At 49.5% G+C, this 115,343-nt stretch carries 111 protein-coding genes, 2 tRNA genes, 1 other RNA gene, 2 pseudogenes and 1 other annotated feature (1 of these 117 running past the window's edge); of the genes and pseudogenes, 53 read left to right on the top strand and 63 right to left on the bottom strand.

Annotation, left to right across the window (positions count from 1 at the left end; translation table 11 throughout):
• On the top strand, positions 1–163 hold the end of the coding sequence (gene cfa, locus K0335_RS01980; protein ID WP_000098871.1) for a cyclopropane fatty acyl phospholipid synthase. Its footprint begins 986 nt before the window's first position; 163 of the gene's 1,149 nt are visible here — the last part of the coding sequence; its start codon lies beyond the left edge, outside the window; it ends in the stop codon at positions 161–163.
• A gap of 40 nt (positions 164–203) precedes the next feature.
• Here cfa and K0335_RS01975 read toward each other — a convergent pair whose 3' ends face one another.
• On the bottom strand, positions 204–851 hold the full coding sequence (locus K0335_RS01975) for a riboflavin synthase (RefSeq protein WP_000493938.1): 648 nt from the start codon (positions 849–851) through the stop codon (positions 204–206).
• A gap of 217 nt (positions 852–1,068) precedes the next feature.
• Here K0335_RS01975 and mdtK point away from each other — a divergent pair, with 217 nt between their 5' ends.
• The 5 genes from mdtK (at position 1,069) to K0335_RS01950 (ending at position 4,936) form a co-directional block, all read left to right on the top strand.
• Entirely contained in the window at positions 1,069–2,442 is a 1,374-nt protein-coding gene (mdtK, locus tag K0335_RS01970) for a multidrug efflux MATE transporter MdtK (protein WP_001174929.1), read from the top strand.
• Positions 2,443–2,593: 151 nt separating this feature from the next.
• Positions 2,594–2,670, top strand: a tRNA-Val gene (locus tag K0335_RS01965).
• 4 nt (positions 2,671–2,674) lie between these two features.
• A tRNA-Val gene (locus K0335_RS01960) sits at positions 2,675–2,751 on the top strand.
• A gap of 108 nt (positions 2,752–2,859) precedes the next feature.
• A complete protein-coding gene (locus tag K0335_RS01955) occupies positions 2,860–3,165 on the top strand; it encodes a monooxygenase (protein WP_000212673.1) in 306 nt (101 codons plus the stop codon).
• A 160-nt stretch (positions 3,166–3,325) separates the two neighbouring features.
• Positions 3,326–4,936: an FAD-NAD(P)-binding protein gene (locus K0335_RS01950; protein WP_125400429.1), complete on the top strand. Its 1,611-nt coding sequence runs from the start codon at positions 3,326–3,328 to the stop codon at positions 4,934–4,936.
• 38 nt (positions 4,937–4,974) lie between these two features.
• Here the strand turns inward: K0335_RS01950 and fumD are convergent, their stop codons facing one another.
• Positions 4,975–5,184, bottom strand: a complete 210-nt coding sequence (gene fumD, locus K0335_RS01945) for a fumarate hydratase FumD (RefSeq protein WP_000528120.1) — start codon at positions 5,182–5,184, stop codon at positions 4,975–4,977.
• 513 nt (positions 5,185–5,697) lie between these two features.
• On the opposite strand from fumD, the gene pykF reads away from it, so the two are divergent.
• Together pykF and lpp are read left to right on the top strand one after the other, a co-directional pair.
• Positions 5,698–7,110, top strand: a complete 1,413-nt coding sequence (gene pykF / locus K0335_RS01940; RefSeq protein ID WP_000751455.1) for a pyruvate kinase PykF — start codon at positions 5,698–5,700, stop codon at positions 7,108–7,110.
• Between the two features lie 308 nt (positions 7,111–7,418).
• On the top strand, positions 7,419–7,655 hold the full coding sequence (gene lpp, locus K0335_RS01935; RefSeq protein ID WP_000843205.1) for a murein lipoprotein Lpp: 237 nt from the start codon (positions 7,419–7,421) through the stop codon (positions 7,653–7,655).
• Between the two features lie 53 nt (positions 7,656–7,708).
• Here the strand turns inward: lpp and K0335_RS01930 are convergent, their stop codons facing one another.
• The 10 genes from K0335_RS01930 to K0335_RS01885 form a co-directional block, all read right to left on the bottom strand.
• A complete protein-coding gene (locus K0335_RS01930; RefSeq protein ID WP_104919709.1) occupies positions 7,709–8,710 on the bottom strand; it encodes a L,D-transpeptidase family protein in 1,002 nt (333 codons plus the stop codon).
• Between the two features lie 148 nt (positions 8,711–8,858).
• Positions 8,859–9,275, bottom strand: a complete 417-nt coding sequence (gene sufE / locus K0335_RS01925) for a cysteine desulfuration protein SufE (RefSeq protein WP_104919708.1) — start codon at positions 9,273–9,275, stop codon at positions 8,859–8,861.
• 12 nt (positions 9,276–9,287) lie between these two features.
• Positions 9,288–10,508, bottom strand: coding sequence for a cysteine desulfurase SufS (gene sufS, locus K0335_RS01920; RefSeq protein ID WP_000144590.1), 1,221 nt, complete (start codon positions 10,506–10,508; stop codon positions 9,288–9,290).
• Positions 10,505–11,776 carry a Fe-S cluster assembly protein SufD gene (sufD, locus tag K0335_RS01915; protein WP_104919707.1) on the bottom strand — a complete coding sequence of 424 codons (1,272 nt, stop codon included), beginning with the start codon at positions 11,774–11,776 and terminating at the stop codon, positions 10,505–10,507. The genes sufS and sufD overlap by 4 nt, the downstream gene beginning before the upstream one ends.
• Entirely contained in the window at positions 11,751–12,497 is a 747-nt protein-coding gene (gene sufC / locus K0335_RS01910) for a Fe-S cluster assembly ATPase SufC (RefSeq protein WP_000948886.1), read from the bottom strand. Before sufC ends, sufD begins: the two co-directional genes overlap by 26 nt.
• Before the next feature lie 9 nt (positions 12,498–12,506).
• Entirely contained in the window at positions 12,507–13,994 is a 1,488-nt protein-coding gene (gene sufB, locus K0335_RS01905) for a Fe-S cluster assembly protein SufB (RefSeq protein WP_104919706.1), read from the bottom strand.
• 8 nt (positions 13,995–14,002) lie between these two features.
• The gene (gene sufA, locus K0335_RS01900) at positions 14,003–14,371 is read right to left on the bottom strand and encodes a Fe-S cluster assembly scaffold SufA (RefSeq protein WP_000418977.1); all 369 of its coding nucleotides are present in this window, start codon (positions 14,369–14,371) and stop codon (positions 14,003–14,005) included.
• Between the two features lie 351 nt (positions 14,372–14,722).
• A complete protein-coding gene (locus K0335_RS01895; protein ID WP_024256436.1) occupies positions 14,723–14,911 on the bottom strand; it encodes a YdiH family protein in 189 nt (62 codons plus the stop codon).
• A 99-nt stretch (positions 14,912–15,010) separates the two neighbouring features.
• Positions 15,011–15,421: a 1,4-dihydroxy-2-naphthoyl-CoA hydrolase gene (menI, locus tag K0335_RS01890; protein ID WP_219393706.1), complete on the bottom strand. Its 411-nt coding sequence runs from the start codon at positions 15,419–15,421 to the stop codon at positions 15,011–15,013.
• Positions 15,418–18,474, bottom strand: a complete 3,057-nt coding sequence (locus K0335_RS01885) for an FAD-binding and (Fe-S)-binding domain-containing protein (RefSeq protein WP_160194031.1) — start codon at positions 18,472–18,474, stop codon at positions 15,418–15,420. Before K0335_RS01885 ends, menI begins: the two co-directional genes overlap by 4 nt.
• Positions 18,475–18,742: 268 nt before the next feature.
• Here K0335_RS01885 and ydiK point away from each other — a divergent pair, with 268 nt between their 5' ends.
• The 3 genes from ydiK to K0335_RS01870 all read left to right on the top strand — a co-directional run bounded on the left by ydiK (position 18,743) and on the right by K0335_RS01870 (position 20,601).
• Positions 18,743–19,855 (top strand): AI-2E family transporter YdiK, encoded by a 1,113-nt coding sequence (gene ydiK / locus K0335_RS01880; RefSeq protein ID WP_000248651.1) that lies wholly within the window; start codon positions 18,743–18,745, stop codon positions 19,853–19,855.
• A 166-nt stretch (positions 19,856–20,021) separates the two neighbouring features.
• Positions 20,022–20,129: antisense sRNA RprA (gene rprA / locus K0335_RS01875), an RNA gene on the top strand.
• Positions 20,130–20,244: 115 nt separating this feature from the next.
• Positions 20,245–20,601, top strand: coding sequence for a YdiL family protein (locus tag K0335_RS01870; protein WP_001014786.1), 357 nt, complete (start codon positions 20,245–20,247; stop codon positions 20,599–20,601).
• Between the two features lie 70 nt (positions 20,602–20,671).
• On the opposite strand, the gene ppsA is transcribed toward K0335_RS01870, so the two are convergent.
• The gene (ppsA, locus tag K0335_RS01865; RefSeq protein ID WP_000069344.1) at positions 20,672–23,050 is read right to left on the bottom strand and encodes a phosphoenolpyruvate synthase; all 2,379 of its coding nucleotides are present in this window, start codon (positions 23,048–23,050) and stop codon (positions 20,672–20,674) included.
• A 335-nt stretch (positions 23,051–23,385) separates the two neighbouring features.
• Here ppsA and ppsR point away from each other — a divergent pair, with 335 nt between their 5' ends.
• From ppsR to hemP, 3 genes are all read left to right on the top strand, one after another.
• Positions 23,386–24,219, top strand: a complete 834-nt coding sequence (ppsR, locus tag K0335_RS01860) for a posphoenolpyruvate synthetase regulatory kinase/phosphorylase PpsR (protein WP_000376530.1) — start codon at positions 23,386–23,388, stop codon at positions 24,217–24,219.
• Between the two features lie 282 nt (positions 24,220–24,501).
• The gene (gene aroH, locus K0335_RS01855) at positions 24,502–25,548 is read left to right on the top strand and encodes a 3-deoxy-7-phosphoheptulonate synthase AroH (protein WP_160194029.1); all 1,047 of its coding nucleotides are present in this window, start codon (positions 24,502–24,504) and stop codon (positions 25,546–25,548) included.
• Between the two features lie 141 nt (positions 25,549–25,689).
• The gene (gene hemP, locus K0335_RS01850; RefSeq protein ID WP_002431562.1) at positions 25,690–25,872 is read left to right on the top strand and encodes a hemin uptake protein HemP; all 183 of its coding nucleotides are present in this window, start codon (positions 25,690–25,692) and stop codon (positions 25,870–25,872) included.
• A 1-nt stretch (position 25,873) separates the two neighbouring features.
• On the opposite strand, the gene selO is transcribed toward hemP, so the two are convergent.
• The 13 genes from selO to thrS all read right to left on the bottom strand — a co-directional run bounded on the left by selO (position 25,874) and on the right by thrS (position 38,031).
• Positions 25,874–27,316: a protein adenylyltransferase SelO gene (selO, locus tag K0335_RS01845; protein WP_104919702.1), complete on the bottom strand. Its 1,443-nt coding sequence runs from the start codon at positions 27,314–27,316 to the stop codon at positions 25,874–25,876.
• Positions 27,317–27,381: 65 nt separating this feature from the next.
• The gene (locus tag K0335_RS01840) at positions 27,382–28,092 is read right to left on the bottom strand and encodes an EAL domain-containing protein (protein WP_219393705.1); all 711 of its coding nucleotides are present in this window, start codon (positions 28,090–28,092) and stop codon (positions 27,382–27,384) included.
• Positions 28,093–28,337: 245 nt separating this feature from the next.
• Positions 28,338–28,802: a C40 family peptidase gene (locus K0335_RS01835; protein ID WP_001234797.1), complete on the bottom strand. Its 465-nt coding sequence runs from the start codon at positions 28,800–28,802 to the stop codon at positions 28,338–28,340.
• 77 nt (positions 28,803–28,879) lie between these two features.
• Positions 28,880–29,629, bottom strand: coding sequence for a vitamin B12 ABC transporter ATP-binding protein BtuD (btuD, locus tag K0335_RS01830; protein WP_000192691.1), 750 nt, complete (start codon positions 29,627–29,629; stop codon positions 28,880–28,882).
• 3 nt (positions 29,630–29,632) lie between these two features.
• On the bottom strand, positions 29,633–30,613 hold the full coding sequence (gene btuC / locus K0335_RS01825) for a vitamin B12 ABC transporter permease BtuC (RefSeq protein WP_000954971.1): 981 nt from the start codon (positions 30,611–30,613) through the stop codon (positions 29,633–29,635).
• Positions 30,614–30,713: 100 nt separating this feature from the next.
• A complete protein-coding gene (ihfA, locus tag K0335_RS01820) occupies positions 30,714–31,013 on the bottom strand; it encodes an integration host factor subunit alpha (protein WP_001229265.1) in 300 nt (99 codons plus the stop codon).
• A 4-nt stretch (positions 31,014–31,017) separates the two neighbouring features.
• On the bottom strand, positions 31,018–33,405 hold the full coding sequence (gene pheT / locus K0335_RS01815) for a phenylalanine--tRNA ligase subunit beta (protein WP_104919701.1): 2,388 nt from the start codon (positions 33,403–33,405) through the stop codon (positions 31,018–31,020).
• A 14-nt stretch (positions 33,406–33,419) separates the two neighbouring features.
• Positions 33,420–34,403 (bottom strand): phenylalanine--tRNA ligase subunit alpha, encoded by a 984-nt coding sequence (pheS, locus tag K0335_RS01810; protein WP_000018588.1) that lies wholly within the window; start codon positions 34,401–34,403, stop codon positions 33,420–33,422.
• 209 nt (positions 34,404–34,612) lie between these two features.
• Positions 34,613–34,737, bottom strand: a sequence feature (Phe leader region).
• Entirely contained in the window at positions 34,687–34,731 is a 45-nt protein-coding gene (gene pheM / locus K0335_RS01805) for a pheST operon leader peptide PheM (RefSeq protein WP_001386830.1), read from the bottom strand. (Overlaps the previous feature by 45 nt.)
• Before the next feature lie 116 nt (positions 34,738–34,853).
• The gene (gene rplT / locus K0335_RS01800; protein WP_000124850.1) at positions 34,854–35,210 is read right to left on the bottom strand and encodes a 50S ribosomal protein L20; all 357 of its coding nucleotides are present in this window, start codon (positions 35,208–35,210) and stop codon (positions 34,854–34,856) included.
• Between the two features lie 52 nt (positions 35,211–35,262).
• Positions 35,263–35,460, bottom strand: coding sequence for a 50S ribosomal protein L35 (gene rpmI, locus K0335_RS01795; RefSeq protein ID WP_001124225.1), 198 nt, complete (start codon positions 35,458–35,460; stop codon positions 35,263–35,265).
• 96 nt (positions 35,461–35,556) lie between these two features.
• On the bottom strand, positions 35,557–36,099 hold the full coding sequence (gene infC / locus K0335_RS01790) for a translation initiation factor IF-3 (RefSeq protein WP_001700733.1): 543 nt from the start codon (positions 36,097–36,099) through the stop codon (positions 35,557–35,559).
• A gap of 3 nt (positions 36,100–36,102) precedes the next feature.
• The gene (gene thrS, locus K0335_RS01785) at positions 36,103–38,031 is read right to left on the bottom strand and encodes a threonine--tRNA ligase (protein WP_001144186.1); all 1,929 of its coding nucleotides are present in this window, start codon (positions 38,029–38,031) and stop codon (positions 36,103–36,105) included.
• Between the two features lie 299 nt (positions 38,032–38,330).
• Between thrS and yniD the strand changes: the two genes are divergently transcribed.
• A complete protein-coding gene (gene yniD / locus K0335_RS01780) occupies positions 38,331–38,438 on the top strand; it encodes a small membrane protein YniD (protein ID WP_001142447.1) in 108 nt (35 codons plus the stop codon).
• An 83-nt stretch (positions 38,439–38,521) separates the two neighbouring features.
• Here yniD and K0335_RS01775 read toward each other — a convergent pair whose 3' ends face one another.
• Entirely contained in the window at positions 38,522–39,280 is a 759-nt protein-coding gene (locus K0335_RS01775) for a YdiY family protein (protein WP_000771386.1), read from the bottom strand.
• Positions 39,281–39,567: 287 nt separating this feature from the next.
• Here K0335_RS01775 and pfkB point away from each other — a divergent pair, with 287 nt between their 5' ends.
• The 3 genes from pfkB to K0335_RS01760 all read left to right on the top strand — a co-directional run bounded on the left by pfkB (position 39,568) and on the right by K0335_RS01760 (position 41,848).
• The gene (gene pfkB / locus K0335_RS01770; protein WP_000251713.1) at positions 39,568–40,500 is read left to right on the top strand and encodes a 6-phosphofructokinase II; all 933 of its coding nucleotides are present in this window, start codon (positions 39,568–39,570) and stop codon (positions 40,498–40,500) included.
• Positions 40,501–40,590: 90 nt separating this feature from the next.
• Positions 40,591–40,881, top strand: a complete 291-nt coding sequence (ghoS, locus tag K0335_RS01765) for a type V toxin-antitoxin system endoribonuclease antitoxin GhoS (protein ID WP_000146169.1) — start codon at positions 40,591–40,593, stop codon at positions 40,879–40,881.
• Between the two features lie 106 nt (positions 40,882–40,987).
• Positions 40,988–41,848 (top strand): fructosamine kinase family protein, encoded by an 861-nt coding sequence (locus K0335_RS01760; protein WP_104919700.1) that lies wholly within the window; start codon positions 40,988–40,990, stop codon positions 41,846–41,848.
• 48 nt (positions 41,849–41,896) lie between these two features.
• On the opposite strand, the gene K0335_RS01755 is transcribed toward K0335_RS01760, so the two are convergent.
• Positions 41,897–42,433 carry a YniB family protein gene (locus tag K0335_RS01755; protein ID WP_104919699.1) on the bottom strand — a complete coding sequence of 179 codons (537 nt, stop codon included), beginning with the start codon at positions 42,431–42,433 and terminating at the stop codon, positions 41,897–41,899.
• Between the two features lie 148 nt (positions 42,434–42,581).
• Here K0335_RS01755 and hxpB point away from each other — a divergent pair, with 148 nt between their 5' ends.
• The 3 genes from hxpB (at position 42,582) to tcyP (ending at position 45,522) form a co-directional block, all read left to right on the top strand.
• Positions 42,582–43,250, top strand: coding sequence for a hexitol phosphatase HxpB (gene hxpB, locus K0335_RS01750; protein WP_104919698.1), 669 nt, complete (start codon positions 42,582–42,584; stop codon positions 43,248–43,250).
• 158 nt (positions 43,251–43,408) lie between these two features.
• On the top strand, positions 43,409–43,999 hold the full coding sequence (locus K0335_RS01745; RefSeq protein ID WP_002431564.1) for a metal-dependent hydrolase: 591 nt from the start codon (positions 43,409–43,411) through the stop codon (positions 43,997–43,999).
• A gap of 131 nt (positions 44,000–44,130) precedes the next feature.
• Positions 44,131–45,522: a cystine/sulfocysteine:cation symporter gene (gene tcyP, locus K0335_RS01740; protein WP_046077509.1), complete on the top strand. Its 1,392-nt coding sequence runs from the start codon at positions 44,131–44,133 to the stop codon at positions 45,520–45,522.
• Between the two features lie 46 nt (positions 45,523–45,568).
• Here tcyP and cedA read toward each other — a convergent pair whose 3' ends face one another.
• On the bottom strand, positions 45,569–45,832 hold the full coding sequence (gene cedA, locus K0335_RS01735; protein WP_015953364.1) for a cell division activator CedA: 264 nt from the start codon (positions 45,830–45,832) through the stop codon (positions 45,569–45,571).
• 183 nt (positions 45,833–46,015) lie between these two features.
• Between cedA and katE the strand changes: the two genes are divergently transcribed.
• Positions 46,016–48,277, top strand: coding sequence for a catalase HPII (gene katE, locus K0335_RS01730; RefSeq protein ID WP_104919697.1), 2,262 nt, complete (start codon positions 46,016–46,018; stop codon positions 48,275–48,277).
• 46 nt (positions 48,278–48,323) lie between these two features.
• Here katE and chbG read toward each other — a convergent pair whose 3' ends face one another.
• The 7 genes and pseudogenes from chbG to osmE all read right to left on the bottom strand — a co-directional run bounded on the left by chbG (position 48,324) and on the right by osmE (position 54,218).
• On the bottom strand, positions 48,324–49,082 hold the full coding sequence (gene chbG / locus K0335_RS01725; protein WP_104919696.1) for a chitin disaccharide deacetylase: 759 nt from the start codon (positions 49,080–49,082) through the stop codon (positions 48,324–48,326).
• A gap of 12 nt (positions 49,083–49,094) precedes the next feature.
• The gene (celF, locus tag K0335_RS01720; protein ID WP_104919695.1) at positions 49,095–50,447 is read right to left on the bottom strand and encodes a 6-phospho-beta-glucosidase; all 1,353 of its coding nucleotides are present in this window, start codon (positions 50,445–50,447) and stop codon (positions 49,095–49,097) included.
• Between the two features lie 120 nt (positions 50,448–50,567).
• The gene (chbR, locus tag K0335_RS01715; RefSeq protein ID WP_000983580.1) at positions 50,568–51,410 is read right to left on the bottom strand and encodes a transcriptional regulator ChbR; all 843 of its coding nucleotides are present in this window, start codon (positions 51,408–51,410) and stop codon (positions 50,568–50,570) included.
• A 7-nt stretch (positions 51,411–51,417) separates the two neighbouring features.
• Positions 51,418–51,768, bottom strand: a complete 351-nt coding sequence (gene chbA, locus K0335_RS01710) for a PTS N,N'-diacetylchitobiose transporter subunit IIA (protein ID WP_000968906.1) — start codon at positions 51,766–51,768, stop codon at positions 51,418–51,420.
• Positions 51,769–51,820: 52 nt separating this feature from the next.
• Positions 51,821–53,178: pseudogene (gene chbC, locus K0335_RS01705) on the bottom strand (PTS N,N'-diacetylchitobiose transporter subunit IIC).
• 84 nt (positions 53,179–53,262) lie between these two features.
• A complete protein-coding gene (gene chbB / locus K0335_RS01700) occupies positions 53,263–53,583 on the bottom strand; it encodes a PTS N,N'-diacetylchitobiose transporter subunit IIB (RefSeq protein ID WP_104919694.1) in 321 nt (106 codons plus the stop codon).
• A gap of 296 nt (positions 53,584–53,879) precedes the next feature.
• Positions 53,880–54,218, bottom strand: coding sequence for an osmotically-inducible lipoprotein OsmE (osmE, locus tag K0335_RS01695; protein ID WP_001039039.1), 339 nt, complete (start codon positions 54,216–54,218; stop codon positions 53,880–53,882).
• Positions 54,219–54,419: 201 nt separating this feature from the next.
• On the opposite strand from osmE, the gene nadE reads away from it, so the two are divergent.
• Together nadE and cho are read left to right on the top strand one after the other, a co-directional pair.
• Positions 54,420–55,247, top strand: coding sequence for an ammonia-dependent NAD(+) synthetase (gene nadE, locus K0335_RS01690; protein ID WP_000175006.1), 828 nt, complete (start codon positions 54,420–54,422; stop codon positions 55,245–55,247).
• A 266-nt stretch (positions 55,248–55,513) separates the two neighbouring features.
• Positions 55,514–56,401 (top strand): excinuclease Cho, encoded by an 888-nt coding sequence (gene cho, locus K0335_RS01685; protein WP_104919822.1) that lies wholly within the window; start codon positions 55,514–55,516, stop codon positions 56,399–56,401.
• Here the strand turns inward: cho and ves are convergent.
• The 7 genes from ves to astC form a co-directional block, all read right to left on the bottom strand.
• Positions 56,361–56,936, bottom strand: a complete 576-nt coding sequence (ves, locus tag K0335_RS01680) for an environmental stress-induced protein Ves (protein WP_002431567.1) — start codon at positions 56,934–56,936, stop codon at positions 56,361–56,363. The two genes, cho and ves, sit on opposite strands and share 41 nt — an antisense overlap.
• A gap of 207 nt (positions 56,937–57,143) precedes the next feature.
• A complete protein-coding gene (gene spy / locus K0335_RS01675) occupies positions 57,144–57,629 on the bottom strand; it encodes an ATP-independent periplasmic protein-refolding chaperone Spy (protein ID WP_001228975.1) in 486 nt (161 codons plus the stop codon).
• Positions 57,630–57,958: 329 nt separating this feature from the next.
• Positions 57,959–58,927, bottom strand: a complete 969-nt coding sequence (gene astE / locus K0335_RS01670) for a succinylglutamate desuccinylase (protein ID WP_046081456.1) — start codon at positions 58,925–58,927, stop codon at positions 57,959–57,961.
• Positions 58,920–60,263, bottom strand: a complete 1,344-nt coding sequence (gene astB / locus K0335_RS01665; protein WP_104919692.1) for an N-succinylarginine dihydrolase — start codon at positions 60,261–60,263, stop codon at positions 58,920–58,922. The genes astE and astB overlap by 8 nt, the downstream gene beginning before the upstream one ends.
• Positions 60,260–61,738, bottom strand: a complete 1,479-nt coding sequence (astD, locus tag K0335_RS01660; protein WP_104919691.1) for a succinylglutamate-semialdehyde dehydrogenase — start codon at positions 61,736–61,738, stop codon at positions 60,260–60,262. The genes astB and astD overlap by 4 nt, the downstream gene beginning before the upstream one ends.
• A complete protein-coding gene (gene astA, locus K0335_RS01655) occupies positions 61,735–62,769 on the bottom strand; it encodes an arginine N-succinyltransferase (protein WP_000989454.1) in 1,035 nt (344 codons plus the stop codon). Before astA ends, astD begins: the two co-directional genes overlap by 4 nt.
• Positions 62,766–63,986, bottom strand: a complete 1,221-nt coding sequence (astC, locus tag K0335_RS01650; protein WP_219393704.1) for a succinylornithine/acetylornithine transaminase — start codon at positions 63,984–63,986, stop codon at positions 62,766–62,768. Before astC ends, astA begins: the two co-directional genes overlap by 4 nt.
• 445 nt (positions 63,987–64,431) lie before the next feature.
• Here astC and xthA point away from each other — a divergent pair, with 445 nt between their 5' ends.
• The 8 genes from xthA to ynjE all read left to right on the top strand — a co-directional run bounded on the left by xthA (position 64,432) and on the right by ynjE (position 72,066).
• Positions 64,432–65,238 (top strand): exodeoxyribonuclease III, encoded by an 807-nt coding sequence (gene xthA, locus K0335_RS01645; RefSeq protein WP_000673939.1) that lies wholly within the window; start codon positions 64,432–64,434, stop codon positions 65,236–65,238.
• Between the two features lie 156 nt (positions 65,239–65,394).
• On the top strand, positions 65,395–66,099 hold the full coding sequence (locus tag K0335_RS01640) for a TVP38/TMEM64 family protein (protein ID WP_219393703.1): 705 nt from the start codon (positions 65,395–65,397) through the stop codon (positions 66,097–66,099).
• A gap of 3 nt (positions 66,100–66,102) precedes the next feature.
• A complete protein-coding gene (locus K0335_RS01635) occupies positions 66,103–66,807 on the top strand; it encodes a TVP38/TMEM64 family protein (protein ID WP_001205123.1) in 705 nt (234 codons plus the stop codon).
• On the top strand, positions 66,807–67,355 hold the full coding sequence (locus tag K0335_RS01630; RefSeq protein WP_000524106.1) for a carboxymuconolactone decarboxylase family protein: 549 nt from the start codon (positions 66,807–66,809) through the stop codon (positions 67,353–67,355). Before K0335_RS01635 ends, K0335_RS01630 begins: the two co-directional genes overlap by 1 nt.
• A 9-nt stretch (positions 67,356–67,364) precedes the next feature.
• Positions 67,365–68,531 carry an ABC transporter substrate-binding protein gene (locus tag K0335_RS01625; protein ID WP_104919689.1) on the top strand — a complete coding sequence of 389 codons (1,167 nt, stop codon included), beginning with the start codon at positions 67,365–67,367 and terminating at the stop codon, positions 68,529–68,531.
• Positions 68,504–70,039 carry an ABC transporter permease subunit gene (locus K0335_RS01620; protein ID WP_104919688.1) on the top strand — a complete coding sequence of 512 codons (1,536 nt, stop codon included), beginning with the start codon at positions 68,504–68,506 and terminating at the stop codon, positions 70,037–70,039. The genes K0335_RS01625 and K0335_RS01620 overlap by 28 nt, the downstream gene beginning before the upstream one ends.
• A complete protein-coding gene (locus K0335_RS01615; RefSeq protein ID WP_104919687.1) occupies positions 70,039–70,692 on the top strand; it encodes an ATP-binding cassette domain-containing protein in 654 nt (217 codons plus the stop codon). The genes K0335_RS01620 and K0335_RS01615 overlap by 1 nt, the downstream gene beginning before the upstream one ends.
• Before the next feature lie 66 nt (positions 70,693–70,758).
• Entirely contained in the window at positions 70,759–72,066 is a 1,308-nt protein-coding gene (ynjE, locus tag K0335_RS01610; RefSeq protein ID WP_219393702.1) for a thiosulfate sulfurtransferase YnjE, read from the top strand.
• Between the two features lie 8 nt (positions 72,067–72,074).
• Here the strand turns inward: ynjE and K0335_RS01605 are convergent, their stop codons facing one another.
• Complete coding sequence (locus K0335_RS01605) at positions 72,075–72,695, bottom strand: CDP-alcohol phosphatidyltransferase family protein (RefSeq protein WP_046077499.1); 621 nt, start codon at positions 72,693–72,695, stop codon at positions 72,075–72,077.
• Between the two features lie 239 nt (positions 72,696–72,934).
• Here K0335_RS01605 and K0335_RS01600 point away from each other — a divergent pair, with 239 nt between their 5' ends.
• Positions 72,935–73,348 (top strand): pyrimidine (deoxy)nucleoside triphosphate diphosphatase, encoded by a 414-nt coding sequence (locus K0335_RS01600; RefSeq protein ID WP_046077498.1) that lies wholly within the window; start codon positions 72,935–72,937, stop codon positions 73,346–73,348.
• Here K0335_RS01600 and K0335_RS01595 read toward each other — a convergent pair.
• Positions 73,308–73,583 (bottom strand): YnjH family protein, encoded by a 276-nt coding sequence (locus tag K0335_RS01595; protein WP_001245247.1) that lies wholly within the window; start codon positions 73,581–73,583, stop codon positions 73,308–73,310. The genes K0335_RS01600 and K0335_RS01595 overlap by 41 nt on opposite strands.
• Before the next feature lie 350 nt (positions 73,584–73,933).
• Here K0335_RS01595 and gdhA point away from each other — a divergent pair, with 350 nt between their 5' ends.
• Complete coding sequence (gene gdhA, locus K0335_RS01590) at positions 73,934–75,277, top strand: NADP-specific glutamate dehydrogenase (RefSeq protein WP_046077497.1); 1,344 nt, start codon at positions 73,934–73,936, stop codon at positions 75,275–75,277.
• 116 nt (positions 75,278–75,393) lie between these two features.
• On the opposite strand, the gene K0335_RS01585 is transcribed toward gdhA, so the two are convergent.
• The 4 genes from K0335_RS01585 to K0335_RS01570 form a co-directional block, all read right to left on the bottom strand.
• Positions 75,394–76,434 carry a DUF1266 domain-containing protein gene (locus tag K0335_RS01585; protein WP_104919685.1) on the bottom strand — a complete coding sequence of 347 codons (1,041 nt, stop codon included), beginning with the start codon at positions 76,432–76,434 and terminating at the stop codon, positions 75,394–75,396.
• Between the two features lie 127 nt (positions 76,435–76,561).
• Positions 76,562–78,517, bottom strand: a complete 1,956-nt coding sequence (gene topB, locus K0335_RS01580; RefSeq protein WP_104919684.1) for a DNA topoisomerase III — start codon at positions 78,515–78,517, stop codon at positions 76,562–76,564.
• A 4-nt stretch (positions 78,518–78,521) separates the two neighbouring features.
• Positions 78,522–79,565: a selenide, water dikinase SelD gene (gene selD, locus K0335_RS01575; RefSeq protein ID WP_024256863.1), complete on the bottom strand. Its 1,044-nt coding sequence runs from the start codon at positions 79,563–79,565 to the stop codon at positions 78,522–78,524.
• A gap of 116 nt (positions 79,566–79,681) precedes the next feature.
• On the bottom strand, positions 79,682–80,233 hold the full coding sequence (locus tag K0335_RS01570; RefSeq protein WP_219393701.1) for an NAD(P)H nitroreductase: 552 nt from the start codon (positions 80,231–80,233) through the stop codon (positions 79,682–79,684).
• Positions 80,234–80,393: 160 nt separating this feature from the next.
• On the opposite strand from K0335_RS01570, the gene sppA reads away from it, so the two are divergent.
• From sppA to pncA, 4 genes are all read left to right on the top strand, one after another.
• Positions 80,394–82,250 carry a signal peptide peptidase SppA gene (gene sppA / locus K0335_RS01565; protein ID WP_001259888.1) on the top strand — a complete coding sequence of 619 codons (1,857 nt, stop codon included), beginning with the start codon at positions 80,394–80,396 and terminating at the stop codon, positions 82,248–82,250.
• 135 nt (positions 82,251–82,385) lie between these two features.
• Positions 82,386–83,096 (top strand): SIMPL domain-containing protein, encoded by a 711-nt coding sequence (locus tag K0335_RS01560; protein ID WP_000049044.1) that lies wholly within the window; start codon positions 82,386–82,388, stop codon positions 83,094–83,096.
• 115 nt (positions 83,097–83,211) lie between these two features.
• Positions 83,212–84,228 (top strand): asparaginase, encoded by a 1,017-nt coding sequence (ansA, locus tag K0335_RS01555; RefSeq protein ID WP_015953356.1) that lies wholly within the window; start codon positions 83,212–83,214, stop codon positions 84,226–84,228.
• Between the two features lie 10 nt (positions 84,229–84,238).
• Positions 84,239–84,880 carry a bifunctional nicotinamidase/pyrazinamidase gene (pncA, locus tag K0335_RS01550; RefSeq protein ID WP_000149683.1) on the top strand — a complete coding sequence of 214 codons (642 nt, stop codon included), beginning with the start codon at positions 84,239–84,241 and terminating at the stop codon, positions 84,878–84,880.
• 61 nt (positions 84,881–84,941) lie between these two features.
• On the opposite strand, the gene K0335_RS01545 is transcribed toward pncA, so the two are convergent.
• Positions 84,942–85,220, bottom strand: coding sequence for a YeaC family protein (locus K0335_RS01545; protein WP_002431572.1), 279 nt, complete (start codon positions 85,218–85,220; stop codon positions 84,942–84,944).
• A gap of 41 nt (positions 85,221–85,261) precedes the next feature.
• The gene (gene msrB / locus K0335_RS01540; RefSeq protein WP_001284628.1) at positions 85,262–85,675 is read right to left on the bottom strand and encodes a peptide-methionine (R)-S-oxide reductase MsrB; all 414 of its coding nucleotides are present in this window, start codon (positions 85,673–85,675) and stop codon (positions 85,262–85,264) included.
• 342 nt (positions 85,676–86,017) lie between these two features.
• Here msrB and gapA point away from each other — a divergent pair, with 342 nt between their 5' ends.
• Positions 86,018–87,013: a glyceraldehyde-3-phosphate dehydrogenase gene (gene gapA, locus K0335_RS01535; RefSeq protein ID WP_002431573.1), complete on the top strand. Its 996-nt coding sequence runs from the start codon at positions 86,018–86,020 to the stop codon at positions 87,011–87,013.
• A 74-nt stretch (positions 87,014–87,087) separates the two neighbouring features.
• Complete coding sequence (locus K0335_RS01530; protein WP_000591745.1) at positions 87,088–87,972, top strand: D-hexose-6-phosphate mutarotase; 885 nt, start codon at positions 87,088–87,090, stop codon at positions 87,970–87,972.
• A 47-nt stretch (positions 87,973–88,019) separates the two neighbouring features.
• On the opposite strand, the gene pepT is transcribed toward K0335_RS01530, so the two are convergent.
• The gene (gene pepT / locus K0335_RS01525; protein ID WP_104919682.1) at positions 88,020–89,246 is read right to left on the bottom strand and encodes a peptidase T; all 1,227 of its coding nucleotides are present in this window, start codon (positions 89,244–89,246) and stop codon (positions 88,020–88,022) included.
• A 248-nt stretch (positions 89,247–89,494) separates the two neighbouring features.
• Between pepT and potA the strand changes: the two genes are divergently transcribed.
• The 6 genes and pseudogenes from potA to K0335_RS01495 all read left to right on the top strand — a co-directional run bounded on the left by potA (position 89,495) and on the right by K0335_RS01495 (position 94,611).
• Complete coding sequence (gene potA, locus K0335_RS01520; RefSeq protein WP_000531585.1) at positions 89,495–90,631, top strand: spermidine/putrescine ABC transporter ATP-binding protein PotA; 1,137 nt, start codon at positions 89,495–89,497, stop codon at positions 90,629–90,631.
• On the top strand, positions 90,615–91,472 hold the full coding sequence (potB, locus tag K0335_RS01515) for a spermidine/putrescine ABC transporter permease PotB (protein WP_000799410.1): 858 nt from the start codon (positions 90,615–90,617) through the stop codon (positions 91,470–91,472). Before potA ends, potB begins: the two co-directional genes overlap by 17 nt.
• Positions 91,469–92,263 (top strand): spermidine/putrescine ABC transporter permease PotC, encoded by a 795-nt coding sequence (gene potC, locus K0335_RS01510; protein WP_000580316.1) that lies wholly within the window; start codon positions 91,469–91,471, stop codon positions 92,261–92,263. The genes potB and potC overlap by 4 nt, the downstream gene beginning before the upstream one ends.
• A complete protein-coding gene (gene potD, locus K0335_RS01505) occupies positions 92,260–93,306 on the top strand; it encodes a spermidine/putrescine ABC transporter substrate-binding protein PotD (protein WP_104919681.1) in 1,047 nt (348 codons plus the stop codon). The genes potC and potD overlap by 4 nt, the downstream gene beginning before the upstream one ends.
• 57 nt (positions 93,307–93,363) lie before the next feature.
• Positions 93,364–93,826 (top strand): annotated as a pseudogene (locus K0335_RS01500) (DUF3592 domain-containing protein).
• Entirely contained in the window at positions 93,823–94,611 is a 789-nt protein-coding gene (locus K0335_RS01495; RefSeq protein WP_219393700.1) for a YgcG family protein, read from the top strand. Before K0335_RS01500 ends, K0335_RS01495 begins: the two are co-directional and overlap by 4 nt.
• Before the next feature lie 136 nt (positions 94,612–94,747).
• Here K0335_RS01495 and cobB read toward each other — a convergent pair whose 3' ends face one another.
• Genes cobB through lolC form a run of 5 tightly spaced genes read right to left on the bottom strand, consistent with a single transcriptional unit; the run spans position 94,748 to position 99,662 of the window.
• Positions 94,748–95,569 (bottom strand): Sir2 family NAD+-dependent deacetylase, encoded by an 822-nt coding sequence (cobB, locus tag K0335_RS01490; RefSeq protein WP_000952705.1) that lies wholly within the window; start codon positions 95,567–95,569, stop codon positions 94,748–94,750.
• Positions 95,570–95,584: 15 nt separating this feature from the next.
• Positions 95,585–96,496, bottom strand: a complete 912-nt coding sequence (nagK, locus tag K0335_RS01485; protein WP_000291279.1) for an N-acetylglucosamine kinase — start codon at positions 96,494–96,496, stop codon at positions 95,585–95,587.
• Between the two features lie 28 nt (positions 96,497–96,524).
• A complete protein-coding gene (lolE, locus tag K0335_RS01480) occupies positions 96,525–97,769 on the bottom strand; it encodes a lipoprotein-releasing ABC transporter permease subunit LolE (RefSeq protein WP_001251354.1) in 1,245 nt (414 codons plus the stop codon).
• Positions 97,769–98,470, bottom strand: a complete 702-nt coding sequence (lolD, locus tag K0335_RS01475) for a lipoprotein-releasing ABC transporter ATP-binding protein LolD (protein WP_001033707.1) — start codon at positions 98,468–98,470, stop codon at positions 97,769–97,771. Before lolD ends, lolE begins: the two co-directional genes overlap by 1 nt.
• Complete coding sequence (lolC, locus tag K0335_RS01470; RefSeq protein ID WP_000284704.1) at positions 98,463–99,662, bottom strand: lipoprotein-releasing ABC transporter permease subunit LolC; 1,200 nt, start codon at positions 99,660–99,662, stop codon at positions 98,463–98,465. The genes lolD and lolC overlap by 8 nt, the downstream gene beginning before the upstream one ends.
• A gap of 261 nt (positions 99,663–99,923) precedes the next feature.
• Between lolC and K0335_RS01465 the strand changes: the two genes are divergently transcribed.
• The 3 genes from K0335_RS01465 to ldtC all read left to right on the top strand — a co-directional run bounded on the left by K0335_RS01465 (position 99,924) and on the right by ldtC (position 105,692).
• On the top strand, positions 99,924–100,997 hold the full coding sequence (locus K0335_RS01465; RefSeq protein WP_104919677.1) for an acyltransferase family protein: 1,074 nt from the start codon (positions 99,924–99,926) through the stop codon (positions 100,995–100,997).
• Between the two features lie 127 nt (positions 100,998–101,124).
• Positions 101,125–104,571 carry a transcription-repair coupling factor gene (gene mfd, locus K0335_RS01460; protein ID WP_219393699.1) on the top strand — a complete coding sequence of 1,149 codons (3,447 nt, stop codon included), beginning with the start codon at positions 101,125–101,127 and terminating at the stop codon, positions 104,569–104,571.
• A 143-nt stretch (positions 104,572–104,714) separates the two neighbouring features.
• On the top strand, positions 104,715–105,692 hold the full coding sequence (gene ldtC / locus K0335_RS01455) for a L,D-transpeptidase LdtC (RefSeq protein ID WP_077626856.1): 978 nt from the start codon (positions 104,715–104,717) through the stop codon (positions 105,690–105,692).
• A 38-nt stretch (positions 105,693–105,730) separates the two neighbouring features.
• On the opposite strand, the gene rnd is transcribed toward ldtC, so the two are convergent.
• The 5 genes from rnd to K0335_RS01430 all read right to left on the bottom strand — a co-directional run bounded on the left by rnd (position 105,731) and on the right by K0335_RS01430 (position 112,099).
• Positions 105,731–106,858, bottom strand: coding sequence for a ribonuclease D (rnd, locus tag K0335_RS01450; RefSeq protein ID WP_104919676.1), 1,128 nt, complete (start codon positions 106,856–106,858; stop codon positions 105,731–105,733).
• 67 nt (positions 106,859–106,925) lie between these two features.
• Positions 106,926–108,611, bottom strand: a complete 1,686-nt coding sequence (gene fadD, locus K0335_RS01445) for a long-chain-fatty-acid--CoA ligase FadD (protein WP_160194004.1) — start codon at positions 108,609–108,611, stop codon at positions 106,926–106,928.
• 204 nt (positions 108,612–108,815) lie between these two features.
• Positions 108,816–109,397 (bottom strand): Slp family lipoprotein, encoded by a 582-nt coding sequence (locus tag K0335_RS01440; protein ID WP_104919674.1) that lies wholly within the window; start codon positions 109,395–109,397, stop codon positions 108,816–108,818.
• 38 nt (positions 109,398–109,435) lie between these two features.
• The gene (gene tsaB / locus K0335_RS01435) at positions 109,436–110,131 is read right to left on the bottom strand and encodes a tRNA (adenosine(37)-N6)-threonylcarbamoyltransferase complex dimerization subunit type 1 TsaB (RefSeq protein WP_001221006.1); all 696 of its coding nucleotides are present in this window, start codon (positions 110,129–110,131) and stop codon (positions 109,436–109,438) included.
• A 57-nt stretch (positions 110,132–110,188) separates the two neighbouring features.
• Entirely contained in the window at positions 110,189–112,099 is a 1,911-nt protein-coding gene (locus tag K0335_RS01430; protein WP_000128869.1) for an ATP-dependent DNA helicase, read from the bottom strand.
• Between the two features lie 296 nt (positions 112,100–112,395).
• On the opposite strand from K0335_RS01430, the gene K0335_RS01425 reads away from it, so the two are divergent.
• From K0335_RS01425 to K0335_RS01410, 4 genes are all read left to right on the top strand, one after another.
• Positions 112,396–112,608, top strand: a complete 213-nt coding sequence (locus K0335_RS01425; RefSeq protein ID WP_000666189.1) for a DUF4177 domain-containing protein — start codon at positions 112,396–112,398, stop codon at positions 112,606–112,608.
• Positions 112,605–112,817, top strand: coding sequence for a hypothetical protein (locus tag K0335_RS01420; protein ID WP_000859107.1), 213 nt, complete (start codon positions 112,605–112,607; stop codon positions 112,815–112,817). Before K0335_RS01425 ends, K0335_RS01420 begins: the two co-directional genes overlap by 4 nt.
• Before the next feature lie 252 nt (positions 112,818–113,069).
• Positions 113,070–113,414, top strand: coding sequence for a RidA family protein (locus K0335_RS01415; RefSeq protein ID WP_000152605.1), 345 nt, complete (start codon positions 113,070–113,072; stop codon positions 113,412–113,414).
• A 261-nt stretch (positions 113,415–113,675) separates the two neighbouring features.
• Positions 113,676–113,975: a DUF1889 family protein gene (locus tag K0335_RS01410; protein ID WP_002432110.1), complete on the top strand. Its 300-nt coding sequence runs from the start codon at positions 113,676–113,678 to the stop codon at positions 113,973–113,975.
• A gap of 155 nt (positions 113,976–114,130) precedes the next feature.
• Here K0335_RS01410 and K0335_RS01405 read toward each other — a convergent pair whose 3' ends face one another.
• Positions 114,131–115,030, bottom strand: a complete 900-nt coding sequence (locus tag K0335_RS01405; protein WP_000608285.1) for a hypothetical protein — start codon at positions 115,028–115,030, stop codon at positions 114,131–114,133.
• Positions 115,031–115,343: the final 313 nt, after the last annotated feature.

Here is a 115,343-nt window from a genome sequence, read left to right as displayed (position 1 = left end):
TGCCGCCTGGCCAGAAATTGCCGATAACTATAGCGAACGCTTCAAGCGTATGTTTACTTACTACCTGAATGCCTGTGCCGGAGCGTTTCGCGCCCGCGATATTCAGCTCTGGCAGGTCGTTTTCTCACGTGGTGTTGAACACGGTTTACGCGTTCCTCGCTAACTAAACCCCCCGCGAAATGCGGGGGTAGCCATCATTGCTTTCAGACCTGCGTCTCGCTGCCTGGCTCTTTCAACGCATTTTCGCGCGCAGCCAGTACGCGCTCTACGGTATCTACCACCGCCTGCGTTTGCGGATCGATTTCAATATTAACGCGCTCTCCCAGTTTCTTTTTACCCAACGTTGTACGCTCCAGTGTTTCTGGAATGAGATGCACACAAAAACGCGTTGGTGTAACTTCACCCACTGTCAGGCTTATTCCATCAATACCGATGAATCCTTTATACAGGATGTATTTCATCAGTTGCTTATCCTGCACTTTGAACCAAATCTGGCGGTTATTTTCCGAGGTTAATATTTTGGCAATTTCTGCTGTGGTCATAATATGACCCGACATCAGATGCCCACCAATTTCATCACTGAATTTGGCTGCACGCTCAACATTCACCCAGTCACCTGGTTGCAGTTCACCAAGATTGGTAATACGCAGCGTCTCTTTCATCAGATCGAAACTAACCTGGTTACCTTTAATTTCGGTCACGGTAAGACAACATCCGTTATGGGCCACCGATGCGCCAGTTTCCAGCCCATCAAGCATATAGTCAGGCAACTCCACGATGTGAGTCCGAAAGTTAGGTTTTTCATCAATAGACACCAACTTCGCCGTGCCTTGCACAATACCGGTAAACATACCTGCAACTCCTGAAATTAATTAACTCATAATGTTCTGCACAATAGCAGGAGGAAAATCAGCTTGCCAGTAAAGCAATCTAAATGGCTATTTTTTCACTGGAGAATTAATAATTCCTCGCTACAATAGACTGAAAATTCCTCAGATTCTTCTTTTCGCTGCCTCTCGAGGCGGCTTTTTTAGTCTCTCATATAACAACAATATAAAAGGTGTTCACGTGCAGAAGTACATAAATGAAGCGCGTCAGTTATTAGCGTTAGCTATTCCGGTGATTCTCGCGCAAATCGCCCAAACCGCAATGGGGTTTGTTGATACGGTCATGGCCGGTGGCTACAGTGCCACGGACATGGCGGCAGTTGCTATTGGTACATCTATCTGGCTACCCGCCATTTTGTTTGGCCATGGCCTGTTACTGGCATTGACTCCGGTTATCGCGCAGCTTAACGGTTCTGGTCGCCGTGAGCGTATCGCTCATCAGGTGCGACAAGGTTTCTGGCTGGCAGGATTTGTTTCGCTGTTGATTATGCTGGTGCTATGGAATGCGGGCTATATCATTCGCGCTATGGATAACATTGATCCTGCTCTGGCAGACAAAGCCGTAGGATACTTACGCGCACTGCTCTGGGGTGCGCCAGGTTATCTCTTCTTCCAGGTAGCTCGTAACCAGTGTGAGGGACTCGCCAAAACCAAACCGGGAATGGTAATGGGATTTATCGGCTTGCTGGTGAACATCCCCGTGAACTATGTGTTCATTTATGGTCATTTCGGTATGCCGGAGCTGGGTGGTGTTGGTTGTGGCGTTGCGACTGCGGCCGTTTATTGGGTCATGTTTGTCGCTATGCTCTCTTACGTGAAAAACGCGCGCTCTATGCGTGATATCCGTAATCAACAGCATTCAGGTAAACCAGATACAGCGGTAATGAAGCGCCTTGTTCAGTTAGGTTTGCCTATTGCCCTGGCGTTATTCTTTGAGGTTACACTCTTCGCCGTGGTTGCGTTGTTAGTATCCCCACTCGGAATTGTCGATGTGGCCGGTCACCAGATTGCCCTGAACTTCAGCTCTCTGATGTTCGTATTACCGCTGTCTTTGTCAGCTGCTGTGACGATCCGCGTTGGTTACCGTCTGGGACAAGGCTCAACACTTGATGCCCAAACAGCTGCTCGTACCGGACTCATGGTAGGTGTATGTATGGCGACAGTGACGGCGATCTTTACTGTCTCGTTCCGTGAGCAAATTGCCCTGCTGTATAACGATAATCCGCAAGTCATCACCCTCGCGGCACATTTAATGTTACTGGCTGCGGTTTATCAAATTTCTGACTCAATTCAGGTTATCGGTAGCGGTATTCTCCGTGGTTATAAAGATACGCGTTCTATCTTCTTTATCACGTTCACCGCTTACTGGGTGTTGGGATTACCGAGCGGATATATTCTCGCCCTGACCGACCTGGTCGTGCAGCCCATGGGGCCGGCGGGCTTCTGGATTGGCTTTATTATTGGTCTGACCTCAGCGGCCATTATGATGATGCTGCGGATGCGTTACTTACAACGCCTGCCTTCGGCAATTATTCTGCAACGTGCTGCGCGATAAACCAGCAATAGCCGCCTGACGGCGGCTATTCTGTCAACATTTTGCATGTTTCCTCCGCAATCGAGTGAAAAACGGAAGAAAATTACCATTTGCCTCTTGCCTCCTCCCATCTCTGCCGCTAATATTCGTCCCCGTTGTCACCCACAACATTGCGTTCATAGCTCAGTTGGTTAGAGCACCACCTTGACATGGTGGGGGTCGTTGGTTCGAGTCCAATTGAACGCACCATCCTGCGTCCGTAGCTCAGTTGGTTAGAGCACCACCTTGACATGGTGGGGGTCGGTGGTTCGAGTCCACTCGGACGCACCAGATTTATTCAATCTGGTGCCACTTCTAAAATTCCTTTTTTCTCCTCTATATTCAAAGCATTAATCGTCTTACACTACCCTTCATGTTGTTTAACGAAGGAGATAAGCGATGGCAACTTTATTACAACTCCATTTTGCATTTAATGGCCCTTTTGGTAACGAAATGGCAGAACAGCTACGCCCACTGGCAGAAACCATTAATCAGGAACCGGGTTTTCTGTGGAAAGTCTGGACTGAAAGTGAAAAAAATCATGAAGCGGGAGGAATCTACCTGTTTGCCAGCGAAGAAACAGCTCTCGCCTATCTGGAAAAACATACTGCACGCCTGAAAAATCTGGGTGTGGAAGAAGTGATTGCCAAAGTTTTTGATGTGAATATCCCATTAAGCCAGGTCAATAAAGCAAAGCTGGATTAACTTTTCATTTTTTCAGGGGGATTATTCCCCCGGTTTTAAGCCCCTTCCGAAAATAATCCCCCCGCTGGAACAATGCCCATTTTCATCCACACTTATCAGGTACGACGTTATTGCCTGGAAGACTGACAACCTTATAAACAATAAAAATGGGTAACTGATAATGAGAAGAATAGCCATTGTGGGAGGCGGACCCACCGGGATCTACACCTTAAACTCCCTCCTTGAACAGCAAACGCCGGTTTCTGTCACTCTTTTTGAACAGGCTGATGAAGCGGGTGTCGGGATGCCCTACAGCGACGAAGATAACTCGAAAATCATGCTGGCTAACATTGCGAGTATAGAAATCCCACCAGTAAATATTACTTATCTGGAATGGTTACAACAGCAGAGTGATGAGCATCTCGCGCGCTATGGTATTCAACGCGCTACGTTACACGACCGTCAGTTTTTGCCAAGGATCTTGCTCGGCGAATATTTTCGTGCGCAATTTTTGCAATTGGTGAAGCGGGCTAAAGCACAACATTTTATAGTTAATATTCACGAGTCCTGCCGCGTCACCGATATCGAAGCTACGACAAAGGGCGTGCGTATATGGGCTGAAAACAGTAGCGATGCCGGGGAGTTCGATCTCGCTGTCATTGCTACCGGGCACGTTTGGCCAGATGAAACACAAGCAACGAGATGTTATTTCCCCAGTCCATGGTCAGGATTAATGGAAGCTAAAATCCCCCCCTGTAAAGTGGGAATTATGGGTACCTCACTTAGTGGACTGGATGCAGCAATGGCGGTTGCTATTCAGCACGGTAAGTTCACTGAGTCAGCCAATAAACAGTTGCGATTTCATCTCAATGAAAATAGTGACAATCTGGAGCTGACGCTGATGTCTCGTACAGGTGTCCTGCCGGAAGCCGATTTTTACTGCCCTATTCCCTACGAATCTTTAACTATCGTAACTGCTGCAGCGATTGAACAAGAAATTACAGCTGGCTCACAAGGTTTACTCAACAGGATATTCCGCCTGATTGTTGCGGAATTAGAAGTTGCTGATCCCGCATGGTGCCAAAGCATTGCCTTAAATACTCTGGATGCAGATAGTTTTGCCACCGCCTGGTTTGCTGAGCGGAAAAGTCATGATCCATTTCTGTGGGCAGAAGCGAATCTTCAGGAGGTAGAGCGAAATAAACGTCAGAAATATACTGTGCCCTGGCGCTATACCATTTTGCGGCTACACGAGGTGGTTCAGGAAATCGTCCCTCACCTTAATGAGGAAGACAGTCAACGGTTTAGTAAGGGGCTCGCGCGGGTATTTATAGATAATTACGCGGCAATACCTTCCGAATCTATCCGCCGACTTCTGGCCCTGCATAAAGCAGGCCTTATTACTGTACTTGCTCTGGGGAACGAGTATGAAATGACTGTTAACGAAACCGAGACTGTGATTACCACCACTGAGTGTAAATACACATTTGATCTGTTTATTGACGCGCGGGGCCAGCGGCCATTGAAGATTAATGATCTCCCCTTTCCACGTTTACGCAAACAACTTGCTGCTTCCGGGGAGGATATTCCTGATATTGGCAGTGATTATACTTTACAGTCACCAGAGATTGTCCGTGGTCGCATTGCCTTTGCGGCACTCCCGTGGCTCATGCATGATCGTCCTTTCGTTCAGGGATTGACAGCATGTGCTGATATTGCTGAGTCGATGGCAAAAGCCATTTCTCAGTCCGCACCATCTCGCCGCAAGTATCTTATATACACCGAAGAATAGAAAAACTGGAGATGGCAAGATTGTCATCTCCAGCTCTGTTATCCCGCAAGCGCTTTGATAACAGTCTCCATTGCCTGCTTTTCCAGTTCTGTACGTTTGATACGCTGATTTGCTAGTGCTGTACGCAATACACCTGCTATCACAATATGTTTTGGCTCCTGACCGAGATCACGCATTTCCAGAACAACCTTGCCAACCACCCGGCACATCTCCCGGTACAAATCGTCTTCTTTTGTTTGATTACCCATACTTTTCGCTCATCGCAAGGTGAAACAAAAAGCTTATATCACTCTGTTGATAAAAACAAAAATCATTAAAAATCAAATAAATAAAACAAGATATTATTGCAAGACTATAAATAATCAATTAAAGCATTATCGGTTGTTGCGCAACGTGACGTGTCTTACACGCGTTTCTGTATGTTGAGCAGAAATAAAAGAGTTGTTAGCAGATATCATCAATCTGCCAGGTTCTGTTTTGAAACACCGTTTTCATTTTCCTTTTTTGCTTTTTTCAGCGTATAATGCGCGCCAATTGTCACTTGAATGGTTTCAGCCACTTGTACAGTCATACTCAGCGACTAAAAACGACTCTTTCCTGTTGGGCTGAAACGCAAGCACACATTCCTCTGCACGCTACATTGAAGTCACCTATCCTTAGTGCGAGGCATCATTTTTTTCGTAAAACAGGTTTAGCTTCCCGGCCGTGCGCCCCTGAAGCCAGATTTTCCAATCCTTCTCAACTTAAAGACTAAGACTGTCATGAAAAAGACGAAAATTGTTTGCACAATCGGCCCGAAAACCGAATCAGAAGAGATGTTAACCAAGATGCTCGACGCAGGCATGAACGTCATGCGTCTGAACTTCTCTCACGGTGATTACGCAGAACATGGTCAGCGCATCCAGAACTTGCGCAACGTTATGAGCAAAACCGGCAAACAAGCAGCCATCCTGCTCGACACCAAAGGCCCGGAAATCCGTACCATCAAACTGGAAGGCGGTAATGACGTTTCCCTGAAAGCAGGCCAGACCTTTACTTTCACTACTGATAAATCTGTGGTGGGCAACAATGAGATCGTTGCAGTAACTTACGAAGGCCTGACTTCCGACCTGTCTGTTGGCAACACTGTTCTGGTCGATGATGGTCTGATTGGCATGGAAGTTACCGCTATTGAAGGTAACAAAGTTATTTGTAAAGTGCTGAACAACGGCGATCTGGGCGAAAACAAAGGTGTGAACCTGCCTGGTGTTTCCATTGCCCTGCCAGCACTGGCTGAAAAAGACAAACAGGATCTGATCTTCGGCTGCGAACAAGGCGTTGACTTTGTTGCTGCTTCCTTTATTCGTAAACGCTCCGACGTAGAAGAGATTCGCGCACACCTGAAAGCGCACGGCGGCGAAAACATCCAGATCATCTCCAAAATTGAAAACCAGGAAGGCCTGAACAACTTCGACGAAATCCTCGAAGCGTCTGACGGTATCATGGTTGCGCGTGGCGACCTGGGTGTTGAAATCCCGGTTGAAGAAGTTATCTTCGCTCAGAAGATGATGATCGAAAAATGTATCCGTGCACGTAAAGTCGTTATTACAGCGACTCAAATGCTGGATTCCATGATCAAAAACCCACGTCCAACCCGCGCAGAAGCAGGTGACGTTGCTAACGCCATTCTGGATGGTACTGACGCAGTTATGCTGTCTGGTGAATCCGCAAAAGGTAAGTATCCGCTGGAAGCTGTTTCTATTATGGCGACCATTTGTGAACGTACTGATCGTGTAATGACCAGCCGTCTGGATTTCAACAACGACAGCCGTAAACTGCGTATCACCGAAGCAGTTTGCCGTGGTGCGGTTGAAACTGCAGAAAAACTGGATGCCCCGCTGATCGTTGTAGCGACCCAGGGCGGTAAATCTGCACGTGCGGTGCGCAAATACTTCCCGGATGCAACCATCCTGGCGCTGACCACCAACGAAAAAACTGCACATCAGCTGGTGCTGAGCAAAGGCGTTGTGCCACAGTTGGTGAAAGAAATCACCTCTACTGATGACTTCTATCGTCTGGGTAAAGAACTGGCTCTGCAGAGCGGTCTGGCTCAGAAAGGTGATGTTGTGGTCATGGTTTCTGGCGCACTGGTCCCAAGCGGCACAACCAATACCGCATCTGTTCACGTACTGTAATAATTGTTTGTGAATTAATTTATCCAGGAAAGCGCCCTTGCGGCGCTTTTTTTATTTCTGTAATAACGACGATTATTAAAATTGCAAATCGGATTTCACTATCTAATGTAAAATTATCTAAGACGAATCCGATGGAAGCACCCTGTTTTCACTCATCTTTTTACCTGTTTTTGTTACATTAGGTGCTTCTTTGAGCGAACGATCAAAAATAAGTGCATTCCCATCAAAAAAATATTCTCAACATAAAAAACTTTGTGTAATACTTGTAACGCTACATGGAGATTAACTCAATCTAGAGGGTATTAATAATGAAATCTACTAAACTGGTACTGGGCGCGGTAATCCTGGCTTCTACTCTGCTGGCTGGTTGCTCCAGCAACGCTAAAATCGATCAGCTGTCTTCTGACGTTCAGACTCTGAACGCTAAAGTTGACCAGCTGAGCAACGACGTGAACGCAATGCGTTCCGACGTTCAGGCTGCTAAAGACGACGCAGCTCGCGCTAACCAGCGTCTGGACAACATGGCTACTAAGTACAAAAAGTAACAGTACCTGTGTTAGAGCAAATGGCGCACGTTGTGCGCCATTTTTTTTGCTTTTTATTGCGTGACCTGTTCTTGTACACCAGCGACTGATGGCGCATTCTGCGCTGAATTAATCACAGGCGCTCCACCTGTTACCGCTCCTCCCTCGCTCACCGCAACCGGATACCCTGCCCGACGATACAACGCTTTATCGACTAACTTCTGATCTACAACCTTATTGTCTTTAAATTGCGTGAAACCTACGGGCAGTGTGTACGGCATTGTCTGAACGTTCTGCTGTTCTTCTGCTGATAGTGGTCGATGTACTTCAACGTAACGCATCCCGTTAGGCTCCACAGAATATTTCACCGGTTCGTTGATCACTTTCACCGGAGTTCCCGTCCGCACGCTGGAGAACAAGGCTTTAATATCCGGTGCATTCATGCGAATACACCCTGAACTGACGCGCAAACCGACGCTGTCCGGCGCACTGGTGCCATGAATGAGGTATTCGCCATTACCATGCGCGAGGCGCAGTGCGTAACGTCCTAGTGGGTTATTTGGCCCGGCAGGAACGACTGGCGGTAATTTAATGCCACGCTCCAGCGAACGCTGACGAATGCCCGCCGTAGGCGTCCAGGTTGGGTTAGGGATTTTCTGCCCCACACGCGTTTCCATCACTGGCGTTTCCAGCCCCTGCAAACCAATACCTATCGGATAGACCTGCACGATATTTTCTCCCGGCGGATAATAATAAAGGCGCAGCTCTGCCAGGTTAACGATAATCCCCTGACGCGGCGCATCAGGTAATAACAGTTGCGAAGGAATCGTTATCGTCGTACCGGGTTTTGGCACCGGGGCGATAGTGTTATTGGCTTCAAGGATCAACATTGCCGCAGTATCAAAACGTCGGGCGATGGCCTGAAGGTTTTTATCCCCTTCTTGCACCGTATACGTTTGATTTTGCCCAACCAGTCGGCTTTCGGTTGGTGGTAGCGGATAATCAACCGCCCAGGCAGCCTGGATGGCGCTAAAAGCGCCGATAAGCGTGAGTGTAAGCAAAGACGCGCGTTTCATTGTAAACCTCCTGTATTTGCCGGAGACTCACGCTGAAACGTCGGATGGCGCTTATGTTCACCTGAAACCGAAACACTCCTGTGCAGGTCAGTGTAAACATTGACCATCCGGCAATGTGAGCCAACCGGATGAAAGCTGTCCCTTTAGTTTAGCTAAGTGCAGCGGCTTTGGCGCGAATTGCGCGAATCATCGCTTCCAGACCTTGTGAACGAGATGGGGTGAGATGTTGGGTGAGCGCCATTTTTTCAAACCACGGACGCACATCGAAATTGACAATATCCTGCGGCGTCATCTGATCGTAGAGTATAAAGACGACCGCAATAAGCCCTTTCACAATGGCCGCATCGCTGTCGCCCTGTAATTCAATAATTCCCTGCGCATTTTGACGCATCACAATCCATACCTGACTCTGGCAGCCCTGGATGCTATTTTGCGGGCTTCTGTCTTCGTCGTGTAATTCTGGCAGACGCTGGCCCAGCTCAATAATGTAGAGATATTTCTCTTCCCAATTGGCGCAGCGTAAAAAATTACGCAGCAATTTTTCTTTATCCGGCAATAAAGCCATAGTGCCTCCCTGTTATCCCAGCAGACGGTGAATACGTTGCAGGCCGGTCACCAGACGATCCACTTCTTCATGGGTGTTATACATAGCCAGCGACGCCCGACACATGGCAGGAACGTTGTAATAGGCCATTAATGGCATAGCGCAGTGATGTCCGGTACGTACTGCAATACCGTAGTTATCAAGAAAACTGCCGACGTCATAGGCGTGGTGTTTGCCAAGATTAAAAGCAATAACGCCAAGCCTGTTCTGGGGACCATAGAGAGTGAGATCCGGTACAGATTCCAGCTGTGATAGCGCGTAGTGCATCAGATTCTGTTCATACTCGGCTATATTATTAAGCCCCAGCGCCGACACATACTCCAGCGCCGCGCCAAGACCAATAATGCCTCCGGTATTGGGTGTGCCGGCTTCAAACCGCCACGGTGCTTTAGTCCAGGTTGTGCCTTCACTCAGGCTGACGGTGGCGATCATAGAACCGCCCCCTTCCCACGGCGGCATTTCCTGCAACAAGGCTTCTTTGACATAAAGAATGCCAATCCCGGTGGGTCCATACAGTTTATGCCCGGAGAACACGTAAAAATCGCAATCCAGCGCCTGAACGTCCACCGGATGATGCATCACCGCCTGAGCGCCATCCACCAGTACTTTTGCGCCATGTTGGTGCGCAAGCGTGATCATCTCCACCAGCGGATTTTCTGTCCCAAGCACGTTGGAGACATGGGTAATTGCCAGCAGGCGAGTTTTCTCATCAAACAGCGTAGGCAGCGTCTCCAGTTGCAGCGTACCGTCGGGGTTGAGAGGGATCACACGCAGCTCTGCGCCAACGCGTGCGCAAAGCATCTGCCAGGGAACAATGTTAGCGTGGTGCTCCATCTGACTGATGATGATGTTATCGCCCGCCCGCACATTGCTGTTGCCCCAGCTATTGGCGACCAGATTGATCCCTTCCGTCGTGCCGCGGACGAACACCAGCTCTTCCGCCGAACGGGCGTTGATAAACAACGATGCCCGCTTGCGCACGTTCTCCATTTTCTCGGTCGCCTGGGCGCTTAAGGTATGAATACCGCGATGCACCGCCGCGTAGCCATGACGATAAAACTCAGCCTCGGCATCAATCACCTGGCTCGGTTTCTGCGCACTGGCGGCGCTGTCGAGATAAGCCAGCGGCAAACCGTTCACCTCACGCGAAAGCACCGGGAAATCGGCCCGCACCTTATCAACGGAAAAAGTCATCTTGCACCTCCTGGCAGCCGTTGACCGATTCGGGCCAGCACCTGCTGTTTAAGCCCTTCATCACGCAGTGCTTCCGTCAGTTCGGCAGCAAAGGCGTAAATGATCATCTGCTGGGCATCCTGCTGATTGATCCCGCGCGAGCGCAGATAGAACATCTGTTCATCATCAATACGCCCCACCGTCGCGCCGTGGCTGCATTTCACATCATCTGCATAGATTTCCAACTGCGGTTTAGTATCCACTTCCGCCAGTTTTCCCATCAGCAGATTATTGTTGGTCATCTGACCATCCGTTTTGATGGCGTGCTGCGCGACGTTGATCAAACCGTTAAATACCGCGCGGCCTTTGTCGCTGACGATAGTTTTGTGTAACTGTCGGCTGTTACAAAAACCTTTATTGTGTTCCAGCCAGGTACGGGTATCACACACCTCGTTTTTCACCGGCATCGCCAGACTATTGATCCGCAGCGTGCTGTTTTCGCCATTGAGTTGCGTACTGGTGTTGTGTCGTAACACTGCGCCACCAAGCAGGAAACTGTGGCTAAATGCAGTGGCATCGTTAGCCAGCAACAAATCGTTATGGGCAAAGTGGTGACTGACCGGGTTTTCAAACGCCAGCTTGATATGCTGCAAGTGGGCGTTCGCTGCGACATTGATGGTAAAGCGCGCTCCGGTGAAATGACGAGCGTCATTCAGGCTAACAAAATGCTCAATCACCGTCGCTTCGGCACCTTCTGCCAGATCCAGATGATGCCGGTAATGAGCTGTGTTCACCACTTCACCTGCCACGCCCTGGGTGATATGCATTAAAAGCAATGGCTTTGCCGGCCGTTGACCGCGCTTCACGGCGATATGCGTCACGCTTTGCGCCAGGCTTTCCGTCAAATGCAGAAACACTTCCGCCTGAATAGCGTCGGGTAATCCCTGACGGTCGTCGTTAATGCTCACTTCATACCCGCTGCCTTCAGTCGCATCGCTCAGTACGGGCACGTAACGTCCATCGACAAACACCAGCCGCACGGCGTCTAACGTTAACGCTAAGGCATCACGCTGCTGTGGGGATATCTCCCCCGCAATGCTGACAAACTGGCTATTGGTCAGCCCTTCCAGCGGCGTATATTTCCAGTGCTCATGTTTGCGTGTCGGCAGTCCGGTACGCAGCAATTGTTGTAAATGCTGCTGTGCTTGCGGGGAGCGTTTTGCACCCTCAGCTTCAAACAAGTGATGCCACTGTTGCAGCGCGTTACTGCTGTTCGGTAAGCCAGCCATAACCCTGCTCCTCCAGTTGTTTGACCAATGTGAAATCGCCGGATTTCACAATTCGTCCCTGATACAGCACATGGACGTAATCAGGTTTGATGTAGTCGAGAATGCGCTGGTAGTGCGTAACAATGATGAATGAACGCTTGCCATCACGCAGCGAGTTCACGCCATCGGCAACCACTTTTAATGCGTCGATATCCAGCCCGGAGTCCGACTCATCAAGAATGCACAACTCCGGTTCCAGCACCGCCATTTGCAAAATATCGTTGCGCTTTTTCTCGCCACCAGAAAAACCAACGTTTACCGAACGGGTTAATAAATCTTCCGGCATTTTCAAAAGAGCGATTTTCTCTTCCATCAAATCCTGAAAATCAAAGCGGTCGAGCGTTTCCTGGCCGCGATAGCTGCGTACCGCATTAAGTGCCGTTTGCAGGAAAAACTGGTTACTGACGCCGGGAATTTCCACCGGATACTGGAAGGCCATAAAGATGCCTTCGCCTGCACGTTCTTCCGGCGACAACGCAAGCAAATCTTTGCCTTTGAACTCAACCGTGCCGCCCGTCACTTCATAATCTTCTCGCCCGGCAAGCGTTGCTGATAAGGTACTTTTCCCCGAACCGTTTGGTCCCATAATGGCGTGAACTTCGCCGGGACGAACGTTGAGGCTTAATCCGCGCAGGATAGCTTTATCTTCCACGCTGACGTGTAAATCTTTAATACTTAACATGTTTATTCCTTATCCGACGCTGTGTTCAAGACTGATGGCGAGGAGTTTTTGTGCTTCAACGGCAAATTCCAGCGGCAGTTCCGAGAACACGTCTTTGCAGAAACCGTTAACAATCATCGAGATGGCGTCTTCTTCGCTGATCCCGCGTTGCAGGCAGTAAAACAGTTGATCTTCACCAATACGTGATGTCGTTGCCTCGTGCTCCAGTTGCGCGCTGTTATTGCGACATTCGACATACGGGAAAGTATGCGCCCCACAATTAGCGCCTATCAGCATTGAGTCGCACTGGGTGAAGTTACGTGCATTGGTTGCCGTCGGCATGATTTTCACTAAGCCGCGATAACTGTTCTGGCTGTGTCCGGCTGAGATCCCTTTAGAGATAATGGTCGATTTGGTGTTTTTACCAATGTGGATCATCTTGGTGCCGGTATCCGCCTGCTGATGACCGCTGGTCAGTGCCACTGAGTAAAACTCACCGATGGAGTTATCGCCGCGCAAAATGCAACTGGGATATTTCCACGTAATCGCTGACCCGGTTTCTGATTGCGTCCATGACATTTTGCTGTTTTCGCCTTCGCACAAAGCACGCTTGGTGACGAAGTTGAGAATACCGCCGGTGTTGTTATCGCCAGGGAACCAGTTTTGTACCGTGGAATATTTCACCTCGGCGTTTTTATGGATGATGACTTCCACCACCGCCGCGTGTAACTGATAGCTGTCACGCACCGGAGCGGAACAGCCTTCAATGTAGCTGACGTAGCTGTCTTCGTCGGCCACCAGAATGGTGCGCTCAAACTGCCCGGTTTTTTCCGCGTTAATACGAAAATAGGTGGAAAGTTCCATCGGGCAGCACACGCCTTTAGGCACATAAATAAACGTACCGTCAGAGGCTACCGCCGCATTAAGTGCGGCAAAGAAGTTGTCATTCCCCGGCACCACGGTGCCGAGATATTTACGCACCAGTTCCGGGTGATCGTGGATCGCCTCGCCAAAGGAACAAAAAATAATTCCCTGCTCCGCCAGTTTTTCGCGATAAGTGGTGGCAACCGAAACAGAATCGAAAATGGCATCCACCGCCACCTCTTTGCCTTCCCGCACAGGAACGCCCAACTGCTCAAACGCCGCCTCCACCTCTTTACTTAAAAAGGCGTTCGCGCCAGTTTGCTGCACCGCGCCGGGTTCCGACGCGCAAGTGTCGTCACAATTACCGCACGATGGTGCTGAGTAGTAGCTGTATTCCTGATAATTCAGCTTGTCGTAGTGCGCTTTCAGCCAGTGCGGCTCTTCCATCTCCAGCCATGCGCGATAAGCTTTGAGACGAAACTCCAGCATCCACTCCGGCTCATTACGCTTCGCCGATATTGCGCGCACCACCTCTTCGTTTATCCCCTTTGCCAGCTCATCGGTGGCTAACTGGGTGAAGAACCCTTCTTTATAATTCAGCGGGCCGCCGGTCCAGGTTTTGACATCGTCAGTTGCTTCAGTATTACGAGACATAGTACCGCCTATACCCCAAAGCTTTCGCCACAGCCACATTCATTCTGGGCTTTAGGGTTGTGAAATTTGAATATCTGATTAAGTCCTTCACGAACGAAATCGACTTCCGTGCCATCAATAAACGGCATCGCTTGCAGCGGGACAAACAGCTTCGCGCCGTCGTGTTCAAACAGCAGATCGTCTTTGTCCGGCTCGCTAACACTGTCGAGCACATAGCCAAAGCCCGCGCAGCCCGTTTGCTTAACGCCTAAGCGCACGCCGACCATACCTGGTTGCTTTGCCACCAGCTCACGGATGTGGACCACGGCAGCGGGTGTCAGCGTTAAGCCCTGCCAGGCAAATTCATCGGGATTAAAAGTTCCTGTATGCAGTTCCATAGATTTACCTCATTTCATACGCCGCCACGGGATAACATCATGTTAGTGATAATCATTATCACTTCAACCCCGCGACCAAAGGGGTTTTCGCCAAAAGCCCCTTTTTAAACGGCTTTTAGTAAGCATAGACCCTGTCTCAAGGGATAGCCTGGCAGAGAAAACGTAATTAACTTATTGATTTTAATAAGGGGAATGAAATTAAAAAGTTACAGAAATAAAAGATGTATAGAAAATATCAATTTTAGAAAGAGGAACAGACATTGGATAGGGGCTTATCCCTTAAGGTTGCAACGGCAGCCTTAAGGGCTCGACGGCAGAATGAGGGGGATTACTCAAGTACAAGGGAATTTATTATTGAACGCCCAGACGCCAGGCGAAATAGATCTCTTCTTTTAATTCAGCGGAGGAAAGTGTCATGAGATCAGTAAATTCAAGCTCCAGCTGTTTCAGGCGCTTAAGATACTGGGCAGGAGAGAGTTGAGTTTTGTCACGGCGTAAAAATTCAATTGCCAGTTGGGCTGGATCAAATTGCGTAGTCATATCGTCCTCGCTTTTGTTCAAAACCTGCACAGTATATCACCTTTTACTGTGCAGATTATGACCAAAAGCAATATGCATCACATTTTTTTGGTGACAACGTCACAAAATTGCCGTTGTCAGGCGTGATGTACAACACAAACGTCCCTGCTCATCGAAAATCTCGATTTGCCAAACCTGATGCCTGGTTCCGGTATGCAATGCTTTACAAACGCCACGTACTCGCCCTTCCCTGGCTGAGCGAACATGATTAGCATTTACCTCAATGCCTACCACTTTTTGATCCCCCTGGGTGCAGAGATAACCCGCCACGGAGCCCAGCGTTTCCGCCAGTACCACTGAGGCACCGCCGTGTAACAGCCCAAAAGGTTGCTTTGTGCGCGAGTCTACCGGCATGGTCGCTTCCAGTGAATCGTTACCAATATGCTCAAAACGAATGTCCAACAGTCCAACCATATTGCCTTCCCCAAGAGCATTGAGCGCATCAATGTTGGTTTCACGTTTCCAGATCATTTCATCAACTCCAGTAGTGCCTGTAACGGGTGACGAACCCCCGTCCCTTCAATACGTTTAACCTGACTGCGACAGGAATATCCCGTTGCCAGGCAGCGTTGGCGCGGTAATTTTTCCATTGCCTGGTGCCACGATAATTCATAAATGCCTAACGAATTTTTGTGGTTTTTCGCCTCATGTCCATACGTTCCCGCCATTCCGCAACAACCGACGTTGACGTTGTCCAGTTTGGCGCCAAATCGCGCAAAGATGGTTGCCCACTGTGCTGGCGCGCCTGGTATGGCAGTAACTTCGGTACAATGGCCAAAGAAATACCAGGTCTCGCCACTCATTTCACGTGTCGGCACAGATTCCAGTACGGATGAAAGCCATTCATTCACCAGCATGACATGGAAATCCCCCCGCTTTTCGCCCAGCGCCAGTTTGTATTCATCCCGATAACAAAGCACCAGTGCTGGATCTACGCCCACCATAGGCATTCCCAATTGGGCAACACGGTTAAGTAACTCTGAGGTTTTTTTCGCCGTTTTAGTAAAACGAGTCAGGAAGCCCTTTATATGCTGGGCTTTGCCATTTGGTGAGAATGGAAGCAACACTGGCTGAAATCCTAATTTCTCGATAAGGCGAACAAAATCAGCCACCACCTGGGCTTCGTAATAGCTGGTAAACGGGTCCTGTACCACCAGCACAGTCCGCGCCTTATGTTCTGTAGTCAGATTCTCCAGTTGCTCCAGCGTCATATTTGCCGAGCGATGCCCCACCATTTGTTGTTGCAGCGAGGGAACCGACAGCAGCGGCAAATCAACCATGCCGATATGTTTTTCCGAGAGTTTGCGCACCAGCGGCTGGTTAATGAAGAAGTTAAAGGTTTTCGGCGCGCGTGCCATCAGCGGCGCGTAGCTCTCAACCGTTGCCACCAAATGGTCACGTAATGGGCGTAAATAACGTGTGTGATAGAGCTGCAGGAAACGAGAGCGAAACTCCGGCACATCAATTTTGATGGGGCACTGGGTCGAACAAGCTTTACAGGCCAGACAGCCCGACATCGCCTCTTTGACTTCGTGTGAGAAGTCATATTCGCCTTTATTCGCATGCCAGCTATTGCGCATGCGCGCAATTAACGTTCGCAAACTGACTCCGGATTCAGGCAGTTCTTGTTCCAGTTTTAGTGGGTCAACGCCGCGATCCGCCAACAAACGCAGCCATTCACGCACCAGCGTTGCGCGCCCTTTCGGTGAATGAATCCGGTTCTGGGTAATCTTCATCGACGGGCACATCGGACTGCGGGCATCAAAGTTGAAGCATAAACCGTTGCCGTTACACTCCATTGCACCACGCCACTGCTGGCGTACCGCGATGGGGATCTGCCGGTCATATGTGCCACGCTTCACCGCATCCACTTTCATCATAGGCGCGTCGATACCTTCCGGTGGGCAAATTTTCCCTGGGTTGAGCCGGTTTTGTGGATCAAATGCCGCTTTGACTTTACGTAATTCGCCGTAAAGTTCCTCTCCAAAAAACGCCGGGCTGTATTCGGCACGAAAACCTTTACCATGTTCGCCCCACAACAAACCACCGTATTTCGCAGTCAACGCCACTACATCATCAGAGATTTGCTTCATCAAAATCTCTTGTTGTGGATCGCACATATCCAGCGCCGGACGGACGTGCAAGACACCTGCATCGACGTGACCGAACATACCGTAGCTTAAGCCGTGGCTGTCGAGCAGCGCGCGAAATTCAGCAATATAATCCGCCAGATGTTCCGGCGGTACGCAGGTATCCTCAGCAAACGGAATCGGTTTGGCTGCTCCTTTGGCATTACCGAGCAGGCCGACGGCTTTTTTGCGCATGGCATAAATACGCTCAACACCTGCCAGCTCACTGCATACCTGCCAGCCGATCACACCTGCTTGCTGGCTGGCGATAAGTTCATCCAGCCGCGCACAGAGCGCATTCACCTGCTGATCGATAAGTGCTTCATCGTCTCCGGCAAATTCAACAATGTTTAGCCCGAGCATCTGTTTGTCGGGCACATCGGTAATCAGTTCACTGACGGAATGCCAGACGATATCTTCCCGCGCCAGGTTAAGCACTTTAGAGTCCACTGTCTCTACCGAAAGCGCCCGAGCTTCAACCATAAACGGTGCGTTACGCAGCGCGGAATCAAACGAATCATACTTCACGTTTACCAGACGGCGCACTTTAGGCAAGCGAGTTATATCCAGCTGAGCCTCAGTAATAAATGCCAGTGTTCCTTCTGAACCGGTGAGAATGCGAGTCAGGTCAAACTCGGTCATCTCGTCGTTAAAGACATGACGCAGATCGTAACCAGTCAGAAAACGGTTAAGTTTGGGGAATTTGTCGATAATTAACTGGCGTTGCTGGTGGCAACGTTGATAAACAGTGTTGTAGATACGCCCGATAGTGGTATTGGTTTTGCCGAGTGTTTCCGCCAGTTCAACAGGCAAAGGCTGAGTATCAAGAATATCGCCACCCAGTAAAACTGCCCGCACACCAAGCACATGATCTGATGTTTTCCCATACACTAAAGAGCCCTGACCGGAGGCATCGGTATTGATCATCCCGCCGAGCGTTGCGCGATTGCTGGTCGAAAGTTCTGGCGCAAAAAAGTAGCCAAATGGTTTCAAATACTGATTGAGTTGATCTTTAATCACCCCAGCTTCCACGCGCACCCACCCCTCTTCAGGATTGATTTCGATGATGCGGTTCATATAGCGGGACATATCAACAATAATCCCCTGATTAAGCGCCTGACCGTTAGTGCCAGTGCCTCCACCACGGGGAGTAAAGATCAGGGATGTGTAGCGTTCCTGTGCAGCCAGACGGGCAATAAGTGCCACATCTGCTGTCGAACGTGGAAACACTACTGCGTCAGGAAGCAACTGATAGATACTATTGTCCGTCGACATCGTTAAACGTTCGGCATAACTTGTTGCCGTGTCGCCAGTAAACCCTTGTTGCTCCAGTTCTTGCAAAAAATTGACCACCAGCTGAACGATGCCGGGAGCCTGAGAAATTTGTGGGATCATTATCGTGACCTTTTCCTGCGGTCTGTGTTGTCGTTGATACACACTTACTTTTTCACAACTATCATGGAGAGTGCGACGAAAGTTAGAGCGTATAATCGTTTGCGTATTACATACTTTGTTGTATCACATTTTTTTCTTATACGCCTGGCAGAATTAGAGGCAGAATCGGCCTGTTAAAAACCGCTGAAATTGCTCATCATTATGTAATGAGTTCTGCGTGTTCACGTCGCGTCAACGTTTTGACGCACAAAAAAGGTGAAAAGTGTTTATGGTAAATGTTCGTCAGCCCAGGGATGTTGCCCAAATTCTGCTCTCGGTGCTGTTTTTAGCCATCATGATTGTGGCATGTTTATGGATTGTTCAACCCTTTATTCTCGGTATCACATGGGCCGGTACAGTGGTTATCGCCACCTGGCCTGTTCTGTTACGCTTGCAAAAAATCCTCTTTGGCCGCCGTTCTCTCGCTGTTCTGGTGATGACGTTACTGTTAGTGATGGTGTTCATCATTCCTATTGCCTTATTGGTAAATAGTATTGTGGACGGCAGCGGTCCACTGATCAAAGCCATCTCCAGCGGTGACATGACATTACCAGACCTCGCCTGGTTAAATACCATTCCGGTGATTGGCGCGAAGTTGTATGCCGGTTGGCACAATTTGCTGGATATGGGCGGCACAGCGATCATGGCGAAAGTCCGTCCTTACATTGGCACAACGACCACCTGGTTTGTTGGACAAGCTGCGCATCTCGGACGTTTTATGGTGCATTGTGCGCTGATGCTACTTTTCAGCGCCTTGCTGTACTGGCGCGGTGAACAGGTTGCGCAAGGTATCCGCCATTTTGCGACACGTCTGGCGGGCGTTCGTGGTGATGCAGCTGTGCTACTCGCCGCACAAGCCATTCGCGCCGTGGCGCTTGGCGTAGTGGTAACTGCGCTGGTACAGGCAGTACTTGGTGGGATTGGTCTGGCTGTTTCAGGTGTTCCTTACGCAACGTTATTGACCGTATTAATGATCCTCTCCTGTCTGGTACAGCTTGGGCCATTACCGGTATTGATCCCGGCGATTATCTGGCTCTACTGGACCGGAGATACCACATGGGGAACTGTGTTACTGGTGTGGAGTGGAGTGGTCGGTACACTGGATAACGTCATCCGACCAATGCTAATTCGTATGGGCGCCGACCTACCGTTAATACTGATCCTATCTGGTGTCATTGGTGGTTTGATTGCCTTTGGGATGATCGGTCTGTTTATCGGCCCAGTTCTGTTAGCGGTTACCTGGCGCCTGTTTGCCGCCTGGGTTGATGAAGTTCCCCCGCCAGTTAACGATCCCGATGAAATCCTCGAAGAGTTGGACGAGATCGAAAAGCCACAACATTAAGTCAAAATCACCGGGTAAATAATCTGCCCGGTTTTTCTTTTCATCCCCGCGATATTTTTACTTTCACCACTCAATGATCATTAATGTGTCGCAAAATGTTTACAGTTTTTAAACTATTGAGACGAATCTGATCGACGCTAAAACGCCCCATGCCTACTATTAGGTCACGGTTATAAATCAACGTATTGATTTATAAGCATGGAAATCCCCTGAGTGAAACAACGAATTGCTGTGTGTAGTCTTTGCCCATCTCCCACGATGGGCTTTTTTTTAACATTTCCATTTCGTTACCGTTCAAATTGAATAAATTGAGTTGTGATTCTTCTCAAGCCGTTAGCGGGCTAATAGTGCTATTATGTAACATCGATTTTTTAACTTGCCGACAAATAATGAACGGATACGAATTAAAAGCACTACGCCTGATTTTTGCTATGACGACACAAGAATGTGCCCAGTGGATTGCTCTGGATGGCAATGAAGCTAACTGGCAACAATGGGAAAACGGCGACCATGACATTCCAGCCAACGTGATTGAAACGTTGTTGACCATGAGAAGTCAAAGGAAGGACCGTATTCATGCCATTATCAGTAAAATAAATAGTCGTATCGGAAATAACACCATGCGTTATTTCAACGATCTGAGCAGTTTTCAGGCGGTATATCCGAATGCAGATTTTCTCGAGTGGAAAATTTACCAGTCAGTGGCTAATGAATTGTACGCCCACGATTTAGAGCGTCTTTGTTAACTCCTCGCACCATAAAAAAAGCAGTGTTGCCACAATTGTGACAACACTGCTTGTCGATCACGTTGTTAAATTACTTTTTCAGCTCTGCAAGGCTCAACCATGTCTGAACGACGGTATCCGGGTTAAGCGACAAGCTGTCGATTCCCTCTTCCATCAGCCAGGCGGCGAAGTCTTCATGATCAGAAGGCCCCTGCCCACAAATCCCGACGTATTTACCCTGTTTTTTAGCTGCACGAATAGCCATCGACAGCAGTGCTTTCACCGCCTCGTTACGCTCATCAAACAGCTCAGAGACTACGCCAGAGTCACGATCCAGGCCCAGTGCCAATTGCGTCATATCGTTAGAACCGATTGAGAAACCGTCGAAGTATTGCAGGAACTGATCCGCTAACAAGGCATTAGACGGGATCTCACACATCATAATGATCTTAAGACCGTTCTCGCCGCGTTTCAGCCCCTGGCGCGCCAACTCCTCAACTACCGCTTTCGCCTGGTCTACGGTGCGCACAAATGGGATCATGATTTCAACGTTGGTCAGCCCCATGTCGTTGCGTACGCGTTTCACCGCTTCACACTCCAGCGCAAAGCAGTCGCGGAAGCTGTCGGAAACATAACGCCCTGCACCACGGAAGCCCAACATCGGGTTCTCTTCTTCCGGTTCATAACGTTCGCCACCAACGAGGTTAGCATACTCATTCGATTTAAAGTCAGAGAGACGTACGATGACACGCTTCGGATAAAACGCCGCTCCCAGCGTAGCAATACCTTCTGTCAGACGACCGACATAGAACTCACGCGGTGAATCAAAACCTTTCATCATCTCGCGGATTTCTTTTTGCAGCTGCGGTTCCTGATCGTCAAATTCCAGCAGTGCGCGCGGGTGAACACCAATCATACGGTTAATGATGAACTCTAGTCGCGCCAGGCCAACGCCTTCATTTGGCAGACAAGCGAAGTCAAACGCACGATCCGGGTTACCAACGTTCATCATCACTTTCAACGGTAAGTCAGGCATGGTATCTACGCTGGAACTTTTCACACTGAAATCAAGAAGATCGGCATAAACATAGCCAGTGTCGCCTTCTGCACAAGAAACCGTTACCTGCTCGCCATCTTTCATCCGTTCAGTAGCATCACCACACCCAACCACTGCCGGAATTCCCAGCTCACGGGCAATAATCGCTGCGTGACAGGTTCTGCCGCCTCGGTTAGTTACGATGGCTGCTGCTTTTTTCATGATCGGCTCCCAGTCGGGATCGGTCATGTCAGTGACCAGAACATCACCTGGCTCAATGCGATTCATTTCACTAATGTCCTGAATCACTTTCACTGTTCCAGCACCAATGCGGTGACCAATTGCACGCCCTTCCGCAATGATCTTGCCTTGCGCGTGAAGGGTATAACGCTCCATAACCTGACCACGGGAGCGCACTGTTTCCGGACGCGCCTGGACGATGAACAATTTGCCAGTATGACCATCTTTGGCCCATTCGATATCCATCGGACGTCCATAGTGTTTTTCAATCTGAACAGCCTGTTTCGCCAGTTCCTGCACTTCATCGTTGGTCAGCGAGAAAATGTCTCGTTGCTCTTGCGGTACATCTTCAATTCTGACTTGCTTGCCATGTTCCTGGGTTGATGCGTAGACCATCCGAATTTTTTTCGACCCCATGGTGCGGCGAACAATGGACGGACGATTTGCGGCCAGCGTCGGCTTGTGTACGTAAAATTCATCCGGGTTTACAGCGCCCTGCACCACCATCTCACCCAGCCCCCAGGCCGAAGTGATAAATACCACCTGATCGAAACCCGATTCGGTATCAATGGAGAACATCACGCCAGAGGATGCCAGATCTGAGCGCACCATCCGTTGAACACCAGCAGACAAAGCGACACCACGATGGTCATATCCCTGGTGTACGCGATAAGAAATGGCGCGATCATTAAACAGGGAGGCAAATACGTGTTTTACCGCAATCAGGACGGCATCGAAGCCCTGCACATTGAGGAAAGTTTCTTGTTGGCCCGCAAAGGACGCATCCGGCATATCTTCTGCAGTAGCAGACGAGCGCACGGCGAAAGATGCATGTTCGTCATCCGCAGAAAGCTGGGCATAAGCTTCGCGAATAGCATTTTCCAGCTCTGGCTGGAAAGGAGTGTCGATAATCCACTGGCGAATCTGCGCACCTGCTTTAGCAAGTTGCGAGACATCGTCAATATCTGTTTTATCCAGCAGTTCATAGATACGCTGGTTTACACCGCTCTGATCGAGAAACTGATTAAACGCATCGGCGGTTGTGGCAAAACCATTCGGTACGGATACGCCCATTCCAGAAAGGTTAGTAATCATTTCACCCAGGGAGGCATTTTTGCCCCCAACTCTGTCTACATCATTCATGCCGAGTTGGTTATACCAAAGCACCAGCGGTGACGAGCCATTGTTGGACATCGAACAATCCTTTTGTGATAAATGAACGGATTTAAGAACCATCTTACTGCGTAATTATCCTGCCATATTTGTCTCGCAGAAAAAAACAGTGAATCGTTCAAGCAAATATATTTTTTAATTTTTAAGACAGTTCCCGTCGTTTGCGCAAACCCAGCATTGGCGGGCGATTCCCACAAAATACGTCGGTATAATAGTAAATATGGAAAATGAAAATGCTGTTTCATTAAATATAAAATTTGTATTTCAGAGAAAGAACGGATGTGTTGCTCTACGCTTCTTCTTTATTTTAATTTATGCTTTAAGGGAATTATCGTTGCCGTAAAGGATAAACAAAAATGGATAGTGCTGTAGATCGTCACGTTTTCTATATTTCTGATGGCACCGCCATTACTGCAGAAGTTTTAGGCCATGCGGTGATGTCACAATTCCCGGTAACCATTAGCAGTATTACTTTACCGTTTGTTGAAAACGAGAGTCGTGCCAGGGCAGTTAAAGATCAAATCGATGCTATTTATCATCAAACGGGTGTACGACCACTGGTTTTCTATTCCATCGTCTTACCGGAAATTCGCGCTATCATTTTGCAAAGTGAAGGATTTTGCCAGGATATCGTCCAGGCGCTGGTGGCACCTTTGCAACAAGAAATGAAGCTCGATCCGACACCGATAGCTCATCGAACGCATGGCCTGACACCCGGTAATCTGAATAAATACGATGCCCGTATCGCGGCTATCGACTATACCCTCGCTCACGATGATGGTATTTCGTTGCGCAACCTTGATCAGGCGCAGGTCATCTTACTGGGCGTTTCTCGCTGTGGTAAAACCCCTACCAGCCTGTATCTGGCGATGCAATTTGGTATCCGGGCGGCTAACTACCCCTTTATTGCTGATGATATGGATAACCTGGTGCTTCCTGCATCGCTCAAACCATTGCAACACAAACTCTTTGGTTTGACGATCAACCCAGAAAGATTGGCAGCAATTCGTGAAGAGCGACGTGAGAACAGTCGCTACGCCTCATTACGTCAATGTCGAATGGAAGTTGCGGAAGTGGAAGCGCTGTACCGTAAAAACCAGATCCCGTGGATCAACAGTACCAACTATTCGGTAGAAGAGATTGCCACCAAAATTCTGGATATTATGGGGCTGAATCGAAGAATGTACTAGATTACTAGTTTATGAGTTCGCTTTTTTGTTATCATACCGTTAATTGCGTGAGGTGCTTTCTGCCTCGCACTTGAAATCAGCAGGAATTGGTGTACATACAAAATCTTTCAAGCTGTATCGAATCGGCAACTGACCGCACCCCCAGTCACAGAGTAAACCCTGTGAATGGGGTGAAGACATGAAGTCAACAAAGAGACTGTTTGAAGAATTAAATATGTTATCGTGATGCGCATCACTTCCCGGTAGTCCTGCCGTAGAAGCAAAAAATTTTTGAGACTTGCAATGAACAAAACTGACGAACTCCGCACGGCGCGTATAGACAGTCTGGTAACTCCGGCTGAACTGGCCCAGCGGTATCCCGTGTCCACTGATGTCGCCCGTCATGTTACTGACTCCCGACGACGTATTGAAAAGATATTGAATGGTGAAGATCATCGACTGCTGGTCATAATTGGCCCCTGTTCCATTCATGATCTTGATGCAGCGATGGATTATGCAAAGCGATTGCAAAGTATGCGTAATCAGTATCAGCATCGACTTGAAATCGTGATGCGCACCTATTTTGAAAAACCACGTACCGTCGTGGGCTGGAAAGGACTCATTTCCGACCCTGATTTAAACGGCAGTTATCGGGTGAATCATGGTCTGGAGCTGGCCCGGAAATTATTGCTCCAGGTCAATGAACTTGGCGTTCCCACGGCTACTGAATTCCTCGATATGGTGACCGGGCAATTTATTGCCGATCTGATTAGCTGGGGGGCTATTGGTGCACGGACTACTGAAAGCCAGATCCATCGTGAAATGGCTTCCGCCCTGTCCTGCCCGGTTGGCTTTAAAAATGGCACCGATGGCAATACCCGTATCGCGGTCGATGCTATTCGCGCCTCTCGCGCCAGCCATATGTTCCTGTCACCAGATAAAAATGGGCAGATGACTATTTACCAGACCAGCGGCAATCCTTACGGTCATATCATTATGCGTGGTGGCAAGAAACCAAACTACCATGCAGAAGATATTGCTGCTGCCTGTAATACGCTGCACGAGTTCGATCTGCCAGAGCATTTAGTTGTAGATTTCAGCCACGGCAATTGCCAAAAGCAGCACCGGCGACAGTTGGATGTTTGTGATGATATTTGCCAACAGATACGTAATGGCTCTACCGCCATTGCCGGTATCATGGCGGAAAGTTTTCTGCGTGAAGGCACTCAAAAAATCATCAGCGGTCAGCCACTGGTCTACGGTCAATCTATTACCGACCCTTGCCTTAGCTGGGAAGACTCAGAAATCCTGCTGAGTAAGCTTGCTTCAGCTGTCGACAGCCGCTTCTGACTGACTGCCCGCTCTTACCTGAGCGGGCCGTTTCTTCTCTCTCCCGACAATCTCCTGAGAATTTGTGCTTGCTGTTACTTGTTGATTTATTGATAATAAAAATCATTGTGATACATATTATTATTAATGATTATGCCTGATATGGATTTTGTCGCCAGAACAGTAGTAAAGGAAAAAGAAAAAAAACTTACCGCCACACCGCCCGTACGGCGGATAGCCAGTAAAACGTTGTTGGGCCCGGAAGGTAAAGTCATTATCGATCATGACGGTCAGGAATACCTGCTGCGTAAAACGCAGGCAGGTAAGTTATTGCTAACAAAGTAGTTTAGCTCGAACAACTGACTTCCAGCCGTTTACCCCATTCAGGAGGACGGCGGGAGTAATCATCATCACGATCGTTGAAGGGATTACGCAATACGTCATGCAATCGATGCAGTTCCTCCATATCTCCTTTCTGTGCATCGTTGATTGCTCTTTGGGCCAGCCAGTTACGTAACACAACCGCTGGATTGACGCTTTTCATCTGTAGCTGACGCTCATCATCCGTAACCTGCTCTGTTTGTATCCGTGCACGATAACGGCTAAACCAGCTATCAAATGCTGCACGATCAATAAATTCATCACGTAACGGCGATGACGCACTGTTCTGCTCAGTCTGGCTTAGCATCCGGAATGTGCGGGTATAATCGCTACCTTCACGTGCCATTAAGGCAAACAGTTCATTTAATAAATCGTTGTCATTGTTTTGTTCTGTATAGAACCCCAGTTTCTGGCGCATCCGTTTACCATACACGGCTAATAACACCTGCTTGTAGCTGTCCAGGGCATCATTTAACGCATTAACAGCAATAAAAGGTGACAAGGTTTGGGCCAGCCTTTGTAAATTCCACAACGCTACCGCTGGTTGATTATCAAAACTATAGCGCCCCTGATGGTCAGAATGGTTACAAATAAATTGCGGGTTATAATCATCAAGAAAACCAAATGGCCCGTAATCAAGCGTCAGACCCATTATCGACATGTTGTCAGTATTCATAACACCATGCGCAAATCCCACCGTTTGCCAGCCAGCAATAAGTGAAGCCGTCCGCGCGACGACATCACGAAACCAGATCGCATATTTATCCTGTTCTTCTTGCAAGTGAGGCCAGTAGTGACGAATAGCGAAATCCGCCAAAAGTTGTACTTTCTCAATATCACGCCGATAGTAGAAATGCTCAAAATGACCGAAGCGCATATGGCTTTGCGCCAAACGCATCAGCATCGCTCCCGTCTCAGTGGTCTCACGGTAAACCGGGGTATCGCTGGTGACAATAGCCAGGGAGCGGGTGCCCGGAATACCCAAATAATGCATCGCTTCACTCGCCAGACTTTCGCGGATGGTCGAACGCAGCACTGCACGCCCATCGCCCATACGTGAATAAGGCGTTAGCCCCGCACCTTTCAGATGCCAGTCCATGGTTGTGCCATCTGCTAATAATTGTTCGCCTAACAAAATCCCTCGGCCATCGCCTAACTGCCCGGCCCAGACACCAAACTGATGCCCACTGTAGACTTGCGCCAATGGTAACATTCCGGGAAGTAATGCCTCACCGCCCCAGACACCAGCGCCTTTGTTATCAGCAAAAAGGGATTGTGGGATCGCCAGTTCGTGCGCCAGTTCCGCGTTATGCCAGATAAGCCGCGCATTATGCAATGGCGTCGGGTTAAGAGCGGTCCAGGTTGCTGGTAATTCGTCACGCCAGCGCGTGGTAAAAGACAGGGTCATAGCCCCTCCTGTCTGATAGTGTAGAGGGGAAATGCTCTCTTAAATACCCACAAACAGGAGGATTACTACTGTACCAACGTGGTAACGTGCTTCGTCGCGACCGCGGGCCACAAACCGCCTTGCATTGCAAAGAAATGAAAAGGCATTACTTGCTGAAATAATTTATCTGAGTCAATGCCACAGACCATTAATGATTCAGTGTGTACAGATATCTGCGCAATAATAGCGCGTATAAAAGGCTCAAAAGATAAACGAGACGATTGTTTGTGAACAAATGACTTATCAAAAATTACGCGTTTAAACAGGTCTTCGAAGATCGCTTTTGTCGATAACTCACCAGTACCGAAGTTTGCCAGCACTAATGCAAATTGGTGAGAAAGAGCGATCAGACTCAGATTTATCACACCTCTGGCGATTTCTACATCATTTTCGTTTATCAACAATTCAATGAATGACAAGCGTAAAATACGCATCAGAGTTTCATCATCATTTAATAACGATTCAGCTATTGGCGCCGATAAATAAACCCATGCCAACAAATTATGCTGCATAAAAAAATGCTGACAACGTTCGATGACGTCCAGTTGCTCCTTAAAAAGGCGATATTGCTGTTCACCCGACATGCGCGGTATCACCAGTTCCGTAGGGATGCGCACTTGCCCATCATCAGAGACAAAATTGGTAAAAACGGTTAAACCGATCAGTTTATTTTGATAATTCCGTGCGGGGAGAAAATAAAGTTCAGAATGATAATTATTATCCAACGAAATCTTCATGTTATATCCCTTGAAGACAAAACACCTTTTCCCGCCCTGTACCAAAGAACATTCAGGTATGCAACTGCAATTATTAAGGGGGATGTATTCATGTGTTCCATTTTAACCGCAGCGGCAGATCCTTTAATTCAGCTTATTCTTATTATATAGCATTATCCAGCAATAAGCTTTTTTACATCCATTGAGCGGAGATGAAAAGGCGAAGCCGTTGTGCCAAAGTGTCACAACGGCAGTAAGTCGTTCGATTAAATTCTTCTCGCCTGCCAGAAGTTTTTTTGCCAGTAAACGTTATCCAGCGAAGAGCGCATCACACCTTTGCTGGTAGATGCATGAATAAATTGGTTGTTGGTGTCATAGATGCCGACATGCAGGCCATTCTGCCCGGAACCGGTTTTGAAAAAAACCAAATCGCCCGGTAACAATTCTTCTTTATCGATTTGCGTACCAATCTGCGCCTGCTCACGAGTTTCTCGTGGCAGCTGCAGTTCAAAACGATCACGCATAGTAACCAGTACAAAACCTGAGCAATCAACACCATGACGGCTCATACCACCGTAGCGGTAAGGTGTTCCCCGCCAGGACTGCAATTGATCATTTAATCCGGCAATAACTGTAATGGAATCGGAAAGTCTGGCATTTGGTGGTGGCGCACGGTGGTGACCGCAGCCAGCCAGCAACAAAGTGGCAATAAAAAGAAGGCATAATCGCATTCAGAACAATCCTCTGTTTTTTTATTCTTCAGATAATTTAGCGTCGTCTTTAGCCGTTTTTCAAGGTCATGGCTCAATTAACTGGTAGAGATGAGCATTCGATGCCCTTCTATATCAAGGCGACGGAAATTTAAGCCATACGCTAATGCCAGATTAGGTGGCGTCAACACATCTTCCCGTGGGCCACCAGCCAGAAGTTTGCCTTGTTTTAGCAGCCATGCCCTGTGAGCATGGTGTAGCGTGTGGTTGAGATCGTGACTACTCATCACCACAGCGATACCCTGCTGACAAAGATGACTCAATATGCGATCCAGCGCGTTTTGTTGTGCGACATCGAGACTATTCATCGGTTCGTCTAGCAATAACAACTGACCGTGTGGATTCGATTCCGGGTCAATTTGTAGCACAACTGCGGCCAGGCGCACGCGTTGCCACTCGCCGCCCGAGAGTTGATTAGCCGGACGTTCAAGTTTATCCGCTAATCCTAACGATTCAGCCATTTTGGTGAGTAAGTCAGTGCGTGTCTTATCTGGCTGATGTAGAGATAAAAAATGCCAGACAGGCATTGCAAAAGGTGGATTTTGTTGCTGGGCAAGGTAAGCCCGATGCAGTGCCAGCTTTGTAGCTGACCAGGATTCCAGTACAGAACCGGCGAAATAAACACGACCAGGACCAGTAGTCAAACCTGCCATCCGTGCCAGTAAAGTACTTTTCCCGGCACCATTTGGTCCAACAAGATGGAGGATTTCACCTGCACGAATTTCACCAGAAAGCGGCCCCAGGCGGTGAGACTCGGCAACATCTTCTAATAGCATTAATTGCGTCATATCTTACGCCCGACTTTTCAGCAATAACCAAATGAAAACTGGAGCGCCCAGCGTAGCCGTCACTACACCAATCGGTAATTCTGCGGCGACAAGCGCAACTCGTGCGACAACGTCTGCCAGCAATAATGCAATTGCTCCTGCCAGCGCACAGCCAGGTAATAACATCCGATGATCTGTTAACCCGCATAAACGTAAAATATGAGGGATCACAAGGCCGATAAAACCAATTGCCCCCGCCAGTGCTACACTCACACCTACCATCCATCCCGTAGCTACCACCAGCACGTTACGCCAGAACCACAAAGGTAATCCCAATTGACGTGCAGAAGTTTCCCCCAGTGCCAGCATATTCATTGCCTGTGACTGGCAACAGATCCACAGTAACACCGGTATAAGCGCTACCATTAACCAGGCTTGTTGCCAGTTTACGCCGCCAAACCCGCCCATCATCCAGTACATTAGCTGGCGTAAATCGAATGACGTTGAGAAATAGATTGCCCAGGTCATCATAGCGCTGCATATGATTCCCAAAGCTACGCCTGCTAATAAAAGGCGACTTGTGGAGAGATGACGGCGGGCAAAACGCAGAAGAATCAAAGTAATTATCAAAGCTCCCGCAATCGCACACAATCCTAATGCCCAACCGGGCAATTGCCCCTGCCCTAAGAATACAGCAGCAATAAGACCGACTCCTGCACCATTAGAGACGCCGAGTAAGCCAGGCTCTGCCAGTGGATTTTCGAAAAGTGCTTGCATTACGGCACCGGACAACGCCAGGGCCGCGCCGACCAGTAGTACTGCCAGCGTACGTGGCAGACGAATTTGCCAGACGAAAAGCTCACCCTGAGGAGAAAACCAGTCAGCGGGTAAAATCCATTGTTCACCTGCGCAAAGACTTAAGACAAGCGTCAGCAGCATCAATGCTGACAAACAAAAGAGCCAGCGAATGTTTTTTCGCTGTTGTTGGCGGGCAAATGTCAGCATAGTATCCATTCAGCTGAAGAGTGATGGCGTTGATTTTACGGTGACTCTTCAAGAGTGAAAAGAAAAAAGGCCGCAAAGCGGCCTTTTTAGTTAGATCAGATTACTCGTCTTTAGGCGAGGCGTTTTCGACCCGGCTTTTTAACTTCTGCCCTGGTCTGAAAGTCACCACGCGCCGTGCTGTAATGGGAATATCTTCGCCCGTTTTCGGGTTACGTCCCGGGCGTTGATTCTTATCACGCAGATCGAAGTTACCAAAACCAGAGAGTTTCACCTGCTCACCGTTTTCCAGAGCGCGACGGATCTCTTCGAAAAACAGTTCAACCAGTTCTTTGGCATCCCGCTTGCTAAGCCCAAGCTTATCAAACAGATATTCTGACATTTCAGCTTTTGTAAGCGCCATAGGTTCAATCCCTCAATGATGCCTGGAATCGCTCTTTTAATGCCTCTACACATTTGGCGACGGTAGCGGCAATCTCCTCTTCTTCGAGTGTACGGCTGGTATCTTGCAGGATCAGGCTTATGGCGAGGCTCTTATACCCCTCCGCAACACCCTTACCGCGGTACACGTCAAATAAGTTTACGCCAACTACCTGATTTACGCCAACTTTCTTACATTCGGATAAAATATCCGCTGCGGGAACGTTTTCTGCGACCACTACTGCGATATCACGACGGTTCGCCGGGAAGCGAGAAATCTCACGCGCTTGAGGCACCACGCGGTCTGCGAGCTTGTTCCACTCCAGTTCGAACACCAGAGTGCGACCGTTAAGATCCAGTTTACGTTCCAGTTCTGGATGAACAACCCCAATAAAACCAATACGTTCACCTTTCAGATAAATCGCTGCGGATTGTCCAGGATGTAGTGCAGGATTTGCTTCTGCGCGGAACTCAACATCAGCCAGTTTACCGGTCAGGTCGAGAACGGATTCAAGATCGCCTTTCAAATCATAGAAATCAACGGTCTCTTTTGCCAGGTTCCAGTGCTCTTCGTAACGGTTACCGCAAATCACACCGGCTAACATCAGATCCTGACGAATGCCCAACGATGCCTGAGTATCTGGCACGAAACGCAGACCACTTTCGAAAATGCGCACACGGTTCTGCTGACGGTTCTGGTTGTACACCACGGTTGCCAGCAGGCCGGTCCACAGGGAAAGACGCATTGCTGACATTTCAACGGAAATAGGGCTTGGCAGCAATAAGGCTTCAACGCCTGGATGGATCATCTGCTGCACTTTCGGATCAACGAAGCTGTAGGTGATCACTTCCTGATAGCCTTTGTCGTTGAGCAGCGTTTTCACGCGCTTGAGCGACAGATCGGCTTCGCGGTGAGTACCCATAATCAGGTTTGCCTGCACCGGCTCATCAGGGATGTTGTTGTAGCCGTAAACACGCGCGACTTCTTCGACCAGATCTTCTTCAATCTCCATGTCGAAACGCCAGCTCGGCGCAACTGCCTGCCACTCGTCTTTGCCTTCGGTCACTTCGCAGCCGAGACGACGCAGAATGTCAGTGACCTGCTCATCGGCAATATGATGGCCAATCAGGCGATCCAGTTTGCTGCGACGCAAAGTGATGGTTGCACGCTTCGGCAGCGTTGCTTCGTTGGTGATATCAATTACCGGACCAGCCTCACCACCGCAGATGTCGATCAGCAGACGGGTCGCACGTTCCATCGCTTTGTGCTGCAGTGCCGGATCAACGCCACGCTCATAACGGTGAGACGCATCAGTATGCAGGCCATGACGACGAGCACGACCGGTGATAGACAGCGGGCTGAAGAAAGCGCATTCCAACAGGACGTTTTGCGTTTCGTCATTCACGCCAGAGTGTTCGCCACCAAAGATGCCGCCCATCGCCAGCGCCTTGTTGTGGTCGGCGATGACCAGGGTGTCAGCGTTCAGCTTCGCTTCGGTACCGTCGAGCAGTACCAGCGTTTCGCCCTCTTTCGCCATCCGCACCACAATGCCGCCTTCAATGCGATCTTTATCGAAAGCGTGCATCGGCTGGCCCAGTTCGAGCAGCACATAGTTGGTGACGTCAACGACTGCATCGATAGAACGAATCCCGCAACGACGCAGTTTTTCTTTCATCCACAGTGGAGTTGGCGCTTTAACGTTAATGCCTTTTACCACACGACCAAGATAACGCGGGCAGGCTTCCGGCGCTTCGACTGCAATCGGCAGCGTGTCGTCGATGGTCGCACCAACCGGAACGATTTCCGGTTCAACCAGCGGCAGCTGGTTCAGCACGGCAACATCACGCGCCACGCCGATAATGCCTAAGCAATCGGCACGGTTTGGCGTTACGCTAATTTCGATGGTGTTGTCATCGAGTTTCAGGTATTCGCGGATATCGGTGCCAATCGGCGCATCCGCTGGCAGTTCGATAATGCCGCTGTGATCGTCAGAAATTCCCAGCTCAGAAAAGGAGCACAGCATCCCTTCAGATGGTTCGCCACGCAGTTTCGCCGCTTTAATTTTGAAATCACCCGGCAGAACAGCACCAATAGTCGCTACCGCCACACGCAGGCCCTGACGGCAGTTTGGCGCACCGCAGACGATGTCCAGCAGGCGATCGCCGCCGACATTGACTTTTGTCACACGCAGTTTGTCAGCGTTCGGATGCTGAGCACACTCAACCACTTCACCAACGACCACGCCGTGGAAGCTACCGGCAACCGGTTCTACACCGTCTACTTCCAGGCCCGCCATGGTGATTTGATTTGCCAACGCATCACTATCAATCGCCGGGTTCACCCATTCGCGTAACCACAGTTCACTGAATTTCATAATCTATTCCTGCCTTATTTAAACTGTTTGAGGAAACGCAGATCGTTTTCGAAGAATGAACGCAGGTCGGTGACGCCGTAACGCAACATAGTCAGACGCTCCATCCCCATCCCGAAGGCGAAACCAGAGTAAACTTCCGGATCGATGCCAACATTACGCAGCACGTTCGGATGCACCATCCCGCAGCCCAGTACTTCCAGCCATTTACCGTTTTTACCCATGACGTCCACTTCTGCAGAAGGTTCGGTAAACGGGAAGTAGGAAGGACGGAAGCGGATCTGCAAATCTTCCTCAAAGAAGTTACGCAGGAAGTCGTGCAGCGTGCCTTTCAGGTTGGTAAAGCTGATGTTGGTATCAACAATCAGACCTTCCATCTGATGGAACATCGGCGTGTGAGTCTGGTCGTAGTCGTTACGATAAACGCGGCCAGGCGCGATGATACGAATCGGTGGCTGCTGAGCTTTCATGGTGCGGATCTGTACGCCAGAGGTCTGGGTACGCAGCAGGCGGGTAGCGTCAAACCAGAAAGTGTCGTGGTCAGCGCGCGCCGGGTGGTGACCAGGAATGTTCAGAGCATCGAAGTTATGATAATCGTCTTCGATTTCCGGCCCGGTTGCCACGGTAAAGCCAAGCTCACCGAAGAAACTTTCGATACGGTCGATGGTACGGGTCACCGGATGCAAACCGCCGTTTTCAATACGACGACCCGGCAGGGAGACATCAATCGTTTCCGCAGCCAGACGCGCATTCAGCGCTGCGCTTTCCAGTTCAGCTTTACGCGCATTCAGCGCCTGCTGCACTTGCTCCTTTGCTTCGTTGATAACCGCACCAGCTGCCGGGCGCTCTTCTGGCGGCAGTTCACGCAGGGTCGTCATCTGAAGGGTTAAGTGCCCTTTTTTACCCAAATATTCGACGCGCACATTGTCTAACGCGGCAACATCTGACGCCTGGCTAATGGCCGCCTTCGCACTGGCAACCAGTTCTGCGAGATGTGACATGGTTTTCCTCATTGTGTCAGTGGTGACACTGGTTCGTTGGACTTAGAGCCTATCCCATCAGGCTATTTTACTTGCCATTTTGGTCCCGGGCAGTGCTCGAAATCCTCACGTACTTAAGTACGCTCCGGTTTCTCCGCGCTGGCCGTGTCCAGACTGGCTGCGACAATTACGCATGATGAGACAGACTTTTTATTTTTCAAAACGCGCATACAAAAAAAGCCTCCACTGGGAGGCTTTCAGGCGCTGTTTTCCGTTTCTCTTCTCACGCGCTAGCCTCCTGGAGTCAGGTGCTAAAGTAAAAAAAGAAGCGGAAAATAGCAGCATTCATTGCTTGCGTTACCTTTTGGTACTCTTTAAAAGACCTTTATTGAAAAGGCTATAGCGATAAAAGTCAATGTTTTGATGGCGTTGAAACGAAAAGAGGGAGACTAGCTCCCTCTTTCAACTGGCTTATGCCAGAGCTGCTTTCGCTTTTTCAACCAGAGCGGTGAACGCTACTTTGTCGAATACTGCGATATCAGCCAGGATCTTACGGTCGATTTCAACAGAGGCTTTTTTCAGGCCATTGATGAATTTGCTGTAAGAAATACCGTTCTGACGTGCTGCTGCGTTGATACGCGCAATCCACAGTTGACGGAACTGACGCTTACGTTGACGACGGTCACGGTAAGCATACTGACCAGCTTTGATAACAGCCTGGAAGGCAACGCGGTATACGCGAGAACGCGCACCGTAGTAGCCTTTAGCTTGTTTCAAAATTTTCTTGTGACGTGCGCGTGCAATAACACCACGTTTTACGCGAGCCATATGTGCTCTCCTGTATCTATATTCTAATTAAAAAGTTAAAAACGTTAACGGCTTATGCGTACGGCAGGCACGCGATTACCAGGCCCAGATCGCCTTTGGAAACCATGGCTTTCGGACGCAGGTGACGTTTACGTTTGGTCGCTTTTTTGGTCAGAATGTGACGCAGGTTAGCGTGCTTGTGCTTAAAACCACCTTTACCGGTTTTTTTGAAGCGCTTAGCAGCACCGCGTACGGTCTTAATTTTTGGCATTTTAATAACTTCCACTTCGCATTGTTAATAAACGAAACAAAGGCGAACAATGCCTGTGAAGCCCAAAGGCTCCACAGACAGTGCTACTTGAAGGCCTTACTGTTTCTTCTTAGGAGCGAGCACCATGATCATCTGGCGGCCTTCGATCTTCGTTGGGAAGGATTCGACCACTGCCAGTTCTTGCAAATCGTCTTTCACGCGATTAAGCACTTCCATACCGATTTGCTGGTGCGCCATCTCACGACCGCGGAAACGCAGCGTGATTTTGGCTTTATCACCCTCTTCGAGAAAGCGAATCAGGCTGCGGAGTTTTACCTGATAGTCGCCTTCATCTGTACCAGGACGGAATTTAATTTCCTTAACCTGGATAACTTTTTGCTTTTTCTTCTGTTCCTTAGAAGACTTGCTCTTTTCATAGAGGAATTTGCCGTAATCCATTATACGACAAACCGGCGGCTCGGCGTTAGGGCTGATCTCGACTAAGTCTACTCCGGCTTCTTCTGCTTTCTCCAGAGCTTCTCTCAGACTCACAATACCAAGCTGCTCGCCTTCCAGACCTGTTAAGCGAACTTCCTGGGCGCGAATTTCGCCATTGATACGGTTAGGGCGCGCCGTTTGAACTCGTTTTCCGCCTTTAATACCTTATTCCTCCAATTGTTTAAGACTGCGGCTGCGAATCTCTTGTTGCAGCTTCTCGATCACTTCATTTACGTCCATGCTTCCCAGGTCTTTACCACGGCGGGTGCGAACGGCTACTTTGCCTGATTCCACCTCTTTATCACCACAGACCAGCATATATGGGACGCGACGCAAAGTGTGCTCGCGGATTTTAAAGCCAATCTTCTCATTTCTCAAGTCTGCTTTAACACGAATGCCCGCATTTGATAGTTTTTGCGTCAATTCGTTAACGTATTCAGACTGAGAATCGGTAATATTCATGATAACTACCTGAACTGGCGCAAGCCAGGTCGGGAAGAAACCAGCAAATTCTTCGGTCAGGATACCGATAAAACGTTCCATCGACCCCAGAATTGCGCGGTGAATCATTACCGGTACTTTACGTTCATTGTCTTCGCCTACATAAGAAGCGCTCAGACGAGAAGGCAAAGAGAAGTCCAGCTGTACTGTACCGCACTGCCATGCACGATCGAGGCAGTCATACAGGGTAAATTCAATTTTCGGACCGTAGAAAGCGCCTTCACCCAGTTGATATTCAAACGGGATGTTGTTTTCTTCCAGCGCAACCGCCAGGTCCGCCTCAGCACGATCCCACATTTCGTCGCTGCCAATACGTTTTTCAGGACGAGTGGAGAGTTTGACGACGATCTTCTCGAAGCCAAAAGTGCTGTACATATCATAGACTAAACGGATACATCCGTTAACTTCATCGCGAATTTGTTCTTCAGTACAGAAGATATGCGCGTCGTCCTGGGTAAAACCACGCACACGCATCAGGCCATGCAGCGAACCTGAAGGCTCATTACGATGGCAGCTACCAAACTCAGCCATACGCAGCGGCAGGTCGCGATAAGACTTCAGCCCCTGGTTGAAAATCTGCACGTGACCCGGGCAGTTCATTGGCTTAATGCAATACTCACGGTTCTCAGAAGAGGTGGTGAACATCGCATCTTTGTAGTTTTCCCAGTGACCGGTTTTTTCCCACAGGACACGGTCCATCATAAACGGACCTTTAACTTCCTGATACTGGTACTCTTTCAGTTTGGTACGAACGAACACTTCCAGTTCACGGAAGATTGTCCAGCCGTCGTTATGCCAGAACACCATACCTGGCGCTTCTTCCTGCATATGGTACAGGTCGAGCTGTTTACCGATTTTACGGTGGTCGCGTTTAGCGGCTTCTTCCAGACGCTGCAAGTAAGCGTTGAGGGCTTTTTTATCTGCCCACGCAGTACCATAAATACGTTGCAACATTTTGTTGTTGCTGTCGCCGCGCCAGTAGGCCCCTGCCGTTTTCATCAATTTGAAATGGTGGCAGAAACGCATGTTCGGTACGTGCGGACCACGGCACATATCGACATATTCTTCATGGAAGTACAGACCTGGCTGGTCATCATGGGCGATGTTTTCGTCCAGGATGGAGACTTTATAGCTCTCACCGCGTTTAACGAAGGTCTCACGCGCTTCGTGCCAGCTAACTTTCTTCTTAATGACGTCGTAGTTTTTCTCAGCAAGCTCATGCATCCGCTTCTCGAGTGCTTCGACATCTTCCTGGGTTAACGTGCGGTCAAGATCAACGTCGTAATAGAAACCGTTATCAATCACCGGGCCGATCGCCATTTTGGTGTGCGGCCAAAGTTGTTTAATCGCGTGCCCTAACAGGTGTGCACAGGAGTGACGAATGATCTCAAGACCTTCTTCGTCTTTTGCGGTAATGATCGCCAGTTGCGCGTCGTTTTCAATCAGATCACAAGCATCAACCAGTTCGCCATTAACGCGCCCTGCGATACAGGCTTTCGCCAGACCTGGACCAATGTCCAGTGCAACATCCATGGGGCTTACAGCGTGGTCGTAATGGCGTTGGCTGCCATCAGGAAGAGTAATAACAGGCATGTTATGTCCTTTTTTGCAGTGGTGACCCATACGCAAGATCACATACAAAGATTTATCTAGAAATTTACCAAAAAGGTATGGGCTGATTCCCGCTTCACTCTGCGAAATATGTCACAGCGCGCCGGTTGGCGACACCAGACCTACACCCGCTTTTTGATAATACCGCCGGATAGTGTACACGGCATTGCCCGTCGATCAAAGCCGAAATCATTGCCTTACTTTGTTTAAAATCAATTCACTGCCCCTGACGTTAATTTTTATCTATTCTGATACAAAGCCAACTTTGATGGAAACCAACGATGCCAACGAAACGATTTAATAAAAAACACTGGAAGATGATTGTCGTTCTGTTATCTATTTGCGGGGCGTTAATGTTACTTCGTTGGGCAGCAATGATTTGGGGCTAATAGTGGAATTTATTTCCGATAATCGATTTTTTCAGAGAAATAATATGGGCCAGACTCTTTTATTGCATCTGACCCCAATATCATTACATTTTATATCCTAACGACACCACTGTGCGGCGGTCGGTATGCTCCGGTGCTGATTCTGGCGGTTCAGAGTTCCAGGTCACGTTGTAGGCGACTTTCAGTCCAAAGTGTTCATTAATAGCAACATTCAACGCGCTCTCAGAATTGAGCGTAGTATCTTCCGCGCCAAAAACAGAAACACCTTGCGTGAATTTCGCGTTATCTGTTAATTGCCATGCATAAGCACCTGATGCGTAACCCAGCGGCTGTGTTTCGCTGGAATCATCTGTATATTTGTCGTAACGCACACCAGGACCGAATTCAAAACGAAAACTATGAACCGGGCCGTTCAGGAACTGCCGTCCATAACCCGCCGTTAGTACATCGCGTTCACGATAACCGTTATAACGGTCTGTCAGCCAACTTGCCTGGCCGAAAATATAATCGTAATCCGTTAAGTTATAACGAGAACGTCCACCTACTGCATATTTTTCTGAAGAACGCTCATCATTTGACGAAGTGTTGCTGGCGTTACCCCATAAAGACCACGCTGTTGTCTTACCATACCAGGTCATGGTGGAGTCGGCTGTCAGAGAGGAACTTTTGGTATTTCCTGACTGCGCCAGGTATCCCCCGTTGAGATTACCTTCAAACGTTTTCTGCGCAGTCGCAGGATCATCCATGACAGTAAAAACGGAATCATCGGCAGCCGCATACATTGACGCAAGCACGCCCCCCGCCAGCACAACTGCGGCAGGAACTGTCTTCAAGAGCTTCATTTATTAAGAGTCCGCACAACAAAAAAAGAGACCATAACGGTCCCGGAAACTTTCATAGGGATCAATGACAAACGCCCCCTGGAAAGGAGACGAATTATAAAAAGGCATGAATAACATAGCAATCAAATCTTATTTCATTTTTTGATATAAGCATCATGTAAAACCAATAATTTTTTTATATCTGGTTTTCTGAATGAAATAATAAATATCACAGAAATCATATTGTTAATTTCTTCCCTTTCTCGATATTCAGTGCCAGACTGAAATCAACCTGACAGGAGGAAAAGATGGTACGTATCTACACGTTAACACTTGCGCCCTCACTCGACAGCGCGACAATTACCCCGCAGATTTATCCCGAAGGCAAACTACGCTGTTCTTCTCCCGTTTTTGAACCTGGTGGTGGCGGAATCAACGTCGCCCGAGCTATTGCTCATCTTGGCGGCAGCGCGACAGCGATATTCCCGGCAGGCGGTGCTACGGGGGAGCATCTGGTCGCCCTGCTTGCCGATGAAAACGTCCCGGTCGCTACCATCGAAGCGAAAGACTGGACCCGACAAAATCTGCATGTCCATGTAGAATCCAGTGGCGAACAGTATCGTTTCGTGATGCCTGGGGCCACACTCAGTGAAGATGAGTTTCGTCAGCTCGAAGAGCAAGTCTTTGAAATAGAATCTGGTGCCATTCTGGTCATAAGCGGCAGCCTGCCACCAGGAGTAGAACTGAAAAAGTTAACGCAACTTATTTCTGCCGCACAAAAGCAAGGGATTCGTTGCATTATTGATAGCTCTGGCGAAGCACTCGCAGCTGCGCTGGCAATTGGTCATATAGAGTTAGTAAAACCGAATCTCAAAGAATTGAGTGCCCTGGTTAATCGTGAGCTTTTACAACCCGATGACGTCCGCAAAGCAGCTCAGGAGATTGTCGACTGTGGTAAAGCCCATCGTGTAGTGGTGTCGCTTGGACCACAAGGTGCCCTGGCAGTAGACAAGGAATCATGCATTCAGGTCGTTCCTCCTCCGGTAAAAAGTCAGAGTACAGTGGGTGCAGGTGACAGCATGGTGGGCGCAATGACACTGAAGCTGGCAGAAGGAGCCTCTCTGGAAGATATGGTTCGATTTGGTGTAGCTGCCGGGAGTGCCGCAACACTCAATCAGGGAACACGTCTATGTTCTGCTGACGACACTCACAAAATCTATGCCTGGCTTACCAGGCAATAATTTCCGCTACGCGTTAAATCGTACAAACCTGTCGGTGAAGGGAATCACCGTCTATGCTCAAAACTCATGCGATTACAAAGAGGTGAAAAAATGGCCAGCGGCGATGTCACTCGTTACGTCATAACAGTGGTGTTTCACGAGGATACCTTAACTGAAATAAATGAATTAAATAACCATCTCACGCGCAGCGGCTTTTTACTCACCATGACTGATGACGAAGGCAATATTCATGAACTAGGCACCAACAGCTTCGGGTTGATAACCACCCAGACGCCAGAGGAAGTGAAAGCGCTCGCAGCCGGACTGGCAGAAACAGCGTTAGGAATGGAGCCTGAAATTGCTGTTATTACCTGGGACGAATGGAGTAACCACAAACAATAAGTGCCTTTTCTTGAGATATGGAGGCCGTGGTGTGCGTTAGTTCGTGTTTTTTTACCGCATTATTACGCTAACCTTATGATCTGGCAGACAACATGGGAGAGACATCATGTGGCAGGCAATCAGTCGTCTTTTAAGCGAGCAGTTAGGTGAAGGCGAAATCGAGTTGCGTAATGAACTGCCTGGCGGAGAAGTTCATGCCGCATGGCATATACGCTATGCAGGACGCGACTTTTTCGTCAAGTGTGACGAAAGGGAACTTCTACCGGGATTCACCGCTGAAGCCGATCAACTGGAATTGCTATCCCGCAGTAAAACGGTCACGGTGCCGAAAGTGTGGGCAGTCGGCGCAGACAGAGACTACAGTTTCCTTGTGATGGATTATCTCCCTCCCCGTCCGTTGGACGCGCACAATGCTTTTATTCTTGGTCAACAAATCGCCCATCTGCATGAATGGAGTGACCAGCCGCAATTTGGTCTCGATTTTGACAATGCGCTTTCCACCACGCCGCAACCAAATACCTGGCAGCGTCGCTGGTCGACTTTCTTTGCGGAACAACGCATTGGTTGGCAACTGGAGTTAGCGGCCGAAAAAGGCATCGCGTTTGGCAATATTGACGCCATTGTCGAACATATACAGCAACGACTGGCATCACATCAGCCGCAACCTTCGCTGCTACACGGTGATTTATGGTCAGGTAACTGTGCGTTAGGTCCGGATGGACCATATATCTTTGATCCTGCATGTTACTGGGGTGACAGAGAATGTGATCTGGCGATGCTTCCGCTTCATACTGAGCAACCGCCACAAATCTATGATGGTTATCAGTCTGTTTCGCCCTTACCGGCAGATTTCCTCGAGCGCCAACCTGTTTATCAACTCTATACCTTGCTTAACCGGGCAAGATTGTTTGGTGGTCAACACCTGGTGACTGCCCAACAGTCACTGGATCGATTACTGGCTGCATAACGGCCTGGCCGGAGGCGTATTTGTTACGCACTCCGGCCTGTTTAAGCGTTAAATAAAACCAAGTAAAGAAAAGAAGAAATATCCCAACACGATCACAATGACCGGCAGAATATAGAGCGGGAAAAATTGCAGAAAAATGGTGTGATGTGGCACCACAATGCGAGACTCAATTTGTTCACGAGTCAGACCGTCACTCCCTTTCGCCTTTTCAAGAATTAACTGGTCTTCCACCCCTTCCCGCAAAAAACGTGCCTGACGGCTCATTCGAGCGCCGGAATCCTGCATCGCCAGACCGACAAAAATCAGGATAAATATCACCCAGAACATAATATTCATACTGTTATGAAAGTCTGGGGTTGGCGAATTGTACCAGAAGATATTCAGGAAAGGTGTGTTAACACGCATCATGTCGATCATGACATGGGTAAAGTCGAGCATTACGGCATTAATGCCTTCCTGCTCGACGGTTTTTGCATTCATAAATTTTAATGCAGAGATCAATGTGGAAACGAGCGCCGGTATAAAAATGACCCAACCAAGAATCCTTTTTAAGACAGCGATGCGTCCAGCCTGTTGATACGTCATGTGTTCCCCTTGATTAAGACGTGTCGTTTTGCTCTTAGTCTACCTGTTGATAACTGTTTTCGCCCGATCTTTAAAGACGGTATGATAAGCAACGATTCATCAGCAATACTGAATACCTTACATTTTAAGTTCAAAAGGAGAGGTTGTAATGTCAACCCCACGCCAGATTCTGGCCGCAATTTTTGATATGGACGGATTACTTATCGACTCTGAACCGCTGTGGGATCGCGCCGAACTGGACGTCATGGCCAGCCTTGGTGTTGATATCAGCCGTCGGCATGAGCTGCCTGATACACTTGGCCTGCGCATCGATATGGTGGTTGATCTTTGGTATTCCCACCAGCCGTGGATCGGGCCAAACCGGCAAGAAGTTGTTGATCGCGTCATTTCACGTGCGATTTCGTTGATTGAAGAAACCCAACCACTGATGCCTGGCGTGCATGAGGCTATCGCATTATGTAAAGAACAAGGAATGAAGGTGGGACTCGCTTCTGCGTCTCCGTTACATATGCTGGAAAAGGTGCTGACGATGTTTAATCTGCGTGACAGCTTCGATGTACTGGCATCCGCAGAAAAACTGCCCTACAGCAAGCCACATCCACAGGTTTATCTCGACTGCGCAGCTAAACTGGGCGTTGATCCACTCAATTGTGTCGCTCTGGAAGATTCGGTGAATGGGATGATCGCGTCAAAAGCGGCTCGTATGCGCTCCATCGTCGTTCCGGCGCAACACGATTTCGATGATCCCCGTTTTGTACTGGCAAACGTCAAACTCGCCTCATTAGAAGAGCTAAATATTCATCATCTTCGCGGCTGAATTATTATGGGCAATGCTTCATTGCCCATAATTTTTACGCTTCCGGTTTAACTGCTGAATTGCTCACCATTTTTTGACAAACAGTTACACCGTCACTACTTCCTTGCACTGTATAAAAATCCTATACTGTATGAATTGACAGTTTAGTGAGTTTTATCATGACGGCGGAAGGTCACCTCCTTTTTTCTATAGCTTGCGCGGTATTTGCCAAAAATGCCGAACTTACGCCCGTGCTTGCACAGGGTGACTGGTGGCACATTATTCCTTCCGCAATTCTGACCTGTTTACTGCCCGACATCGATCATCCGAAGTCGTTTTTAGGTCAGCGCCTTAAATGGATATCTAAGCCCATCGCACGCGCTTTCGGACACCGGGGATTTACCCACAGTCTGTTGGCTGTTTTTGCGTTACTGACCACCTTTTATTTGAAAGTACCTGAAACCTGGGTGGTTCCTGCAGATGCCCTGCAAGGAATGGTATTAGGTTATCTGAGTCATATTCTGGCTGATATGCTGACACCTGCCGGAGTTCCCCTGCTCTGGCCCTGCCGTTGGCGTTTTCGTTTTCCGATTCTGGTGCCGCAAAAAGGTAACCAACTGGAGCGTTTTCTCTGCATGGCATTGTTTGTCTGGTCAGTGTGGATGCCTCACACACTGCCAGAAAATAGTGCCGTTCGCTGGTCATCACAGATGATCAATACGCTGCAATTGCAATTTAATCGTCTGATTAACCATCAAATTGACTACTAAGCAGTCGATACCATCAGTTTTGGAATAAACAATTCCATTTGAATATAAGAGCCGGGTCACAGTTCTGATAATCTGACGCCAACAGAATCGTCTTGTCGGGCGATTCACATAAAAATATCAGGAGAACGGGGATGAATTTTCCATTAATTGCGAACATTGTTGTGTTCGTCGCTCTGCTGTTTGTGCTGGCGCAAGCCCGTCACAAACAGTGGAGTCTGGCAAAAAAAGTGCTGGTGGGTCTGGTCATGGGCGTGGTGTTTGGTCTTGCCCTGCATACCATTTATGGTTCAGACAGCCAGGTGTTAAAAGACTCAGTACAGTGGTTCAACATTGTGGGCAACGGTTACGTTCAGTTACTGCAAATGATCGTTATGCCACTGGTATTTGCTTCAATTCTCAGTGCTGTTGCTCGTCTGCATAATGCCTCACAACTGGGCAAAATCAGTTTCCTGACCATTGGTACGCTGCTGTTTACCACGCTGATTGCTGCACTGGTCGGTGTGCTGGTCACCAACCTGTTTGGTCTGACCGCAGAAGGTCTGGTGCAGGGTGGCGCAGAAACCGCGCGCCTTAACGCGATTGAAAGTAATTATGTAGGTAAAGTTGCCGACCTCAGCGTGCCACAGCTGGTGCTTTCTTTTATTCCTAAAAACCCGTTTGCTGATCTGACAGGCGCGAATCCAACCTCGATCATCAGCGTGGTTATCTTCGCCGCATTCCTTGGTGTTGCAGCACTTAAATTGCTAAAAGATGACGCACCAAAAGGTGAGCGTGTGTTAACGGCGATCGATACCCTACAAAGCTGGGTGATGAAACTGGTGCGTTTGGTTATGCAACTCACCCCTTACGGTGTTCTTGCCTTGATGACCAAAGTCGTCGCAGGTTCAAACTTGCAGGACATCATTAAGCTTGGCAGCTTTGTTGTTGCCTCTTACCTTGGCCTGCTGATTATGTTTGCTGTACATGGTCTTCTGCTGGGTATCAATGGGGTAAGCCCACTGAAGTACTTTCGTAAAGTGTGGCCGGTGCTGACTTTTGCCTTCACCAGCCGCTCCAGTGCAGCATCCATTCCCCTGAATGTGGAAGCTCAAACGCGTCGTCTCGGCGTACCTGAATCAATTGCCAGCTTTGCGGCCTCATTCGGTGCCACCATCGGTCAAAACGGTTGTGCCGGGCTTTATCCGGCAATGCTGGCAGTGATGGTTGCTCCGACTGTTGGTATTAATCCGCTGGATCCGATGTGGATTGCGACTCTGGTAGGTATCGTGACCGTGAGTTCTGCGGGTGTTGCTGGTGTTGGTGGTGGTGCAACCTTTGCCGCACTGATTGTGTTACCTGCAATGGGCTTACCTGTAACACTGGTGGCGCTACTCATCTCTGTTGAACCATTGATTGATATGGGGCGTACCGCGTTGAACGTGAGCGGCTCCATGACGGCGGGTACGCTGACCAGTCAGTGGCTGAAACAAACAGATAAATCCATTCTGGATAGTGAAGAAGACGCCGAACTGGCGCACCGTTAATCCTGATTTGTTACGTTAAACGCCTGTCATCCCGACAGGCGTTTTTTTATTCTTCGACCTCATTTTCCTGACGAATCTGATTTGCCCAGCGTTGGGCCGATTCTGGCACACTAAACCCTGGTGAACGTCGAAATGACTCTCCGATCAGAACAAATGCAACATATTTGCCACGCAGTATCCAGACATCACGAAACGCATCCATCTTTATTGCATGCTCCGGTGGCGCAGGTTCTACGCGCGGAACATAACTAATAATCGGGCGGTTTTGCTGGCGAAGAGGTTTCATCATTAATGGCTTCACTAAACACATATCGAAAATCAGAAAAACTGTATTTTAGCCGATCTAATCCCCGTCCGTCCTGCTCTGCGTAAATTCGAACTCTGTACCACTTTGCCACATCTCCAGAGTGAACACCTGTTCATGGTCTATAGTTAGAGAGTTTTTTGACCAAAACAGCGGCCCTTTCAGTAATAAATTAAGGAGACGAGTTCAATGTCGCAATATAACGAAAAGAACCCACATCAGCACCAGTCACCACTACACGATTCCAGCGAAGCGAAACCGGGAATGGACTCACTGGCACCTGAGGATGGTTCCCATCGTCCAGCGGCTGAACCGACGCCACCGGGAGCGCAGCCAACCGCGCCAGGGAGTCTGAAAGCCCCTGATACACGTAATGAAAAGCTGAACTCCCTGGAGGACGTGCGTAAAGGCAGTGAAAATTATGCACTTACCACCAACCAGGGCGTACGCATCGCCGATGATCAAAACTCCCTGCGCGCCGGTAGCCGTGGTCCAACGCTGCTGGAAGATTTTATTCTGCGCGAGAAGATCACTCACTTTGACCATGAGCGTATCCCTGAGCGTATTGTTCATGCGCGAGGATCGGCGGCTCATGGTTATTTCCAGCCGTATAAAAGCTTAAGCGATATCACCAAAGCAGATTTCCTGTCTGAACCGAATAAAATCACTCCAGTGTTTGTCCGTTTCTCCACCGTTCAGGGCGGTGCAGGCTCGGCTGATACGGTGCGAGATATCCGTGGCTTCGCGACCAAGTTCTACACTGAAGAGGGTATTTTTGACCTTGTTGGTAACAACACACCGATCTTCTTTATTCAGGATGCGCATAAATTCCCTGATTTTGTCCATGCGGTAAAACCAGAACCACACTGGGCAATCCCGCAGGGGCAAAGCGCTCACGACACCTTCTGGGATTATGTTTCCCTGCAACCGGAAACACTGCACAACGTAATGTGGGCGATGTCGGATCGTGGTATCCCGCGCAGCTACCGCACTATGGAAGGCTTTGGTATTCATACCTTCCGTCTGATTAACGCCGAAGGTAAAGCGACGTTCGTACGTTTCCACTGGAAACCACTGGCAGGTAAAGCCTCGCTCGTTTGGGATGAAGCACAAAAACTAACCGGACGTGACCCGGACTTCCACCGCCGCGAGTTGTGGGAAGCGATTGAAGCAGGTGATTTCCCGGAATACGAACTGGGCTTCCAGTTGATTCCTGAAGAAGATGAATTTAAGTTCGACTTCGACCTTCTTGATCCAACTAAACTTATCCCGGAAGAACTGGTGCCCGTTCAGCGTGTCGGCAAAATGGTGCTTAATCGTAATCCGGATAACTTCTTTGCCGAAAACGAACAGGCGGCTTTCCATCCTGGGCATATTGTCCCCGGTCTGGATTTCACCAACGATCCCCTGTTACAGGGACGTTTGTTCTCCTATACCGATACACAAATCAGTCGTCTTGGCGGACCCAATTTCCATGAAATTCCGATTAACCGCCCGACCTGCCCATACCACAACTTCCAGCGTGATGGCATGCACCGCATGGGTATCGACACTAACCCGGCGAATTACGAACCCAACTCGATCAACGATAACTGGCCGCGCGAAACACCACCAGGGCCAAAACGTGGCGGATTTGAGTCATATCAGGAGCGCGTGGAAGGCAATAAAGTGCGCGAACGTAGCCCGTCATTTGGCGAATATTATTCTCATCCGCGCCTGTTCTGGTTAAGTCAGACGCCGTTCGAGCAGCGACATATTGTCGACGGCTTCAGCTTTGAACTCAGTAAAGTCGTTCGTCCATATATTCGTGAACGTGTCGTTGACCAGTTGGCGCATATCGATCTTAACCTTGCGCAGGCGGTAGCAAAAAATCTCGGTATCGAACTGACTGACGACCAACTGAATATTACGCCGCCACCGGACGTAAACGGGCTGAAAAAAGATCCTGCTTTAAGTCTGTATGCCATTCCTGATGGTGATGTGAAGGGCCGCGTAGTAGCAATTTTACTCAATGCCAAAGTACGTTCAGCAGACTTGCTGGCGATCCTCAAGGCACTCAAGGCCAAAGGCGTTCATGCCAAACTGCTTTATTCACGGATGGGTGAAGTGACTGCGGATGACGGTACGGTGCTACCCATTGCCGCCACCTTTGCCGGTGCGCCTTCGCTGACAGTAGACGCAGTGATTGTACCTTGCGGTAACATCGACGATATCGCCGACAACGGCGATGCCAATTACTATCTGATGGAAGCCTATAAACACCTTAAACCGATTGCGCTGGCGGGAGACGCGCGCAAGTTTAAAGCAACAATCAAGGTCGATGACCAGGGTGAAGAAGGGATTGTGGAAGCCGACAGCGCTGACGGTAGTTTTATGGATGAACTGTTAACGCTAATGGCAGCACACCGCGTCTGGTCACGTATTCCTAAGATTGACAAAATTCCTGCGTAAATATGGATAAGGTCACGCCCCCAAGGGAGTGACCTTACCACCTTACTTACACATCAAGATAACTACCCAACCGATAACCACGCTCAGCAATCGCATATTTCAACGACGCTGAGGTCAGCACATCCAGTTCTGTTAACCGAGGGAAGCAATAAGCACTCTGGCGAATCGTATTATCGATAAACGCAGGATGACACATCACTTCCAGAGAGCGCTCACCGCGATGACTGGAGTCATCCAGCACTTTCAGGAACAACGCATTACTGATCTCTTCACCATAAAATGCGCTACTGAATCCCTGCGAACTACGCAACTCTCCAGGCAGGTCGCTGTCATTAAACACCGCCTGACGATCAATGCGCAGTGCAATCCCCTGCTCTGCCGCAAACCTGGCCACAATAGGAAAAATTTGCGGGAACATATGCACATGATGATGGCTATCAATATGGGTCGGTTTACGCCCAAAAAGCTCAATGAAACGCTGATACTGACTCGCCAGCTCCAGGGAAATCTCCTCCAGCGGTAAAGCACCTTCTTCCGCCATCTGCCAGATCCATTTCCCCAGCATCCCTTCTCTGGTCAGCCCCGGCATCTCAGTCAGCGGCTTACCCATGGTGAGGACAAAGTGCATTCCCACCGCCAGGCCTGGCGCCCCACGGCTCAGCTGTGCGGCGTGATCAATAGCTTCACCATTCACCAACGCCGTCGTAGAGGTAACAACGCCGTTACGACAGGCTTCGATAATGCCGTAGTTCTGACCTTTACTTAAACCAAAGTCATCGGCATTAACAATCAGTAAGCGTTCCATAATCAGCCTCGTTTAGTGTGCTTTTTTGAGATCTGCTATGCAGTCAGCAAAGTTTGGCAACCACTTCTCATGTGCCAGAATCATCTCGCGTGCCAGCACCTCGGCGTCACGATCGGAATGCACCAGCGGGCTAAGATTCAGCGCCAGTAACACATCATTAAATTCACCGCTTAGTGCTGCATGGCTGGCAGCAATCTCAAAGCCTTTAATAGTGTGAATTAGCCCCATCACTTTGTCATCGAAATGGGTAATGCGCGGATGAGGCGTCGCACCATTGCGCCCCAGCGTGCAGGTCATTTCTACTGCCCAGTCTGCCGGAATATTATCAACATGCCCATGATGTGGAATATTAATGTAGTGTTCCGTTTGCTTATCGTTATAAATAGCGTTAATCACTTCACACGCTGCGTCGGAGTAATAAGCCCCACCACGCTGTTCCAGCTCTTTCGGTTTAACTTTCAGCTCAGGATTTTTATACAGGTCAAAAAGGTTTTTCTCGACTTTCTGTACTACCTGCGCACGCGCACCGCCTTTGTAGTATTCGCCCATTTCAATCGCCAGCATCTCTTTCTGCTTGAAGTAATACAGTAGATAAGAACATGGCAGCAGATTCAACGAACGAATCAAGCCTTCACTAAACGGCAGGTCGAAAATATTTTTGACAGAGGACGCTTTTAACCGCCCTGACGCCACGCCATCAAGCAATTCGGCAAAGCGAGACTCACCATTTACCAGTACATCTTTAATAAACACCATGTGGTTCAGGCCGAACAGATCGATAGACAAGTCATCGCTCTCATTCAGCGTCAGCACATCACGAATAAACATCTTCATGCCTGTGGGAATATTACACACACCGATAAAGCGTTTAAATCCGGTATGACGATAGACTGCTTCGGTGACCATTCCCGCCGGGTTAGTGAAGTTAATTACCCAGGCATTTGGGCACAGTTCTTCAACATCTTTCACTATGTCAAAAATCACCGGAATGGTACGTAAACCTTTAAACAGTCCACCCGCACCATTGGTTTCCTGACCAAGATAACCATGACTCAATGGGATGCGTTCATCCAGCTCACGGGCTGGCAGTTGGCCCACGCGTAGTTGAGTCGTGACGAAATCGGCATCTTTTAACGCTTCACGGCGATTGAGCGTTTTAAATAATTTTATGGGCACGCCAGCGTTATCAATCATGCGCTGGCAGAGATCAAAAATAATATCCAGTTTCTCTTTGCCGCCTTCTACATCCACCAGCCATAATTCGCTGACAGGTAGTTCGTGGTAGCGCTTAATAAACCCATCCAGTAATTCCGGGGTATAGCTGCTCCCGCCACCGATAGTGACGACTTTTAATTTCTGGCTCATACTTTCTCCCTTCAGTGTGAAACACTGGTGTTCTATGCTTAGCCTGTCTGTCAGGAATAACCTGGCACTGCCAGTGTTATTAAAAGGCAAGCGTGTAAATTAATTTAATGGACAATTCAATTACTGATTAAATTCAGTCAGCCTTTTACGATAGCCATTTGGGGTAAATGATGTCAGTTTTTTAAAGGTTTTAATAAACAGACTTGGACTACTATAGCCCGACTCGTAGGCAATATCTGTAACGGAGTAGTTGGTCATCTCCAGTTGTTTTTTGGCAAAATTAATGCGAATTTCATTAATCATTTGCATCGGCGTTTTGCGGTAATAACGCTGTGTAGCACGGGTTAAATACTCCTGAGATTTACCAGATAGCTTAACCATGTTTTCCAGCGCATGATCTCCGAACTGTGTTTTATCGTGCATTATTTCCACAGTCACTTTTAGCCACTGGGGAATATCGTCATACACTTGTTCTTCACGATAATGACGCAGCCGGTTGATAATATAAAACGAAACCAGTTCAACAAACTCTTCCAGCCCGGTATCACGAAAATTAAGTGACGCGATAACCGTTTCGACATAGGTCATAAAAGCACTGTTGGCGCGATAGACCTGTGAAGCAACAAAACAGAATGGCAATAAAGGCAAATAATGCTGTTCAAAAAAACGCTTGCTAATACCAACATTCAAAATACGTGTAGCGCCAAACTCATAAAAGCTCTGGTGATGTGATCCCAGCGGGATAAACACAAAATCACCACGCTCCAGCAATACACGTTTACCGTTAATCTCCTGGTAGTAGCGGCCAGTTAAAACCAGGGTGAACTCGTAGTAGTCATGCTGATGCAACCCACTGATACTTTCAGTTTTATTGTAGATAAACACATGGAAATTCTTACCATTAAACAGTTGTTGCTCACGGGCCGTGGCAATTTCCGGTGCGCTAATCTGCGGTTGCATCATCGACTCCTTACGGTTTCAGCTTCTCGTGAAGCTCAATTAATTCACTGACCAGTTCACGTGCCAGCATGGAGGTCATCAGATGATCCTGCGCATGTACCAGCACCAGGCTAACTTTCATTTTGCCTTCGCCCTGATCTCCTTCAATCAGCTTTGTTTGCACCAAATGAGCTTCATTAAGCGCCATCCGCGACTGTTCCATCATCGCCTTCGCAGCGGCAAAATCGCCCTGCTTGGCTTGTTTCAGTGCCGCATACGCCAGGCTACGCGCCTGTCCGGAGTTAATAATTAACCCCATCACTACTTCTTCCAGCTCTTCTGCTTCAGTTGGCGCATCAGGAATATTGTCGAGATCCATCATATATCGTTCCTCTCTATTCTTACCGGCAGCGGTTTCCCACTGCCGGTGACAATTAAAATTTCAGTGCGTTAGCGATATCTTCTTCGCTCTCTTCTTCATCAATGACGTTCTGTGCTTTGTTAGCGACTACCACAAATGGCAGGTACACCAGCGTTGCGACACCGAGGTTAAAGAGTGCGACCAGCAGAGCGGCAACACTACCATTAGTGTTAAAGAATGCACCCAGTCCTGTTGGCATGGTCCACGGTGCGATGTTAGTGATAGGTGGAATAATGCCGGTGTAGTAAGCAACCAGGGTAATTGCTGCCAGAATCGGTTGTACCAGAACAAACGGGATAAACATTACCGGGTTCATAATAATTGGCAGGCCAAACAGAATCGGTTCGTTAATCTGGAAGATGCCTGATGGCAGCGCCAGTTTAGCCACTGAACGATAATCAGCGCGGCGGGAAGCGATAAAGATAGCAATAATCAGCCCGAGAGTTGCACCACTACCACCAAGGAAGATGTAGGAGTCAAGCATCGGTTTCGCCCAGACATGGAACGTCTTGCCAGCTTCAACTGCTGCTGCAACAGAACCATATTGCTGGTAAATCGAGATGTTTTCCAATGCCCATGGAGTCATGATACCGCTGTCCAGTGCAGTTAATGCCAGTGAACCGTGAATACCAAAGAACCACAACAGCGGAACAAAAATCACATACGCCCAGCCAACCACCGCGCCCATTGAAGCCAGTGGCGTGGAGATGGAGTCCATAATGATTTGGTGGAAGTTTGTCCCCCAGCTATTTAGCACCCAGGCAATAATTCCCATAAAAGAAAGGATAATAAAGCCGGGGATCAATGCCGAGAAAGAACGCGACACCGAAGCAGGCACACTGTCAGGCAGGCGAATAACCCAGTTGCGACGAACAACAAAGGTAAACATTTCTGCAACCACCAGACCAATAATAATGCCGGAGATAATATTGGCACCACCTAACCAGTTTGCGCCAACAGCATAAGCTTCACCTACGCTATAAGGTGTAACGGTCATAAATGCCGCAACCGATAATAAACCGGCGGCCAGCGCATCAACTTTACGCTCTTCTGCCAGCGCCATACCGATAAAAACGGCGCCATTAACGACATAATGCCTAATGTACCGTTGTAGACGTTTCCGCCAATGCCTTTCAAACCATTCAGTGTTTCGATGGTAGAAGCATCCAGGCGAATACCTAAGGAATAAAAAAATGACCCCTCCCCAAAGCTCAGGAAAACGTTGTTTATTAATACAAACATAGCCCCTGCAAGGGTTAACGGCATTAAGCGAATAAAACCGTTTTTAATTGCATTAATATGTGGCTGCTTTCCTATTTTTACAGCAAAAGGAAGGAGTACCTTTTCAAGTGAAGCAATAACATTACTCATAGAAAAATACCCTATAAAACCGCAATAAATATTGCGGTGAAAGTTTATGAAATAACTCTTTGACGGGAAAAATGTAAAATATAATTAATTAGCAGCAGCTTTTTTAATCGCTGCAACGGCGGCTTTTAACACGCCTAAACCATCAACTTTGCCGTACAGCAGCGAGTCAATGACTTCAACAGGTTTGCCCGGAAGCAAACGTTGAATTTCGGGTAACATATAAGAAATTTGCGGACCAAGCAGTACGACATCGGCTGTAGGCCCTTTTTCACCGGCCAGGGTTTCAGGAAATGCTTCAATAATCACCGGCACTTCATATTTTTCTGCTTGCGCACGCATCTTCGATACCAGTAAAGAAGTTGACATACCTGCAGAACAGAACAGATAAATATGTTTCTTTTCCATTAAGACGTTCCTTATATGCGATTATCTGTCAGCCAGCCATGTCACAAGTCTTCACCTGCATCATGCTCTGGTACCAAGGTAAGAAAATTGTTTATTTGTTTGATGAAACGAGTATACGGGATTGACCGGAGGGATAGTACTTCATTGACCACCAGAATTGTCTCTCATTGACCTTACGTTATGACCAGACTCACATTTCGGGCAAATAATTCGCGACAATAAATAAGATGTTCTGAACAGAAAAAAGCCGACACTGGTGTCGGCTCCTTGTTTGTTCAGGCAATGAACAGTAAACGTTATTTCGTAGCTTGTGGATCCGTGTCGTACTCGGCGCAAGTCTGGTAGCCAGAGTTAATCACATGCCCGGTATCGTCTAAGGCAACAAAGTAGGTTTCAACTTTACCATCACGTTGACCCAGGATGTAGGTCTGACACGTACCACGAGCATGTATCATGCTGACTTCAGACGATGGTTTACCCGCAATTTGTGCAACCTGCGCCCGGCTCATGCCCTTTTTGACATCTTTCACCACAGGCTGGACAAACTGGTCTTTAGTACGATCATAAGCCGTACAACCTGCCAGCATAGTTAATACCGCCGCTGCACCCAGAATTCCTGCCATATTCTTGTTCATATTCCGTCCTCTTGTTTATCAGCGTGTTAGATAAGCCTGGAATACAACGGACTATTTTTCAAGCCTCATAACGAAACGGTTTGGCTTTCAGAAGATTCTTGTATGGCGTTTTAACCACCACTCAGGCCGTCGTCGCTTGTCGTTTCTGCGGCAACGGGTTAGCTTTATGAAAGGCCTATTTTTCATTCGGGAGGGGGTTAAATGACATTACAGCAACAGATTATAAAAGCACTGGGGGCAAAACCACAGATTAATGCTGAGGAAGAGATTCGCCGCAGTATTGATTTTCTTAAAAGCTATCTTAAAACATATCCGTTTCTGAAATCGCTGGTTTTGGGAATCAGTGGTGGGCAGGATTCAACCCTTGCCGGGAAATTATGCCAGATGGCAATCAACGAGCTGCGTGCAGAAACAGGTAACGAAACCTTGCAATTTATCGCTGTACGCCTGCCCTACGGTATTCAGGCCGACGAACAAGATTGCCAGGACGCCATTGCCTTTATTCAGCCGGATCGCGTATTAACCGTCAATATCAAGGGCGCGGTACTTGCCAGCGAACAGGCTTTACGGGAAGCGGGTATAGAACTGAGCGATTTTGTCCGTGGCAATGAAAAAGCGCGTGAGCGCATGAAAGCGCAGTACAGTATTGCAGGCATGACCAGCGGTGTCGTTGTGGGTACCGACCATGCAGCAGAAGCGATTACTGGATTCTTTACCAAATATGGCGATGGTGGCACAGATATTAACCCGTTGTATCGTCTCAACAAACGTCAGGGCAAGCAGCTGCTGGCGGCATTAGGATGCCCGGAGCATCTTTATAAGAAAGCGCCAACCGCTGATCTCGAAGACGACCGCCCGTCACTGCCTGATGAAGCCGCGCTTGGTGTGAGCTATGACAATATCGACGACTATCTGGAAGGGAAAACCGTGCCAGAGCAGGTCGCGAAGACCATTGAGAACTGGTATCTGAAAACCGAACATAAACGTCGCCCCCCCATTACCGTTTTCGATGATTTCTGGAAAAAATAACCATTTGCGCATCATGGCAGGTGTAAATAAGAGTGCAGGCGTCCCCGTCTGATATTTTACAAGGTGCGCTTTTTTCATGCCGGATACTGCGTAATGAACGCCTTATCCGGTCTGAAAGATCTCTAAAATACAATAAATTGCAGGAGTCGAGTGGGCCTGATAAGCGTGGCACAGCAGGCAATTTTCCGGTTGCCATCGGCCCTGCCTCTTTTTTAATCGCTTCCCGCTTGTTACACTGGATAGATAACCAGCATTCGGAGATAACAGTGGTACGGCGTTTAACTTCATCGCGGCTCGAATTTGAAGCAGCGGCAATTTATGAATATCCCGAACATTTACGTTCTTTTCTCAGCGAATTACCCACCCGCCCTGGCGTGTATTTGTTTCATGGCGAAAGTGACACCATGCCGCTCTATATTGGCAAAAGCGTCAATATCCGCAGTCGCGTGCTTTCCCATTTACGCACCCCGGATGAAGCCGCCATGCTGCGGCAATCCCGGCGTATTAGCTGGATATGTACCGCAGGCGAAATCGGTGCTTTGTTGTTGGAAGCAAGGCTAATCAAAGAGCAACAACCGTTATTTAATAAACGTCTGCGTCGCAATCGCCAACTCTGTTCTCTGAAACTGGATAATCAGCGAACAGAAGTGGTGTATGCCAAAGAAGTGGATTTTTCGCGAGCACCAAACTTGTTCGGCCTGTTTGCCAATCGCCGCTCGGCATTACAGGCATTACAGACAATCGCTGATGAACAAAAACTCTGTTATGGCCTGTTAGGACTGGAGCCATTAAGCCGTGGTCGTGCCTGTTTTCGTTCGGCGCTTAAACGTTGTGCGGGAGCATGCTGCGGTAAAGAAAGTCAGGAAACGCATGAGTTACGTCTGCGACAATCTCTGGAACGATTACGTGTTGTTTGCTGGCCATGGCAAGGAGCGATAGCACTGAAAGAGCAGCATCCTGAAATGACTCAGTTCCACATTATCCATAACTGGTTATGGCTGGGGGCGGTGAATAGCCTGGATGAGGCGACAACATTAGTACGCACGCCAGCCGGGTTTGATCATGATGGCTATAAAATTCTCTGCAAACCGCTGCTTTCCGGTAACTATGACATTATTGAACTTGATCCGGTGAATAACCAGGAAGCCAGTTAATTTCACTAAACAGTAATTTCCCTGTCGATTGCAGGAGTCGCAAAGTATGTTTACCATCGTACCAGCACGCTCCCTGGTCGGTGGTTAACACCTTATCGCCCAGTTGCCAGATACCACTGATAACAAACACGACCCCACCCCGAGAGCCAAAAGTAGTAAAGGTACGATCGGCGATTCTGACTTTTGCCTTGCAGGAATTGCAACGCGTCATTATGTTGAAATCCATCGACATCTGCCCTTCGTTCAGTTGCGCTTTCACTATCTGCTCACCGGAAAAAGCAAAAGGTTGCAACTGTTTCAAGGTGTGGCTGAAACTGTCAGTACTTTCAAGGTGTATTTCCCCTCCTTCTAACAGTGTCACCACCCTTTCCATTCCAGGAAAACGCGCAAACTCACCGTTCGTGGCAATGGAAGCAATGCTTGCTCGCCAGTGAAAATCACGGGTAGCGGGTGGGAAGCAACAAATCTCACGAGTTTCCCCTGCGCCATTACGCCATAGATTGACTGGCATTTTGCGGATATCAAAGTATTCCATCATCACTCCCGACACGCTCTTTTGATTGTTATCGTTCAGGCAACCGTTATTTGTTATCGGCAGTGTGGGTGATTTGGTTTAGACCTGGTGGAGAATTTTTTGCTCATCAGGCACCAGCAGGTGTCAAAAAAAACCGCCGATCCTGTCCACCGCCTTATTACAAGGTAGTGGACAAGACCGGCGGTCTTAAGCGTTGAGGCTGAAAGATTATTCAGCAGATGCAGGCATTTTACCTTTTGCCGCAGAGCGTTCTGTCAGACGCTTCTCAAAATTAGCATTAAATTGCTTTTTCTGTTCCGGCGTCAGGATGTTGTAAATCTTGTTCTGGGTTTCCATGTGCGCCAGCATATTAGCTTTGCGCTGTTCTTCCATTTTTGCGATCTGCGCTTCAGCTTTTGCTTTATCGAAGGTATCGCTGGCAATGATGTCATGCATTGCGCGGCGCTCTTCCAGCGGCGGACGTTTCATCTGGTCACGCTGGCCTTTCATGATTTCGCGGATCTGCTGTTTCTGCGCGTCGGTCAGGTTCAGGTCTTTGAACATCATGTCATGATGCGGACCGAACTTGCCTTTATGGTGCATCATCGGCTTCGCGTCAGCCGGTGCTGCGGTAGTAGTGTCTGCGGCGTGAGCCAGGTTAGCCGCGCCAAGAGCCAGGGTAGAGGCAACAAACAGTGCAGTTAATTTACGCATATTCTATATCCTTCCTTTCAGTTATTTATTACGGCTTTCTTAAGTAGCGTGCCGTGTTGACGAGATTAACTTTACTGACTTTAGCGTCAATTAATCAGAGCAACGGTAAAACAATGAAAGTGTAAAAAACACTTTTGCACCAATTATGGAGAAAAAAAGAAAATTTGATGGAGAGTGATGAGAGAATATTACAACGCAATGATTTTGCAGAGATTATGAAGAACTATACCGGATAGCTGGTGATAAATAAAGCAAATAACCAGGATTAATCTGTATTAATTTATAAGAAAGTAACTTAATACCCGCAGAATGATTTCTGCGGGTAAGTATTAGCTTATTTTTTCGAGCATTAATCCCGCGCGTAATCCCAACGCTACCAACGGATTAGGGAATAACACATACTCTACATCATGGGTTACGGTAAAACGTTCCTCACCGTCCTGCGCCAGCAACGTTCCTTTCTTAAACGGCATAAAATTCAGCGTGTCACTTGCCATATGCATTTCGAAGGACGGCGAGTGGCGAGTGATTTGCGAAACCACCCGATAACGTATTGGCGGCGTTCTCACGACACCGACACTTTCACCAGATACCCGCGCAGCAATTGCGCTGGCAGTTACTGCAAACTGGCGAAGATCGTTTTGTCCGAAGGGCAACGCTTTGCCGAGTTCCAGCGTACAGGCCAGCGCGCCAAAATGTCTGGCGCTGAAATGGGTAAACGTACCACCAGGCGCCTGATGGAACACCAGTGCCTCCAGCCCCGCCGTCCCCAGCCACGTCAGAAATTTCTCGTCCCAGGGAATATCACGTTGTGGTAAGACACCGAACTGCGGATGCAAGGAGCCACGAATGGCGGTATGCAGATCAAGGTGCCAGCGAACAGATTCCTTGCCCTGGTCAAAAAAATCTTCCAGGCACTGTTCCAGTTCACGCGCCCGACAGGTTTCCCCGCTTTCAGCAAATAGCTGCCAACGACCGCCAAACATTCGGTTCATGTCGCTATGGCAATAACGTTTCCCTTGCTTCAGTGCAGGAGGATTTCCGAAGATCACCAGCAACCGCCAACGTAACGGGATCTCGCCGTGAGATATCGCGCCAAGCAACGCATCAAGCATCTCTACAGGTGCCGTCTCATTGCCGTGGATCCCCGCTGAAATCACCAGCGCGCCTTGCGGTGGCGTTAATGGTGTCAGTTCCAGCACGCCATCGCCCAGCCAGCGCCAGCGAACGCCGTTAATTTCTCGCTCGGTGGTAACCGGTTTTTTACCCGTTAAGGTTAGAGCAAGAAAATTATCCATTGCCCCCTCCCTCACGCTGGAATGGATAAACCGAACCAAGATCCAATAATTGAGTCAGTGTATCCAGTGCTTCCCTTCCTTCGCGCAGCAATTGTGGATCGGCAAGATCCGCAGCAGTAAGACGATCGCGGTAGTAACGATCCACCCAGTCATTGAGCGCACTAAACAAGGTATCGTTCATCATCACCGCCGGATTTACCGCCCGGCGTTCTTCTTCTGTCAATACCACCCGCAACCGCAGGCACGCCGGGCCTCCACCGTTCGCCATGCTTTCACGTAAATCAAAGACTTTTAGTTCGCTAATCGGGTTGTCAGCGGCAAGGAGTTCATTGAGATAACACCATACTCCGGCGTGTTCACGACACTCCTGCGGCAGCACCAGCAGCATGGAACCATCATCGCGGCTCAACAGTTGGCTGTTAAACAGATACGTAGACACTGCATCTGACACGGAAACCTGAGTCGCCGGAACTTCTATCGCCATAAAACCATTAACCCGCGAACGCAGATTTGCCAGTAATTGCGCCTGGCGAGCGAACGCCTGCTGATGGCAAAACAGCACCTGGCGGTTGCTCACGGCAATGACATCATTATGAAAAACGCCCTGGTCGATAACGTCCGGGTTTTGCTGGGCGAAAATCACCTGTTGTGGATTAACCTGATTCAGCCTTGCCACCGCTTCGCTGGCTTCACGGGTTTGCCGCGCCGGGTAGCGGGAAGGTCGGGAAACATTGCCCTCTTCTCGCCCGTAGACAAAAAGCTGAATACCCGGTTCACCATAATGGCCGCCGAGACGATTGTGGTTTGCCGCCCCCTCATCACCGAGCAAGGCTACCTGCGGCAACGCCGAATGGACACTAAATTTCTCTTCGTCGTTAAAAATCGCTTTTAAAAGTGATTCGGTGACGGGCGCTTCCAGCGAACGGTGAAATTTATTGTTCAGGTTGGCAATGGTGAGATGCACTTTGCCATCCAGCGTATCGGCAGATGGCGCTACCGTGGCTGCATTGGCTACCCACATTGGTGATGCTGAACTAACGCTGGAAAGCCAGTGCGGTGCCTGGCGTGCAACCTTTTCCAGTACCTGCTCATCGCTACCACTGAATCCCAACTGACGTAAAACCGGAATAAACGGGCGCTCGTGCGGTGGGATCACCGCCTGGGGAAATCCCAAATCGGCAAGGGCTTTCATTTTCAGTAAGCCCTGTTTCGCCGCCAGTCGTGGGTTAGAGACCTGAAAACGGTGACTGGTAGAAGCTTCATTACCAAACGACAGGCCCGCGTAATGATGCGTCAGCCCCACCAGTCCGTCGAAATTGACTTCCCAGGCGTTCATCGCTCCACCTCCTCGGAAAAATCCAGACCGGGGTTAAGCGTCGTGGGCAACGTTAACGAGTCTGACTCCAGGCTTGCCATCGGCCAGGCACAATAATCCGCCGCATACCAGGCGCTGGGGCGATGGTTGCCGGAAGCGCCAACGCCGCCGAAGGGTGCGGTACTGGCGGCTCCGGTAAGCGGTTTGTTCCAATTAACAATCCCCGCTCGCGCTTCCAGTAACAGTTGCTCGAACTTATCCCGCCTGGAGGAAACCAACCCGCAAGAGAGGCCGAAGCGAGTATTATTCGCCATTCGAATCGCTTCATCGAAAGTGTCATAACGCCAGACGCGCAATAGCGGCCCGAACACTTCTTCATCCGGCACGCCAGCAACACCCGTCATTTCAACGATCCCCGGCGTAAGCAATGATGTTCCTGCACGCAGTAAACGTGGCGCAAGTAGGGTTCTTCCGCCCATCGCTTCCAGTTCCTGCCAGGCAGTAACCACCTGATGTGCAGCCTGCTCTGATATCAGCCCGCCAATAAACGGCTGCGGTTCATCGTCCCAGTTGCCCGGCGTTAATCGCTGGCTGACGGCAACCAGACGAGCAAGAAACGCATCGCCCTGCGCCCCGCTTTTCAGCAATAAACGGCGGGCGCAGGTGCAGCGTTGCCCGGCTGTAACAAACGCCGACTGAATGGTCAGATGGACAGCCGCGTCGATATCCGCCACCTCATCGATAATCAGCGGGTTATTGCCGCCCATTTCGAGGGCGAGAATTTTCTCCGGCTGACCGGAGAGCTGGCGATGCAACTGGTAGCCGGTATTGGCGCTGCCGGTAAACATCAAGCCGTCGAGATCCTCCAGCGCACTCAGCGCCTGACCCGTTTCACGCCCACCCTGCACCAGGTTCAGCACGCCTGGCGGCAAGCCAGCCTGCTGCCATAAACGCATTACCGCTTCGCCACTCCACGGTGTCAGTTCGCTGGGTTTAAAGATAATGGTGTTACCTGCCAGCAATGCCGGAACGATATGTCCGTTAGGCAGATGTCCGGGGAAATTGTACGGTCCAAACACCGCCAGCACACCGTGTGGACGATGGCGCAAGCTCGCCGCGCCGTCCGGCATTTCGCTACGCTGCTCGCCGGTACGAACGTGATACGCCTTAATTGATATCGCGATTTTATTGATCATCGCCGTCACTTCGGTTGCCGCTTCCCAGCGCGGCTTACCAGTTTCTCTGGCAATAATCGCGGTTAATTCGGCTTTATTGCTTTCCAGCAATCCGGCAAAGCGTTCAACTCTTACCTGACGATCGCCAAAGGAGAGTCGCGCCCAACGCGGAAACGCCGCACGAGCAGCCCGACAAGCCTGCTCGACCTGAGCGGCATCGGCATCATTGCCTTGCCATAGCACCTCGCCCGACACCGGATTACACTTCACACGCAATGCGCCCTGGCCCGTAACCCAGTCACCATTGATCCATAAAGTCATGCTGTTTTCTCCTCTGCGCACAGGCGCACCAGACGAACGCGATCCCCGGCGTGGCATTTGAGAGCATCCAGTTGTGCAGCGGTTAAAATCAAACGCTCGGTCGCTGGATCGGTACGCACCAGCACCACGCGGAAATGGTGATAATTTTCATTGGCGACCAGGCAGGCCGGGAATTCGCCCTGCGCAGGCTGCCCTTCAGCCACTTCCACCAGCCGACTTTTGCGGATGGCACGCACTCGGTCAATATCACACTCAAGCGTCGGTCCGCCGTCAAAAATGTCGATATAGTTACGGTAGCGAAAACCTTCTTTCTCCAGCACCGCGCGGGCAGGCGCGGTCTGCGGATGTACCTGACCGATGACGTCCTGCGCTTCCTGGGATAAAAAGTGGGTATAGATCGGATGTTTCGGCATCAGTTCTGCAATAAACGCCTTTTGCCCGGTGCCGCAGAGAAAATCGGCGCGGCTAAAATCCATCGAAAAGAAGCGTTTACCGAGGCTTTGCCAGAACGGTGAATAGCCGTGTTCGTCTATCACCCCGCGCATTTCGGCGACCACTTTGTCATTAAACTTGTCGCGAAAAGCCGCCATAAACATAAAGCGTGATTTCGACAGCAAATAGCCGTTGCCCTCTTTGCGCCAGTCCGGGTCGAGAAACAAGGTACACAGCTCGCTGCTGCCGGTGTGATCGTTACTGAGAAACAGCGTCGGCAATGCGTTATAGACATTCAGCTCTTTCGAAGCGTGAACCAGCGTGCCGACGCGATAGTTGTACCAGGGATCGTTCAGACCAACCGCTACCTCTATAGCGCAAATTCCCGCCACAGTGCCTGTCTCGCTATCTTCCAGTACAAACACATAACCCTGCTCACTTTTGGGCAGTTCGCCTTGCCAGGTTTTGATTGCCCTTTCGATACGCGCCGAAAGCGTGGCTTCATTGGCGGGAAGCGACGTCAGGCCGCCGCCCGTTTTGCTGGCAAGCTGCATTAACGCTGAGACATCAGTGCGTTCAACGGGACGGATGACCATCATGATGAACCTCCGCTCACAAAGCGTTCACAGGCCACAGCAAAACGATCCAGCCCGGTCGTCACCTCTTCTTCGCTGACGTTGAGCGCAGGCGCAAAACGCACCACATTGCCACCAGCAATCAGCACCATCACGCCCGCTTTTGCCGCCTCCTGAGAAATTTGTTTCGCTTGCCCAGCGTAATCCGCATTCAGCACACAGCCAATCAGCAGACCTAATCCGCGAATTTCACTGAACAAACCGCAGCGGTGATTAATGGTATTAAGACGCTCAACAAACCAGTCGTGACGCTGTTTAACGCCATTAAGCATCTCTGGCGTGTTGATGAGATCCAGCACTTTACCCGCCACCGCCGATGCCAGCGGATTGCCACCATAGGTAGTGCCGTGGGTGCCAACAGTCATCACGCTGGCGCACCCTTCGGTTGCCAACAGAGCGCCAACGGGGAAACCGCCGCCCAGCGCTTTGGCGGTAGTTAACAGATCAGGCGTCACGCCGTAGTGCATATAGGCATACAGTTCCCCGGTACGCCCGACGCCTGTTTGTACTTCATCAAAAATCAGCAATGCATTGTGGCGGTCACACAATTCACGCAGACCCTGTAAAAACAAGTTGCTGGCTGGCACCACACCGCCTTCCCCCTGGATGGGCTCGACAATCACCGCACAGGTAGAGTCGTCAATCAGCGCACTGGCAGAATTGAGATCGTTATACGCCGCATGACGGATATCCGGCGGCAGTGGCGCAAAATCCTGCGAATAGGCAGGCTGCCCGCCCGCACTAACGGTAAACAACGTGCGCCCGTGGAACGCATTTTTAAACGCCACAATGCCGCTCTTATGGCTGCCGTAGCGGTCGTGGGCGAATTTACGCGCCAGTTTCAATGCCGCTTCGTTGGCTTCCGCGCCGGAGTTACAAAAGAAGACGCGATCGGCAAAAGTGGCGTCGATCAATTGTTTCGCCAGTCGCAGTACCGGCTCGTTGGTGTAACCATTACCGGTATGCCAGAACTTACTCGCCTGTTCGTTCAGCGCCTCACGCAGTTCCGGGTGCGCATGGCCCAGTGCGTTCACCGCAATGCCACCCGCGAAGTCGATATACTCTTTCCCCTGCTGATCCCACAAGCGCGAACCTTCGCCACGTACCGGAATAAATGGTGCCGGAGCGTAAACAGGTAACATCCATTCATCAAAGTTTTCACGCGTAATTGGCTGAGACATAGCGACCTCTACAGTAAATAATTAGTTATTTATATGTTAATAATAAGTAATGTTTGCGCTGTAAATGTAGATTGCAGGGTTCGTGCCAGCCAGTGATAAAAGTGCATAAATGGCAGAGGCCAACTGGAAATCAAGCAGTTATAACCAAACCATATGCATTTAAAGTGCATATAAAGTGAATACGTTTGCGATGTGGGTGAATAAAAAGAATAAAAAACGCAATGTTATGCAGAAGTAAAATATAATTCTGGAATTGTGATCATTGACGAAATTTACTGGAAATTACTGCGCCATTCTGACGCAGCGCGCACCAAAAGCGGGCATTTTTTGCGCCATCGTTGACATCATTAACAACCATCGATCAAATCACTTAACAACAGGCGGTAAGCAAAGCGAAATTCTGCTACCATCCACGCATTCTTTATCTGAATTAATGGCAGCGACTATGAAATTTGTCTCTTTTAATATCAACGGCCTGCGCGCCAGACCTCACCAGCTTGAAGCCATCGTCGAAAAGCACCAACCGGATGTAATTGGCTTGCAGGAGACAAAAGTTCATGACGATATGTTTCCGCTCGAAGAGGTGGCGAAGCTCGGCTACAACGTGTTTTATCACGGGCAGAAAGGCCATTACGGCGTGGCTCTGCTGACCAAAGAGACGCCGATTGCTGTGCGTCGCGGCTTCCCTGGCGACGGCGAAGAGGCACAACGGCGGATTATTATGGCGGAAATCCCCTCGCCGCTGGGTAATGTCACCGTGATCAACGGTTACTTCCCGCAGGGTGAAAGCCGCGACCATCCGATAAAATTCCCGGCAAAGGCGCAGTTTTATCAGAATCTGCAAAACTACCTGGAAACCGAACTCAAACGTGATAACCCGGTGCTGATTATGGGCGATATGAATATCAGCCCCACCGACCTGGACATCGGCATTGGCGAAGAGAACCGCAAGCGATGGCTGCGTACCGGAAAATGCTCTTTCCTTCCGGAAGAACGCGAATGGATGGAGAGACTGATGAGCTGGGGGCTGGTGGATACCTTCCGCCATGCAAATCCGCAAACAGCAGATCGTTTCTCATGGTTTGATTACCGCTCAAAAGGTTTTGACGATAACCGTGGCCTGCGTATCGATCTGCTTCTCGCCAGCCAACCGCTGGCAGAATGTTGCGTAGAAACCGGCATCGACTATGAAATCCGCAGCATGGAAAAACCGTCCGATCACGCTCCTGTCTGGGCGACTTTCCGCCGCTAATGACGCAGCCTCCTGACATCCTCCAGGTCAGGAGGCCGATTCTTGAGGATAATCAAGAAACTGGCAGTAAGGATTTGTGACCAGCTTAGGTTTGTTATACCGTCATCGCGTTTTTCACTTCTCTATTATCAAGGCTTGATATAGGAAATCTCCACGATGAAAGCTGAGTGTAAGTTCGTTGTTGGTAGCCTGACTTTTGCTCTGGCAATTTATCTTGTTTATGCTTCAGGCATATTCAATTTCATTAGCGATCTTCCTCACTTGCAGGCACTTATTCGCCAGAGTGGTATTTTCGGTTACAGCCTTTATATTCTGTTATTTGTTATTGCCACTCTTCTGCTGCTGCCCGGTAGTGTCCTGGTCATTGGCAGTGGCATTATTTTTGGTCCATTCTTGGGGACTCTGCTTTCGTTAGTTGCAGCAACGCTCGCTTCGTCGGTTTCCTTTTTGATTGCTCGCTGGATGGGGCGAGAACTGGTGCTGAAATATGTTGGGGATACCACCGTCTTTCAGTCTATTGAGAAAGGGATTGCACGTAACGGTATCGATTTTCTTATTCTTACCCGCTTAATTCCGCTATTTCCTTACAATATTCAAAATTACGCCTACGGATTAACCGCCATTGCCTTTTGGCCATATACCTTTATTTCGGCATTCACGACTCTGCCGGGGATCTTTATTTATACTTTTATGACCAGCGACCTTGTTACTGAAGGCATAACATTATCATTTATTTTCAAACTTTGTCTGGCAGGGCTAATACTGTTTATTCTTATTCAGCTTGCTAAATGCTACGCCCGTTATAAACAAGTGGCACTGACCACTTCTGATAAAACCTCTTTAACCGAACAACAAAGATGAAAGATGAGAGATAAAAACCGTAAAATGTGGCTCTGGCGTGGCGTCATTATCATCTTGTTAATTGTTGCGCTGCTCGCATGGGCGCTGATTCCCGGCGTCCGTGAGTTTATTAACAGCAGCCTTGTAGCCTTTGCCGCCGTGGATCAACAAGGCATTGAACGCTTTATTGCGTCTTACGGCACGCAGGCTGCACTGGTCTCATTCTTTTTAATGATCTTACAGGCCATTGCTGCACCGCTGCCTGCGTTTTTAATTACCTTTGCCAATGCGTCGCTGTTTGGCGCGTTCTGGGGCGGCTTGCTGTCGTGGACCAGTTCGATGGCGGGCGCGGCGCTGTGCTTTTTTATCGCCAGAGTGATGGGCCGCGAAGTGGTGGAAAAATTAACCGGTAAAACCGTGCTTGACAGTATGGACGGCTTTTTCGCTCGCTACGGCAAACACACTATCCTGGTATGCCGGTTATTGCCTTTTGTCCCTTTCGATCCAATCAGCTATGCTGCCGGTTTGACATCAATACGTTTTCGCTCGTTTTTTATCGCCACCGGGATTGGTCAGTTACCGGCGACTATTGTTTATTCCTGGGCGGGCAGCATATTAACAGGCGGTACTTTCTGGTTTGTCACCGGACTGTTTATTCTGTTTGCCCTGACCGTGGTGATTTTTATGGCGAAAAAAATATGGCTTGAACGCCAGAAGAGGAATGCCTGATGGGTTTACCACCGCTTAGCAAAATTCCTTTAAGTTTACGTCCGCAGGCGTGGCTGCATCGTCGCCATTACGGCGAGGTGCTAAGTCCAATTCGCTGGTGGGGACGGATCCCGTTTATCTTTTATCTGGTGTCGATGTTTGTCGGTTGGCTGGAGCGTAAACGCTCACCGCTCGATCCGGTAGTGCGATCGCTTGTCAGCGCGCGCATTGCGCAAATGTGCCTGTGTGAGTTTTGCGTGGATATCACCAGTATGAAAGTCGCCGAGCGTACCGGCAGCACCGATAAGTTGCTGGCAGTGGCTGACTGGCGACAAAGCCCGCTCTTTAGCGATGAAGAACGGCTGGCGCTGGAGTACGCCGAAGCCGCAAGCGTAACGCCGCCAACGGTCGATGATGCCCTGCGCACCCGACTGACTACGCATTTTGACGCCCAGGCGCTCACCGAACTGACGGCATTGATCGGCCTGCAAAATCTGTCAGCCCGTTTTAATTCTGCCATGGACATTCCCGCTCAGGGACTGTGCCGACTTCCTGAAAAACGTTCTTAAGGAGAGATGATGCGCCATTGTGGGTGGTTGCTGGGACTGTTATCGCTATTTTCTTTGGCAACTCATGCCAGTGACTGGCAGGAAATTAAAAATGAGGCCAAAGGGCAAACCGTCTGGTTTAACGCCTGGGGCGGCGATACCGCAATTAACCGCTATCTCGACTGGGTTAGCGGCGAGATGAAAACCCATTACGCTATAAACCTGAAGATTGTTCGTCTGGCGGATGCCGCAGACGCGGTGAAGCGCATTCAGACCGAAGCCGCAGCCGGGCGCGAGACAGGCGGTTCGGTGGATCTGCTCTGGGTGAACGGCGAAAACTTCCGCACCTTAAAAGAGGCCAATTTACTGCAAACCGGCTGGGCTGAGACTCTGCCAAACTGGCGTTATGTCGATACACAACTGCCGGTACGGGAAGATTTTTCTGTACCTGTCGAAGGCGCAGAATCGCCGTGGGGCGGCGCACAACTGACGTTTATCGCCCGCCGCGATGTTACGCCACTGCCACCACAAACACCGCAAGCCTTACTAGAATTCGCTAAAGCCAATCCTGGCACGGTTACCTATCCGCGCCCGCCAGACTTTACTGGCACCGCATTTCTTGAACAGTTACTGATTATGCTGACGCCAGATCCCGCAGCATTAAAAGAAGCGCCGGATGAAGCCACTTTCGCCCGTATTACTGCACCCTTGTGGCAATATCTTGATGCGCTGCATCCGTATTTATGGCGCGAAGGAAAGGATTTCCCACCTTCGCCCGCGCGGATGGATGCTCTGCTGAAAGCTGGCACATTGCGCCTGTCGCTGACCTTTAATCCTGCACATGCCCAGCAAAAAATCGCCAGTGGCGATTTGCCGGCAAGCAGTTACAGTTTTGGTTTTAACGAGGGGATGATTGGCAACGTGCATTTTGTCACCATTCCTGCTAACGCGAATGCCAGTGCTGCGGCGAAGGTTGTCGCCAATTTCCTGCTCTCACCCGATGCACAGCTGCGTAAGGCAGATCCTGCTGTCTGGGGCGATCCATCGGTTCTCGATCCGCAAAAACTGCCTGACGGGCAGCATGAAATATTGCAATCAAGAATGCCGCAGGATCTGCCGCCGGTACTGGCTGAACCGCACGCAGGTTGGGTAAATGCGCTGGAACAAGAATGGCTACACCGTTACGGTACGCATTAATCTTGTTGCTGTGGGCGATGGTGGCGGTGATTTATGCACCGCTGATCCCGGCAGCTCTCACGCTGATATCGCCTGCTTTGTCGTTGGCACACTGGCAGGCGTTATTTGCCGATCCGCAGCTACCGCAGGCATTACTGGCGACGCTGGTGTCAACAACCATCGCGGCGCTCGGCGCATTGACGATTGCCCTGCTGGTAATTGTGGCGCTGTGGCCTGGACCGAAATGGCAGCGTATGTGCGCCCGTCTGCCGTGGCTGCTCGCAATTCCCCATGTTGCTTTTGCCACCAGCGCCCTGTTGCTGTTTGCTGAAGGTGGCCTGGTTTATCAGGTTTTTCCTTTTCTCACTCCGCCGATGGATAAATTGGGTATTGGGCTGGGCCTTACCCTGGCGGTGAAAGAAAGCGCATTTCTGCTGTGGATCTTAGCGGCAGTATTGAGCGAGAAACGGCTGTTGCAGCAGGTTATTGTACTGGATTCGCTGGGCTACAGCCGCTGGCAATGTCTGAACTGGTTGTTGTTGCCCTCCGTCGCGCCTGCACTGGCAATGGCGATGCTGGCTATTGTGGCATGGTCGTTGTCGGTCGTGGATGTGGCAATTATTCTCGGGCCGGGTAATCCACCGACGCTGGCGGTAATTAGCTGGCAGTGGCTAACCCAGGGTGGCATTGACCAACAGACAAAAGGCGCGCTTGCCAGCCTGCTGCTGATGCTGTTACTCGCCGCCTACGTTTTGCTTGGTTATCTGTTATGGCGCGCCTGGCGACGCACGATCCCCCAGGACGATGGCGTTCGTAAGCCTGCCACGCCTTTATTGCCAGGGATTACGCTGGCGATTTTTTTACCCTTAACCGGTGTGCTGTGTGTGGTTCTGCTGGCGATCCTCGCGGATCAGTCGACGATCAATAGTGAAGCGCTCATCAACAGCCTGACAATGGGGCTGGTGGCGACGTTTATCGCTTTGGTCCTGTTACTGCTGTGGCTGGAATGGGGGGCAAAGCGTCGCCAGTTGTGGCTCTGGTTGCCCATTTTATTACCCGCTCTGCCGCTGGTGGCGGGCCAGTACATGCTGGCGCTATGGCTGAACATAGATGGGAGCTGGACAGCGGTGGTCTGGGGGCATCTGCTGTGGGTAATGCCGTGGATGCTGTTTATCCTGCAACCCGCCTGGCAGCGCATTGATTCACGGTTAATTTTGATTGCGCAAACACTGGGCTGGTCGCGGGCCAAAATCTTCTTTTACGTGAAATGCCCACTCATGTTGCGCCCTGCGCTGATTACCTTCGCGGTGGGATTTTCAGTCAGTATTGCGCAGTATATGCCGACGCTGTGGCTGGGCGCGGGGCGTTTTCCGACACTCACCACTGAAGCGGTGGCATTAAGCAGCGGCGGCAGCAACGGCATTCTCGCCGCCCAGGCTTTATGGCAACTACTGTTGCCGCTTATTATTTTTGCCCTGACCGCGTTAGTCGCAAAATGGGTAGGTTATGTCAGACAAGGACTCCGCTAATGCTCTGCGTGAAAAATGTTTCGCTACGTTTACCAGAAAGCCGCTTGCTGACAAACGTTAACTTTACGGTGGATAAAGGTGACATTGTCACGTTAATGGGGCCGTCTGGCTGTGGAAAATCTACACTGTTTTCATGGATGATTGGTGCGCTGGCCGGACAGTTTTCTTGTGCAGGTGAGCTATGGCTCAATGAGCAACGGATTGACATGCTACCCACTGCACAGCGTCAGATTGGCATTCTTTTCCAGGATGCACTGTTATTTGACCAGTTCAGCGTCGGGCAAAATTTACTGCTGGCGCTACCGGCGACACTTAAGGGGAATGCCCGACGTAATGCCGTGAATGATGCACTTGAGCGTTCAGGCCTTGACGGAGCTTTCCATCAGGATCCTGCCACTTTGTCTGGTGGTCAGCGAGCGCGCGTTGCTCTGCTACGCGCCCTTCTCGCCCAGCCAAAAGCGTTACTCCTGGATGAGCCGTTCAGCCGTCTTGATGTGGCTCTGCGCGATAATTTTCGCCAGTGGGTGTTCAGCGAAATTCGCGAACTGGCGATCCCCGTCGTTCAGGTAACGCACGATATCCAGGATGTTCCTCCTGATAGTTCTGTTCTGGATATGGCGCAGTGGTCAGAAAATTACAACAAACTGCGATAACGCAAAGTTTTTCCCAATGCGTCAGTTCAGAATGGCGCACTCAAAACTACAATGTCGGGATTTTCGATGAAACGTGTTTCTCAAATGACCGCGCTGGCAATGGCTTTAGGGCTGGCTTGCGCTTCTTCGTGGGCCGCTGAACTGGCGAAGCCTCTTACTCTTGACCAGCTTCAACAACAAAATGGCAAAGCGATAGATACTCGCCCCAGCGCGTTTTATAACGGCTGGCCACAAACCTTAAATGGCCCTTCCGGTCATGAACCTGCCGCCTTAAACCTTTCTGCTAGCTGGCTCGACAAAATGAGCACCGAACAACTCAACGCGTGGATCAAGCAACATAACCTGAAAGCCGATGCTCCGGTGGCGCTGTACGGTAATGACAAAGATGTCAACGCCGTCAAAACGCGTCTGCAAAAAGCAGGCTTTACGCATATATCCATTTTGAGTGACGCGCTAAGCGAACCTTCCCGTCTGCAAAAACTGCCGCACTTTGAGCAGCTGGTTTACCCGCAATGGCTACATGACCTGCAACAGGGTAAAGAGGTTACGGCGAAACCTGCCGGTGACTGGAAAGTCATTGAAGCGGCCTGGGGCGCTCCTAAGCTTTACCTTATCAGCCATATTCCCGGCGCGGATTACATCGATACCAATGAAGTGGAAAGCGAACCGCTGTGGAATAAAGTCTCTGATGAACAACTGAAAGCGATGCTGGCAAAGCATGGCATTCGTCATGACACCACGGTGATTCTATATGGTCGTGATGTATACGCAGCAGCGCGTGTAGCACAGATTATGCTCTATGCAGGGGTGAAAGATGTGCGCCTGCTGGACGGCCGCTGGCAAACTTGGTCCGACGCGGGACTGCCTGTTGAGCGCGGAACGCCACCGAAAGTGAAAGCTGAACCGGATTTCGGCGTGAAGATCCCGGCGCAACCGCAGTTGATGCTTGATATGGAACAGGCCCGTGGGCTGCTGCATCGCCAGGATGCATCGCTGGTGAGCATTCGTTCGTGGCCAGAATTTATCGGTACGACCAGTGGTTACAGCTATATTAAGCCAAAAGGTGAAATAGCCGGAGCCCGTTGGGGACACGCTGGTAGCGACTCGACGCATATGGAAGATTTCCATAACCCGGATGGCACCATGCGTAGCGCCGATGATATTGCCGCTATGTGGAAAGCATGGAATATCAAACCAGATCAGCAAGTTTCATTCTACTGCGGCACCGGCTGGCGCGCCTCAGAAACCTTTATGTATGCGCGCGCAATGGGCTGGAATAACGTCTCCGTATATGATGGCGGCTGGTATGAATGGAGCAGCGATCCGAAAAATCCCGTAGCAACCGGTGAGCGCGGCCCGGAAAGCAGCAAATAACATTGCAATTACTGGCGCTGGAGCGACTTCAGCGTCAGATACCCACTCCACACCCGCGTAAAGGTCGTCATCCAGCACAACGCACCAAATACCCACGCAAACCACGGAAAATAAGCTGGCAAGAGGCAACTCAGAACAAACAGCAAAATCGTCTCGCTGCCTTCGGTTAACCCGCCCAGATAATAAAACGATTTATGCGCATAACCGGGATTATCAATCTGATGTTTCGCTGCCAGCGCAGCAAAAGCGAGAAAACTGCTGCCCGTGCCGATAAACGCAAACAGCAGCCAGCCGCCTGCCAGGGCGTTTTGCTCCGGTGAGGCGAGGATAAACCCAAAAGGCACCAGCGCGTAAAAAAGAAAATCGAGAGAAATATCGAGAAAGCCACCCGCGTCGGTAAGTCCTCTTCGCCGCGCCAACGCGCCGTCCAGACCATCAAGCAGCCTGTTCAACAAAATGACGATTAGCGCCGCCAGATACCAGCCCAGCGCCAAAAACGGTAATGCCAGCACTCCAATAGCAAAACCGATCAACGTTAAGCCATCAGGGGTAATGGCAGGTTTATCCAGTAGCCGTACACATTGGTGCAACAACGGTTTTATCCGTGGATGAAGATGACGGTCTAACACGGGCGTTCCTTAATCATAAAACCCTTCTGATTGGGCAAATGAGCAGATCTTATAAGGCTGATGACAAACACAAAATTGCCAGATGCGCTACACATATCAGCCTCTACATGATCTCCGCAATCTGTTAAATTTACTCGTTTTGCAGACCGGGTAATACATTCACGCCGCATCCGGCATGAACAAGCGCACCTGGTCAGCAATCTGATATTATGGCATTTTTGTGACTTATTCGTGTAGCTATGAAAACAATCGATGTTGTTGCCGCCATTATCGAAAAAGATGGCAAAATCTTACTGGCTCAGCGCCCCGTTCATACAGATCAAGCCGGTTTATGGGAATTTGCCGGAGGTAAAGTGGAAGCGGGAGAAAGCCAACCGCAAGCGTTGATACGCGAGTTGCATGAGGAACTGGGGATCGACGCTCGCCCTGGTGACTACATTGCCAGCCACCAGCGGGAAGTCTCCGGGCGTATCATTCATCTTCATGCCTGGCATGTTCCTGAGTTCTACGGCACATTACAGGCCCATGAGCATCAGGCATTGGTCTGGTGTTCACCTGCAGAAGCAATGTGCTATCCGCTGGCACCTGCCGACATCCCACTTCTGGAGGCATTTATGGCTTTACGCGGCGCCAGACCAGCGGATTCGTACTGAGAGTTTTCTCATCACGTTGGCACTGCAAGAGAACACCTTCCACTTTAATGACCGCGCCTTCTGAGTAGTTTTCGTCCTGGTAGATACAACATTGATTACATGGCGCAGAACGCTGACCACCAGAGCTGAAAACCTCTGCGGGCACATTCACTTCTACATCAGGGCGATACTGTGGATTAGCGGATGCAGCAACGGGCAATATCAGAAGACCAAAAAACACCGTTAAATTGCGCATGGATATTCCTTATAAAAATGCAACTTGCCTTAATACACTCTAAATAATTCGCGTTGCAGAACAACGCTTGCGTCGGCCCTGGGTTCATTGATGGGACGAATCCCCCGCAGATGAAGCACATGCAACTTGAATTATGATGAGTATATAACGGCATTACGTTGGGTAAACTTTACCCTCTACACATCATCGTTTTTGGTTATGACCCCTTTTGCGTTATTAATTTGCTTAGCATAGTCATTTTTTTCTTGCTTACCGTCACATTGCTGATGGTATAGTCGAAAACTGCAAATGCATTGAATAACAAACAGCATCAATAACATCACTCTAATATATAAGGGGTTTTTATATCTATGGATCAGACATGTTCTCTGGAGTCCTTCCTCAACCATGTACAAAAGCGCGATCCGCATCAGACCGAATTCGCGCAAGCCGTTCGTGAAGTAATGACCACCCTGTGGCCGTTTCTTGAGCAGAACCCACGTTATCGTCAAATGTCATTACTGGAACGTCTGGTTGAACCAGAGCGTGCCATCCAGTTTCGCGTAGTTTGGGTTGATGATCGCGGTCAGGTACAAGTTAACCGTGCATGGCGCGTTCAGTTCAACTCCGCTATTGGTCCGTATAAAGGCGGTATGCGTTTCCACCCATCTGTAAATCTTTCCATTCTTAAATTCCTTGGCTTCGAGCAAACCTTCAAAAACGCCCTGACCACTCTGCCTATGGGCGGCGGTAAAGGCGGAAGTGACTTCGATCCTAAAGGTAAAAGTGAAGGCGAAGTGATGCGTTTTTGTCAGGCACTGATGACGGAGCTTTATCGTCATCTGGGGCCAGACACTGACGTTCCGGCAGGCGATATTGGCGTAGGCGGTCGTGAAGTTGGTTTTATGGCGGGTATGATGCGTAAGCTTTCTAATAACAGCGCTTGCGTATTTACGGGTAAAGGTCTCTCTTTTGGCGGCAGCCTGATTCGACCAGAAGCTACTGGTTATGGTCTGGTGTACTTCGCTGAAGCCATGCTGAAACGCCATGGTCTGGGCTTCGAAGGAATGCGTGTTTCGGTATCCGGCTCTGGTAACGTTGCACAGTACGCAATCGAGAAAGCCATGGAATTCGGTGCCCGTGTGATCACCGCTTCTGATTCCAGCGGTACGGTCGTGGACGAAAGTGGCTTTACCAAAGAGAAACTGGCGCGCCTTATCGAAATCAAATCCAGTCGTGATGGTCGTGTTGCAGATTACGCCAAAGAGTTTGGTCTGGTGTATCTCGAAGGCCAGCAGCCATGGTCTGTTCCGGTTGATATCGCTCTGCCATGCGCCACTCAGAACGAACTGGATGTCGAAGCCGCTCAGGTTCTGATCGCCAATGGCGTGAAAGCGGTCGCGGAAGGTGCAAACATGCCGACCACCATCGAAGCTACGAACCTGTTCCTTGACGCAGGTGTACTGTTTGCCCCGGGTAAAGCAGCCAATGCTGGTGGCGTAGCGACCTCTGGTCTGGAAATGGCGCAGAACGCTGCTCGTTTAAGCTGGAAAGCCGAAAAAGTTGATGCTCGCCTGCATCACATAATGCTCGATATTCACCATTCTTGTGTGGAATACGGCGGCGAAGGCAAGCAGACCAATTACGTACAGGGCGCGAACATTGCAGGCTTTGTAAAAGTAGCCGATGCAATGTTGAATCAGGGCGTGATTTAAGTTGTAAATGCCTGATGGCGCTACGCTTATCGGGCCTACAAATGGGCATAATTCATTGCAATTACGCTCTAATGTAGGCCGGGCAAGTGCAGCGCCCCCGGCAAAATTTCAGGCGTTTATGGGTATTTAATGGATGATGTTCCCCAGGGAACATTTCTGATGGGCCAACGGCATTTCTTACTGTAGTGCTCCCAAAACTGCTTGTTGTAACGATAACACGCTTCAAGTTCAGCATCCGTTAACTTTCTGCGATAGCAGCAGATATGCCAGTAAAGAAATCCCATTAGACTATTTTTTTGATAATCTTCTTCGCTTTCGAACAACTCGTGCGCCTTTTGAGAAGCAATCATTATATAATGCCAGGCCAGTTCTTCTTCAATTGTCCCGTTTTGAAAAGCTGTGCTCGATATCGAGATCATCCATGATAATTCCGCCGCCCATATTAGCTTCGCCGAGGATTTACCGGAGCGATGATTAGCGCAATCATAGATATAGTCTGAGGGGAAAACAGCAAATTTATTCAACAAGGCGATAACCTGCTCTGAGTCTTCCTCCATGTTCGCTTTAAAGGTATTGGCTCCATGGTCGCCAGAAAGAAAATGCTCCATTAAGGCACAATAACTTTCGCTATCTTCGATACCCCATTGATCCTCTAAAGACTCGCGTCTTTTACTGATGATATCGACCGAGTCAAAAGGAAGCACATGATATTGAAAGGTATCTTTGCCAGATTCAGGCTTTCGCGGCCAGAACTCCAGCGTTTCAGACCATTGCTTATGATAGAATCGATAAGGTGCGATCAATTGTAGCGCCTGTAATTTCTTGATACTGAGCGGCTCAATACCTTTAGCCTGATAATAATGCAGTTGTTCTTTTTTTGCTTTAAAACCGGCCCGAACAATAAGACTCATCATAATTAATAGATAAAGAAAAGAGCATCCCGCGATAATCAAGCCTCTTTCATTCAAACCGTTGGATGTTATAGCTGCGAATACAAACATTAGAGCGACAACACATGTTAAATAAAACCCCCACTTACAAAGCAGCATGGCCTTATTTTCTTTAATCATCCGTTCAAAATTACTATTAAATATTTCCCAGCCATTGAAAGAATACTTCTCGCTCCCAGGATGGTTTTGTAATAAAACTTTATTCATTACATTCCCTGTTATTACATACTTTAGAGGCGATAATTTTATCCATGCAAAAAAAATATCCAACGAATTTTCTTGATCCGCTGGATATTTCAGAATATGACTCGAATAGCACGAAAGATTCGCGCGCTTACGCTATCGCCCCGCTTCCAGCTTCATCTGCTGGCGGGCTTTTTTTCGCTGCTCGCTTACGTGATGAAGTCTTTTTATTTCCTTCTCCGCCATCTGGAGCCACTATGCCGCGAAACTGCCGCACCGGCGTACGTTTGGCCTGATCAATCAACTGGTACAACGTCCCCACCAACGGTTGCATAAAGTCCTGATAGCGACACTGCTTTTCGCTGATTTGCGTCAGCACCGATTCCCAGTGCGCGGTCATGTCCGGTCGCGTAGCCATTTCTGGCAGCGAATGGAATAACGCTTTTCCGGCGTCGGTGGAGTGGATATAGCGCCCTTTTTTGGTCAGAAAGCCACGCTTGAACAACAGTTCAATAATCCCGGCACGGGTTGCTTCTGTCCCCAGACCATCGGTGGCACGAAGGATCTTTTTCAGATCTTTGTCCTGCACAAAGCGCGCGATCCCGGTCATCGCCGAAAGCAGTGTTGCATCGGTAAAATGACGCGGTGGCTGCGTTTGCCGCTCTACCACTTCGCCTTTTTCACACAGCAACTCATCGCCTTTCGCCACCACAGGCAGCGGCGTACCGTCGTTTTCTTCATCGCGCTCTTTGCTGCCTAACAGCGTGCGCCAGCCTGCTTCAGCTAGAAAACGGGCTTTAGCGACAAATTTGCCTTTGGCTATTTCCAGTTCGATAACACACTTGCGGAACACCGCATCCGGACAGAACTGCATCAAATACTGACGAGCAATCAGGTTATAGACCTTCGCCTCGTTTTCCGTCAGGTTGATGGCAGAACTCCTCGCGGTCGGGATGATGGCGTGGTGCGCATCGACCTTTTTGTCATCCCAACAGCGGTTGCGCAGATCTGGATCTACCACTGGTTGCGGCAACAGATCCGGCGCATGGACGCTGATAGCATTCATCACCGCGTGGCGTCCGGCAAAATGTTCTTCTGGCAAATAGCGACAATCGGAACGCGGATAAGTGATTAACTTGTGCGTTTCGTACAGCTTCTGGCAAATATCAAGCACATTCTGCGCGCTCAGACCAAAGCGTTTTGCCGCTTCAATCTGCAACGCCGAAAGCGAAAACGGCAGCGGCGCGGATTCTGATTCCCGTTTATCGTTATAGCTGGTGACAATAGCCGGTTGACCACTGATGCGGTTAACTACATGCTCCGCCAGCGGACGATGTAACAAGCGCCCTTCTTCATCCTGGTACGGTTCACACGCTTCGCTCGGTTGCCAGATAGCGGTAAACCGCTCATCGGCAGGTGTCACGATATGCGCTTTGACTTCAAAGAAGTCTTTCGCCACGAAGTTTTCAATCTCTTCATCGCGGCGCACCACCAGCCCGAGCACGGGCGTCTGCACGCGTCCCACGGAAAGCACGCCCTGATAACCCGCATTACGACCGAGAATGGTGTACGCGCGGGTCATATTGATGCCGTATAACCAGTCGGCTCGTGCTCGCGCCAGCGCAGAAACGCACAGCGGTACAAACTCGCTATTGGATCGAAGACGATCGATCGCCCGCTCAACCGCCTGCGGGTTCAGGTCGTTTATCAAGCAACGTTGTACCTGCTGGCGCTTTTCCGGTGCCAGTTGCAGATAGTCCAGCACTTCATCAACCAGCAACTGCCCTTCACGATCCGGGTCTCCGGCATGAACAATTTCGCTGGCTTCATGCAGGAAGCGTTTGATGACATTAAGTTGTTTGGTCACGGAGGGTCGGGGCTGTAATTGCCACTTTTCCGGGACAATGGGGAGATCAGCCAGATTCCAGCGCGCATAGCGGCTGTCGTAGGTGTCTGGCTGCGCCTGCTCAAGCAGGTGACCGATACACCAGGTCACCACCTGACCATTGCCGCACTCGATAAAGCCATCGCCTTTCCGGTGTGGTTTGGGCAGGACATCAGCAATGGCGCGCGCCAGACTCGGTTTTTCGGCAATAAACAACCGCATCGACTTAACGAATCTCAACCATGGCACGACCGCCGCGCGCTGGCACTAGTTCGCCAATCGCCGTCAGTTCAATGCCAAACTCGGCGGCTGTAACTTTGACCTCATTTTCTGCTTCCGGCATAACCGCCAGCAGCAGACCGCCAGAAGTTTGCGGATCGCACAGTAGATCGCGCACTTCACGCGGCATTTCACCCATCAGATGACCATAGCTGGCAAAGTTGCGTTCGGTGCCGCCAGGTACTGCGCCCAGCTTAATATACTCTTCAACACCCGGCAGTTTCGGGATCGCCTCATAATCGACGCGCGCCTGCACACCAGCACCCTGACACATTTCGCTCAAATGGCCCAGCAGACCAAAACCAGTAACGTCGGTCATCGCTTTTACGCCTTCGATATTGGCAAAGGACGCGCCTGCAATATTCATCCGGCACATCACTTCCGTCGCCAGTCCCTGATGTTCCGGTTTCAGCAGCGATTTTTTCTCGGCTGTGGTGAGAACGCCTATCCCCAGCGGTTTCGTCAGGAACAGTTTGCATCCGGCTTGTGCGGTGCTGTTTTTCTTCACCCGCTCGGTCGGTACGATTCCCGTCACCGCCAGACCAAAAATCGGCTCAGGCGCATCGATAGAGTGACCGCCAGCCAGCGCAATACCCGCCTGACGACATGCATAACGTCCACCTTCGGTTACTTCGCGGGCAATTTCCGGGGAAAGTTTGTTGATCGGCCAGCCGAGGATCGCAATCGCCATAATCGGTTTGCCACCCATCGCAAAGATATCGCTGATGGCGTTAGTCGCCGCAATGCGGCCAAAATCGAAAGGATTATCAACGATCGGCATAAAGAAGTCGGTGGTGCTGATGACACTGGTGCCATTGCCCAGATCGTACACCGCCGCATCATCGCGGGTTTCATTACCCACAAGCAAATTCGGATCAACAAACTTCGCCTGTTCACTGTGGAGGATGGTTTCCAACACTTTTGGGGAAATTTTACAGCCGCAACCTGCACCGTGACTGTACTGGGTCAAACGAATCGAGTTCTCGCTCATGGACATCTCCTGTCAATGCAATCGGGGTATGGTAACCCTCATTCCGTTATGTAGTAAGAGAGAGTGTCCGGATTCTGGAGCCTTTGCTCAGAATCCAGACAGTTTCCAGGATATTTTTAAAAATATGTGACGAAAGGCGCCGGGTCTGGCACGTTAATTGTCGTTGAGGCTTTCAGTTGTGGCGTACCCAGATAGAGAAAACCGACGATTTTATCGTCTTCACCACAGCCAAATGCTTCACGAACGACCGGACTTTCAGTTAACGCCCCGCTACGCCAAATCCCCCCAAAACCTTGTGCCACTGCTGCCATCTGCATTGCCATAACAGCACATCCCGCGGACATTTCTTGCTCCCAACGTGGAACTTTATGATTTTGCTGGTATTTCGCAACCACGGTAATAATCAGTGGCGCACGAAAGGGGGCATTACGCGCTTTATCAACGGCTTTTTCATCGCTATCGGCTGCCAGCGCACCTTGTTCCAGAACAGCACTAAAACGTTCACGTCCTTCGCCCTCAATAACAAAGAAATGCCACGGTTGCAGGGACTTGTGGTCCGGTGCACGCATTCCGGCACACAAAATATTTTGCAGTTGTTCACCCGCAGGTGCAGGTTCTGCCAGGCGAGAAGCGCTACGGCGGTTAATCAGCAGATCAAGTGCATCCATTTTGTTAACTCCTGTCATGGTGTTTATTCACAAAATTAACACGGACGCAGAATTTGTTACAGCGCAGACAGTGATTCCTGCTGACAAGAGGCAACCTGATCATTACGATAGCCACATCTTATGCGTCTGTACCAGACGTAATTTTACGAAGGGAGAATACATGCGAACCCTATGGCGATTTGTAGCCGGATTTTTTAAATGGACATGGCGACTGCTCAACTTTGTCCGTGAAATGGTCCTTAATTTGTTATTTATTTTCCTGGTGCTGATCGGTGTCGGTATCTGGATGCAAGTCAGCAGTAATGGCAGTAGCGACTCCGCCAGTCGGGGCGCATTGCTGCTGGATATCTCCGGTGTAATTGTGGATAAACCCTCCAACAATCACCGACTGGGGGTGATTGGTCGCCAGTTATTTGGCGCCAGCTCTGAACGTCTGCAAGAAAACTCATTGTTTGACATCGTTAATACGATTCGTCAGGCGAAAGATGACAGCAATATCACCGGAATTGTGTTGGATCTGGAAAACTTTGCGGGTGCAGATCAACCGTCGATGCAATATATCGGCAAAGCACTACGTGAGTTCCGTGACAGTGGTAAACCCGTGATTGCTATTGGTGAAAGCTATACCCAGGGGCAGTATTATCTGGCCAGTTTCGCCAACAAAATCTGGCTTTCCCCTCAGGGCACGGTTGATCTACATGGTTTTGCAACTAATGGCCTGTACTACAAATCCCTGCTCGATAAGCTGAAAGTCTCCACTCATGTATTCCGCGTTGGGACTTATAAATCAGCTGTTGAACCATTTATTCGCGATGATATGTCTCCGGCAGCCCGTGAAGCTGACAGCCGCTGGGTTGGCGAACTGTGGCAGAACTATCTCAACACTATTGCCGCCAATCGGCAAATTTCTGCCCAACAAGTCTTCCCCGGTGCCCAGGCGATGATTGCTGATCTGACTAAACTGGGCGGCGATACTGCACAATACGCACTCGACCATAAACTGGTTGATGCGCTGGGCTCCAGTGCTGATGTCGAAAAAGCACTGACCAAGCAATTTGGCTGGAGCAAAGCCGATAAAAATTATCGTGCGATCAGTTTCTATGACTATGCGTTGAAAACTCCAGTGAAAACACCAGAGATGATTGGTGTGGTCTTTGCCAACGGCGCGATTATGGACGGTGAAGAAACACCGGGTAATGTCGGTGGTGACACTACAGCAGCGCAAATCCGCGATGCACGTCTTGATCCAAAAGTGAAAGCGATTGTATTGCGTGTTAATAGCCCAGGCGGAAGTGTCACGGCTTCAGAGGTCATTCGTTCCGAACTGGCTGCAGCGAAAGCAGCGGGTAAACCGGTGGTAGTGTCGATGGGTGGAATGGCCGCTTCCGGTGGTTATTGGATCTCCACGCCGGCTAATTACATCATCGCCAACCCCAGCACGCTGACGGGTTCTATCGGTATTTTTGGGGTAATTAATACCGTTGAAAATAGCCTTGATTCCATTGGCGTTCACACCGATGGTGTATCCACTTCTCCACTGGCGAATATGTCTGTTACACAGTCATTACCCACAGAAGTGCAGCAGATGATGCAGTTAAGCATTGAAAATGGCTATAAACGCTTTATCACTCTGGTCGCCGATGCGCGTAAATCAACACCAGAACAGGTAGACAAAATTGCGCAGGGTCACGTATGGACTGGCGAAGATGCCAAAGCAAATGGTCTGGTCGATAGTCTCGGTGATTTCGATGATGCGGTTGCTAAAGCGGCTGAGCTGGCGAAGTTGAAACAGTGGAGTATCAATTACTATCAGGATGAACCGACGTTCTTCGATATGGTTGTCGATAGCATGTCTGGTTCCGTTCGCGCAATGTTACCGCAGGCTATTCAGGCGATGCTTCCGGCACCGCTGGCAACAGCGGCAAGTGCGGTAAAAGCTGAAAGCGATAAACTGGCAGCATTTAATGATCCACAAAATCGTTATGCATTCTGCCTGACCTGTGCCAACGTGCGTTAAATCAGCAAATTATGTGGCCAATGAAATTCTTCTGCGGCCACATTTTTTTGTCTCCAGAATCAGACTGTTTTTCACGGCATAACAAGACTAGAGTGCCTTCGCTCAGGTGAAAATCAATGTGATAAGGAGACATCAGTGAGTAAAGTTCCTCCTCTTTTAGCCGCTATTATTCTTGGTGCCGGTATCGCCGTTTGTGGTTATTTCGTTGGTGATGGTATCCAGCATTTAAAACCCAATAATCGTTACGTTAATGTCCGGGGCTTGTCTGAAAAAGAAGTTCAGGCCGATACAGCAGAGTTAACTGTATCAATCACCCGTAATGCCAATGTTACCGAAGAATTATTCCCGAAACTGGATGCCGTACAAAATCAAATTATTGCCACATTTAAATCTCTTGGAATTAAGGATGATGAAATCCAGCCAGGGCAGTGGATAACCAAACGGACAGATCGCTATTACCTGCAAGACGATCCCAATCTGCCGCGTCTTAATGTTTATGGTTCTGTCACGGTAAAAACTCATAACGTTGTGGCTGTTGAAAAAGCGGTGGCCAAAATCAACGAGTTACAAACCGCAACCAATGGTGCCATTACAGACACATCCCTCTTCTATAGCTTCAATGGTATCAGTGCATTACGCGCAGAAATGATCGCTGCCGCCACCAAAGATGCCCGTAACGCGGCACTGCAATTCGCTGCCGATTCTGGTAGCCAGGTAGGATCAATCAGAGATGCGTCACAAGGGGTATTCCAGATCCTTGCCAGTGGTAGCGACAACGATGATCCCGCATCAGTGAAAAAAACTGTTCGGGTAGTGACCACCGTAACTTATGAGCTGAAAGATTAAGTGCAATAAATATTAAATTTGCTCTCGTTGAGTATTCAACCAAAGGCGGCAAATGCTGCCTTTTTATAATCCTGACGTTATACTTCTCCCCGCTAATCACCACTTTAAAACCATCATGCACAAGAAATCAATTTATGTGGCTTATACCGGCGGTACAATCGGTATGCAACGCTCAGAACAGGGTTATATTCCGGTTTCAGGGCATCTTCAACGTCAGTTAGCACTGATGCCGGAATTCCATCGCCCGGAGATGCCGGATTTTACCATCCATGAATATGCGCCGCTGATGGATTCTTCCGATATGACGCCTCAGGACTGGCAACATATCGCCGAAGATATTCAGGCCCATTATGATGAGTACGACGGATTTGTCATTTTGCATGGTACAGATACCATGGCTTATACCGCTTCCGCACTCTCGTTTATGCTGGAGAATTTGAGCAAACCTGTAATAGTGACAGGGTCACAAATACCTTTAGCCGAGCTGCGATCTGACGGGCAGATCAATTTGCTCAATGCGCTGTATGTTGCAGCTAATTACCCGATTAACGAAGTCACACTATTTTTTAATAACCGTCTGTATCGGGGTAATCGTACGACCAAAGCCCATGCCGATGGTTTTGATGCCTTTGCCTCACCTAATCTTCCCCCATTGCTTGAAGCCGGGATTCACATTCGCCGTCTGTCAACACCAGCAGCACCGCAAGGTCAGGGAGAGCTGATCGTTCACCCGATCACACCACAACCTATTGGGGTGGTGACAATTTACCCAGGGATCTCTGCTGATGTTATCCGCAATTTTCTCCGCCAGCCGGTGAAAGCGCTGATTCTTCGTTCTTATGGTGTCGGGAATGCGCCACAAAACAAAGAGTTTTTGCAAGAACTGCAAGAAGCAAGTTCGCGTGGAATTGTGGTGGTGAATCTTACCCAATGCATGTCTGGCAAAGTGAATATGGGCGGTTATGCAACGGGTAATGCACTGGCCCATGCGGGCGTCATTGGTGGAGCTGATATGACAGTAGAAGCTACGCTGACGAAGTTGCATTATTTGCTCAGCCAGGGGCTGGATACCCAGACTATTCGTCAAGTCATGACTGAAAACTTGCGTGGCGAGCTTACGCCAGATGACTAAGGAGATTTTGATGACGCATCGCGCTCTGCTACTGGTAGATTTGCAAAATGATTTTTGTGCCGGAGGTGCGCTTGCTGTACCGGAAGGTGACAACACCGTTGATATTGCTAACCAGCTGATTAACTGGTGTCAATCACGGGATATACCGGTTATCGCCAGCCAGGACTGGCATCCGGCTAATCACGGCAGCTTTGCCAGTCAGCATCAGGTTGCAGTCTACAGCCAGGGAATGCTTGACGGTTTACCACAAACGTTCTGGCCTGATCACTGTGTACAGAATAGCGAAGGTGCTGCATTGCATCCTTTGCTGAAACAAAAAGCTATCAATCGCATTTTTCACAAAGGCGAGAATCCGTTAGTTGATAGCTATAGCGCCTTTTTTGATAACGGGCGGCGGCAAAAAACCACGCTGGATGAGTGGCTACGTGAACATAATATTGGCGAATTGATAATTATGGGTCTTGCCACTGACTACTGCGTTAAATTTACTGTTCTGGATGCCCTGCAACTGGGTTACCGTGTCAACGTCATCACTGATGGTTGCCGGGGAGTGAATATTAACCCACAAGATAGCGCTCAGGCATTTATGGAAATGTCTGTTGCTGGTGCTACGTTATATACGCTGGCAGACTGGCAAGAGACGCAGGAGTAAAGTTTAACCGGGTGACAAATTTCAGACACGTCACCCGTTCTGTTTTTGTCTGTCACCCAACTCACTGCACTTTCAGCGTCGCAAACGACTTCGGAGCGATCCCAAAATCTTCTTTCAATTGCTGTTTGCTTTTCATCACCATCTGACCATTTGTGTCAATCGTCATATGCTGTGCGTCGGTGTTGTGGCGCGCCTGCCATAACATCACCAGTTGCATACTGTTCTCTTTTTGCTCTGGCGTCAGAGCAACACCATCGGGCCATTTACCTAATTCAACAGCCGTAGACAGGCGTTGATATACCTCGGGGGTCATACTGTTAATGATGTCGTCAAAATTCATGCTGGTTGCGCTCCCATGGAATAATTTGCTGAATCGTTTTATCAACCTTTAATTTGGTCGCCACTTTGCTCGTCAGTAAAACTTAGTGAGGCCGAATTGACGCAATAACGTTCACCTGTGGGCTGCGGACCATCAGGAAAAACATGCCCTAAATGAGCGTCACAATGACCACAACGAATCTCTATGCGCTCCATACCGTGAGATAAATCTGTTAAATATCGTATTGAATTTTCATTAACAGGTTCGTAAAAACTTGGCCAACCGCAGCCGGAGTCATATTTACTTTGGGAGTTGAACAGCGGCGTGTCGCAAACAAGACAACGGTATACCCCGTCGCGTTTGTTATGCAGCAAACGCCCGGTATATGGCGGCTCGGTGCCATGTTTCTGCGTGACGTAGAACTGCATTTCGGACAAATTTTCTTTGAGATCGTCCACCGAAGGTTTATTCGCCATTTGCTAACATCTCGCTTTTAATCAGGCTCGTATTACGCGACCGATTCTAACAAAACATTAACAGCCAGGCGTCAACTTTTGTTCTAAACTTGTATCTAACCAAATGGCAGGTTGTGATTCGTGACGCACATCACTTTTTTATCTCTCCTGCCCTTTAAAATTCTGGGCGCCGCCCCCATGTGGTCTCAAGCCCAAAGGAAGAGTGAGGCGAATCAGCTGCACAATGCGTAAGCATAGGATTGATTTGTCGCAATGATTGACACGATTCCGCTTGACGCTGCGTAAGGTTTTTGTAATTTTACAGGCAACCTTTTATTCACTAACAAATAGCTGGTGGAATATATGACTATCAAAGTAGGTATCAACGGTTTTGGCCGTATCGGTCGCATTGTTTTCCGTGCTGCGCAGAAACGTTCTGACATCGAGATTGTTGCAATCAACGATCTGTTAGACGCTGACTACATGGCTTACATGCTGAAATATGACTCCACTCACGGTCGCTTCGACGGCACCGTTGAAGTGAAAGACGGTCATCTGATCGTTAACGGTAAAAAAATCCGTGTTACCGCTGAACGTGATCCGGCTAACCTGAAATGGGACGAAGTTGGTGTTGACGTAGTTGCTGAAGCAACCGGTATCTTCCTGACTGACGAAACCGCTCGTAAGCACATCACTGCTGGTGCGAAAAAAGTTGTTCTGACTGGTCCTTCCAAAGACAACACCCCGATGTTTGTTAAAGGCGCTAACTTTGACAAATATGCTGGCCAGGACATCGTTTCTAACGCTTCCTGCACCACCAACTGCCTGGCTCCGCTGGCTAAAGTTATCAACGATAACTTCGGTATCATCGAAGGCCTGATGACCACCGTTCACGCAACTACCGCTACTCAGAAAACTGTTGACGGCCCGTCTCACAAAGACTGGCGCGGCGGCCGTGGTGCTTCTCAGAACATCATCCCGTCCTCTACCGGTGCTGCTAAAGCTGTAGGTAAAGTACTGCCAGAACTGAACGGCAAACTGACTGGTATGGCGTTCCGCGTTCCTACCCCGAACGTATCTGTAGTTGACCTGACCGTTCGTCTGGAAAAACCGGCTACTTACGAGCAGATCAAAGCTGCTGTTAAAGCTGCCGCTGAAGGCGAAATGAAAGGCGTTCTGGGTTACACCGAAGACGACGTAGTATCTACCGATTTCAACGGCGAAGTTTGCACTTCCGTGTTCGATGCTAAAGCTGGTATCGCACTGAACGACAACTTCGTGAAACTGGTATCCTGGTACGACAACGAAACTGGTTACTCCAACAAAGTACTGGACCTGATCGCTCACATCTCCAAATAAGTTGAGATGATACTGTGATCTCTAAGAGCGACTTCGGTCGCTCTTTTTTTTGCCTGAAGATAAAGGACTGCGTCATGATTAAGAAAATTTTTGCCCTTCCGGTTATCGAACAAATCACAGCGGCCCTTTCCCGCCGCCAACTGGATGAACTCGATGTGATTGTTGTCGATCATCCGCAGGTAAAAGCCTCTTTTGCTTTGCAGGGTGCCCACCTGCTCTCATGGAAACCAACTGGCGAAGAAGAAGTTCTGTGGCTGAGCAACAATACCCCCTTTAAAACTGGCGTCGCTATTCGTGGTGGTGTGCCGATTTGCTGGCCGTGGTTCGGTCCGGCAGCTCAACAAGGTCTGCCAGCACATGGTTTTGCGCGTAACCTGCCCTGGAAACTAAAATCTCATGAGGAAAATGCCAACGGCGTCGCGTTAACCTTTGAACTCAGCCACAGCGAAGCGACAAAAAAATACTGGCCGCATGACTTTAGGCTGTTAGCGCATTTCAAAGTGGGTAAAACCTGTGAGATGGAGCTGGAAGCACACGGCGATTTCGAAACCACTTCTGCCCTGCATACCTACTTCAATGTCGGCGATATCGCAGAAGTCAAAGTTAGTGGACTGGGTGATCGTTACATCGATAAAGTCAATGATGCCAAAGAAGGTGTACTGAGCGACGGTATACAGACTTTCCCGGATCGAACTGATCGTGTTTACTTAAATCCTCAGACCTGTAGTGTGATTGCTGACGCGGCGTTGAAACGTAAAATTGACGTTGAACATCGCAATCATCTCAACGTTGTCGGCTGGAATCCCGGCCCGGCGCTGTCGATCAGCATGGGCGATATGCCTGACGACGGTTATAAAACGTTTGTTTGCGTTGAAACGGCTTATGCTACCGCACCGCAAAAAACAACTGCAGAGAAACCGTCTCGCCTGACGCAAATTGTTCGCGTCGCTAAAGACTAAAAAAAACTGCCGGTGGTTGAAACCATTCGGCAGTTTTTACGTAAGGATTAATTCTGTTTAGCTGTCAGCTCAGCAATACGCACAATTACCTGCACGGCCTTTTCCATACCCTCCAGGGTCACAAATTCATGTTTGCCATGATAATTGTAACCACCAGTGAACAGGTTCGGGCACGGTAATCCCATAAACGACAGCTGCGCGCCATCAGTACCGCCTCGAATGGGTTTCAACTGCGGTTCAATACCACAATCACGCATTGCCTGTTGTGCAATATCAAGAATGTGAGGATGTTCGGCGACTTTCTCGCGCATATTGTAGTAGCTGTCTTCAATTACCAGCTCAATGTAGCAGTCCGGGTGCAAGCCTTTCCCGACCTTTTTCGCGATCTCCATCATTTTGCGTTTACGCGCTTCAAACTGCTTACGATCAAAATCACGAATGATGTAGTGCATATCGGCCCGTTCAACGGTGCCTTTCATGCTCGCCAGGTGATAGAAACCTTCATAGCCTTCTGTCATTTCCGGGCTTTCATCCGCCGGAACTTCTGCATGAATACGTGCAGCCAGCGACAGCGCATTCACCATTACACCTTTAGCTGTGCCCGGGTGAACGTTATTGCCTACAATTTTGATATTGACCGACGCGGCGTTGAAGTTTTCAAACTCCAGTTCACCTACGCCACCACCATCAACGGTGTAAGCCCAGCGGGCATCGAAGGCGTCAACATCAAAATGTTTCGCCCCTTTACCCACTTCTTCATCCGGGGTAAAGGCGACGCGAATATCACCATGCGGAATGTTTTTCTGTTGCAATACCGCCAGCGCGGTCATGATTTCTGCAATACCTGCTTTGTCATCTGCACCTAACAGCGTTTTGCCATCCGTGGTGATAAGCGTCTGACCCAGCAGCTGATGCAGGACCGGGAACATGACCGGAGATAAGACTTCGTCACCTACCCCAAGTGCGATATCGCCACCACGGTAGTTTTCAACAATTTGCGGATTCACATTTTTACCGCTGCAATCCGGTGAGGTATCCACATGAGAAATAAAGCCAATCGCCGGGATATCGCCAGGGACGTTAGCCGGTAACGTCGCCATCAAAGTGCCCTTCTCACTTAAGGTCACATTGATAAGCCCCATCTCTTCGAGCTCCTCTTTCAGCAGATGCAATAACTTCCATTGGCCTTCCGTGCTGGGAACCTGTCTCACCCCCGCTTTTGATTGGGTATCCAGAGACACGTAGTTCAAAAATCGCTCAAGTAGTTTATCCATGTAGTCACCCTCACTTTTTGTGACAACATTATCAATAAGCGCTAAAGGACAAATATTGCGTCAGGTCACTTTTAGCCCTGCAAGCCGGAAAATTATCAACATTCCTTAATTGAATATAAGGCTAAGCCAGTAATTCACAACAAACATTGGCGAATACAGCGGTTTGCCGTAGAATTACGGCCCTCATTACGAGTCATCAAGGTGGTTAACCACAAACCCCGCGGCGGTAAGCCATCCGTTGCGTTTACATGGGACAGAGTAAAAAATTGAATAAACAACCCCGTTCGCTTTCACCGCTGGTGCAACTAGCCGGAATTCGCAAAAGTTTCGATGGTAAAGAGGTCATTTCGAACCTTGATTTGACCATCAATAACGGTGAATTTCTAACGCTGCTTGGCCCCTCTGGCTGCGGTAAAACAACCGTTCTTCGCTTGATTGCCGGTCTGGAAACTGTCGATTCCGGGCGCATCATGCTGGATAACGAAGACATCACACATGTTCCGGCTGAAAATCGCTATGTGAACACTGTTTTTCAAAGCTATGCACTTTTCCCCCACATGACCGTTTTCGAGAATGTGGCTTTTGGTTTGCGCATGCAAAAAACACCGGCAGCTGAAATTGCTCCCCGTGTGACGGAAGCGTTGCGTATGGTGCAACTGGAGTCTTTTGCTCAGCGTAAACCGCACCAACTCTCTGGCGGTCAGCAGCAACGTGTAGCCATTGCCCGCGCGGTGGTTAACAAGCCTCGTCTGTTGTTGCTGGATGAGTCGCTCTCAGCACTGGACTACAAACTACGCAAACAGATGCAGAACGAGCTGAAAGCGCTACAGCGTAAGCTCGGCATCACTTTCGTCTTCGTCACTCACGATCAGGAAGAAGCGCTCACCATGTCAGACCGCATCGTCGTGATGCGTGACGGACGTATAGAGCAGGACGGCACACCGCGTGAAATCTACGAAGAGCCGAAAAACCTGTTTGTTGCCGGGTTTATCGGTGAAATCAATATGTTCAACGCTACGGTGCTGGAGCGTCTTGATGAACAACGCGTAAGGGCAAACGTCGAAGGTCGCGAATGTAATATCTACGTTAACTTCGCCGTTGAACCGGGGCAAAAACTGCATGTTCTGCTGCGCCCGGAAGATTTGCGCGTCGAAGAGATCAACGATGATAACGAAGCCGAAGGATTGATTGGTTACGTTCGCGAGCGTAACTACAAAGGCATGACGCTGGAGTCGGTTGTTGAACTGGAAAATGGCAAGATGGTGATGGTCAGCGAATTCTTCAATGAAGACGATCCTGACTTTGACCACTCTCTCGACCAAAAAATGGCCATTAATTGGGTAGAAAGCTGGGAGGTCGTACTGGCTGATGAAGAACACAAGTAAGTTCCAGAATGTAGTGATTGTCACTATTGTCGGTTGGCTTGTGTTGTTTGTCTTTCTGCCCAACCTGATGATCATTGGCACCAGCTTTTTGACCCGCGACGACGCAAGTTTCGTCAAAATGGTCTTTACGCTGGATAACTACACGCGACTGCTCGATCCGCTTTATTTTGAAGTGCTATTGCACTCGCTGAATATGGCGCTGATCGCCACCCTCGCCTGCCTGGTGCTGGGCTACCCGTTTGCCTGGTTTCTGGCAAAGCTGCCACACAAGGTGCGTCCGCTGCTGCTGTTTCTGCTGATTGTTCCGTTCTGGACCAACTCATTGATTCGTATCTACGGGCTGAAAATTTTCCTCAGCACCAAAGGCTATCTTAACGAGCTTTTGCTCTGGCTGGGCGTTATCGATACACCAATTCGCATCATGTTCACGCCCAGCGCGGTGATAATCGGTCTGGTTTACATTCTGCTGCCGTTTATGGTGATGCCGCTGTACTCCAGTATCGAAAAACTGGATAAGCCGTTGCTGGAGGCGGCGCGCGATCTCGGTGCCAGCAAGTTGCAGACCTTTATCCGCATCATTATCCCACTGACGATGCCGGGGATTATTGCCGGATGTCTGCTGGTGATGCTGCCAGCGATGGGCCTGTTCTATGTGTCCGACCTGATGGGCGGTGCGAAAAACCTGCTGATCGGTAACGTCATAAAGGTACAGTTCCTCAATATTCGTGACTGGCCGTTTGGTGCAGCCACCAGCATTACGCTGACTATCGTAATGGGCCTGATGTTGCTGGTTTACTGGCGCGCTTCTCGTTTGCTGAATAAGAAGGTGGAACTCGAATGATCGGTCGACTGCTTCGCGGCGGTTTTATGACCGCTATCTACGCGTACCTGTATATCCCAATCATTATTTTGATTGTGAACTCTTTCAACAGCTCGCGCTTTGGCATCAACTGGCAGGGTTTTACCACCAAATGGTATAGCCTGCTGATGAACAACGACAGTCTGTTGCAGGCAGCTCAGCATTCACTGACGATGGCGGTGTTTTCGGCGACGTTTGCTACGCTTATCGGTTCACTGACGGCAGTTGCGCTGTACCGTTATCGCTTTCGTGGTAAGCCGTTCGTAAGCGGAATGCTGTTTGTGGTGATGATGTCGCCAGATATTGTGATGGCGATTTCTCTGCTGGTGCTGTTTATGCTGCTGGGTATTCAGCTTGGCTTCTGGTCGCTGCTGTTCTCACATATCACCTTCTGCCTGCCGTTTGTGGTGGTGACGGTGTATTCGCGCCTGAAAGGTTTTGATGTGCGAATGCTGGAAGCGGCGAAAGATCTCGGTGCCAGCGAATTTACTATTCTGCGAAAAATCATTCTGCCACTGGCAATGCCAGCGGTAGCGGCGGGCTGGGTGTTAAGCTTTACCCTGTCGATGGACGACGTGGTGGTTTCTTCGTTTGTCACCGGGCCGAGTTATGAAATTCTGCCGTTAAAAATTTATTCGATGGTCAAAGTCGGCGTATCGCCGGAAGTTAACGCGCTGGCAACCATATTACTGGTGCTGTCGCTGGTGATGGTAATTGCCAGCCAGCTTATTGCTCGTGATAAAACGAAAGGTAACACAGGGGACGTTAAATGAAAAAATGGTCACGCCACCTGCTCGCGGCGGGTGCTCTGGCACTGGGCATGAGCGCCGCTCACGCCGATGACAACAACACGCTGTATTTCTACAACTGGACCGAGTACGTGCCGCCAGGACTGCTTGAACAGTTCACCAAAGAAACCGGTATTAAGGTTATCTATTCGACTTACGAGTCGAACGAAACCATGTACGCGAAGCTGAAAACGTACAAAGACGGTGCCTATGACCTGGTGGTTCCTTCAACCTATTACGTCGATAAAATGCGTAAAGAAGGGATGATCCAGAAGATCGACAAGTCGAAGTTAAGCAATTTCAGCAACCTCGATCCAGACATGCTCAACAAGCCGTTTGACCCGAATAACGACTATTCCATTCCGTATATCTGGGGTGCGACGGCGATTGGCGTTAACGGTGATGCGGTGGATCCGAAATCTGTCACCAGCTGGGCCGATCTGTGGAAACCTGAGTACAAAGGCAGCCTGCTGCTGACCGACGATGCCCGTGAAGTGTTCCAGATGGCGCTGCGTAAGCTGGGCTACTCCGGTAACACCACCGATCCGAAAGAGATTGAAGCTGCATACAACGAGCTGAAAAAACTGATGCCAAATGTCGCGGCGTTTAACTCCGATAACCCGGCTAACCCGTACATGGAAGGCGAAGTTAACCTCGGCATGATCTGGAATGGTTCTGCTTTCGTGGCACGCCAGGCGGGTACGCCAATTGATGTGGTGTGGCCGAAAGAAGGCGGCATTTTCTGGATGGACAGCCTGGCGATCCCGGCAAATGCCAAAAACAAAGAAGGCGCGCTGAAATTGATCAACTTCCTGCTGCGCCCGGATGTGGCAAAACAGGTTGCTGAAACTATCGGTTATCCAACGCCAAACCTCGCCGCGCGTAAGCTGTTAAACCCGGAAATAGCGAACGACAAGACGCTCTACCCGGATGCTGAAACCATTAAAAATGGTGAATGGCAGAATGACGTTGGCGCAGCCAGCAGCATTTATGAAGAGTATTATCAGAAGCTGAAAGCAGGACGTTAATTCAGCAAGCGGGCGGTGGTATTACCGCCCGTTTTTTATTTAGCAAGGATGTGGCTAATGAGTCAGGACAGTAAAATTTTCTTTCGTATATTCCTCGGTATCGGTCTGGTACTGATCCTCATTTCTGTTGTTTATCTTTTATAACCAGTTCACCTATAGCAAAGACGCGATTCATACCGAAGGCGTCATTGTTGATACCGTCTGGCACTCCAGTCATTCTCATCGCACGGGTAAAAATGGTTCGTGGTATCCCGTCGTTGCCTTTCGCCCGACGCCAGATTACACGCTAATTTTCAATTCGAGTATCGGCAGCGATTTTTATGAAGACAGCGAAGGCGATAAAGTTAATGTTTATTATTCTCCAGGGCATCCTGAAAAGGCTGAGATAAATAACCCGTGGGTTAATTTCTTTAAATGGGGGTTTATCGGCATTATGGGCGTTATTTTTATCGCCGTCGGTTTATTAATCAGTATGCCCTCCTCTAAAAAGACACGCAGGAAACGGAAGTCCCGCCCATGAAAAAAATCATAATACTGCTCAGTTTACTGATACTTCTGCCTCTGACGGCAGCCAGTAATCCATTGATTCCAATAATGAAGACACTTTTTACGGATGTTACAGGTACTGTACCGGATGCTGAAGAGATCGCGCATAAAGCCGAGCTTTTTCGCCAACAAACCGGAGTTGCACCGTTTATTGTGGTTTTACCCGACATTAATAATGAAGCCAGTCTCAGGCAAAATGGCAAAGCGATGCTGGAGCATGTGTCATCTTCAATGAGTCATGTAAAAGGCAGCGTCCTGTTACTCTTTACCACCCGCGAGCCACGGTTAATTATGATAACCAACGGCCAGGTTGAAAGCGGTCTGGACGATAAACATCTGGGACTGCTGGTAGAAAATCATACGCTGGCTTATTTACATGCAGATCTCTGGTATCAGGGAATCAATAATGCATTGGCTGTTTTACAAGCACTGATATTAAAACAACCGACGCCACCACTGACATATTACCCGCATCCAGAACAACTGCATGAGAATGCTCCTCCCGGCAGTACCACGACATTAGGCCTTTTTGCCTGGGCGGTTGCATTCATCGTCTTTACTGCATTTTTTAACTACACAACGCGCCTTAATTATGCATTAAAGTTTGCAGTGGCGATGACTATTGCCAATATGGGTTATCAGGCTTTATGTTTGTATATCGATGACAGCTTTGCGATTACCAGAATATCGCCGCTCTGGGCTAGGCTGATTGGTGTTTGTACGTTTATTGCCACGTTGTTATTGACGAGTAAACGGTAAAAGAGGCAGTAAATTGTGCGTGTATTATGCCGGATGCGGTGCGAACGCCTTATCCGGCCCACAAAATCCGCAAATTCAATTAATTGCGCCCCTTGTAGGCCTGATAAGCGTAGCGCATCAGGCAATTACTCCTGATTTATAATCCCTTCAGCAACTTCTCAACAAATTCAGGCACCACCTGACTTGCCGGGCCGTAATATTTCTCGGCAAATTCATTACCGACCTGGCTCGGTTCGAGATTGAGTTCAACCGTATGTGCGCCATGCAGCTTCGCTTCGTGGACAAACCCAGCAGCTGGATAAACATGCCCTGATGTGCCAATAGCAATGAAAATATCGGCCATCGACAGCGCCATATAAATTTCATCCATGCCGAGTGGCATTTCGCCAAACCATACTACGTGTGGGCGCAGCGGAGCCGGGAACTGGCAGCAATGACATTTGTCTTCTGGCGTGACGTCTCCGGTCCAGTCGAGAACCTGACCACTTTGCGAACAACGTACTTTCAGCAATTCCCCATGCATATGAATCACATTGGTATTACCGGCACGTTCATGCAGGTTGTCGATATTCTGCGTCACCAGTAAAAAGCGATCGCCGAGAGCATCTTGCAGTTTAGCCAGCGCAAGATGCGCGGCGTTAGGCTGAATTTCTGGCTGCTGCAACTGTCGACGGCGGGCGTTATAAAATGCTTGCACCAGATCAGGATCACGATCGAAACCTTCCGGCGTTGCCACATCTTCAACCCGATGTTCTTCCCACAGGCCATCTGCGGCGCGAAAGGTACGAATACCTGATTCTGCAGAAATCCCTGCACCTGTAAGGACTAATACTCTTGGTTTTTCCATCACTTCCGGCACCACCCTGTCTCTGAAAAAAATACGCTGACGCAGTCGTTCGCGTAGATGGCGTTTGTTTTTACGAAAACGTTTTAATCGGTGATTCTGACGCGACAGCATAACAACCCCTTTTGATTAATCGCTAAGATGTAAAAAGGCCGCGCCGCGCATACCACCTGCATCTCCATGACGCGCACGTTCAATACGCGGCACACGAGCTACAGGTAACAGATGCCGGGGCAACCTGTCCGCCAGTTGTGTTGTTATTGCTGTAAAGTTTGATAATCCCCCGCCAATCACCACCAGATCAGGATCAACAATAGTCAGGATATTTCCCAGACACACTGCCAGCAAATCCAGATAGCGATCAACGTGTGCCTGCGCCCGCTCATCGCCTTCTTCCCATAAGGCAATAATTTCAGGAGCCTGCAACGGTTGATGATAATAGTGTTGCCAGAGCCACGCAAAGCCCCGACCCGATAGATAATTTTCGATACAACCAATTTGACCACAGCCGCAGCGGCGTAACGGGAAATCCAACCCCATCATGGTTAATGCATCAACCGGCAGACGCATATGGCCAAACTCGCCGGTAATGTAGCTTTTACCGGTAATCGGTTTACCGTTGAAAATCAGCCCGCCGCCAACGCCAGTGCCGAGAATCAACCCCATCACCAGTGGATATTGAGTAAATTCATCATCCCATGCTTCAGAAAGGGCAAAACAGTTGGCATCGTTATCAAGGCGTACATCGCGATCAAGACGTGCGCTCAGGTCGGCACGCAGCGGTTTACCGCTGGCAGCAGGGACATTGGCGGCATACAGCGTACCATCTTCTGTTTCCGGCATTCCCGGAATACCGATGCCGACAGAACCTTTACAGCCAAAACGTTGGTCAGCTTCAGCCACCAGCTCGCACACTGCATCTAAAAATGCGTCATAGCTGTCACGCGGTGTCGGCACCCGCTTTTCCCACTGCAACTGCCGACCGCTATCAAACACGCCAAGCGCAATTTTTGTTCCACCAATATCAAACCCGTAATACATTGCCGCTCCTTGTTTTAATGTACTGCCTTTACTGGCCGCTAAGGACTCGCGCAGGGTCAATATTACTGGCGCGCCGCGCCGGATACCAACTTGCCAAAAGACTCAGCAACAATGCTGTGACCAGTACGTAGAAGACGTCCAGCCAGTGCAATTCCGATGGCAGGAAGTCAATAAAATAGATATCGCTGGAGAGGAACTGATGACCGATCAGCTTTTCAATCCACTCAATAATCGGGGTAAGTTGCAGTGAAACCACCACGCCGATAATCACACCACACAGGCTGCCGAACAGCCCTGCCAGCAATCCATACCAGACAAAGATGGCGCGAATTAAACCATCTTTCGCCCCCAGCGTTCTTAATACTGCGATATCGCCACTCTTGTCTTTCACCGCCATCACTAAGGTAGAGACGATGTTGAAACAGGCCACGCCAATCACCAGTACCATCGCCAGATACATAATGGCGCGGATCATCTGGATATCGCGATACATATAGCCGTAAGTACCAATCCAGCTTTTAATATAAACATAGCTGTTGGTCACTTCACCCGCATCGCGTACCAGCTTATTGGCGTTGAAAACATCCGTCATTTTAAGGGCAATACCTGACACGCTGGAACCCATATCAAGATATTGTTGGGCATCTGCCAGCGGGATCATGGCAAAACTGTGATCGAGTTGGCCACTCAACTGCAAAATACCGGCAACGTGCAAACGCACACGTTTTGGCTGCATCAGTTTATGCTCGGGATTCGAATTTGGGATCATAATCGACACCCAATCGCCCTGCTTCACTTTCAGCGCATCCGCCACGCCTTTGCCGATGATAATTTGCTGTTCGCCTGCTTTAAAATTGCTCCACGCATCGTCCTGGACAAACGAGGGTAATGCGCTCAAACGCTGTTCCTGTTGCGGGTTAACGCCCTTGACCTGAATTGCGCGCAGATTGGCACCACTTTCCACCAGCCCGGTGAAATTGATATACGGCGCGGCAGCGGCAATACCCGGCACTTTTTGCACGTTATCCAGGGCTTCTTGCCAGTTAGTCCACGGCTGATCCACCGCCTCAATTTCGCCATGCGGCACCACCGCCAGAATGCGGTTGTTCAGTTCGCGTTCAAAGCCGTTCATCGCGCTTAAGCCGACGATCAATACCGCCACGCCGAGGGCAATGCCAATGGTAGAAATGACGGAGATCAGCGATACCATGCCGCCGCGCCGCCGTCCGCGACTAAAACGCAGGCCAATCAATAACGATAAAGGCATCGCCATTACTCCGCCCCCATCAGGCTCAGTTCCGCCGTCAGACGTCCATCACGCATTTCCAGTTGGCGGCTCATACGTTTCGCCAGTTGCAGGTCGTGAGTAACCACCAGGAAGGCGGTGCCCTGCAAGCGATTCAATTCCCCAAGCAACTGGAAGATGCTGTCGGCGTTACGTGCATCGAGGTTACCAGTAGGTTCATCCGCCAGTACCAGTCGGGGGTTATTGACCAGCGCACGGGCAATCGCCACACGCTGGCGTTCGCCGCCAGAAAGTTCAGATGGGCGGTGATTCGCACGATGCTCCAGCCCCACCGCTTTTAACATCTCCAGCGCACGGCTGTTGATTTCAGCGGGCTTTTTCTTGCCAATCAACAGCGGCATAGCCACGTTTTCCAGGGCGGTAAAATCCGGCAGCAGGTGGTGAAACTGATAAATAAAGCCCAGCTTCTGGTTGCGCAGTTCTGCTTTCGCCGCCGACGACAGTTTGCTCATCGGCTGACCATTAAAAACCACATCGCCGGAGGTTGGCGTATCCAGCCCGCCCAGCAGGTGCAGCAAGGTACTTTTACCAGAACCAGAGCTACCGACGATCGCCATCATTTCACCTTCGCCGACGCTGAAACTGACATTGTGCAGTACATCGGTTTGCACACTGCCTTCCTGATAGCGTTTGCACAGGTTGTCGCATTGCAACAGGATCTTATTCATAACGTAAAGCCTCAGCGGGTTGAGTGGCGGCAGCGCGCCATGAAGGGTAAAGCGTAGAGAGCAGCGCGATAGCCATCGCCACCAGCGCAATAACAATGACCTGTAAAGGTTCGATAGCGACTGGCAGTGCCGCGCCATCAAGCAGGACGCCGATTATCGGCATCAGATTATTCAACTGGCTGGCAAGCAGTGCGCCAAGGGCCGCTCCGAGGATCGCACCGATAATCCCGGCGCTGGCCCCTTGCACCATAAAGACCATCATGATTTGTCGCGGAGTTAAGCCTTGCGTTTGCAGGATCGCCACTTCGCCCTGCTTCTCCATCACCATCAGCCCCAGCGAAGTAATAATGTTAAACGCCGCAACGGCGACAATCAGGCTCAGCAGTAAGCCCATCATATTTTTTTCCATGCGTACGGCCTGGAACAGCTCGCCTTTACGATCACGCCAGTCCTGCCATTTGCTGCCTTCAGGCAGTTTTTGCTGGCTTAAAGAATCAACTTTCAGCGGCTCATCCAGCCACAAACGCCAGCCAGTGATATTGCCTGCCGGATAACGCATCAGACGCGAGGCATCCTCAATATTCACCAGCATTTCATAGCCATCGACTTCACTGTTGGCGGCGAAAGTGCCAATCACATTGAACAGGCGCTGGCTTGGAATACGCCCCATCGGCGTGAACTGGCTGGCAGACGGCACCATCACGCGGATTTGATCACCGCGATTGACACCTAACTGTGAGGCAAGTTGTTCGCCGAGAATGACATTATATTTCCCCGGTTCGAGATCAGCTTGTTTCACATTGACCAGATACGGCGTTAGTGGATCTTTTTGTGCCGGGTCGATACCCAGCATCACCCCGACCGCCACGCTGCGTGCACTTTGCAGTACCACATCACCGGTAGTGACAGGTGCGATGCGATTAACGCCGTCCAGTTTGACTGCCGTTTCCGGGAGTTGCTGCGGGTTAAGAGAGCCATGCTCAGAAGAGAGAATTGCCTGTGGCATCAGGCCAAGGATGTTGTTTTGCAGCTCGCGCTCAAAGCCGTTCATCACTGACAATACTGTGACCAGCGCCATCACCCCGAGGGTAATGCCGATGGTAGAAAGCCAGGAGACGAAGCGACCGAAGCGATCCGCTGCACGCCCACGCATGTAACGCAGGCCAATAAATAGAGCGACAGGTTGGTACATGAAATCCGTCTGGTTGCTGTTAGCAAAGACACGAGTATATAAGCGAAAGCAAGATGGGTAAACGTCTGAACTGTAAGTGATCGTCAGGGCTAATCTGAAAAGTACCGACAAATCAATCGGCTAAAGTGCCTCATTTTCTCATCGGTCTTGTGGCCTGATCTTTTTCTGAAAAATAACCAAATACAGACAGATACGCATTACACCACGCGACTCGCCCCGCAGGATCAACAGCATGTTAAATAAAAAGAGCGTGTTGTCCTGATGAAACAAAAAGAGCTATGGATTAACCAGATCAAAGGGTTATGTATTTGTCTGGTGGTGATTTATCACTCGGTCATTACCTTTTATCCGCATCTGACCACTTTTCAGCATCCGTTATCGGAAGTCCTGAGCAAATGCTGGATCTATTTCAATCTTTACCTTGCGCCCTTTCGTATGCCGGTGTTTTTCTTTATATCCGGCTATTTGATTCGCCGCTATATCGATAGCGTGCCGTGGGGAAATTGTCTCGATAAACGCATCTGGAGCATCTTCTGGGTGCTGGCACTGTGGGGCGTGGTGCAGTGGCTGGCGTTAAGTGCGCTGAATCAGTGGCTGGCACCTGAGCGCGATTTAAGCAATGCCTCCAATGCCGCTTATGCCGATTCCACCGGTGAGTTCCTGCACGGGATGATCACCGCCAGCACCAGCTTGTGGTATCTGTATGCTTTAATTGTCTATTTCGTGATATGTAAACTTTTTAGCCGTCTGGCGCTGCCACTATTCGCCTTGTTTGTACTGCTGAGTGTCGCTGTTAATTTCGTTCCCACGCCGTGGTGGGGAATGAACAGCGTGATCCGCAATTTGCCTTATTACAGTCTTGGCGCATGGTTTGGCGCAACATTAATGACCTGTGTTAAAGCGGTGCCGTTGCGCCGCCATCTGCTGATGGCTTCTTTGCTGGCTGTTCTGGCGGTCGGTGCCTGGTTGTTTAATATCTCGCTGCTGTTGTCGCTGGTATCGATTGTGGTGATCATGAAGCTGTTTTATCAGTACGAGCAACGCTTCGGTATGCGCTCCTCCAGCCTGCTGAATGTGATTGGCTCCAACACCATTGCTATCTATACCACCCATCGCATACTGGTAGAAATATTCAGCTTAAGCCTGATTCCGCAAATGAACGCGGCACGCTGGTCGCCGCAAGTCGAACTGACGCTCCTGCTGATTTACCCCTTTGTCAGTTTGTTGATTTGTACTGTTGCGGGCTTGCTGGTAAGAAAACTTTCACAGCGCGCATTCATCGATCTGTTGTTCTCCCCGCCTTCTCTGCCCACAGCCGTCAGTTACTCCCGCTAAGCCATCGCCCCAGCCGGGGCGATTCAATTTGCTAAACCATGTCGATTACGGATAATGAACAGCATTGCTTATCAGAGATATGCCCCCATATGTTGAGGCATATCCTAACGAGAATCTGACAACCGTTATGCCTGAACAATATCGTTATACGCTGCCCGTCAAAGCGGGTGAGCAGCGTCTGCTGGGCGAGTTAACCGGTGCTGCCTGCGCGACGCTGGTAGCGGAAATTGCCGAACGTCACGCCGGTCCGGTGGTACTTATTGCACCAGATATGCAAAATGCTCTGCGTTTGCATGATGAAATAAGCCAGTTTACCGATCAGATGGTGATGAATCTGGCGGACTGGGAAACCCTTCCCTACGACAGTTTTTCGCCTCATCAGGACATTATCTCCTCACGCCTTTCCACTCTTTACCAGCTACCGACGATGCAGCGTGGCGTACTGATTGTTCCGGTGAATACGCTTATGCAGCGCGTTTGCCCGCACAGTTTTCTCCACGGCCACGCGCTGATGATGAAAAAAGGTCAGCGGTTATCTCGTGACGCCTTGCGTACGCAACTGGACAGCGCAGGTTATCGCCATGTTGACCAGGTTATGGAGCACGGCGAATACGCCACGCGCGGCGCGTTGCTGGATCTTTTCCCGATGGGCAGCGACTTGCCTTATCGTCTTGATTTTTTTGATGATGAAATCGATAGCCTGCGCGTATTTGACGTTGACAGCCAGCGTACGCTGGAAGAAGTAGAAGCGATCAATCTGTTGCCCGCGCACGAATTTCCGACAGATAAAGCGGCAATTGAACTGTTCCGCAGCCAGTGGCGCGATACCTTCGAAGTGAAGCGCGATGCGGAACATATTTATCAGCAAGTGAGTAAAGGCACATTACCTGCCGGGATCGAGTACTGGCAGCCGCTATTCTTCAGCGAACCGCTGCCGCCACTGTTCAGTTATTTCCCTGCCAATACGCTGTTTGTGAATACTGGCGATCTGGAAAACAGTGCCGAACGTTTCCAGACTGACACGCTGGCGCGTTTTGAAAATCGCGGCGTCGATCCGATGCGCCCGCTATTACCGCCACAATCGCTCTGGCTGCGCGTAGACGAGCTCTTCTCAGAGCTGAAAAACTGGCCCCGGGTGCAGCTAAAAACTGAACATTTACCTGCGAAAGCAGCGAATGCCAATTTAGGTTTCCAGAAACTGCCAGACCTGGCCGTTCAGGCACAACAAAAAGCACCGCTGGATGCGCTGCGTAAGTTCCTCGAGTCTTTCGACGGCCCGGTGGTGTTCTCGGTAGAAAGTGAAGGCCGCCGTGAAGCGCTGGGTGAATTGCTCGCGCGAATTAGAATTGCTCCGCAACGCATTATGCGTCTTGATGAAGCTAGCGACCGCGGGCGTTATCTGATGATTGGCGCTGCCGAACATGGCTTTATCGATACGGTACGTAATCTGGCGCTGATTTGCGAAAGCGATCTGCTCGGTGAACGTGTTGCTCGTCGCCGTCAGGACTCACGGCGCGCCATCAATCCTGACACGCTGATCCGTAACCTCGCGGAGCTGCATATTGGTCAGCCGGTGGTCCATCTGGAGCACGGCGTCGGTCGCTATGCCGGAATGACCACGCTGGAAGCCGGCGGCATTACCGGCGAGTATTTGATGCTCACCTATGCCAACGACGCCAAATTGTATGTTCCGGTGTCGTCGCTGCATCTGATTAGCCGTTACGCTGGTGGCGCGGAAGAAAACGCCCCGCTGCATAAACTTGGTGGCGATGCGTGGTCACGCGCGCGGCAGAAAGCGGCGGAAAAAGTGCGTGATGTGGCGGCGGAATTGCTGGATATCTACGCACAACGCGCCGCCAAAGAGGGCTTCGCGTTTAAACACGATCGTGAGCAGTATCAGTTGTTCTGCGACAGCTTCCCGTTTGAAACTACACCGGATCAGGCGCAGGCCATTAATGCGGTGCTTAGCGACATGTGTCAGCCGTTGGCAATGGATCGTCTGGTGTGCGGCGATGTTGGCTTTGGTAAAACTGAAGTCGCGATGCGCGCCGCTTTCCTGGCGGTAGATAACCACAAGCAGGTGGCGGTGCTGGTGCCTACCACCCTTCTCGCGCAGCAGCATTACGACAACTTCCGCGACCGTTTCGCCAACTGGCCGGTACGCATCGAAATGATCTCCCGTTTCCGCAGCGCCAAAGAGCAGACGCAAATCCTTGCGGAAGTGGCGGAAGGGAAAATCGATATTCTGATCGGTACGCACAAACTGCTGCAAAATGACGTCAAGTTTAAAGATTTAGGTCTGCTGATTGTCGATGAAGAACACCGCTTCGGGGTGCGTCATAAAGAGCGGATTAAAGCGATGCGCGCGAACGTGGATATTCTGACGCTTACCGCTACGCCGATCCCACGTACGCTGAATATGGCGATGAGCGGAATGCGTGACCTGTCGATTATCGCCACGCCGCCCGCCCGTCGTCTGGCAGTTAAAACCTTTGTCCGCGAGTATGACAGTCTGGTGGTCAGAGAGGCGATCCTTCGCGAAATTCTGCGCGGGGGACAGGTTTATTATCTCTACAATGATGTGGAAAACATCCAGAAAGCCGCCGAACGGCTGGCAGAACTGGTGCCAGAAGCGCGGATCGCCATCGGTCACGGGCAGATGCGCGAGCGCGAACTGGAACGGGTGATGAATGATTTCCATCATCAACGTTTCAACGTGCTGGTTTGTACCACCATTATCGAAACCGGGATCGACATCCCTACCGCCAACACCATTATCATTGAACGCGCGGATCACTTCGGTCTGGCACAGCTGCACCAGTTGCGCGGTCGCGTCGGACGTTCGCATCATCAGGCATATGCATGGTTGCTGACGCCGCATCCAAAAGCGATGACCACCGATGCGCAAAAACGTCTTGAAGCGATTGCCTCGCTCGAAGATCTCGGAGCAGGTTTTGCGCTGGCAACGCACGATCTGGAGATCCGCGGCGCGGGTGAACTGCTTGGCGAAGAACAAAGCGGCTCGATGGAAACCATCGGTTTCTCACTGTATATGGAGTTGCTGGAAAACGCCGTCGATGCGCTGAAAGCCGGACGCGAGCCGTCGCTGGAAGATCTCACCAGCCAGCAAACGGAAGTCGAACTGAGGATGCCATCGCTATTGCCAGATGATTTCATCCCTGACGTGAATACGCGTTTGTCGTTCTATAAACGTATTGCCAGCGCCAAAACGGAAAACGAACTGGAAGAGATCAAAGTTGAGCTTATCGATCGTTTCGGCCTGCTGCCGGATCCGGCACGCACCCTGCTGGATATTGCTCGTTTGCGCCAGCAAGCGCAGAAGCTGGGGATCAGGAAGCTGGAAGGTAATGAGAAAGGTGGCGTGATCGAATTTGCCGAGAAGAATCACGTTAATCCGGCATGGCTGATTGGTTTGCTGCAAAAACAGCCGCAGCATTATCGCCTCGATGGCCCGACGCGCCTGAAGTTTATTCAGGATTTGAGCGAGCGGAAAACGCGTATCGAATGGATTCGCCAGTTTATGCGTGAACTGGAAGAGAACGCGATCGCTTAATGGTAAATCGGGGGCGTTTCTGCGCCCCCATATCCAACATTTACAAATTATTTGCACTTCCCTGCACTATCCGACACTGTCACCATCCATAATTCATACTTATCTTTTTATTACAATAACCTTATATTTATTATGGATTTTTGGTGATGATCAAAACGCGTTTTTCTCGCTGGCTAACGTTTTTTACGTTCGCCGCTGCCGTGGCGCTGGCGCTACCGGCAAAAGCCAACACCTGGCCTCTACCGCCTGCCGGCAGTCGTCTGGTTGGCGAAAACAAATTTCATGTGGTGGAAAATGACGGCGGTTCGCTGGAAGCCATCGCCAAAAAATATAACGTCGGCTTTCTCGCTCTGTTACAGGCTAACCCTGGCGTTGATCCTTACGTACCGCGAGCGGGCAGCGTGTTAACGATCCCGCTGCAAACCCTACTTCCAGACGCGCCGCGCGAAGGCATTGTGATTAACCTTGCAGAACTGCGTCTCTATTATTATCCGCCGGGAAAAAATTCGGTAACCGTGTATCCCATCGGTATTGGTCAGTTGGGTGGTGACACGCTGACGCCGACAATGGTGACCACCGTTTCGGACAAGCGTGCGAATCCAACCTGGACGCCAACAGCAAACATCCGCGCCCGTTATAAAGCACAGGGAATTGAGTTGCCTGCGGTAGTTCCGGCTGGACCGGATAACCCAATGGGCCATCATGCGATTCGTCTGGCGGCCTATGGCGGCGTTTATTTGCTTCACGGTACGAACGCCGATTTCGGCATTGGCATGCGGGTAAGTTCTGGCTGTATTCGACTGCGCGATGATGATATTAAAACACTTTTCAGCCACGTTACTCCTGGCACCAAAGTGAAGATTATCAATACGCCAATAAAGGTGTCGGCAGAACCAAACGGTGCGCGTCTGGTTGAAGTGCATCAACCACTTTCAGAGAAGATTGATGATGATCCACAGCTGTTGCCAATCACGCTAAACGGCTCAATGCAGGCGTTTAAAGATGCGGCGCAAACCGACGCCGATGTCATGCAACATGTGATGGATGTCCGTTCCGGGATGCCAGTGGATGTTCGTCGGCACACTACCGGGAACAATACGATTCATAGCCTGGCGCTATAAAAAGTTACATGGCCCGCTAACATTGCGGGCCATTGCTTTTATTGCGGGTATTCCTGCAAAAGAGCATTTAACCTTTCAGCCATTAAGTCTCCACGCCAGCCGGAGATCATCTCTGGCAGTGAATGCTGCGGTTTTAATTTCCAGTGCCAGTTTAGCAACTGGTTAATCTGACGGCGTGAAGCCAGCAATTCTGCACTGAGTTTATTCGCCTCACTGACTCCAACTACCAACGCCTTAATCGCTTTAAATGCTTTACGATAACCAGGCATATCCATCAAATTTTGCAACGGTTGTGGCAGAGCCTCTTCTGGCAACGCCTGCGCTTTTTCAACCAGTGAAAGCAATGACTTACCATGAAAGCGAATTTCGCTGCCAGAAAGCCCCAGGCTATCCAGCTCACCAAGGCTACCTGGCATATATCGGGCCACTGACCACAGGTGCTCTTCACGTACCACAAAATTTACCGCCAGATCGCGTTCCCGAGCTTTTCGCAAACGCCAGTCGGCGAGCAGTTGCAGGCAGGCTAACTGACGGGTGCGTAGCTGCCAGGCATTAGTGATATCACGCCAGGCATCTTCCGGCGCAACGACTTCCTGACGACGCATTTGCATCAGGCGGCATTCATCCAGTGCCGCAGGTAACCAGCCAGAGGCTTCAGTTTCTGCCATCAGTTTTGCGGTAATCGGTAACAGATACCAGACATCTGCTGCTGCATATTCACACTGACGCTCGGTCAGCGGCCTGGCCAGCCAGTCGGTACGTGACTCGCTCTTGTCCAGGATTACGCCTGAATACTCTTCAACCATCGAGGCAAAACCCCAGGACATCGGCCGTCCGCAAAAAGCAGCCAGAACCTGGGTATCGATTAGGGGCTGGGGCATTTCGCCAAATTTATTAAGGAATACTTCAAGATCTTCGCTACCCGCATGTAAGAACTTAGTTATTGCCGGGTCACGCAGCACTGATTTTAAAGGAGACCAGTCACGAATGGTGAGTGGGTCGATAAGAGCGAGATGTTCACCATCAAATAACTGGATAAGCCCCAGTTGCGGGTAATAAGTACGTGTGCGAACAAACTCTGTGTCAAGGGCTATAGCCGGAAACGCACGAACCGCCTCACACAGGGAAGCCAATGCATCGTCCGTGGTAATTAATTGATAATTCAAATCGTGTTCTCTTTGGTGGGCGACAAAAAACGCCGGATTAACCGGCGCTGTTTGTCATTTTTAACGCTCAGGCTTTATTGTCTACTTTGCTGCGCGCTTCGTCACGTAATTCTCGCCGCAAAATTTTTCCGACGTTTGATTTTGGCAACTCATCACGAAATTCTACCAGCTTCGGTACTTTGTATGCAGTTAACTGTCGACGGCAGAATGTCACCAGGGCCTCTTCGTTAAGTGAAGGATCTTTTTTCACCACAAAGATTTTCACCGCTTCACCGCTGGAACCAGAAGGTACGCCAACAGCCGCGACTTCCTGTACGCCCGGATGCTGCATGACGACATCTTCAATCTCGTTGGGATAGACGTTAAAACCGGAAACCAGAATCATGTCTTTTTTGCGATCAACGATGCGTAAGAAACCTTCTTCGTCCATTACGGCAATGTCGCCAGTGTGTAGCCAACCGTTTTTGATGATTTCATCAGTGGCATCCGGACGCTGCCAGTAGCCCAGCATCACCTGCGGTCCTTTGACACAAAGCTCACCCGGTTGACCCGGTGGTACTTCGTTATTATCGTCATCCACCAGTTTGGCTTCTGTTGACGGTACAGGTAAGCCGATACTGCCGCTGTGGTAATCAATATCGTACGGGTTAACACTTACCAATGGCGCACATTCGGTTAAGCCATAACCTTCAAGCAGATATTGTCCGGTCAGTTTCACCCAACGTTCAGCCACCACTTGTTGAACAGGCATACCACCGCCTGCAGAAAGATGCAGACTGGAGAAATCCAGCTGCTGGAACTCTTTATTGTTCAGCAACGCATTGAACAAGGTGTTTACGCCAGTGATAGCGGTAAACGGATATTTTGCTAACTCTTTCACCAACCCAGGAATATCGCGCGGGTTAGTGATTAACAAGTTCTTCCCACCCAGTTCGATAAACAGCAGGCAGTTAATGGTCAGTGCAAAAATGTGATACAGCGGCAGCGCCGTTACTACCAGCTCTTTGCCCGGATGCAATAGCGGCCCATAGGTCGCATTGACCTGCTCCAGGTTCGCCAGCATATTACGATGAGTCAGCATCGCGCCTTTCGCCACGCCAGTTGTGCCACCGGTGTATTGCAGAAAAGCTAAATCTTCCGGCCCCAGTTCAGGTTTGACGTACTGCATTCGGTAGCCGTTATGCAGGGCGCTACGAAATGAAATCGCATCTGGCAGATGGTATTTCGGCACCAGACGCTTGATGTATTTAACAACGAAGTTGACTACTGTACCTTTTGCCGTAGATAGCTGATCGCCCATACGGGTCAAAATAACGTGCTGAACAGCAGTTTTATCAACCACTTTTTCCAGTGTGTGGGCAAAGTTAGACACGATAACAATCGCCAATGCGCCGCTGTCGTTAAGCTGATGCTCAAGCTCACGCGGGGTATACAGCGGGTTGACGTTCACGACAATCATCCCGGCACGCAAAATGCCAAACAGGGCTACCGGATATTGCAATAAGTTAGGCATCATCAACGCAACGCGATCGCCCTTTTTAAGCCCCAGGCCTTGTTGCAAATAAGCGGCAAATGCGCGGCTACGCTCTTCCAGCTTGCGGAAGGTCATCACCTCCCCCATATTCACAAACGCGGGTTGATCGGCGTAGCGGACGACCGACTGCTCAAACATATCTACCAGAGATTGATAACGGTCAGGGTTGATCTCCGTCGGAACGTCCGCGGGATAACGGTTAAGCCAAACCTTCTTCAATTCTTCACCTCTAAAATGCGTGTTCGTCGTCATCGCAACCCCAAGTGATAAACATGCTGTTAACATAATATTAACTCATCTTACCAGCTTGATAATTAGACAACGAAAAGGTTGCGAAGCGCGTCACTATTTATTTTTATAGTTGCCGTATGAACGCAGAAACAGCGGACCAGCCGCTGTTTCTTTTCCTTTAAAAACAATTTGTTACTCGGTTACAATTGTTTCAACTCTTGCAGGGCCCGGATTATACCAGCCCCATCCGCCGTAACCATAGGGCCAGCCACGTCCACCGTAAAACCATGGATCAATTGGCTGCGGCGGCATAATCACCTGTTGAGTGATATGCCAACGTTTGTAACCCGTTACCTGCATAACCATAAATTTATATGGTGCGTTATTTACTTTGCCATCCACTGTACCAGTGATTGGCCCGACAACCGTGACCAGTTGTCCACGAAAATCGACCGGATCAAGAAAACCGTTCACATCGGCATAAATGCGACCGCGAGAAGATTCTCCCAGAGTTGGTCTTGCTCCGCTGTCCAGCGGGACGGTCGCAATTTCCAGGCGGGTTTTCCCTTGCTGGTTTTGTACCGCAACCACTTTGCCGCCAAAGCGCGCTTCCTGTCCAACATATAAATCTGGCGCATTCATCACGCGTACCAGATCTTGCTGTGGTGTTGGACTACTGCCTTTAATGGCGTCCGGCACAGTGACACAACCGCTCAGCATGAGCGCAAACGTACCGACCAGTATGCCTTTGATAACATTCTCTTGAACCGCCATGATGCGACTCCTTTTTTCTCAGGGCATACACTTAAGATTCATTCTTTGCCAGGAAGTTTCTTCCACGCGACGTTGTTACGTAAATAAACCGGCTCGGCATGTTCCACCGCCACCGTTTTACCCTCAGTAAACATCTGGCTGGCAATGGGCAACATATCTTCGGCGGCAGGCAGTAATACTTCACCATCGCGCAAAACCAGCCCGCTCTCTTTACCGAGATCCGGCCAGGCTTGCCAGCCTGTCCCTACGGTCACCCATTCGCCGGAAAGCTGTTGCATCCGTTCATGAACGAGTTCTGGTTTGAGTACGGCTTCGGTTTCTTCACCGTGCCAGATGCCGTTTTCATCACGCTGATATTCGGCCCAGTAAACTTCTCCCATTCGCGCGTCAATGGCTGCCAGCACGCGTGTTGCGCCGTTTTTGCGCCACGCCCCTTGCGCCATCGTCATTAGCGTGGAGACGCCAATCATCGGCAGCTCCGCGCCAAGCGCCAGCCCTTGCGCGATGCCAATACCAATGCGCACGCCGGTAAAGCTACCGGGGCCGCGCCCGTAAGCAAGAGCGTTTATGTCAGTCAGGGAAGTTCCGCTGGTGATCAGGATCTCCTGCACCATCGGTAAGATTCGTTGAGTATGTTCACGAGGGCAAAGCTCAAAATGAGCGTTGACAGTACCGTCGTTCCACAGGGCAACAGAGCAGGCCTCTGTCGCGGTATCGATAGCCAGAATTCGCATGGGTCTTCGTGCTTAGATCAATAAAAAGGCGCGCATCATACCATACTCCGTAACAAATTACCTGGAGGATGGTATCGCAAGGAAACGAACCGCACGGGCAATGTCACGGGTGCGCGGCGCGGGCGGCAGGCTGGCAAGGAACGTCGCACCATAAGGGCGCATCACCAGCCGATTATCGCAAATCACCAGCACGCCGCGATCGTCGGCGTCGCGAATCAGTCGCCCTACTCCCTGTTTGAGAGTAATGACGGCATCTGGCAGCTGCACTTCATCGAACGGGTCACCACCGCGCAAACGGCAATCTTCCATGCGCGCTTTTAACAGTGGGTCATCCGGCGAGGTAAACGGCAACTTGTCGATAATCACCAGCGACAGCGTATCACCGCGCACGTCCACACCTTCCCAGAAACTACTGGTCGCCACAAGCAGCGCGTTACCGGCGCTGACAAACTGCTGTAGCAGTTGGCCTTTGCTGGTTTCCCCCTGCAACAACACGGGAAGCGTCATGGTGGCGCGGAACTGCTCAGCCAGATCGCGCATCATGGCGTGCGAGGTACAAAGCATAAAACAACGACCGTTGTTAGCTTCGATGATCGGTCGCAGCATTGCCGCCAGTTGCCGCGCGGAACCCGGCTGGTTGGTTTGCGGCAGGTTGCGCGGCACACAGAGTAACGCCTGGCGGCTGTAATCAAACGGGCTTGGCAACAGCAACGACTCCGCCTGTTCTATCCCAAGCCGCGAGGTGAAATGGTGCAGATCGTCATTCACAGACAATGTTGCCGAGGTAAAGATCCAGCTACCTGGCTTTTGCGCCATTAACTCTTTGAATTTATCCGCAACGCTTAGCGGCGTCAGCGCGAGAGTGAAATGGCGCGAGGTACATTCGTACCAGTAGCTGTAACCCGGCTGATTAATCTCTTTCAGCCGTTTAAGCCGCGTACGATAAAGGGTGGCGCGTTCAAATGCTGCATCCAGCAAGGCGGAACGCCCCAGTGACAGTTTCGCTACGTCATAACAAAGTTCAAGGGTGTCATCGAGCAGTAAAAATGCCCGCTGAATTTGCGGATTGGCTAACAGTTCGCGCAAATTGCCGCGATAACCTGGCTCACCTAATTGCAGGCGAAAATCCTGCGCGCTCTGGGCAAGACGGTCGGCGCACTTTTGTAACTGCTGGGTATCTTTTAATTCGGTACGGTAGGCGATGGTGATGTCTTTTGCCAGGTCGAGCAGTTGTCGACTGGAGAGTGACTGACCAAAGTACTGGCTGGCAATGTCCGGCAACTGGTGGGCTTCGTCGAAGATCATCACGTCTGCTTCCGGGATAAGTTCGCCAAATCCGCTCTCTTTCACCACCATATCCGCGAGAAACAGATGATGGTTCACCACCACCACATCGGCGTCCATCGCTTTTTTGCGTGCTTTAACCACAAAGCAATCTTTATACATCGGGCAATCGCTGCCAAGACAGTTGTCGTTGGTGCTGGTGACCAACGGCCACGCCTGTGAATCTTCCGCCACGCTGACGCAGGTGCTGATATCACCATCTACCGTCTGATTAGACCAGGAGCGCAGGAGGATCACATCACTTAAGGTTTGTACTGGCAAATCGCCGCCCGCCAGCGCCTGCTGTTCGAGACGTTCGAGGCAGAGGTAGTTTGAGCGCCCTTTCAGCAACGCCACGTTGCCCGTGTATTTCAATGCCTTTGAGACCGTTGGCAAATCGCGGCTGTAGAGCTGATCCTGCAACGCTTTTGAGCCGGTCGAGATAATGACTTTCTTTTTCGCCCGCAGCGCAGGGGCCAGGTAAGCGTAGGTTTTGCCCGTACCGGTTCCTGCTTCCACCACCAGCGGCTGGCTTTTTTCTATCGCCTGGGTGACGGCTACCGCCATCTGTCGCTGTGGTTCACGCGGCTTAAAGCCTGGTATCGCTTTTGCCAGTTGGCCGTCTGGTGCAAAATCGTCTGTCACACTACCCCCTGTTGATTTGAACAGGGATTATGTCAGGGTCGCAGGCTTTATGCCACGGTTGCCTTTCTCTGCAGAAGCGTACTTTGATGAGTAAATAACGTTTTATTTATGTTTAGTCTTTATAATTATCGCAAATAATATTATTTAACAATATCCAGGCATTTTAAATATCACCACAATCTATATATATTTAATCGTCGTGAGATATTTCTTTTTAAAGCTTTATCAATTACCATTTGCAACGGCAAGGAGTAGTTTAATCACACAACTTTCATATGTAATTCAAGGATAAGAGAGTGAAAGAGTATAAAGCCGTCATTTATCAGGAAGGGATGTTAGGGAGTATTCTTTTCGGTGCTTCTAAAGTCGATCCCGTTAAATTTTCAATTTTTCTCAATAAAAATGCCCAGGAAGGATGGCGTGTAATCACAATGGAAAAAGATATGCGTCGTATGCTGTTGTTTTTCCGTCGTGAAGCTTACGTCGTCATCCTCGAAAGAGACCTATGAAAACCACATCAATAATTTGCCTGACTATCCTGGTTCTCTGGTCAGTACTGGCGCTATTTCAACTTTGGGTTACGCCGTTACGCGCAGTCACCTTTGTTAAAATATCTATAACTGCTGGTGTTATTGATGTTATCGTGCTGGTCATTGGCCTCTGTCGCCGTGAGTATTGTGAAGAAAAGCAAATGAAAAAAGATGGTTATATTGATTAATACTCAATAATTCAAGTCGCAGCACATGCCACTCGAAGTATGACGAATATAATTGTCTTTAAGATTAAGCACCCTATACGTAATAAAAAACGATATGGTGCTTTTTTACTTTTATTCACCAATAACTCTAAATAATTCGAGTAGTGCGCACCATTGCTGAGTTTTTTTTAACCAATCAACATAAGCAGCAATGACGAAAAGGTTAAGATATGGCAGTCTTAGTGGTTGATGAATATATCAATGGAGATTCTCATGACCATTATCCGTATCGACGCCGAAGCCCGCTGGTCTGATGTTGTGATCCACAATAACACCCTCTACTACACTGGTGTGCCGGAAAACCTTGACGCCGACGCTTTCGAACAGACTGCCAATACCCTTGCGCAAATCGATGCCGTGCTGGAAAAACAGGGAAGCAGTAAGTCACGCATTCTGGATGCCACCATTTTCCTGGCTGACAAAAGTGATTTTGCAGCAATGAATAAAGCATGGGATGCATGGGTTGTCGCAGGCCATGCTCCGGTGCGCTGCACGGTACAAGCGGGACTGATGAATCCACAGTATAAAGTTGAAATTAAGATTGTTGCTGCGGTTTAAGTTATTCCAGCGCAGAAAATAACCAGATAATACTGACCGATTTTGCAGGATTCGGTCAGTCCTTCGCGAACCCACTCTGTTATCCCTCGTTCCGGGCGCAATAAAACAGGCTTAAACTGTGTCGCGCCTCACTGTGTTCGGCAAAAAACACAGATGTCAACAGACTAGCGCATGATAGATGTTTATAATCCCTTTGATCTTAGAGGCAATTTGAGGTCATATAGACTTATTGATTACGTGGTTAATTTTAAGGATAAGAATATGCCTGCTGTAATAGATAAAGCCCTGGATTTCATTGGTGCCATGGATATATCAGCATCAACGCCAAGTTCTATGAATGAAAGCACTGCAAAGGGAATCTTTAAATGTCTGAAAGATTTGGGAGTACCCGCGAGTGCCGACGACATCATTGCGCGAGGGAACGAGGAAGGATGGAACCCTGAGTTCACACAGAAGATGGTTCGCTGGGCAAAAAAAATGGAGTCTGGTGAGCGTGTGGTGATAAAAAACCCGGAATATTTTACGTCATATATGCATGACGAACTCAAAGCGCTGGTATAGTTTAACTCTCTATCAGCAGAAATCGACATGGACGCTTTCATCTAAATCAGAAAAGCGTCCATTTTTTTGCCATCATACAACTCTCTTGTTCTTCTTTTTATCAGTGCGCCCACTGCAATCTCGCGTGCAAGAAGTACAGTGATAGAGCGGACATATCAATAAAATATCGACGGTGCGATCTCTCCATAATAGAGTTCTGTTTCAGTCATTACTAAAATCCATTTGCCACGCATCTTCCTGAAAACCGGGTCGATTTGCCGCCCACCAGGCTGTGTAAATACAATATCATCATGTTTTTTAAATCGCTGTCCGTCTTGCCTGAACACAGAAAAGGAATAAGATTGTTGATAGCCGTTATCAGCAATGATCCATGGTAAACAAACAGCAAAACAACTCATCCCTTCAACGGGAATTTCATATCGTGTGAAGGTACTATTTTTTATATGAACAAGTTCAAAATCCGCATAATAATAAAACCAAACAGATGCCGCATTATCAACATTTAATGTATAGCAATCAAAAATACAACACTCATTCTGTTCCCATAAAACATTACCGTAGAGATCATATTTTACCAAACCGTTTTGTCCCATAGGGATCTGCCAGCCATAATTTCCAAAGACACCTTCATCAAAGTAGCTTACCCATATTTCTCCCTTTTCTGTCACACTGACATCCTCGATGCCATCGCCCAATGTAAATCGCCGTACCAGTCTTCCATCCATGGTGTAAATGGCTGCATTTTTCTCCCCCTCGCCATTTTCAAACCGACTCCGGGCACCTACTAATAAAATATGCTGGTTGTCAATAACCTGTATTTTGTGGAAGTTATAAGCATCGTGAATATTAATCTTTCTCGCATAATGAGGCTTTATCCCATATAGCGTAATGTACCAGGTTCTTTCCTCCGTTATTGTCGAAACAAACATCCCCTGGATACGTTCAGGTATCTGATCGACTTCCAGTACAGATATTTGCCCATTAAAACTGACAGAACAAGAAACAAACTCGCCGCAAGGCTGATGGCCCATTGCGGTTAAAGGAATATTTATCATTTACTACCTCCTGTATTATGATTTATTATTTTTATCAACAAATCATCCGTGAAAAAATTTACTTAAGTATGTATTACGGCTTTAAATATGACACGGAAACAGCCCATTGCAATAACAGGACCATAATCCCTTCACCGCCCAGGATTGTTGATCCCCCATGACCATACGTTTGCTAATCAACTCAATATCATCAGATATTCTGGCGGAAATATCACTGTTTCCCGTTATACGAAAAGCCAATTTGAAAGATCTCTCACGTAATGTATCTATTACGTTAATTACTTCTTCAGAAAAGACTCTTCGCTGGACGGCA

Source organism: Escherichia sp. GZ89 (assembly GCF_019366485.1).
Taxonomy (GTDB): Bacteria; Pseudomonadota; Gammaproteobacteria; order Enterobacterales; family Enterobacteriaceae; genus Escherichia; species Escherichia fergusonii.
Note: the sequence above shows the minus strand (reverse complement) of the source record. Positions and strands in the feature narration are given on the sequence as shown.

Coding starts and splice junctions, on each gene's coding strand:
- K0335_RS01975 (WP_000493938.1), bottom strand. CDS start 851: ATGTTTACCGGTATTGTGCAAGGCACGGCGAAGTTGGTGTCTATTGAT.
- K0335_RS01955 (WP_000212673.1), top strand. CDS start 2,860: ATGGCAACTTTATTACAACTCCATTTTGCATTTAATGGCCCTTTTGGT.
- K0335_RS01950 (WP_125400429.1), top strand. CDS start 3,326: ATGAGAAGAATAGCCATTGTGGGAGGCGGACCCACCGGGATCTACACC.
- fumD (WP_000528120.1), bottom strand. CDS start 5,184: ATGGGTAATCAAACAAAAGAAGACGATTTGTACCGGGAGATGTGCCGG.
- pykF (WP_000751455.1), top strand. CDS start 5,698: ATGAAAAAGACGAAAATTGTTTGCACAATCGGCCCGAAAACCGAATCA.
- lpp (WP_000843205.1), top strand. CDS start 7,419: ATGAAATCTACTAAACTGGTACTGGGCGCGGTAATCCTGGCTTCTACT.
- K0335_RS01930 (WP_104919709.1), bottom strand. CDS start 8,710: ATGAAACGCGCGTCTTTGCTTACACTCACGCTTATCGGCGCTTTTAGC.
- sufE (WP_104919708.1), bottom strand. CDS start 9,275: ATGGCTTTATTGCCGGATAAAGAAAAATTGCTGCGTAATTTTTTACGC.
- sufS (WP_000144590.1), bottom strand. CDS start 10,508: ATGACTTTTTCCGTTGATAAGGTGCGGGCCGATTTCCCGGTGCTTTCG.
- sufD (WP_104919707.1), bottom strand. CDS start 11,776: ATGGCTGGCTTACCGAACAGCAGTAACGCGCTGCAACAGTGGCATCAC.
- sufC (WP_000948886.1), bottom strand. CDS start 12,497: ATGTTAAGTATTAAAGATTTACACGTCAGCGTGGAAGATAAAGCTATC.
- sufB (WP_104919706.1), bottom strand. CDS start 13,994: ATGTCTCGTAATACTGAAGCAACTGACGATGTCAAAACCTGGACCGGC.
- sufA (WP_000418977.1), bottom strand. CDS start 14,371: ATGGAACTGCATACAGGAACTTTTAATCCCGATGAATTTGCCTGGCAG.
- K0335_RS01895 (WP_024256436.1), bottom strand. CDS start 14,911: ATGACTACGCAATTTGATCCAGCCCAACTGGCAATTGAATTTTTACGC.
- menI (WP_219393706.1), bottom strand. CDS start 15,421: ATGATCTGGAAACGTGAAACCAACATTGATGCGCTCAATGCTCTTGGG.
- K0335_RS01885 (WP_160194031.1), bottom strand. CDS start 18,474: ATGATCCCACAAATTTCTCAGGCTCCCGGCATCGTTCAGCTGGTGGTC.
- ydiK (WP_000248651.1), top strand. CDS start 18,743: ATGGTAAATGTTCGTCAGCCCAGGGATGTTGCCCAAATTCTGCTCTCG.
- K0335_RS01870 (WP_001014786.1), top strand. CDS start 20,245: ATGAACGGATACGAATTAAAAGCACTACGCCTGATTTTTGCTATGACG.
- ppsA (WP_000069344.1), bottom strand. CDS start 23,050: ATGTCCAACAATGGCTCGTCACCGCTGGTGCTTTGGTATAACCAACTC.
- ppsR (WP_000376530.1), top strand. CDS start 23,386: ATGGATAGTGCTGTAGATCGTCACGTTTTCTATATTTCTGATGGCACC.
- aroH (WP_160194029.1), top strand. CDS start 24,502: ATGAACAAAACTGACGAACTCCGCACGGCGCGTATAGACAGTCTGGTA.
- hemP (WP_002431562.1), top strand. CDS start 25,690: ATGGATTTTGTCGCCAGAACAGTAGTAAAGGAAAAAGAAAAAAAACTT.
- selO (WP_104919702.1), bottom strand. CDS start 27,316: ATGACCCTGTCTTTTACCACGCGCTGGCGTGACGAATTACCAGCAACC.
- K0335_RS01840 (WP_219393705.1), bottom strand. CDS start 28,092: ATGAAGATTTCGTTGGATAATAATTATCATTCTGAACTTTATTTTCTC.
- K0335_RS01835 (WP_001234797.1), bottom strand. CDS start 28,802: ATGCGATTATGCCTTCTTTTTATTGCCACTTTGTTGCTGGCTGGCTGC.
- btuD (WP_000192691.1), bottom strand. CDS start 29,629: ATGACGCAATTAATGCTATTAGAAGATGTTGCCGAGTCTCACCGCCTG.
- btuC (WP_000954971.1), bottom strand. CDS start 30,613: ATGCTGACATTTGCCCGCCAACAACAGCGAAAAAACATTCGCTGGCTC.
- ihfA (WP_001229265.1), bottom strand. CDS start 31,013: ATGGCGCTTACAAAAGCTGAAATGTCAGAATATCTGTTTGATAAGCTT.
- pheT (WP_104919701.1), bottom strand. CDS start 33,405: ATGAAATTCAGTGAACTGTGGTTACGCGAATGGGTGAACCCGGCGATT.
- pheS (WP_000018588.1), bottom strand. CDS start 34,403: ATGTCACATCTCGCAGAACTGGTTGCCAGTGCGAAGGCGGCCATTAGC.
- rplT (WP_000124850.1), bottom strand. CDS start 35,210: ATGGCTCGCGTAAAACGTGGTGTTATTGCACGCGCACGTCACAAGAAA.
- rpmI (WP_001124225.1), bottom strand. CDS start 35,460: ATGCCAAAAATTAAGACCGTACGCGGTGCTGCTAAGCGCTTCAAAAAA.
- thrS (WP_001144186.1), bottom strand. CDS start 38,031: ATGCCTGTTATTACTCTTCCTGATGGCAGCCAACGCCATTACGACCAC.
- yniD (WP_001142447.1), top strand. CDS start 38,331: ATGCCAACGAAACGATTTAATAAAAAACACTGGAAGATGATTGTCGTT.
- K0335_RS01775 (WP_000771386.1), bottom strand. CDS start 39,280: ATGAAGCTCTTGAAGACAGTTCCTGCCGCAGTTGTGCTGGCGGGGGGC.
- pfkB (WP_000251713.1), top strand. CDS start 39,568: ATGGTACGTATCTACACGTTAACACTTGCGCCCTCACTCGACAGCGCG.
- ghoS (WP_000146169.1), top strand. CDS start 40,591: ATGGCCAGCGGCGATGTCACTCGTTACGTCATAACAGTGGTGTTTCAC.
- K0335_RS01760 (WP_104919700.1), top strand. CDS start 40,988: ATGTGGCAGGCAATCAGTCGTCTTTTAAGCGAGCAGTTAGGTGAAGGC.
- K0335_RS01755 (WP_104919699.1), bottom strand. CDS start 42,433: ATGACGTATCAACAGGCTGGACGCATCGCTGTCTTAAAAAGGATTCTT.
- hxpB (WP_104919698.1), top strand. CDS start 42,582: ATGTCAACCCCACGCCAGATTCTGGCCGCAATTTTTGATATGGACGGA.
- K0335_RS01745 (WP_002431564.1), top strand. CDS start 43,409: ATGACGGCGGAAGGTCACCTCCTTTTTTCTATAGCTTGCGCGGTATTT.
- tcyP (WP_046077509.1), top strand. CDS start 44,131: ATGAATTTTCCATTAATTGCGAACATTGTTGTGTTCGTCGCTCTGCTG.
- cedA (WP_015953364.1), bottom strand. CDS start 45,832: ATGTGTTTAGTGAAGCCATTAATGATGAAACCTCTTCGCCAGCAAAAC.
- katE (WP_104919697.1), top strand. CDS start 46,016: ATGTCGCAATATAACGAAAAGAACCCACATCAGCACCAGTCACCACTA.
- chbG (WP_104919696.1), bottom strand. CDS start 49,082: ATGGAACGCTTACTGATTGTTAATGCCGATGACTTTGGTTTAAGTAAA.
- celF (WP_104919695.1), bottom strand. CDS start 50,447: ATGAGCCAGAAATTAAAAGTCGTCACTATCGGTGGCGGGAGCAGCTAT.
- chbR (WP_000983580.1), bottom strand. CDS start 51,410: ATGATGCAACCGCAGATTAGCGCACCGGAAATTGCCACGGCCCGTGAG.
- chbA (WP_000968906.1), bottom strand. CDS start 51,768: ATGATGGATCTCGACAATATTCCTGATGCGCCAACTGAAGCAGAAGAG.
- chbB (WP_104919694.1), bottom strand. CDS start 53,583: ATGGAAAAGAAACATATTTATCTGTTCTGTTCTGCAGGTATGTCAACT.
- osmE (WP_001039039.1), bottom strand. CDS start 54,218: ATGAACAAGAATATGGCAGGAATTCTGGGTGCAGCGGCGGTATTAACT.
- nadE (WP_000175006.1), top strand. CDS start 54,420: ATGACATTACAGCAACAGATTATAAAAGCACTGGGGGCAAAACCACAG.
- ves (WP_002431567.1), bottom strand. CDS start 56,936: ATGGAATACTTTGATATCCGCAAAATGCCAGTCAATCTATGGCGTAAT.
- spy (WP_001228975.1), bottom strand. CDS start 57,629: ATGCGTAAATTAACTGCACTGTTTGTTGCCTCTACCCTGGCTCTTGGC.
- astE (WP_046081456.1), bottom strand. CDS start 58,927: ATGGATAATTTTCTTGCTCTAACCTTAACGGGTAAAAAACCGGTTACC.
- astB (WP_104919692.1), bottom strand. CDS start 60,263: ATGAACGCCTGGGAAGTCAATTTCGACGGACTGGTGGGGCTGACGCAT.
- astD (WP_104919691.1), bottom strand. CDS start 61,738: ATGACTTTATGGATCAATGGTGACTGGGTTACGGGCCAGGGCGCATTG.
- astA (WP_000989454.1), bottom strand. CDS start 62,769: ATGATGGTCATCCGTCCCGTTGAACGCACTGATGTCTCAGCGTTAATG.
- astC (WP_219393704.1), bottom strand. CDS start 63,986: ATGTCTCAGCCAATTACGCGTGAAAACTTTGATGAATGGATGTTACCT.
- xthA (WP_000673939.1), top strand. CDS start 64,432: ATGAAATTTGTCTCTTTTAATATCAACGGCCTGCGCGCCAGACCTCAC.
- K0335_RS01640 (WP_219393703.1), top strand. CDS start 65,395: ATGAAAGCTGAGTGTAAGTTCGTTGTTGGTAGCCTGACTTTTGCTCTG.
- K0335_RS01635 (WP_001205123.1), top strand. CDS start 66,103: ATGAGAGATAAAAACCGTAAAATGTGGCTCTGGCGTGGCGTCATTATC.
- K0335_RS01630 (WP_000524106.1), top strand. CDS start 66,807: ATGGGTTTACCACCGCTTAGCAAAATTCCTTTAAGTTTACGTCCGCAG.
- K0335_RS01625 (WP_104919689.1), top strand. CDS start 67,365: ATGCGCCATTGTGGGTGGTTGCTGGGACTGTTATCGCTATTTTCTTTG.
- K0335_RS01620 (WP_104919688.1), top strand. CDS start 68,504: ATGGCTACACCGTTACGGTACGCATTAATCTTGTTGCTGTGGGCGATG.
- K0335_RS01615 (WP_104919687.1), top strand. CDS start 70,039: ATGCTCTGCGTGAAAAATGTTTCGCTACGTTTACCAGAAAGCCGCTTG.
- ynjE (WP_219393702.1), top strand. CDS start 70,759: ATGAAACGTGTTTCTCAAATGACCGCGCTGGCAATGGCTTTAGGGCTG.
- K0335_RS01600 (WP_046077498.1), top strand. CDS start 72,935: ATGAAAACAATCGATGTTGTTGCCGCCATTATCGAAAAAGATGGCAAA.
- K0335_RS01595 (WP_001245247.1), bottom strand. CDS start 73,583: ATGCGCAATTTAACGGTGTTTTTTGGTCTTCTGATATTGCCCGTTGCT.
- gdhA (WP_046077497.1), top strand. CDS start 73,934: ATGGATCAGACATGTTCTCTGGAGTCCTTCCTCAACCATGTACAAAAG.
- K0335_RS01585 (WP_104919685.1), bottom strand. CDS start 76,434: ATGAATAAAGTTTTATTACAAAACCATCCTGGGAGCGAGAAGTATTCT.
- topB (WP_104919684.1), bottom strand. CDS start 78,517: ATGCGGTTGTTTATTGCCGAAAAACCGAGTCTGGCGCGCGCCATTGCT.
- selD (WP_024256863.1), bottom strand. CDS start 79,565: ATGAGCGAGAACTCGATTCGTTTGACCCAGTACAGTCACGGTGCAGGT.
- K0335_RS01570 (WP_219393701.1), bottom strand. CDS start 80,233: ATGGATGCACTTGATCTGCTGATTAACCGCCGTAGCGCTTCTCGCCTG.
- sppA (WP_001259888.1), top strand. CDS start 80,394: ATGCGAACCCTATGGCGATTTGTAGCCGGATTTTTTAAATGGACATGG.
- ansA (WP_015953356.1), top strand. CDS start 83,212: ATGCACAAGAAATCAATTTATGTGGCTTATACCGGCGGTACAATCGGT.
- pncA (WP_000149683.1), top strand. CDS start 84,239: ATGACGCATCGCGCTCTGCTACTGGTAGATTTGCAAAATGATTTTTGT.
- K0335_RS01545 (WP_002431572.1), bottom strand. CDS start 85,220: ATGAATTTTGACGACATCATTAACAGTATGACCCCCGAGGTATATCAA.
- msrB (WP_001284628.1), bottom strand. CDS start 85,675: ATGGCGAATAAACCTTCGGTGGACGATCTCAAAGAAAATTTGTCCGAA.
- gapA (WP_002431573.1), top strand. CDS start 86,018: ATGACTATCAAAGTAGGTATCAACGGTTTTGGCCGTATCGGTCGCATT.
- K0335_RS01530 (WP_000591745.1), top strand. CDS start 87,088: ATGATTAAGAAAATTTTTGCCCTTCCGGTTATCGAACAAATCACAGCG.
- pepT (WP_104919682.1), bottom strand. CDS start 89,246: ATGGATAAACTACTTGAGCGATTTTTGAACTACGTGTCTCTGGATACC.
- potA (WP_000531585.1), top strand. CDS start 89,495: ATGGGACAGAGTAAAAAATTGAATAAACAACCCCGTTCGCTTTCACCG.
- potB (WP_000799410.1), top strand. CDS start 90,615: ATGAAGAACACAAGTAAGTTCCAGAATGTAGTGATTGTCACTATTGTC.
- potC (WP_000580316.1), top strand. CDS start 91,469: ATGATCGGTCGACTGCTTCGCGGCGGTTTTATGACCGCTATCTACGCG.
- potD (WP_104919681.1), top strand. CDS start 92,260: ATGAAAAAATGGTCACGCCACCTGCTCGCGGCGGGTGCTCTGGCACTG.
- K0335_RS01495 (WP_219393700.1), top strand. CDS start 93,823: ATGAAAAAAATCATAATACTGCTCAGTTTACTGATACTTCTGCCTCTG.
- cobB (WP_000952705.1), bottom strand. CDS start 95,569: ATGCTGTCGCGTCAGAATCACCGATTAAAACGTTTTCGTAAAAACAAA.
- nagK (WP_000291279.1), bottom strand. CDS start 96,496: ATGTATTACGGGTTTGATATTGGTGGAACAAAAATTGCGCTTGGCGTG.
- lolE (WP_001251354.1), bottom strand. CDS start 97,769: ATGGCGATGCCTTTATCGTTATTGATTGGCCTGCGTTTTAGTCGCGGA.
- lolD (WP_001033707.1), bottom strand. CDS start 98,470: ATGAATAAGATCCTGTTGCAATGCGACAACCTGTGCAAACGCTATCAG.
- lolC (WP_000284704.1), bottom strand. CDS start 99,662: ATGTACCAACCTGTCGCTCTATTTATTGGCCTGCGTTACATGCGTGGG.
- K0335_RS01465 (WP_104919677.1), top strand. CDS start 99,924: ATGAAACAAAAAGAGCTATGGATTAACCAGATCAAAGGGTTATGTATT.
- mfd (WP_219393699.1), top strand. CDS start 101,125: ATGCCTGAACAATATCGTTATACGCTGCCCGTCAAAGCGGGTGAGCAG.
- K0335_RS01440 (WP_104919674.1), bottom strand. CDS start 109,397: ATGGCGGTTCAAGAGAATGTTATCAAAGGCATACTGGTCGGTACGTTT.
- tsaB (WP_001221006.1), bottom strand. CDS start 110,131: ATGCGAATTCTGGCTATCGATACCGCGACAGAGGCCTGCTCTGTTGCC.
- K0335_RS01420 (WP_000859107.1), top strand. CDS start 112,605: ATGAAAACCACATCAATAATTTGCCTGACTATCCTGGTTCTCTGGTCA.
- K0335_RS01415 (WP_000152605.1), top strand. CDS start 113,070: ATGACCATTATCCGTATCGACGCCGAAGCCCGCTGGTCTGATGTTGTG.
- K0335_RS01410 (WP_002432110.1), top strand. CDS start 113,676: ATGCCTGCTGTAATAGATAAAGCCCTGGATTTCATTGGTGCCATGGAT.
- K0335_RS01405 (WP_000608285.1), bottom strand. CDS start 115,030: ATGATAAATATTCCTTTAACCGCAATGGGCCATCAGCCTTGCGGCGAG.